We start from the raw sequence: 111530 nt of genomic DNA on the forward strand, positions 1-111530 counted from the left end.
AGCACCGCGCCGACGCCGGCTCCCCCGGTGACGCCGAGGATGGCAGGTTCGGCGAGCGGGTTGCGCGAGACCGCCTGCACGACCGTGCCGGCGAGCGCGAGGGCGGCACCGGCGAGGATCGCGGCGGCGACCCTCGGCGCACGGGTGTTCATCACGAACTCGACGAGCGGCCCGGCTTGCCCGGTCGCCCAGTTGAGCACGTCGCCGCCGAGCATCTTGGCGTCGCCGAGCAGGAGCGAGACGAACGCGAGCACGACCAGCAGCACGGCGGATGCCGCGATCACGAGCCCGCGACCACGGGGCGAGAGCCCGGCGCCGATGACGAAGCCGGTGCCGCTCTCGGAGGAGGCGCGAGCCCGAAGCGCCAGGGCGATGAGGAACACCGCGCCGAAGATCGTGGTGACGACTCCCGTGGGCACCTCGACCGCCGCTTGCCCGCCGAACGCGAGACGCAGCAGCACGTCGGCGCCGAGCACGACGATGACGCCCATGACGGCCGCGGCGGGGATGAGCAGGACGTGCTTCTGCATGCCCGGCACGCGCACGGCGATGAGCCGCACGATGGCGGGAGCCGCGAGGCCGACGAAGCCGATCGGCCCTGCGACCGTGACCGCCGCCGCCGAGAGCAGCACGGCGATGAGGAGGCCGACGAGTCGCGTGCGCCGCACCTGAACGCCGAGCACCGTCGCCGTGTCCTCGCCGAGCGCGATGAGGTCGAACTGGCGGGCGAAGAGGAAGAGTACGGCGACCGCGAGCAGCACGACGGGCCCGAGCTGGAGCATGGGGGCCATGCCCGTCTGCGCGAGCGTGCCGTTGCCCCACGAGTAGAGGCCCTCGGTGCGCTCGGGGAAGAGCAGGAGCAGCATCGTCGTGAGCGCCGTGAGCGCGAGGGCGATGGCGGATCCGGCGAGCACGAGGCGCACGGTGCCGCCGCCGCGACCGCCGCCCGCCGACAGCGCGAGCACGACGCCCGCTGCGGCGAGGCCGCCGACGAAGGCGACGACGCCGCCGCCCGCGACCGGGAGGACGATGCCGAACGCCGCGACCGCGACCACGGCGAGGTAGGACCCCGCATTGACCGCGAGTGTGTCGGGCGAGGCCAGCACGTTCCGCGAGATGCTCTGCATCACGAGCCCGGCCACGCCGAGGGCGATGCCGATGAGCACGCCGGCGGCGAGACGCGGCATCCGTGAGGCGAGGAGTACTGCGGCCGACTGGTCGTCGGAAGCACCCGTGAGCAGCCCGAGCAGCTCGGGCAGGCCGACATCGGCCGAGCCCTGCGTCACGTGCACCGCGGCGAGCAGCGTCGCGACGACGAGCCCGAGCGCGATCAGGAGCACCGCGCCGAGGCGGGGCCGGGGGGCCCCGCCTCGGGCGGGAATCAGCGCTTCAGCCTGTTCAGCCGGCAAGGGTGGCGACGACGGCATCGATGTAGTCGTTCATCGACGAAGGGCCGCCGAACATCCAGACGCCGTCGGGCAGACGGTGCACGTTGCCGCTCTGCACGAACGGCAGCGACAGCCAGACGGCGTTGCCGGCGAGCTCGTTCTGGTACGCGTCGGTCTCGCCGTTGGCGATGTAGAGGAATTCCACGTCGCCCATGGCGGTGAGGCCCTCGACGTCGGTCGAGTCGAGGCCGTAGTCGGCGTCGCCCGTACCGGTCCAGGCGTTCTCGAGGCCGAGCTCCTCGGTGACGGCGGTCAGCAGCGCGCCCTCGGCGAAGGGACGGATCGAGACCTGGCCGCCCGTGGCCCACGAGTCGCTCATCATGAACGGAGCGCCCGTGAGACCGGCGGTCTCGAGCGCGGCCTTGCCCTCGGCGAGCTTCTCGTGGAAGCCGGCGAGCAGTTCCTCGCCCTCGGCGACGCGTCCGGTCGCGGTCGCGATGCGCTCGAGGTTCGACTCCATCTGGCCGATGGGGTTCGACGCGTCGGCGCCGCGCACCACCATCACGGGCGCGAACTCCTCGATCTGGGCGATCACCGACTCCGACAGGTCGGTCGTGGTCAGCACGAGTTCGGGAGCGAGTCCGGCGATGGCGTCGACCGAGGGCTCACCGCGGTCGCCGACATCCGTCACGCTCTCGTCGAGCGTCTCGGCCTTCACCCAGTCGCCGTAGCCCTCGATGTCGGCGACGCCCACCGGCATGACGCCGAGCGCGACGAGGTTCTCGGCGGTGTTCCACTCGAGCGCCACGACCTTCTCGGCCGGCGCTGCGAGCTCGACCGACTCGCCGCGGTCGTCGGTGATGGTGATCGCGGCCTGGCCGCTCGCCGCTCCGGCGTTCTCGGTGGTGCCGCAGCCGCTGAGCAGCAGCACGGAAGCCGCGGCGATGGCGGTCAGGGCGATGGTCGGCCGGGTGACGGCAGCGGTTCTCATGGTGTCCTTCGATCGGCGCGCGGGCAGAGGTGTCCCACGCGATGGGGGGGGATCAGGTCGGGCCGCGCTAGGCGACGGCGAGTCGTTCGACGCGTTGACGCGTGTTGTAGCGGCCGATGGGGCAGGTCGTGATGCAGCCGCGGTCGTCGACCTCGACGTCGACGCGGATGCCGTAGGCCGAGCTCAGCACGTCGGAGACGAGCACCTCGGCGGGGGTGCCGACGGCGCGGATGCGGCCGGATTCGAGCAGCACCACGCGGTCGGCGACGGCCGCGGCCTGGTCGAGGTCGTGCAGCACCACGCCGATGGTGACCCCGTGGTCGTCGGCGAGTTCACGGATCAGGTCGAGGAGCTCCACCTGGTATCGGAGGTCGAGGTAGGTCGTCGGTTCGTCGAGGAGGAGCACGCTGGTGTCCTGCGCGAGGCACGAGGCGAGCCAGACGCGCTGCAGCTGGCCGCCGGAGAGCCGGTCGACGGGCTGCTCGGCGAAGGCGGCGACCCCGGTGAGCTCCATCGCGCGAGCGACGATCCCGGCGCCCTCGGCGTCGCCGGCGATCCAGCGGCCGCGGTGCGGGTGCCGACCGAACTCGACGAGTTCGCGCACGGTGATGCCGCCGGGCGTCGGCCGGCTCTGCGCGAGCATGGTCACTCGTCGGGCGAAGTCCCGGCCGTTCAGGCTCGCGGCGTCGATGCCGTGCTCGACGAGGTCGTCGGGCTCGGCGCCGTGCGCGCCCGCGCTGATCGTGTGGCCGTCGTCGGCGGCGAGGAGCACGCGGCCGGCGTCGGGCCGGTGCAGGCGGGCGAGCGCACGCAGCAGCGTCGACTTGCCGCTGCCGTTGGGGCCGACGAGCGCGGTGACCTTGCCCGGTTCGAGGTGGATCTCCGCTCCGTGCACCACGGGGGCGCCGTCGTAGGAGAGGGTGAGGTCGAGACCGAGCATGCCTCCACTATAGGTGAGGCTTACCTAACTTCGTCAAGCCGGGTCGTCGCACGACGATGCGACGCGTGCTCGCGCGACGTTCACCACAGCTCGGGATGCCGCCCGCTCCGCCGCACCCGGCGCTCGAGTTGCGCGGCGAGCGCGAAGAGCGTCGCCTCCCCGCCCGGGCGCCCGATGAGCTGCACGCCCATCGGAACGCCGTTCGCCGTCTCCGAGACGGGCACGGTGATCGCCGGTAGGCCCGAGACGTTCACGAACGAGGTGAACGGCGTGAACTGCACCTGCTGGGCGAAGTTGCGCTCGCCGTCGTCGGGGTCGTACCAGCCGACCGGGCGGGGCGTCATGGCGAGCGCGGGCGTCAGCACCGCGTCGAACGAGGCGAACCGGCGGATGGCCCGCTCCTCGAACCCGGTCAGCCACGCGAGCGCCTCGGCGAGCTGCCGTGCGGGCACCGCCCGCCCGCGCTGCAGCAGCCAGCGAGTCAACGGTTCGAGCATCGCCTCGGCCTCGCCGTCGACGGGAATCGTCGCGGCGCCGGCCTGCCAGATCGTGCGGAACGCCTCGGAGTAGCCGGGCTCCGGCATCGGAGCCATCGCCTCGAGGCCGTGCCCGAGGCCGTCGAGCACCTCGATGCCGAGGTCGAGCGCTGCGCGCGCCTCGGGGTCGATCACGATGTCGTAGGCGTCATCCCACGGTGAGTCGGTCATGACGCCGATCTGGAACCGGCCCTCGCCGCGGATCGCCGCACCGAGGAACGGCCCGTCGTCGCCCGGCGCACGCACCGCGTAGCGGTGCGCCGCGGGATACCCGGCGGGAGCGATCATGCCATCGAGCAGGAGTGCGGCATCGGCGACCGTGCGGGCGAGCGGCCCGGCGACGCCCAGCCCGCCGAGGCTCGAGAGCCCAGAACCCGCCGGCACTCGTCCGCGGCTCGGCTTGACGCCCACGAGGCCGCACGAGGCAGCCGGGATGCGGATCGATCCGCCGCCGTCGGACCCCGGCGCGAAGGGCAGCATGCCGGATGCCACGGCCGCCGCCGCTCCCCCGCTCGAGCCGCCCGCGCCGAGCGCGAGGTTCCACGGGTTCCGAGTCGGAATCGTGCCGACTCCCTCGGTGTACGAGGGCAGGCCGAACTCCGGCGTCTGGGACTTGCCGAGGCTGACCGCGCCCGCCGTGTCGACCGCCTGCACGAGCTCGTCGTCGGCGTCCGGCACGAAGTCGGTGAAGACGCGGGAGCCGAACCGTGCCGGCACCCCGGCGCGCAGGTGCAGGTCCTTGTCTGCGAGCGGCAGCCCCCAGAGCGGCGCCGTCTTCGGCACCTCGGCGGCCACGTGGCGCGCCCGTTCGAGCGCGGCCTCGGGGGTGACGGTCGCGAAGGCGCCGACCTCGGGGTTCAGCCGCTCGATGCGGGCGAGGTAGTGCTCGGCCAGCTCGACGGGCAAGACGTCGCCCCGCTGCAGCATCTGGTGGAGCTCGAGGGCGGTGTGGTCGTGCAACGACGTCATGCTCCGAGCCTACGGCCGCGTGCGGTGCGGCGACGCTATCGTGGGGCCATGCAGGCCATCACGAGGCATCCGCTCGTCTCGGGCGCCGCGTGGGCGGCCCTCTTCGGCGCCGTCATCGTCGTCGCCGTGTTCCTCGACTGGCCGACCTGGGCGTGGTCGCTGCTCGTCGTGCTGCTCGTCGCACCGAGCCTCACCGCGACGATCGTCGTACTGCGGGCGACGCCGCGCGACCACCTCGAGCACCGCACCTCGGTGTTCGGCCACTTCTTCGCGCGCTACCTGACGCTCGTCTTCGCCTTCTTCGCCTGGTCGGGCTCTGTGGTGCTCGGCGCCGCCATCTCGACCTCGATCCAGCTCGCCGCCGAGGGCAAGGAGGAGGAGCTGACGGGCATCGGCTTCGACGTGCTCGCCGCGCTCACTCCCATCGCGGCGACCGTGCTCTGGGCCGCACTCGTGGTGCGCTGCTCCTGGTTCCTCGCACGGCTCCGCGGCTGGAGCGAGGCGCCCGAGACGAGCGAGGTGCCCGATTCGCTGCTCTCTGGCCGCCCGGCCCTCCGCCGGGTCGCGATCGGCCTCGCCCACCCCGGCCTCCTACTCGCAACGGGGCTCGCCTCAGCACTCCTCGCGATGCTCGCCGCGGAGGTCGAGCTCAGCTTCTTCACCTGAGCACGGCGCGGCGCCCGTGCGCACGGGTGCCCGCGCCGCAGCATCCGCTCGGCTACTTGAGCGACTTCTGCAGCAGCACCGTGCCGAGCCAGCGGTCGAACTTGAAGCCGACGCGGCCCATGCGACCGATCTCCACGAAGCCGAACTTCTCGTGCAGCGCGATCGAGGCCTCGGCGCCCTGGTCGGCGATGACGGCGATCATCTCCTTGAGGCCCGCCGCCTTCGACCGGTCGATGAGCTCGCCGAGCAGCACCCGACCGAGTCCCTTGCCGGATGCCGCGGGGCCGAGGTAGATCGAGTTCTCGACCGTGAACCGGTAGGCCCGCTTCGGCTTCCACGGCGCGACGAGCGCGTAGCCGAGCAGCCCGCCGCTCGGCGACTCCGCGACGATGAACGGCATGCCGAGCTTGTCGAGGGAGGCGAACTTCGTCTTCCACTCCTGGAGGGTCATGGCGTCCTCGTCGAACGTGACCGTGGAGTTGGCGACGTAGTAGTTGTAGATCTCGCGCACCGCGGGCAGGTCGGCGGCACGGGCCTCGCGGATCGTGTACTCGAACGGTGCTTCGACGGGTACGGGCTTCCGAAGGTGGGGCGGCAGCACGCGGCGCTCCTGGTATTCCTCTTCGAGCATGCGGCCAAGGGTACCCGCGGCGTGTTGCAGCCGGGTTACACGGTCGCCGATCCGGTCACGCCGGCAGGCGCCAGTCGACCGGGGCCGCGCCCTGCTCCTCGAGCAGCGCGTTCGCCCGGCTGAACGGCCTCGACCCGAAGAACCCGCGCGACGCGGAGAGCGGGCTCGGATGCGCCGACTCGATCACCGGCGTCTCGCCGAGCAGAGGTCGCAGGCGCTGCGCGTCACGCCCCCAGAGGATCGCGACGAGCGGAGCATCGCGCGCGGTCAGCGTGCGGATCGCGTGGTCGGTGACCTGCTCCCAGCCCCTGCCGCGGTGGGAGCCCGCTGCACCGGGCTCGACCGTCAGCACGCGGTTCAGCAGCATCACGCCGTTCTCGGTCCAGTGCGTGAGGTCGCCGTGCGGCAGGGGCGGCACGCCGAGGTCGTCGACGAGTTCGCGGGAGATGTTCGCGAGGCTCCGCGGCAGCGGGCGCACGTGCCGGTCGACGGCGAACGAGAGGCCGATCGGATGCCCCGGGGTCGGGTACGGGTCCTGCCCGACGATGAGCACGCGCACGTCGGCGAGCGGTGCTCGGAAGGCGCGCAGCACCTGCTCGCCCGCCGGGAGGTAGCCGCGGCCCGCTGCGGTCTCGGCGCGCAGGAACCCGCCGAGCTCGGCGATCGTCGGCGCCACCGGCGCGAGCGCCGCGGCCCACCCCGGGTCGACGAGCCCGGCCCCGAACTCGTCAGGCGACTGCACCGAGTCCACTCAGACGCCGATCGTGGAGACCAGCACGCCGCCCTCGGTCGGCAGCACCCGCCAGACGCTGCCCTCGCCCTCGGAGCCGAGGCGGCCGTCGCCCACGATCAGCGCCGTGCGCTCGTCGATGCCGAGCCCGCCCCCGATGAGCCCGGATTCGACGGCGGCGACCAGTCGGGAGAGCATGCCGCGCTGGGCGACGTGCACCTCGATGGCGACGTCGACCAGGCCGATCCCGGACTCGATCTCGAGCTCGAGCCCCGGCTCCTCCGGGTCCTCCGGTGCGACGGGCACGCCGCCGATGCGCGAGCCGCTCCCGAGGGAGCCCTCCGCCGCGACCATCGCACCGGCCGAGACGCCGAGGTAGGGCACGCCGGCGGCGACCTGCCGACGCAGCTCGCCGAACAGCGGTTCGAGTCCGGCGCGCACCTCTTCGACGACGCCGCCGCCCACGGCGATGCCGTCGACGTCGGCGATCGCGCTGAGCGCGACCGGCTCGCCGGGCCGCCCCGCGGTCGCAAGCGCCTCGATGCCGTCGCCGGCCGCGGTCAGGAGCTCGGCGAGCGCCGCGGCCTTCTCCTGGGCCTCGGGGTGCAATGAGATCACGGCGATGCGCGGCCGGGCGCGGCCCGCTGCGCTCGCCCGTGCGGCGGCCTCGGCGACGAACGGCGCGTACAACGCGGCATCCGCGATCGTGGTCGCCCCGCCGCCGATGAGGTGGATGCTCACGCGGCGCCCTCGACGACCTCGACGGGCGGCAGCGCCGACCACGGGAAGACGATCCAGTCGTCGGTGCGGCGGTAGTCGAAGTCGGGCGCGAGCACCGTGTGCGACTTCGTGTAGAGCGTGGCGGTGCGCACGTCGGCGCCCTCGTCGGTGAGCAGCGCGAGCACCTTGGCGAGCGTGCGCCCCGAGTCCGAGACGTCGTCGACGAGCAGCACGCGCTTGCCGCCGAGCGCCGGCGCGTCGAGCATCGGCGGGTGCAGCACGGGCTCGGGCAGGCGCTCGTCGATGCCCGAGTAGAACTCGACGTTGATCGAACCGCACGCCTTGGTGCCGAGGGCGTAGGAGATCGCCCCCGCGAGCAGCAGTCCGCCGCGGGCGATCGCGATCACGACGTCGGGGCGGAAACCCGAGCGGAGCACGTCGCGGGCGAGCGTGCGCGCCGCCTCGCCGAACTCGTCCCAGGTGAGGATCTCGCGCTGGATGCCATCGGATCCGAGGGCTGCGTCGTTGGCATCGAAAGTCATGCCATCAGGGTATCCGTCGAAGCTGCGTGCCGGCGCGGCCGAGCGGATGCCGCGGCATCCGCTCGCCTCAGCTCTCGCGTTCGGTCAGCGGGTCGTCGGGCGCCTCGGCGAGCAGATCGGCCATCGGGATGGGGCCCTCGACGGGCTCCTCCTCGGGAGTCGTCGCGGACGCAGCCCCGCTCGCCGTGATCGGCGCCTCGTGCGAGATCCGCACGAGCCCGATGCGTTCGTTGATGAGCGAGATGATCGTGGCCGACGCCGTGCCGACGATCGCCACGCCGCCGGCCATGAGCAGCACCGCGTAGAGCCGCCCGGGCACCGTGACCGGATAGGCGTCGCCGTAGCCGACGGTCGCCACCGTGACGACCGCCCACCAGAGGGACTCGCCGAAGCTCGTGATCGAGGCACCGGGGGCGTTCCGCTCGACCGAGAGGGTCGCGAGCGAGATGAAGTAGATGAACAGCACCGAGTAGCAGATGGCGTAGATCACGATGTTCGTGCGCACGGCGGCGCCGCTCTTGCGTTGCAGGTACGGCACCTCGCGGAGCAGCACGAGCACCCGGAACGCTCGGAACACGGGCAGCAGGGCGGAGAGCACGTCGATCGGATGCGTCCCGATGAAGTGCCACTTGTCGCCGCGCGGGGTCAGTGAGACGCGCACGATGAGATCGGCGATGAACACGATCCACGTGATCCCGAGGATGACCATCAGCCAGAGGCGCACCTCGGGGGGCAGATCCTGCACGAGCACGATCACCGAGTAGGCGACGATGAACGCCACACCGAGTGCGAAGAGCGCCACCGTCGTGCGCTGCTCCCACCAGATGCGTCGGGGCGCGGGCCTCGACCGATGCACCATGATCAGGCCCCTTCCGGGCGGACGGCCAGCGGCCCCTTGGTGAATCGGTACGGCGCGGCCTGGGCGACGGGCTTGACGACGATGAGGTCGAGATCGACGTGCCGGGGTTTCAGCACTGCGTCGGTGATCACCGCGGCGATGTCCTCGGCCACGAGCGGTTCGGGCACGTCGTCGTAGACGGCATCCGCTCTCGCACGGTCGCCGCCGAAGCGCACGAGCGCGAACTCGTCGGTCTTCACCATGCCCGGCGCGATCTCGATCACGCGCAGCGGTTCGCCGTTGAGCTCGAGCCGCAGCACCTCGGTGAGGGCGTGCGCCGCGAACTTCGCGGCGTTGTACCCGCCCCCGCCGACGTAGGCGGTGTGCCCGGCGATCGAGGTGACGTTCACGATGTCGGCGACCCCGCGTTCGACGGCCCCGCGGCGCAGCAGCGGCAGCAGGGCGCTCGTCACCCGCTTCAGGGCGAGCACGTTGACCTCGAACATCCACGCCCAGTCGTCGACGTCGGAGTCCTCGACCGAGTCGAGCCCCTTCGCCCCGCCCGCGTTGTTGACGAGTGCGTGCACGTGGCCGGTCTCCGCGAGGTGGTCGCGCAGGCGGTCGACGTCCTCCTGCTTCGTGAGGTCGGCCACGACGACGGATGCTCCGGTCTCCTCGGCGAGCGCCAGCAGGCGCTCCTCCCGGCGGGCCACCCCGACGACGCTCCACCCGGCGGCCCGGAAGGCGCGCACGGTCGCCTCGCCGATGCCGGAACTCGCACCCGTCACGACCACTCGCAGCTCGCTCATGCGCCCATTCTGCCCTGCCGCGGGCCACGCGTGCGGTTGAATGGACTGTGATGCATACCCGGCCGCAGGCGACTCCGACCAAACGCAGACGTGTACCCCTCTGGGACAACGCACGCTGGATCGCGATCACGCTCGTGGTCATCGGCCACGGCATCCTCCCGCTCATCGGCGAGTCGAACTCGGCCTACAGCGTCTACCTGTTCATCTACTCGTTCCACGTTGCGGTCTTCGTCACGGTCAGCGGGTACTTCGCGAAGTCCGGCCCGCCGAACGCGAGGGCGCTCCGTCAGATCCTCACCGACATCGTCTTCCCGTTCCTCATCTTCGAGACGATCTGGACGATCATCAAGTGGCTGCTGGGGAGCGACTTCTCACTCGACTACGCCACGGCGTCGTGGACGCTCTGGTTCCTCATCGCCCTCGCGGTGTGGCGCATCGTGCTGCCGTACCTCGTGCTGCTGCGCTACCCGCTGCTCATCGCGATCGCGATCTCGATCGGCGCCGGGTACACCGAGTCGATCGACTCGACCTTCGCCCTCTCCCGCACGTTCGGCATGCTCCCGTTCTTCGTGTTCGGCTGGAAGCTGCGGCAGTGGCAGCTGACCGGCCGCTGGCTCGAGCTCCGCTCCGCGGTGGCCTGGCGCTGGCGGGCGGGCGCGATCGCGTTGTTCGGAGTGACGCTCGTGCTCATGCCGCTCGCGATCGAGACGTGGCGCGACCTGAAGCTGCGCCGGTTCATGCTCTACGACGAGTCGTACCAGGCGATCGGCTACGACGAGCCGTGGTCCGGCGCCATCCGGCTGGGACTCCTGCTGGTCGCGATGCTCCTCTCGGTCGCGTTCCTCGTGCTGATGCCGCGCCGTGCGCACTGGTTCACCCCGTTCGGCACCGCGACGATGTACATCTACCTGCTGCACACCTTCGTGCTCTTCCCGTTCCGGGAGACGGGGGTGCTCGCCGGAGACCAGCCGTTCTGGGTGCTGCCGGCGATGATGCTCCTCTGCGTCGGGATCTCGATCGTGCTCTCGCTGAAACCGGTGCGCCGGGTGTTCCGACCGCTCGTCGAGCCGCGGGCGCGGTGGATGTTCCGCCCCGAACCGTCGACGGCGACCGGCACGATCGTGCTGCCGCCCGACGGCGGACCCAAGTAGCGGCTCGGCCGAGCTCATGCCGCGCGGCGAGCGGATGCCTCGTGCGTGACGCCGTGTTGCGGCCCCCGTTGCCCGCTCCTGCGCGCCCGCCTAACGTGGCTCGAAAGCCGCGGCGACCCGCCCGAGCCGTTCCCTGAGGAGACTCCAATGACCGAGACCGCCGACTGGCGCTTCGAGACCAAGCAGGTGCACTCGGGTGCCGCGCCCGACCCCGTGACCAACGCCCGCGCCACGCCGATCTACCAGACCACGTCTTACGTGTTCAACAGTGCCGAGCACGCGCAGAACCTGTTCGCGCTCGCCGAGTTCGGCAACATCTACACTCGCATCCAGAACCCGACGCAGGCCGTCGTCGAGGAGCGCGTCGCCGCCCTCGAGGGCGGCACGGGCGCACTGCTCGTCGCCTCGGGCCAGTCGGCGGCCACCTTCGCGGTCCTGAACATCGCCCAGGCCGGCGACCACATCGTCTCGTCGTCGTCGATCTACGGCGGCACGTACAACCTCTTCAAGTACACGCTCGCCAAGCTCGGCATCGAGGCGACCTTCGTCGAGAACCAGGACGACGCCGAGGAATGGCGCCGCGCGGTGCGCCCGAACACGAAGCTCTTCTTCGCCGAGACCATCGGCAACCCGAAGATCAACGTGCTCGACATCGGCCTCGTCTCGGGCCTCGCCCACGACGTCGGCGTGCCGCTCATCGTCGACAACACGATCGCGACCCCGTACCTCATCCGCCCGTTCGAGCACGGCGCCGACATCATCATCCACTCGGCCACGAAGTTCCTCGGCGGCCACGGCACCACGATCGGCGGCGTCATCGTCGACGGCGGGCGCTTCGAGTGGTCGAAGAACGTCGAGAAGTTCCCGGGCCTGACCGAGCCCGACCCGTCGTACCACGGTGCGAGCTACACGGCCGCGGTCGGCGACGGCCTCGCCTACATCATCAAGGCGCGTGTGCAGCTGCTCCGCGACCTCGGCGCCGCGATCTCGCCGAACAGCGCCTGGCTGCTCATCCAGGGCATCGAGACGCTCTCGCTCCGCATCGAGCGCCACGTGCAGAACGCCCAGGAGATCGCGGAGTGGCTCGACAACCACCCCGACGTCGCGAGCGTCAACTACTCGGGCCTGCCGTCGAGCCCGTGGTACGCCGCGGCCAACACGTACGCGCCGAAGGGCGTCGGCGCGGTGCTCTCGTTCGAGTTGAAGGGCGGCGTCGACGCCGGCCGCGCACTCGTCGACAACCTGTCGCTGTTCAGCCACCTCGCCAACATCGGCGACGTGCGCTCGCTCGTCATCCACCCGGCGTCGACGACGCACTCGCAGCTGACCCCCGAGCAGCAGCTCACGACCGGCGTCACACCGGGCCTCGTGCGCCTGTCGGTCGGCATCGAGAACATCGACGACCTGAAGGCCGACCTCGAGGCCGGATTCGCCGCAGCGCGCGCCGCCACGGAGGCCGCGCGCGTCTGACACGCTGCGAACGACGGATGCCGCGGGCCTGCACGGGCTCGCGGCATCCGCTGTCTCTCCGGCTCGTCGCGTTCAGCCCGCCGAGCGGTCGCGGACGGCGACCACATCGCCGCCGTGGTCGCCGTCCGCGACGTCTCGGCGACGACCGGCGCTTCCGCCGACGTAACAATGAGCGGCGGCCCCGTGACCTCGGGAAGAATCGAAGCATGGACTGGCAGACGACGGCCGACGCGGTGCCCGCGAGCATCGTCACCGAGGCGCGGGCTGCGTCGCTCACCGGCCGCGCCCCCGCGACCGGCGCCTGGCGGGAGGGCGACGCCGTCGGCGACCGCCGATTCGCGAACATCGGCGACGTGACCCTCGAGTCGGGCCGTGTGCTCCCCTCCGCACGCATCGCCTACGAGCAGTGGGGCACGCTCTCGCCCGCGCGCGACAACGCGATCCTCGTGCTGCACGCGCTGACCGGCGACAGCCACGTGGTCGGCCAGGCCGGCCCCGCGCATCCCAGCGCCGGCTGGTGGCCGGGCATCGTCGGCCCCGGCCTCGCGATCGACACCGATCGCTGGTTCGTCGTCGCGCCGAACGTGCTCGGCGGATGCCAGGGCTCGACGGGACCGGCTTCGCTCGCACCAGACCGGGCGGAATGGGGCATCCGATTCCCCTTCCTCACCATCCGCGACCAGGTGCGGGCGCAGATCGCCTTCGCGCGCGAACTCGGCATCGAACGCTTCGCCGCGGTCGTCGGCGGCTCGATGGGGGCCATGCACGTGCTGGAGTGGGCGATCATGGCACCCGATGCCGTGGAGCGCATCGCGGTGCTCGCGGCGCCCGCTTCGACCTCCGCCGACCAGATCGCCCTGAACTCCGTGCAGATCGAGGCGATCCGCACCGATCCCGCATTCCGCAGCGGCGAGTTCTACGACGCCCCCGACGGCGATGGCCCGACGCGCGGCCTCGCGCTCGCCCGGCGCATGGCGATGCTGAACTACCGCACGGCGAGCGAGCTGAACCAGCGCTTCACCCGCAGCTGGCAGTCCGACCTCGATCCGCTCGGCGGCGAAGGCCGGTTCGCGGTCGAGTCGTACCTCGACTTCCACGGCAACAAGTTCACGCGCCGCTTCGACGCGAACAGCTACATCGTGCTCACCCAGGCGATGAACTCGCACGACATCGGGCGCGGGCGCCGCGGCGTCGAGGCGGCACTGGCCCGGGTCGAAGCTCGCAGTCTCGTGCTCGGCATCGACAGCGACCGGTACTTCCCGCTCAGCGGCCAGCGGGTGATCGCTGCCGGTCTTCGCGGCAGCGTCCACGGCGACTCGCCCGTCGTCGTCTCGTCCGAATACGGCCACGACGCCTTCCTCATCGAGGACGACGCGATCGCCGCTGCGATCGGCGGACTGCTCGACGCCTGACGGGTCGCCGTCGAACCGGCCGACCCCGGCTCTCCCACGAAGCGCACCGACTCCGATACCCTTCGAGTGTGACGGCGCCGGAACCCGCGGTGGCCGATCACACCGAGGCGGTGTCATGAAGCGCATCCACAAGGAACGCGACCGGTTGCTCCGAAAACTCGCGAGGGTCTCCGGGCTGAGCGGCACGGTCGGCGCATTCGCGTGCCTCCTCGTGCCCGGCGCGTCGACGGGCCTCGAGCTCGCACTCGCCGCGCTGCTGAGCCTCGGTGCCGGTGTCTTCCTCGTGCTGCACACTGCTCGCGGGTCCCTCCCGCCGGCGCTGGCCGCTGTGGCCTGCGCGATCGCGCTCATCAGCGTGCTCGGCGCTGCGCCGGTGATCGACCCGGTCGCCGTCGTCGCGATGGCCCTCACGGCGGCGATGACGGCCTCCGCGGTTGCGATCACCCTCATCGTGCGCCCCGACGGCCCCGTCATCGTGCTCGGCCTCGCGGCAGCGACGCTCATCGCCGTGGGCATCGTCGCCGTGACCGGCCATGCGATGCAGGGCGTGGCGATCGGCGCGCTCATGGGGTGGGCCGCCAACGCCTCGATCGGCATCTGGCTCGATCGATCGATCGCCGTGGCATCCGATCGCATCGACGAGGTCGGGCGCGCCCACGAGGCCGAGCGGCTCGCGAGCGAACTCGAGTCCCAGCAGCGGCAGGACGCCCGGGTGCTGCACGACACCGTGCTCGCGACCCTCAGCCTGCTCGCCCATTCGGGAGTCGGCGTCGGGGCGGGCGCGCTCCGCCAGCAGGCCGGCGATGACGCACGGCTGCTGAAGCAACTGCGGCTGGGGGCGCCGCTCGATCGCGGCTCGACCGCCGTGTTCTCGCCCGAATCCGACGACGACAGCCTCGGCATGACCTTCGAGTCGGTGCGCCAGCGGTTCGCGCGCATGGGACTCGACGTGAACTGGCACGGCACCGGCCGGCTCGCCCTCCCCCGCGACACGCTCGACGCCCTCCTCGGCGCGCTCGGCGAGTGCCTCGAGAACGTGCGCAGGCACGCGGGCGTCACCGAGGCCGATGTCACGGTGAGCGACGACGAGCGCACGGTGCGGGCGATGGTGACCGATTCCGGCTCGGGATTCGAGCCCGGAACGGTCGACGGCGCCCGGCTCGGCTACGCGGAGTCCGTCGTCGGCCGCCTGAACATGGTCGGCGGCCGGGCGAGGATCTTCTCCTCGCCCGGATCCGGCACGACCGTGATGCTCGAGGTGCCGAAGCCATGAGCGACCAGCAGATCGCCGGAACCACCATCGGGCGCCAGTTCCGCCGCCCATCGCGCTCGGCCCGCGCGGCCGGCGACGTGCGGGACAGTCACGGCGGACGGCGGCTGGCCACCGGCATCACGATCGCGTCGGGCTTCATCGTCATCGGTCACCTCGCGCACGCGATGATGATCGCCCCGCTCTTCCCTCCGGGCCCCGGCCCGTGGCCGGCCTGGCTCGCACTCGTCGGCGTCGTGGTCGTGGGCGTCGTGTCCCGCCTGGTGTCGCGGAACACTCCCCTGCCCGACGTGCTCTACGTCGTGCTCCTCATCGCGCTCATCGCTCCGGTGTGGCTCGACGTGTCCGCGACGGCGGGGCTGTTGCACCTCGGGGTGACGCCGACCGCGGCAGCCGCGGCCGGTGCGGTGCTGATGCCGGTGGCGGCGATCCGGGGGACGCGCGTCCCGCTCCTCGTCTCGTGCGCGATCGGCGCCGTGATCGCCGGGTCGGCGCTCCTCCAGATCACGACGGCGGGGCACTACACGGTGACGGGGCTCGCCGTCGCGGCATCCGCGGTCCTGCCGATGGTCGTCGCGGTGATCGCGATCAGCGGGTTCCGGCGGCTGGTTCGGCGCGAACTCGACCTCTCGCTCGTGCAGAGCACCGTCGCGACCCCGCGCACCGCGGTGGGCATGCGCGCCTCCGAGGAACTCGCACAGCTCGACTTCGACGCGGAGTCGCTGCTCGACGACGTCGGCTCGGGGCGCATCGCGATTCCGTTGCCGCCCGAGGCCGCCGAGCGCGCGGGCGACCTCGCCGCCCGACTGCGGGTGCGTCTCATCGAGGGACGCAACGACACCTGGCTCCGGCATGCGGTGACGGAGTCCGCCTACCTCAGCAACCGGGTGACGGTCGACGATCCCGGCGGCCTGGCCGGACTGCTCGAGCACGACCAGCGGGATGGGCTGCTGCTGGCGCTCTGGTTCCTCGTCGGCGAGCAGTCGAAGGGCACCGCCGAGCTCGCCGCGCACGTCACCTGTCGTGAAGCCGGCGAGGTCTCCGACCCTCGATCACCCGATGTGCAGCTCTCGATCGACGTCTCCGGCGTCGTTCAACGTCGCGTCGATCCCGCAACTTGGGATGCACTCGGTACAGTCGGTACACACGATGTCGTTACGGGCCCCGAGTCATTCCGGATCGACATCGACTGCCGGGTCGACCCGAACGTCTCGGCAGGCGTCACGACCGTCCACGGGGCGGCCCGTCGAAGGGGAAGCTGATGGCTGAGACCGCTCCACCGATCCGTCTGGCGATCGTCGACGACCACCGCATGCTCCTCGGAGCCCTCTCCGAGTGGATCCGCACCGCGGCACCCGACATCGAGCTGCTCGCTGCGGTGCCCTCGTGGTCGGAGCTCCTCGCCCACCCCGAGTTCCCCGTCGACGTCGTCCTCCTCGACCTCGACCTGCGCGACAACATCCCCATCTCGCTGAAGCTGTCGATGCTGAAGTCCGCCGGAGTGCAGACGATGCTCATGAGCACGTACTCCGAGCCGACCGTCGTCCGCGAGGCGCTCGGCTCCGGTGCGCTCGGCTACCTCGTGAAGTCCGAACCCGTCGAGACGATCATCGAGGCCATCCGCGCCGCACGCATCGGCGAGTCCTACCTGACGGCCGAGCTCGAGCTCGCGCTCAGCGACGAGGGCACGGCCCCGAAGCTCTCCGCACAGGAGCGCCGGGTGATGGCGCTCTACGGCGCCGGCCAGCCGGTCAAGGCCGTGGCCTTCCAGCTCGGGATCTCCGAAGAGACGGCGAAGAGCTACCTCAAGCGCATCCGCGAGAAGTACCGCGCATCGGGCTACGACGTCGGCACGAAGGTGGCGCTGCGCAAGCGAGCGATCCTCGACGGCATCCTGCTGCAGTCCGACTGAGCCGGGACACGCCCAGAAGCGGGGTCAGGACTCGACGGCGTGCATCGCGCCGGTCGCGTACGGCACCGGGACCCCGCGACGGGCGCGTGAGCGGTCGAGGGCGAACGAGGCCACGGCGAGCAGGGCGCCTGCGATCGTGAGCACGAGCCCGATCCAGATCGGAGCGACGTAGCCGAGTCCCCCGGCGATCGCGATGCCGCCGAGCACGGCGCCGAGGCTGTTGCCGATGTTCAGGGCCGAGTGGTTCAACGCCGCGGCGATCGACTGGCTGTCGCGCGCGACGTCCATGAGCCGCGCCTGGATGGTCGGTGAGAGGGCGGCGGATGCCCCGCCGACGAGCAGCACGCCGGCGAACAGCCCGATCGGGCTCGACGCGGTGAAGCCGAGCAGCACGAGCGCGCCGGCGAGCACGGCGAAGAACAGGTACATCGATCGGCGCACGCTCCAGTCCGCGAGCCGACCGCCGGCGAAGTTGCCGATCGTCATGCCCACGCCGAATGCGATGAGCACGACGGGCACGAGCTGTTCCGGCAGCCCGGTGACGTCGGTGGTGAGCGGGGCGATGTAGCTGTAGACCGCGAACAGCCCGCCGAAGCCGATCGCACCGATGCCGAGGGCGAACCACACCTGGGAGCGCGAGAACGCCCGCAGCTCGCGTTTCATCGTCGCGCCGGGGTCGCCGGCCTGCCACGGCACTGCGACGAGCACCGCGACGAAGGTGAGGGCGAAGATCGCCGCAACGGCGAGGTAGGCGGTGCGCCATCCCGCGAGCTGGCCGAGCCAGGTGATCGCCGGCACGCCGATCACGTTCGCGATCGTCAGGCCCGAGAGCACGAGTGCGACGCCTCGGGCCCGCTTGCCGGGCCCCATGAGACTCGCCGCGACGAGCGAGGCGATGCCGAAGTAGGCGCCGTGCGGCAGCGCGGAGATGAAGCGGGCCACGAGCACGAGTTCGAAGCTCGGCAGCACCGCCGAGGCGATCGTGCCGAGCGTGAAGGCGGTGAGCAGGGCGAGGAGCAGTCGCTTGCGAGGCCAGCGCGCCGCTGCGGCGGCGATCGTGGGTGCGCCGACGACGACGCCGAGCGCGTAGGCCGAGATCATCCAGCCGGCGTTCGCGTTCGCCTCCGCGGTCGACTGCGCGGAGAGCTCCGGCAGCAGGTCGAGGGCGATGTTCGGCAGCAGGCCCATGGCGACGAACTCGGTCGAGCCGATGCCGAAGCCGCCGAGGGCGAGCGCGAGGAGCGCGAAACGGATGCGGGCCGGCGACCGTGTCGTCGGCCCGTCGTCGGAGAGGGTCACCCATCGATTCTCGCACAGGAATCGAATCGATTCGATGCACCATTCGATGCACTACTCCCACGACTCGCGAGCCCGGTGCTCGCCGGGTCGGAGACGCAGCCTCGGCGCAAGGCCCGACCATCGCCGCTCAGGCGTCGGAGTCGAGCTCCTCCATCGCCGACTCCAGCCGCACGAGCTTGCCCTCGAGTTCGCCCGAGTAGCCCGGACGGATGTCGGCCTTCAGCACGAGCGACACGCGCGACCCGTACTCGCCGACGGCCTCGGTGGCGCGTCGCACCACCTCGAAGACCTCGTCCCACTCCCCCTCGATCGTCGTGAACATCGAATCGGTGCGGTTCGGCAGGCCCGACTCCCGCACGATGCGCACCGCCGCCGCGACGGCGTCGTGCACCGACCCGTCGCTTCTGCCCGTGCCGCTCGGCGCGACTGAGAATGCCACCAGCATGATTCGTCTCCTTCAGCTCTCGTCGGAGACCATTGTCCCGCGCGCCGCCCCGACCAGCGGCGCCGCCGTCCGCCGCGCACCGAGCCGCCACAGCGAGCGGATGCCCCAGACGAGGAGCACCACGAGCAGGAGCGACTTGGCGGTCAGCAGGAACACGAACGCGGGATCGGCGATCAGGAGCCATCCGTACCAGTACGGGTAGATGATGTGCGTGAGGAGCGCGATCGCCGCAGCGAGGAACGCCGGCACGATGAACCGGGCGGGGCGGTAGACGAGGCCGAGCACGACGGGCGCGGCCAGCCACGTGACGAACTGCGGCGAGCCCACCTTGTTCGCGAGCATCAGCACCACCACGAACGCGAGTGCGAGCGGTGGCAGCAGCCGTCCGAAGGCGGCGCCGCGTCGCACCGCGCGCATGCCGATGAGCACGACGGCGAGCACTCCGAGCGCCATGACCGGGGTCGTGAGGGCTGCCGCGGCATCCGCACCGGGCCCCTGGATCTGGAAGGTGAGGATCTGGCGGTCGTAGACGATCCGCACCGTCTCGGACCCTGCCACGATCTGCCAGAGCCAGACGACCGCGAGCGGCGCCTCGATCTGCAGGCCTCGCCCCGCCTGTTCGACGATGAAGCCGACCGCATTCGGCCCGGCGCCGGCGAGGAGGCTCACGCCGACGATGCCGATGCTGAGCGCGACCGCCACGGTGAGCACCTCGAGCCGTCGGCGCGCGGCGATCACGAGGGCCGCGACGAGGGCCGCCGGCCAGACCTTGATCCACGCGCCGACCGTCAGCAGCACCGCGGCCACTCGAGGCCGGCCGGCGGCCCAGAGCAGGCCGGTGATGGCGAACGGCACGGTGATCGCGTCGATGCGGCCGAACGCGATCGGGCCGAGCAGGGCGAGGAACCCCAGCCACCACCACGCAGCGAGCCGTCGCGGGCGCGACAGGCGCGCGCGGCCGATGAGGACGCCGAACGCGATGGCGTTCAGCAGGGTGACCATCGCGAGCCAGGTCTGCGCATAGAGTGCCGAACCGAACGCGAGCGCGACCGTCATCGGTGCGAAGGCGAGGATCGGGTACACCCACGGCGCGTCGATGCCCATGCGAAGCCACCCGTGGGCGGCGTTCTCGGCCCACACCCGGTACACGGCCGTGACATCGCCGAGGGGGTAGCCGACCGCCGCCAGGTTCAGCCAGATGAGCGCCGCGTGCACGAGGACGAAGCCGGTCCAGAGTGCGGCGCGGGTACCGAGCCAGCCGCGGATGCGGTGAGCGGATGCCTCGCGCCCATCGCCGTCCGTCATGGCGAAGAGCCTAGCCGAGCGCGACATTCGACCGGGCGTCACCCGCGAGTTCCTCGCGCGGTTCCTCTCCGACTGATCGGCGCCCGGTGACGGCCCGGGCTCAGCGGGCGAGCAGCGCCCCGACGACGCGCGGCACCTGCTGGGCGATGTCGAGCGCGGTCACGGGGCCGCCGTCGACCGCGGCCGTGGCCCGTCGCGCCGCCTCGCCGTGCATCCACGCAGCGGTCGCCGCGAGGGGGGTCAGCACCTCCGCGTCGGACGCGAGTCGTTCGTGATGCGTGGCCACGAGCGCACCGAGGATCCCGCCGAGCACATCGCCGGTGCCGGCCGAGGCCAGCCAATGGGTGGCGGCGACGACCGTGGAGCGGTCGCCATCGGGGTCGCAGATGTGCGTGACCGCGCCCTTCAGCAGCACGGCGACGCCGAGCTCGCGTGCCGCGCGAAGGGCCCATTCGGCCGGCGCCTCTCGCACCTGTGCAACGGACGTCTCGATGCCGCGCGAGGCGAGCAGCACGGCGAGTTCGCGCGTGTGCGGCGTGATGACCGTCGGCGCGGTGTGCGTGCCGACGAGGTCGAGCGCCCCGGCGTCGAGCACGACCGGCAGGCGTGAGGCGAGCGCCCCCTGCAGGTCGCCGAGCAGCATGAACGAACGCCGCTCGGCGTCGATGCCCGAGCCGATGAGCCAGGCCTGCACGCGGCCGGGGGCGGTGACGGTCTCCGGGCGACGGGCGAGCACCGCGGTGCGCACCGCACGCGGCCCGGTGTAGCGCACCATGCCGAGGCCGGTCCGGTGGGCGGCCTCGACGGAGAGCACCGCAGCGCCGGGGTACTCGGGCGAACCCGCCACGACACCGAGCACGCCGCGAGAGTACTTGTCGTCAACCGCTGTCGGCGCGACGATCCACTTCGCCGCATCGGCGGCGGTCCATTCCTGCCACGTCTCCATGCTCCAACGATAGGTTGAGGAGGATGACTCCGACGATTCCCGCACCGATCAGCCTGGCTCCCCGCGTCGTCGTCTTCGACTACGGCGAGGTCATCTCGCGCGAGCCCACCGACGCCGATCGGGCCGCCCTCGTCGACCGGGCCGGTGCGACCGCGGACCCCGAGCCGTTCTGGGCGTCGTACTGGGCGCACCGCCTCGGCCTCGATCGGGGCACCACGTCGATCGCCGAATACTGGCAGGCCGTCGCCACCGACCTCGGGGCCCGATGGAACGCGATCGACGTGCACGAGCTCTGGGCGATCGACCACCGGGGCTGGCTCTCGGTCGACCCCGGCACGCTTGGTGTCCTGCACGCCCTCGCAGCGGGCGGCACGCGCCTCGCGCTCCTGTCGAACGCGGGCGCGGACTTCTCGGGCTGGCTGCGCCACGGCTCGTTCGCGCCGCTCTTCGAGCGCGTGTTCGTGAGCGGCGAGCTCTCACTCGTGAAGCCCGACGCGGCGATCTACGAGCACGTCATCGACGAACTCGGCATCGAGGCATCCGACTTCGTCTTCATCGACAACAAGGCCGAGAACGTCGACGGCGCGAAGGCCGTCGGCGGCGACGGGCACGTGTTCACGGATGCCGCGTCGCTCGAGGCCTGGCTCCGAGCCCTCGCCTGACCCGCCGCCGAGTCAGCTGCGCTGCCCGACGGCCAGGATGTTGCCCTCGCTGTCGGTGAACCAGGCGGATCGCATGCCGTCGATCTCTGCGACGCCGTCGACGGTCTTCAGGCCGGGCAGGTCGTAGTCGGCGAACTCGACGCCACGCGACTTCAGCTCCGACATCGCCGCGTCCAGATCGTCGGTGTCGATGCCGAATGCGGTGTTCCTGGCGGTGCCGGCGAACTGCGTCTCGTAGACGAGCACGCGCCCGCCGCCGATCTCGAAGAGGACCCCGGTCTCGTCGGTCATGACCGGGTCGAGGTCGAAGGTGTCCTTCCAGTACCGGACGGCCCGTGCAAGGTCGGATGCCGGAAGAACCGCATAGGCGCGCGCAGACTCGAACATGATATGTCCTCACTTTCGTGACTGCTGCGGAGTCTACGCGCGCGGGCAGGCGGCGGGCAGTCCCCCATCCGGGAGATCGCCGGCCGCCTGCGCCGCGCGCGCAGCGGATCAGCCGCGTCGCGTGGCGTCCTGCACTTCGCCGACGAGCTCCTCGATGATGTCCTCGAGGAAGATGACGCCCGTCGTGGTGCCGTCCTCGTCGAACGCGCGCGCCACGTGGGTGCCGAGCCGGCGCATCGTCGACAGGGCGTCCTCGAGGTCGGTGCCCGCGTAGATCGAGACGAGACGTCGCACGCGCTTCGCGGGGATCGGGTCGTCGAACTCGTCGTCGTCGAGGTCGATGACGTCCTTCAGGTGCACGTAACCGTCGGGCTCGCCCGCCTGATCGAGGATCGGGTACCGCGAGAAGCCGCGCCGGGCGACAGCCCGCTCGACGTCGGCCGGCGTGGCCTCGGACGGCAGGCTGACGAGCGCATCGAGCGGCACCGCGACATCCTGCACGCGCTTCGTCGTGAACTCGAACGCCGCCGTGAGCGTGCCGCTCGCGTCGTCGAGCACGCCCTCGCGACGCGACTGGTCGACGATCGTCTGCACCTCTTCGAGGGTGAAGGTGGAGGCCGCCTCGCTCTTCGGCTCGACCCCGAAGAGCCGCAGCACGGCGTTCGCCGTCGCGTTCAGCGCGACGATGATCGGCCGGAAGATGCGGGCGATGAACACGAGCGGCGGCGCGAGCAGCAGCACCGCGCGGTCGGGGACCGAGAACGAGAGGTTCTTCGGCACCATCTCGCCGAAGACGACGTGCAGGTAGGAGACGAGCACGAGCGCCACGATGAAGGCGATCGTGGAGACCACCTCGGCCGACCAGCCGGTCAGGTGCAGCGGCACCTCGAGCAGGTGGTGGATCGCCGGCTCGGAGACGTTCAGGATCAGCAGCGAGCAGACCGTGATGCCGAGCTGGCTCATCGCGAGCATGAGCGTGGCGTGCTCCATCGCCCAGAGCGCGGTCTTGGCGCTGCGCCTGCCCTGCTCGGCGAGGGGCTCGATCTGCGAGCGCCGCGCCGAGATGACCGCGAACTCCGCGCCGACGAAGAAGGCGTTGGCGATGAGCAGCACGATCAGCCAGGCGATGCCGGCCCAGTCGCTCATCGTGCTCCCCCATCGAGCTCGTCGACGTCGGGCAGCGGGTTCGGCACGAACCGCACGCGGTCGATGCGCCGCCCGTCGAGGCGCTGCACGACGAGCGTGCCGTCGTCGATGAGCACCTCGTCGCCGACCACGGGCAGTCGCCCGAGCTCGGCCATGACGAATCCGGCCACGGTCTCGTAGTCTCCGTTCTCGGGCACGCGGATGCCGGTGCGCTCGAGCAGCTCATCGGGTCGCAGTATTCCGGGGAAGCTCACCTGGTCGCCCCGCCGCACGACGCCCGCGCGGGTGCGGTCGTGCTCGTCGGAGACCTCGCCGACGAGTTCCTCGACGAGGTCTTCGAGGGTCGCGACGCCGGCCGTGCCGCCGTACTCGTCGACGACGACGGCCATCTGGTAGCCGCGGCCGCGGAGCTCGCCGAGCAGCGTGTCGAGCTTCATGGTCTCCGGCACGCGCAGCGCCTCGGACTGCAGGGCCGAGGCCGGCACCTCGCCGCGCTTCTCGCGCGGAACGGCGACCGCCTGCTTGACGTGCACGAGGCCGACGACGTCGTCGAGGTTGTCGTCGTACACCGGGAACCGGGAGTACCCCGTGGTGCGCGCGAGCTCGAGCACGGCCTCGGCCGGCTCCTGGCGCTGCACGGCGGCGACCGCGGGGCGCGGCGTCATCACATCGGATGCGTCGTGGTCGGCGAATCGCAGGGTGCGGCCGAGCAGCGTCGCGGTGTCCTGTTCGAGCAGCCCGGCGCTCGCCGAGCGCCGGACGAGCGACGAGAGCTCCTCGGCCGAGCGTGCACCCGACAGCTCCTCCTTCGGCTCGATGCCGACCGCACGGAGCAGCCCGTTGGCACTGCCGTTCAGGAGCGAGACCGCCGGCCGGAACACCCACGTGAACGCCGTCTGGAACGGCATCACGAGCTTCGCGGTCGCGAGCGGGAGCGCCAGTGCGAAGTTCTTCGGCACGAGCTCGCCGAGCACCATCGACAGCAGCGTCGCCACGACGATCGCCGTGATCGTGCCGATGGGGCGCACGAACGCCTCGGGGAGGCCAATCGCGGTCAACGGGCCCGCGAGGAGCGACGAGATCGCCGGCTCCATCGTGTAACCGGTGAGCAGCGTGGTCAGGGTGATGCCGAGCTGCGCACTCGACAGGTGGGTCGAGGTGATCTTCAGCGCCGAGATGGTGAGGCCGAGTTTCGTCTCACCACGCGCACGCCGAGCTTCCAGGTCGGCTCGGTCGAGATTGACGAGCGCGAACTCACTGGCGACGAACAAGCCCGTGCCGATCGTGAGGAGGAACCCGATGCCGAGGAGAATCCACTCAGACATCGCCACCTCCGCGAGCAGTCACGGGCGGGGGTCTATGACCGGGGGCAGCGGCAGAGGGAGGATCGTCCATTGTCGCCTCAGTATATCGGCGCGACCCGTTCGATCCCCCGTGATCACGGGAGGGTCGCCGCCCGTCTCACCAGCTGACGGGTAGCGCCTTCCCCTCCTCGTATCCTGCGGCCGACTGGATGCCGACGAGCGCACGGTCCCGGAACTCCTCGAGGGTGCGGGCGCCGGCATACGTGAACGAGCTGCGCACACCGGAGGTGATCATGTCGAGCAGGTCCTCGATCGACGGGCGAAGCGGGTCGAGGTAGATCGCCGACGACGAGATGCCCTCGGCGAAGAGCTCCTTGCGGGCGAGCTCGTAGGGCGAGAGGCGGTCGAAGCGCTCGCGGACGGCCTTCGTCGAGGCCATGCCCCAGCTCTCCTTGAACAGGCGACCGGATGCATCGTGGCGCAGCGTGCCCGGCGCCTCGATGGTCCCGGCGAACCACGAACCGATCATGACCGAGGCCGCGCCCGCTGCGAGCGCGAGCGCCACGTCGCGCGGATACCGCACCCCGCCGTCGGCCCAGACGGCCGCTCCGAGCTCGCGTGCGGCCTCCGCGGTCTCGAGCACGGCCGAGAACTGCGGTCGACCGACCGCGGTCATCATGCGGGTCGTGCACATGGCACCGGGTCCGACGCCGACCTTCAGCACGTCGGCGCCTGCCTCGACGAGGTCGGCGACCGCATCGGCGGTCACGATGTTGCCTGCCACGATCGGGATGTCGAGCCCCAGGTCGCGCACGATCGACACGGCGCGGATCATGCCCTCCTGATGCCCGTGCGCGGTGTCGATCACGAGCATGTCGACGCCCGCGGCGGCGAGCGCGGTCGCCTTCGCCGCGACGTCGCCGTTGATGCCGATCGCGGCGGCGACGCGGAGACGACCTTCGGTATCGACGTTCGGCTCGTAGATCGTGCCGCGCAGAGCGCTCCGGCGGCTGAGCGTGCCGACGACACGCCCGTGCTCGAGCACGGGGGCGAAGTCGAGGTCGGCATCGATCATGAGGTCGAACGCCCGGCGCGGCGTCGACACGTCGTCGGCGTCGAGCGAAGCGAGCCCGCCGTGCACGAGGTCGCCGAGGCGGGCGTCGGGCAGCGCCGTCGCGAGGCGGTCGGCGGGGATGCAGCCGACGTAGGCGCCGCGGGAGTCGTGCAGCACGATGCCGTGGCCGGCAACCGGAGGGAGGGCCGCGAGGGCGTCGGCAGCCGTGGCATCCGGACTGAAGTCGTGCGGGGTGTCGAAGCGCGGCGACTGCGCCTTCACCGCGCGGATCGCCTCGTCGAGGTCCTGCAGGTGCATGTCCTGCGGCAGCACGCCGAGCCCGCCGCGGCGGGCGAGCGTGGCCGCGAGGCGGGGGCCGGTGATCGAGTTCATGTTCGCCGACACGATCGGAACGGAGGCGCCCGATCCGTCGTCGGGCGCGAGCGAGACGTCGAGCCTGCTGGTGATCCCGGACCGGGTCGGCACGAGGAACACGTCCGAGTAGGTGAGGTCGTGGCTGGGTGTCGTCCGGTAGAACTCCATGCCGCCACGCTACCGCCGAGCCGCCGTCGGCGCGCGGGTGCTCTCGGCCGCGTTGTGGGGATTAGGCTGGGAGGCGGTGATTCGTCATGCCCGCGCGTGTGGCGACACCACCGAAGCAGGTAAATCCAGTATCAATGGAGAGAGTGGGCGAGAGGCTGTGTCGAGCCAATTGACCGGGTCGGGATCCGACGAGACGACGTCGGGCGAATACGGAGCCAACGAATGGCTCGTCGACGAGATGTACGAGAAGTTCCTCGTCGATCCCCAATCGGTCGACAAGACCTGGTGGCCGGTGCTCGAGCACTACCGCCAGGTGAAGACCGAGGGCGGCGAACTCCCGGTCACCGCCCCGGCGACGGATGCCGCGCCATCCGCCCCACCCGCAGGCGCCGCCGCACCGGCAGCGCCCGCCGCGCCATCCGCGCCCGCGACTGAGGCCGCAGCGCCTGCCGCGACGGCCGCCGAGCCGGCCCGGCCTGCCACCGCACCCGTGCCCGTCATCGGGCAGACCCCCGCCGCCCGCACGACCTCGGTGGCACCGCGCACGCAGCCCGTGCCGGCCGACGTGCCGGTCACGAGCCCGCAGCCCGTCGTCGCCGACGCCCCGAAGGAAGACGAGGTCGTCACCCTCAAGGGCATGCCGAAGGCCCTCGCGGCCAACATGGACGCCTCGCTCACCGTGCCGACCGCCACGAGCGTCCGCACGATCCCCGCGAAGCTCATGATCGACAACCGCATCGTGATCAACAACCACCTGCGGCGTTCCCGCGGCGGCAAGATCTCGTTCACCCACCTCATCGGGTGGGCGCTCATCCAGGCGCTCAAGGAGTTCCCGAGCCAGAACGTCTACTACTCGGAGCCCGACGGCAAACCGAGCCTCGTCAAGCCCGCGCACATCGGCCTCGGCATCGCGATCGACATCCCGAAGCCCGACGGCACTCGGGCCCTCCTCGTCCCCGCGATCAAGCGTGCAGAGACGATGTCGTTCAACGAGTACCTCGCGGCCTACGAGGACCTCGTGCAGCGCGCCCGCCAGAACAAGCTGAAGGCAGACGACTTCGCCGGCGCCACGATCTCGCTCACGAACCCTGGCGGTATCGGCACGGTGCACTCCGTGCCCCGCCTCATGAAGGGGCAGGGCTGCATCATCGGTGCTGGTGCCCTCGAGTACCCCGCCGAGTTCCAGGGCGCCTCCGAGAAGACGCTCTCGAACCTCGCGATCGGCAAGACGATCACGCTGACCTCGACCTACGACCACCGCGTGATCCAGGGCGCCGGCTCGGGCGAGTTCCTGAAGAAGGTGCACGAGCTGCTCATCGGCCAGCGCGGCTTCTACGAGAACCTGTTCGCCGCGCTCCGCCTCCCCTACGAGCCGATCCGCTGGGCGCCCGACATCTCGGTCGACATCGCGAGCGCGATCGACAAGACCGCCCGCGTCCAGGAGCTCATCAACGCGTTCCGCGTGCGCGGCCACCTGATGGCCGACATCGACCCGCTCGAGTACGTGCAGCGCTCGCACCCCGACCTCGACATCGCGACCCACGGCCTGACCTTCTGGGACCTCGACCGCGAGTTCGTCACCGGCGGCTTCGGCGAGAAGCGCACCGCCCAGCTCCGCGACATCCTCGGCGTGCTCCGCGACTCCTACTGCCGCACCATCGGCATCGAGTACATGCACATCCAGGACCCCGTGCAGCGCAAGTGGATCCAGAACGAGGTCGAGCGCTCGTACGAGAAGCCGACGCACGACGAGCAGATGCGCATCCTCGGCAAGCTCAACCAGGCCGAGGCGTTCGAGACGTTCCTGCAGACGAAGTACGTCGGCCAGAAGCGCTTCAGCCTCGAGGGCGGCGAGTCCGTCATCCCGCTCCTCGACGAGATCCTGCAGGGCGCGGCGAAGGAGGGCCTCGACGAGGTCGCCATCGGCATGGCGCACCGCGGCCGCCTCAACGTGCTCACGAACATCGCGGGCAAGACCTACGGCCAGGTGTTCCGCGAGTTCGAGGGCACCCAGCAGCAGTCGAAGGGCTTCTCCGGCTCGGGCGACGTCAAGTACCACCTCGGCACGCAGGGCACGTTCACCGCCGATGACGGGCACCAGGTCCCCGTCTCGCTCGCTGCCAACCCCTCGCACCTCGAGGCCGTCGACGGCGTGCTCGAGGGCATCGTGCGCGCCAAGCAGGACCGGAAGCCGATCGGCACGTTCTCGACGCTGCCGATCCTCGTGCACGGCGACGCCGCAATGGCCGGGCAGGGCGTCGTGCTCGAGACGATGCAGATGTCGCAGCTGCGCGGCTACCGCACGGGCGGCACCATCCACGTCAACATCAACAACCAGGTCGGCTTCACGACGGTGCCGGGCGACGCCCGCTCGTCGATCTACTCGACGGATGTCGCGAAGACGATCCAGGCCCCGATCTTCCACGTGAACGGCGACGACCCCGAGGCCGTCGTGCGGGTGGCTGAGCTCGCGTTCCGCTACCGCCAGGAGTTCAAGCGCGACGTCGTCATCGACCTCGTCTGCTTCCGCCGTCGCGGCCACAACGAGGGCGACGACCCCTCGATGACCCAGCCGCTCATGTACAACCTCATCGAGGCGAAGCGCTCGGTGCGCAAGCTCTACACCGAAGCGCTCGTCGGCCGCGGCGACATCACCGAGGCCGAGTACGAAGAGGCGCACCGCGACTTCCAGGACCGCCTGGAGCGCGCCTTCGCCGAGACGCATGCCGCGCAGACCGGGGCCATCCCGATCATCGGGGCGACCGAGTCGGCCAGGCCCGAGGAGCCCGTCTCCGGCGAGCTCGAGACCACCGGGGTCTCGACCGAGGTCGTGCAGGCCATCGGCGATGCCTTCAACAACAAGCCCGCCGGCTTCACGGTGCACCCGAAGATCCAGCAGCTCCTGACGAAGCGCCTCGACATGAGCCGGAACGGCAAGGTCGACTGGGGCTTCGGCGAGCTCCTCGCACTCGGCTCCCTCCTCCTCGAGGGCACGCCAGTGCGCCTCGCCGGCCAGGATGCGCGCCGAGGCACCTTCGTACAGCGCCACGCGGTGCTGCACGACCGGGCGAACGGCCAGGAGTGGCTGCCATTGCAGAACCTCTCCGAGAACCAGGCCCGCTTCTGGATCTACGACTCGCTGCTCTCGGAGTACGCGGCGATGGGCTTCGAGTACGGCTACTCCGTCGAGCGCGCCGACGCCCTCGTCATGTGGGAGGCGCAGTTCGGCGACTTCGCGAACGGCGCGCAGACCATCATCGACGAGTTCATCTCCTCGGCCGAGCAGAAGTGGGGCCAGCGCTCGAGCGTCGTGCTCCTGCTCCCCCACGGCTACGAGGGTCAGGGCCCCGACCACTCGAGCGCCCGCATCGAGCGGTACCTGCAGCTCTGCGCCGAGAACAACATGACGGTCGCACGGCCCTCGACGCCCGCGTCGTACTTCCACCTGCTGCGCCGTCAGGCCTACGCGCGCCCGCGCCGGCCCCTGATCGTCTTCACCCCGAAGGCGATGCTGCGGCTCCGCGGTGCGACGAGCGAGGTCGCCGACTTCACGAGCGGCCGCTTCGAGCCGGTCATCGACGACGGCCGCATCACCGACAAGGCCGCGGTCAAGCGCGTCGTGTTCGTCTCGGGCAAGATCTACTACGACGTGATCGCCGAGCTCGACAAGCAGCAGAACACCGAGGTCGCGGTCGTGCGCCTCGAGCAGCTCTACCCGCTGCCCGCCGGTGAGCTGAAGGCCGTCGCGGAGTCGTACCCGAACGCCGAGCTGGTGTGGGCGCAGGACGAGCCCGAGAACCAGGGCGCCTGGCCGTACTTCATCATCGAGACGAACAAGCTCGGTGCGCGTCCCGTCCGGGTCATCGCCCGAACCGCAGCGGCATCGCCCGCCACGGGTTCCGCGAAGCGGCACGCGACCGAGCAGGCCGAGCTCGTGCGCAACGCGACCACGCTCTAGCCGAAGCGGCGCGACGAACGAAGCGAGCGGATGCCCCGGGGCATCCGCTCGCTTCGTCGTTCCAGCCGCCCGTCAGCGCGGCTCGCGGGCGCCCCGGGGCTCGCGGGCGAGGCGGCTCGGCCACCAGATGGCCGGGCCGATGTCGTACGCGAGCGCGGGGATGAGGAGCGAGCGCACGATGAAGGTGTCGAGCAGCACGCCGAACGCGACGATGAACGCGATCTGCACGAGGAAGAGGATCGGCAGGACTCCGAGCGCCGCGAAGGTCGCCGCGAGCACGAGGCCGGCCGAGGTGATGACCCCGCCCGTGGCGACGAGGCCGCGGAGGATGCCGGCGCGGGTGCCGTGCGCGAGCGTCTCCTCGCGAACCCGGCTCATCAGGAAGATGTTGTAGTCGACGCCGAGCGCGACGAGGAAGACGAAGCCGTAGAGCGGCACCGTCGGATCCGCGCCGGGGAAGCCGAAGACGTTGTCGAAGACGATCGAGGAGACGCCGAGCGCCGCGGCGAACGACAGCACGACGCTCGCGACGAGCAGGAGCGGCGCGACGATCGAGCGCAGGAGCAGCATGAGGATCACGAAGATCACCACGAGCACGAGCGGCATCACGAGGTTGCGGTCGTGCACGGCCGCTGCTGCTGTGTCGAGCGCGATCGCCGACGTGCCGCCGACGAGCACCGTCTCGTCGATCGCGTCGAGGCCGCTGCGCAGCTCGGTCACGACCGCCTCGGCCTCGATCGAGTCGCCCGCGTAGTCGAGCGTGGCCTGCAGCATGACCTCGCCGTCGCGCACCGTCGGCGCCGCCTCGACGCCGGGCACCCGCGACGGCGCCACCCCGTCGGCCGTGACCACGAGCGAACCGCCCGGCGCATCGTTCGCGACCACCGTGAGGGCGGTCACACCGTCGGTGTCGAGGATGACACCGGCGACCTCGTCGATCTCACCTTCGGGCGCGATGATGACCGCGGGCGTGCCGGATCCGGCCGGGAAGTGCTCGCCGAGCACCTGCTGACCGTCGCGGGCCTCGGAGGCGCCGAGCACGAACTCGCTCTGCGGCACGCCGTCGGCGTCGAGCTGGGTGAGTCCGAGCGCCATCACGCCGAGCAGCAGCGTCGAGGTGATCCAGACGATGCGGGGCCGGCGCTTCACGAGACGCGCGACGGCGGGCCAGAGGCCCCGCCGGGTCGTGACGTCGTCAGCCGCGTCCGCCGTGACGTCGGCCGCGGCATCCGCCGACGCCGCAACGGGGCGACGCGGCCAGAACGCCGCGCGCCCGGCCCACAGCATGAGCGCCGGCAGCAGCGTGAGCGACGCCGCGACGGCGCACGCGATGCCGATGGCCGCGACGGGCCCGAGCGCCTTGTTCGAGTTGAGGGCGCTGAACAGGAGCATCAAGAGGCCGGCGATGACGGTGCCGCCCGAGGCGAGGATCGGCTCCCACGAACCCTTCAACGCCGCCCAGGTGGCGTCCCACTTCCGCTCGTACCGGGCGAGCGCCTCGCGGTACCTGGCGATGTAGAGGAGCGAGTAGTCGGTCGCGGCACCGATGACGAGGATGAACAGGATGCCCTGCGTCTGCCCGGTCAGCAGCACAACATCGGCCTTCGCGAGGGCGACCGTCGCGAGCACGGCGACCGTGAGGGCGGCCATGCTCGTGCCGAGCACGATCACCGGCAGCAGCGGCGAGCGGTAGACGATCACGAGGATCAGGAGCACCGCGGCGAGCGCGGTGAGCAGCAGGATGCCGTCGATGCCGGAGAACGCGCCGCCGATGTCGGCAGCGAGACCGGCCGGCCCGGTCACCGCCACGGTCAGCCCGGAAGCCGCGGCGCCGCTCAGCCCGTCATCGAGGGTCGATCGGAGTTCACCGACGGTCTTGCTCGCCTTCACCTCGGTGTCGAGCGAGACGAACACCTCTGCGGCTTCGCCGTCCTCCGAGACGATGGCCGGCGAGACGCCGTCGTCCACGACGCCAGGGACGGCCTGGAGTTCGGCACCGATGTCGTCGAGCAGGGCGAGGTCGTCGTCGGTCAGCCCGCCGTCGCGCTCGACGACCACGATCGCCGGGACCACGTCGTCGCCGCGGAACTCCGCCTGCAGATCCTGCACACGAGTCGCCTCCGACTCGGCGGGGAGGAACTGCGACTGGTCGTTGGTCGCCACCTGCGACACCTGCCCGAACGCCGAACCGCCGGCACCGAACAGCGCGAACCACACGAGGATGAGGACGGCGGGGATGAGGACGCGGACCCAGGTCGGCGGGCGGTTCGACCGCTTCGGCGGAGCTGGGGCGTCGGAGGTGCGGGCAGGAGTCTCGATCACACCGTCGACGCTACGGACGCGCCGAGCGGCGCACATCGAACGAACGATTGACGTGCGGCGATCCGGTCACCCGCCCGGCATCGTCACCGCCGAACGGTCAGGCGACGGTGTGGGTCGACTGGTACAGCCGGATCTGGGTGAGCACCTGCACCCGCAGCTGCTCCGGAGCGCTCTCGCGGCACGCGCGCTGCACGACCTCGGTGATCGCCACGCCGACGCGCAGCTCGGCCTGGCAGTCGGCGCAGTTCGCGACGTGGTCGCGGATGTCGGATGCATCCGCCGCCCGCAGCTCGTTGTGCAGGTACTCCTCGAGTTCGGCTCTGGCCTTGTCGCAGCCGCAGTCGGTCATCGTGGGCTCCTCGGCATGCTCTGACTCTTCGGCATCTTCTGCCTCCTGGTGGGTGCGGTCGCCTTCTCGCCCGCTGCGAATCCTTGCTCGCGGGCGTAGTCGGCGAGGGATTCGCGAAGCAGACGCCTGCCACGGTGCAGACGGCTCATCACGGTCCCGATGGGGGTGTTCATCATGTCGGCGATCTCCTGGTAGGAGAAGCCCTCGACGTCGGCGAAGTACACGGCGAGCCGGAAGTCCTCGGGCAGCGCCTGCAGCGCGTCCTTGACGGCGCTGTCGGGCAGGTGGTCGATCGCCTCGGCCTCGGCCGATCGGCTCGACCGCGCAGTCGTCGACTCGGCGCCGCCGAGCTGCCAGTCCTCGAGGTCGTCGATCGTGCCCTGGTACGGCTCGCGCTGCTTCTTGCGGTAGCTGTTGATGAAGGTGTTCGTGAGGATCCGGTACAGCCACGCCTTCAGGTTCGTGCCCTGGGTGAACTGCCCGAACGCGGCGAACGCCTTGACGAACGTCTCCTGCACGAGGTCCTGCGCGTCGGCCGGGTTCTTCGTCATGCGAAGGGCGGCCGCGTACAACTGGTCGATGAACGGCAGTGCCTGTTCCTCGAAGAGCTCGCCGAGCGGGCGGGCGGCCTCCTCGGCCCCGGAGCCCTCGGCCCCGGAGTCAGCGGGCACAGCGTCGTTCGGCGTCGCGTCGATCTGGTCGGCAGTCATCACCGGCCATCCTAGATCGTCCACCCCGACGACAGCCGGGCGTTCGAGCACTCCCATCGACATGCGCAACACCGTCTCCTTCCGCGTTTCCGGACGCTACTGTTGATAACCGATGCAGATTTCGAGGTATTCCGCACCCGAGTTCGATCCGTACGGCGAAGCGAGGCAGACCGAGACGGATGACGGGTGGCGCGCGCCGCTCGCCATCGCGCCGCTGTCCTCGGTGCTGGCCCTGCCGGGGTCGAAGTCGCTCACCAATCGCGAGCTCGTGCTCGCGGCCCTCTCCGACGGGCCGTCGACGCTCCACGCTCCCCTCTGGTCGCGTGACAGCGAACTCATGATCGAGGGGCTCCGTGCCCTCGGCACCGGCTTCGAGCGGATGCCCGGGCGCGGCGGCTTCGGCGACGACCTGCGCGTCATCCCCGCCGAGGAACTGCTCGGCTCGACGACCATCGACTGCGGGCTCGCGGGCACGGTCATGCGATTCCTGCCGCCGGTCGCCGCGCTCGCGCTCGGCCCCACGACCTTCGACGGCGACGAGTACGCCCGCCGCCGCCCCATGGCCGGGGTGATCCACGGGCTGCAGGGCCTCGGGGTCGACCTCGACGACGACGGGCGCGGCACGCTGCCCTTCACGGTGCACGGCACCGGCACGGTCGGCGGCGGACCGCTCGAGATCGACGCCTCGGCGTCCAGCCAGTTCGTCTCGGCCCTGTTGCTGTCCGCCGCGCGCTTCGAGCACGGCATCGACCTGCGGCACACGGGCGAACGGCTGCCGAGCCTGCCCCACATCGAGATGACGATCGAGACGCTCCGGGCACGCGGCGTCGAGGTCGCCGGCCCCGAGCCCGGCCGGTGGATCGTCGAACCCGGCGCCATCCGAGCGATCGACGTCGACATCGAACCCGACCTCTCGAACGCCGCGCCGTTCCTCGTCGCGGCGCTCGTCGCGGGCGGCTCCGTCACGATCACCGGCTGGCCGGCCGAGACGACGCAGGTGGGGGCGCAGCTCGCCGGCATCCTGCCGCTGTTCGGCGCTCGCGTCGAAGTGGAGGCGGACCGGCTCACGGTGCACGCGCCCGCTCGGAGCGACGACGGCCGAGGCATCCGCGGCGTCGAGCTCGACCTCTCGGAGGCCGGCGAGCTCGCACCGAACCTCGTGGCGCTCGCGGCCCTCGCCGACGAGCCGTCGACGATCCTCGGCATCGGCCACATCCGCCATCACGAGACCGACCGTCTCGCGGCCCTCGCCGCCGAGATCAACGGCCTCGGCGGCAAGGTCACCGAACTCGACGACGGCCTGCGCATCGAACCCGCCCCGCTCCACGGCGGTCCGTGGCGTGCCTACGCCGACCACCGCATCGCCACGAGCGGTGCGATCATCGGCCTCGCCGTGCCGGGCGTCGTCGTCGACGACATCGCATCGACGGGCAAGACACTCCCCCAGTTCACCGCGCTCTGGGAGCAGATGCTGGCATGACCTGGTGGAGCACCGACGACGACGAGGACGACGAGCCGGAGTTCGACGAGTCCGATGTGCGTGTGCGGCCGAGCCGCCGGGGCAGCCGCCCTCGAACCAAACAGCGCCCCGAGCACGCCGATGCCGTCGTCGGCATGGTGATCGGGGTCGACCGCGGACGCTACAGCGTGCTGATCGACGAGAACGGGCCCGACGAACGGGTCATCACGGCCGCGCGAGCGAGCGAGCTGCGCCGCAAGTCCGTCGTCACGGGCGATCATGTCGATCTCGTCGGCGACACGACCGGCGATCCCGGCACCCTCTCCCGCATCGTGCGGGTCGGTGAGCGCACCACGCTGCTCCGTCGAAGTGCCGACGACACCGACGAGGTCGAACGCGTCATCGTCGCCAACGCCGACCAGATGCTCATCGTGGTGGCCGCGGCGAACCCCGAGCCCCGCATCCGCCTGCTCGACCGCTACCTCGTCGCGGCGTTCGACGCCGGCATCCGGCCGCTCCTCGTCATCACCAAGACCGACCTGGCCGACCCCGAGGAGTTCCTCCGCAACTTCGCCGGGCTCGACCTGACGGTGTTCCTGAGCGGCGAGGACGAGATGCCGCTCGACGAGATCGCCGGCGTGCTCGTCGGCCACCGCACCGTCTTCGTCGGCCACTCGGGCGTCGGCAAGTCCACGCTCGTGAACGCGCTCGTGCCGAGCGCGAAGCGCGCCACCGGCCACGTCAACGTCGTCACCGGCCGGGGCCGCCACACCTCATCGTCGACGGTGTGGCTGCGCTTCGACGCCGCCGATCTGCCGGGCGCCGACCTGCCTGGGGCCGAGACCGGCACCGGCTGGGTCATCGACACCCCGGGCGTGCGCTCGTTCGGGCTCGGCCACGTCGACCGCGCGAACATCCTGCGCTCCTTCACCGACCTCGACCGCCTCGCAGAACGCTGCCCGCGCGGGTGCACGCACCTGCCCGACGCGCCCGACTGCGCCATCGTCGAGGCCGTCGAGGCCGGCGAGCTCGGCGAGACCGGCCCGGCCCGTCTCGAGTCCCTGCAGCGCCTGCTCACGACCTTCGCGGGCGGCGCGGCGGTCTGACACGGCCCACCGGCATCCGTCGACCTGCCTACCATGGAGGTATGACCGATGCACGACTCGCCCCCGGCGACCTCGCTCCAGATTTCACCCTGCTCGACCAGAACGGCGAACCGGTCACCCTCTCGGCCCTGCGGGGCTCGAAGGCGGTGCTGTACTTCTACCCCGAGGCGATGACCCCGGGCTGCACGACTGAGGCGTGCGACTTCCGCGACAACCTGAACTCGTTCGCGAGCGCGGGCATCCGCGTCCTGGGCGTCTCGAAGGACGACGTCGCCAAGCTCGCGAAGTTCGCCGAGCGCGACCGCCTGACCTACACGCTGCTCTCCGACACCGACCTCGCCGTGCAGCAGGCGTACGGCGTCTGGGGCGAGAAGTCGCTCTACGGCAAGATCGTCGTCGGGTCCATCAGGTCGACCTTCGTGATCGCCGAGGACGGCCGCATCGAGCGCGCCTTCTACAACGTGAAGGCCACGGGCCACGTGGCGCGCCTGCGCCGCGAGCTCGGCCTCGACGGCTGACGCCGACCCTACGCAGGACCCGGAATCCACTCGCCCCCGGGGGTCACGCCGTGGCGTGATCCTCGGGTCGGGTGTACGCCAGGCGCACGGGCGTCCACAGCAGGAGGCCGATGACCGTGATCGCCGGCACCAGCAGCGCCCAGCCCACGTCAGGGCGCGCGAACAGGCCCTGGAACGCACCGACCGCGACCGACACCTGCAGGATCTGCCAGACGATGGCCGCGGCCCTCGACCACGGCGCCTGTCGGAGCGAGCCGAACGCGACCGTCACGACCCAGATCGCACCGATCGCGACGAGCACGAGCAGTGCGATCGCCGTGGCGTACGACGACGGTTCCAGCGAGAACAGGTCGATGAGGAGCCAGATCACGAGGGCGACCATCGCCGCCGCCTCGAGGAAGAGCAGCACGCTCACGACGACGAGCGCACCGCGCACACCGGACCGGGCGGCGGGAACCTCCGGCACCGACTCGTCGTTCGCATCGATGGGGGCGTCATCGCGCCGATTCACAGGGTTATCCCATACACAGCTATTGATTCGATCTCTCCGCTATGCGACCATTTATGAGGCCGAATTGATGCTCACAGGGACGTGAGCCGATCAGTCACTGATCCTACTTCCCGAGATTCGGCTTTCCCCCTGCAGCAGCCGGTTTCGGCAAGCGCAATCGTGCGCGTCTGCGATCGAAGTACACCCCGCAAGGAGCATCCCCATATGGATTGGCGCGACAAGGCCGCCTGCCTCACCGCAGACCCGGAACTCTTCTTCCCGGTCGGCAACACGGGTCCTGCCGTCGACCAGATCGAGAAGGCGAAGACCGTCTGCGGTCGCTGCACCGTCACCGAGATCTGCCTGCAGTACGCCCTCGAGACCGGCCAGGACTCGGGCGTGTGGGGTGGCCTCAGCGAAGACGAGCGCCGCGCCCTCAAGCGCCGCGCCGCCCGCGCCCGCCGCGCCTCCTAGCGCGCCCGGCGGCCGGAGACGCGGCCGCCGATCCGCTCGCCATCTTCACACGGCCGACGACCCTGCCCGTCGCCGGTGCTCCGCGACCCCGACGACTCCACGACTCACTGCGCCGCGGTGATCCGCTCGAGCTCGGGGATGAGCGCCGCGAACGCGCGGGACCGATGGCTGTGCGCGTTCTTCACCTCGGGCGCGAGCTCTGCCGCAGAGACCTCGAACCCCTCGGGCACGAAGATCGGGTCGTACCCGAATCCGTGCGCGCCCGACTCCTCGAGGGCGATGCGCCCAGGCCACAGCCCCACGGCCGCGTACTCGTGCTGCCTGCCGGCGGCCTCGGGCACGACGAGTGCGATGGTGCAGTGGAAGCGGGCGGTGCGGTCCGGGTCGCGGATGTCGCCGAGCTGGGCGAGCAGCAGGTCGAGGTTGGCCTGCGCCCCCTTGCCGGGCCCCGCCCACCGGGCCGAGAAGATGCCGGGCGAACCGCCCATGACGTCGACCGCGATTCCGGAGTCGTCGGCAAGGGCGATGCGACCGGTGTGCGCCGCCGCGGCGCGCGCCTTGATGAACGCGTTCGCCTCGAACGACGTGCCGTCCTCGACGGGTTCGGGGCCGTCGTAGGCGAGCACCGTGAGTCCGGGCATCCGCTCGCCCAGGATCTTCTGGAACTCGTCGACCTTGTGCTGGTTGTGCGTCGCCAGCACGATCTCGAGGCTCATCGGCGTCACTTCCCGGCTGCGGCGATCGCCTCGGCGAGCACGCGCTGCTGGATGAGCGTGAGCTCGGCGGTGCCGGCGAGGGCGAGGTCGAGCAGCGAGTCGAGCTCCCGGCGGTCGAAGGGCGCACCCTCCGCGGTGCCCTGCACCTCGACGAAGAGCCCGCGGCCGGTCGCCACGACGTTCATGTCGGTCTCGGCACGCACGTCCTCGACGTACGCGAGGTCGAGCATCGGCGTGCCGTCGATGATGCCGACCGAGACCGCGGAGACCGTGTCGATGAGCGGACGGGCGCGCTGGCCGATGAACTTCTTGTCGCGGGCCCACTCGATCGCGTCGGCGAGCGCCACGTAGGCGCCCGTGATCGCCGCCGTGCGGGTGCCGCCGTCGGCCTGCAGCACGTCGCAGTCGATCTGGATCGTGTTCTCGCCGAGGCCCTTGGTGTCGACGACCGCGCGCAGGCTCCGGCCGATGAGGCGGCTGATCTCGTGGGTGCGGCCGCCGATGCGGCCCTTGACGGCCTCGCGGTCGTTGCGCGTGTTCGTGGCGCGGGGCAGCATCGAGTACTCGGCCGTGACCCAGCCCTTGCCCTTGCCGTTCATCCAGCGGGGCACGCCGTTCGTGAACGATGCGGTGCAGAGCACCTTGGTCTTGCCGAACGAGATGAGCGCACTGCCCTCGGCATGCTCGCTCCAGCCGCGCTCGATGGTCACCTCGCGCAACTGGTCGGCGGTGCGTCCGTCGGCGCGGATGATGGTGGTGGGCTCGGATGCCTCGGTCATGCGTTCTCCTGTCGAAGCCGTACGTGGTCTGGAATCGTGACGGCACCGGTCTGCACGAGCTCGACGCTCGGGATCTCGGGGCCGATGAGGCGGTGGGCGAGGTCGAGGAACGCGCTCGTGGAGCGTCCGGTGGCCTCGTAGCGGTAGCTGGGCGGGGTCGCGGCGCGGCGCTCGGTGCCGGTGCCGACGAGCACCCGGTAGACGTCGTTCGCCGTCTCGACGTCGCTCGAGACGAGGGAGACCTCCTCGCCCATGACGTAGGAGATCGCGCCCTTCAGGAACGGGTAGTGCGTGCAGCCGAGCACGAGCGTGTCGATCCCGGCGTGCTTCAGCGGCGCGAGGTACTCCTCGGTGATCGCGAGCAGTTCGTCGCCGGTGGTCACACCGGCCTCGACGAACTCGACGAACCTCGGGCAGGCCCGCGAGAAGAGATCGAGGTGCGGAGCCGCGGCGAACGCGTCGTCGTAGGCGCGCGAGGCGATGGTGCCCGCCGTGCCGATGACGCCCACCCGACCGGTCTTGGTCGTCGCGACGGCGCGGCGCACCGCCGGCTGGATCACCTCGACGACCGGCACGTCGTAGCGCTCCCGGGCGTCGCGGAGCATCGCGGCCGAGGCCGTGTTGCAGGCGATCACGAGCATCTTCACGCCCTGCGCCACGAGGTCGTCGAGCACGGCGAGCGCATAGCCGCGCACGTCGGCGATCTTCTTCGGGCCGTAGGGCGAGTGCTCGAGGTCGCCGATGTAGAGGATCGACTCGTTGGGCAGTTGGTCTTTCACGGCCCGGGCGACGGTGAGCCCGCCGACCCCGGAGTCGAAGATCCCGATCGGTGCATCCGTCACGACATGCAAGCGTAGCGCTCCACGCTGAACGCGCCCTCCTCGATAGGCTGGGCGGGTGACCGGGTCTGCTGCGCTCTTCACCGATCGATACGAACTGACGATGGTGGATGCCGCGTTGCTCGACGGCACCGCCCATCGCGAGAGCCTCTTCGAGGCCTTCGCAAGGCGCCTGCCCGACGGCCGGCGATACGGCGTCGTCGCAGGCACGGGGCGCCTGCTCGAGCTGATCCGGCGCTTCCGCTTCGACGAGGCCGACCTCGAATGGCTGCGCGAGCACGAGGTCGTACGACCGGCGACCCTCAACTGGCTCGCCGACTACCGGTTCACGGGCGACATCTGGGGCTACCGCGAGGGCGAGGCGTACTTCCCCGGCTCGCCGCTGCTCACGATCCAGGCGACGTTCGCCGAAGCCGTCATGCTCGAGACCGTCGTGCTCTCGACCCTCAACTACGACTCCTCAGTCGCGAGCGCCGCCGCTCGCATGGTCTCCGTCGCCCTCGGCCGGCCGATCGCCGAGATGGGTTCGCGGCGCACGAGCGAGCGAGCGGCCGTCGCCGCGGCCCGTGCCGCGTACATCGCGGGCTTCGACGCCACCTCGAACCTCGAGGCCGGGCGCACCTGGGGCATCCCGACCATGGGCACGGCAGCACACGCCTTCACGCTGCTGCACGACACCGAGGAGGCGGCGTTCCACGCCCAGGTCGAGGCCTTCGGGCCGAAGACGACCCTGCTCGTCGACACCTACGACATCACGAAGGGCGTCGAGCTCGCCGTGAAGGTCGCCGGCCCCGAACTCGGCGCCGTGCGCATCGACTCGGGCGACCTGCCGACCGTCGTCGCCGCCGTGCGCGAGCAGCTCGACGCCCTCGGTGCCGTCGACACGCGCATCACCGTGACCAGCGACCTCGACGAGTTCACGATCGCCGGTCTCTCGGGCGCTCCAGTCGACGCCTACGGCGTGGGCACCGCCGTCGTCACGGGTTCGGGTTTCCCCGCCGCCGGCATGGTGTTCAAGCTCGTCGCCCGCCGCGACGACGCCGGCGAGTGGGTGTCGGTGGCGAAGGCGTCGACGCAGAAGGCGAGCGTCGGCGGTCGCAAGAACGCCGCACGCCGACTCGACTCGACCCTCACCGCGCGCGAGGAGCTCGTCTTCGTCGGCGACGGTCCGGGCGGCGAGGCGGAGTACGAGGCGGGCAGCCAGTTGCGCCCGCTCATGGTGCAGCTGATGTCGGGCGGCGAGGCCGACCCCGCGTTCCTCGGGGCGGCGGGCACCGAGGCCGCACGCTCGCACCGCGCCACGGTCATGCAGGAGCTGCCGATCGAGGCGTTCCGCCTGGGTCGCGGCGAACCGGTGATCCCCACGACGTACCACTGAGCGGAGGCGGGGCGCGCCCGGTGATGCCGGCCGCGCACTCGCGGTTGGCGAGCCGCTATTCGGCCTTCATCTTCTCGTAGATCTCCTTGCAGGTGGGGCAGACGGGGAACTTCTCGGGGTCGCGCCCCGGGGTCCACTTCTTGCCGCACAGCGCCTTCACGGGCTTGCCCGTGAGCGCCGACTGCAGGATCTTGTCCTTCTGCACGTAGTGCGAGAAGCGCTCGTGGTCGCCGGGCTCGATGGCCTCGTCTTGCAGGAGCTTCTCGAGTTCGCGGTCGAGGACGTCGGTGCCACCGCCGGGCGTACCGGGGTCGGCGATGCTCGCGCGCACGAAGGAGATCATGCGTTCGATTCTACGCGCGGATCGAGGCACCGAGGATCTCGGGGCCGCGGGCGTCGAACACCTTGCCGCCCGCGATCACGCCGATCACGAGCACGGCGAGACCCAGCCCGATGCCGCAGGCGAAGGATGCCGCGTGCCACGCCGGGTCGACGAGGATGCCGAGCGCCGCGAACACCACGGCGGGCAGCGCGATGAGGAGCGAGCCGAGCATCGTGATGGACTGCACGAGCGCCGTGATGGTGCCGGTGGCCTGCGGCTGCTGGAAGGGGCTGTCGCCCGGCTTGACGGCCGGGTAGGGGAATCGGGCCGAGGTGATCGATCCGACGCCGAGCCCGGCCAACAGGAGCGCGGTGCTCACGCCGAGCAGCGACGGCAGCAGCCGCCAGTCGTTCAGCACGAAGACCGTGACGGCGCTGCCGAGGCCGATGACGAGCACGCCCGCGATGAGCACCGGCACGAGCCGGCCGATGCGGTCGGACGCGCCGCGCACACCTGAGACGACGTGCAGCCAGACGGCGGTGGAGTCGTAGGCGGTGTCGTTGTGCAGGCTCCAGCCGAGGAAGAGGCACATGAGCGGCACCGGGATGAGCCAGAGGTAGTCGGTCGGCACGCCGGCGAGGCTGAGCGGCACCAGCACGATGACGGGCACGATCGGCACCATGACGAGCGAGACCCAGTAGCGGGCGTCGCGGAACCAGTACGTGAAGCTGCGCGCTGCGATGGCCCCCGCGACGCCGTGCGGCAGCCGGTCGAACCATCCGAGTCCGCGGTAGCTCTTGGCCGAGGCCTCACGGCCCGGCGTCACGAGCATCCGGGCGACGAGAGACTGCCAGCCGAACCAGATGACCACGAGGGTCGCGGCTGCGATGAGGAGCTTCAGGACTGCGGGGCCCCATTGACCGCTCGCCGCGTCGCCCGGAATCGCGAAGACGGCGCCGAGCGGCGTCCACGAGAGCACGCCGGCGAGCGACTCCAGGACCTGCACACCGGAGCTCGCCCAGTCGACCGAGACGAGCACGACGATGAGCGGCGAGGCCATGACGATGAGCAGCAGGCCGAGCACTCCGCTGAGTTCGCGGGCACGCCGGGTCGCGAGCAGCAGCGAGGCGAGCCCGGTCGAGACTCGCGCCAGCAGCAGGCAGGTGGCGAACGCCATCGCCGCTGCGATGAGCGCGAGCAGGGTCTCCCCGACGCCGCGCGACCAGGTGACCACCGTGCCGAGGAGCACGATCGCGAGCACGAGCGCGGGGATGCCGACGACGGCGGCGACCGCGAGGCCGATCGCGAGCGAGCGGTCGGGCAGGCCGAAGAGCGAGAAGCGCCGGGGATCCATCGTGTCGTCGACGCCGAAGATCAGCGGCACGATGATGAAGCCGAGCACGGTGACCGCACCGGCGACGACGAAGGCGTCGCGGATGAGCTCCACGTCAGGGGCGAAGCGCAGGCCCACGAGCGAGGCGAACAGCAGCGCTGCCAGCCCCAGTCCGTAGATCAGCCCGATGACGATGCCGACGACCTGCCAGGGGCTGCGTCGGAAAATGTTCCCGAGCAAGCGCAGTTTCAGTCGGAGAAACTGTGCTGTCATACCCCGACTCCCCAGTGTTTACTGGGCTGTTCGGTCAGTGTCGCCTGTGTCATCCCCGCGAAAACCCCGCGCTCCCCTTGTCGGTTGTTGCTCCGGTGAGTCTAGTCTCTACGCCTCGTTCCACGAGCGCGGATGTACCCAGTTCGAGGGCAGTGAAGACTTTAAACACCACGACAATCGCCGTCCGCGTCGGACGTGCACCCTAGGATCTGGCTAGGGAAGCCCATCGAAGGGAATGCAGTGAAGCTACGCGCAGTGACGATTCAGCGGTTCAGGAATTTCGTGGAACCCCAGCGAATCGAGATCGAGGAAGACGTTACAGCGCTGGTCGGGAAGAACGAGTCCGGTAAGACGACCATCCTGAAGGCACTTCATCGACTGAACCCCGCCAACGGGGAATCCCGTCGATTCGATCTCGTGACCGAGTACCCGCGGTGGCGGTTGGCTAGGGATCGGCGGAACGACGCCAACCTAGAGTCCACCTGTCCGGTCAGTGGCGAGTTCCTAGTCGAGCAGTCAGACATCGACGCTCTCGATGGCAAGCTCTCGGCGCCGTTGCTTCCCACGAGCAAGGTGATTGCTGAGCGGTCGTACTCCAACAACTACTACGTGTGGATCGAGACTGATCTCGCGGATGTGATCGCCGCAGCTGCGACCGAGGCCTCGGTCGATGAGGACGACGTCGCTGAGCTTGTCAAGGAACCGACCCTCGATGCCGCCATCGCAAAGGCGAAGGAGCTGGCGAAGACCCTGAAAAGTTCCGAAGCTGCACGATCGAAAGCCGTCGGATCGTTCCCGGCCGCAGCCGAGAAGTACCGCTACCACTTCGGCTCGGGGGCTCCTATCGAGCAGGAGCAGCGGGAGGCAATCGCCAGATTGATTCCGAAATTCTTCTACTTCTCCAACTACAGCGTTCTGCCCGGCGAGACCGATCTGACCGAGCTCTCTCGCAAGCTAGACGCCGGTGAAGAGCTACACGAGCAGGAGCAGACAGTCGTGTCGCTCCTCGCGCATGCGGGCGTGGCGCCGGAAGACTTCTTGGATTCGAACTACGACAGCCGAAAGGCCGAACTTCAAGCAGCTGCGGGAGACCTCAGCAGCGAGGTATTCAAGTACTGGAAGGTCAACACAGACCTCGCGGTGGTCTTCGGGGACGACAACGTATCCGTGCTAAACCCGGCAACGAACACGCCTGAGAATCACCGCATACTGAAGATCGAGCTTCGCGACGCGCGGCATGGTGACGTCGAAACGAACTTCTCGACTCGGTCTACCGGGTTCCAGTGGTTCTTCTCGTTCTTCGCCGCGTTCAGCGAGTATCTCCACACGGACAACCCCGTGATTGTGCTGTTGGACGAGCCGGGTACGAGCCTCCACGGCGAGGCACAAAAGGATTTCGTCGACTATATCTTCAACGAGCTCGGGGCATCAAAGCAAACGCTCTACACAACCCACTCACAGTTCATGATCGACCCTGAGGTGTACGAAAAGCTGCGGGCCGTTCACGACAAGGCAACTCGCGAAGACAAGGAGGGAGGCGTCGCCGTGACGCACGTCAGCTTGTCCGCTGACCGCGACACGATCCTGCCAGTCGAGTCAGCACTGGGCTACACGATTAGCCAGCACCTGTTCCTCGGCTCTGGCCCACACCTCGCAGTCGAGGGCAGCAGCGACTTCATCTATCTCATGCGGCTTAGCGCGTACATGGAGCAGAACGGCAAGACTCCGCTTAGCCCCAAGCTCGCGATCATCCCGGTCGGCGGCATCTCGAATATGCCAGCGTTCGTCGCCCTGATGGGCCGTCGGCTGAAAGTCTCGGCACTAGTCGACGGTGCGACTACGGCCGCCATCGTCGCACGGTCGCGCAAGGCAGCCGTGGAGAACGGCGTCGACCCGAAGACGATCGTCACGATCGGAGACATCGACTCGACATTACCCGCGACGGCGGACATCGAGGATTTGTTCGCGCCGTCTGATTATCTGCGTCTGTACAACTGGGCCTTTGGCCGCAGCGTGAAGGAATCAGACCTCCCGGCGACTCCGGTGCCGATCATCAAGAAACTCCTCGATCTGCACGGCGCGTTCGATCACGCGCTTCCGGCTCATGCCCTGACTGACAATCAGCCCGAGTTCTTCGCGTCGATCAGCTCCGACACGGTCGAACGATTCGAGAAGGCGTTCTTGAAGTTGAACGAGGCCATCGAGTAGCCCGGTGGAAGAGCCGATCGGCTCGCCGGAGTTAGAGCGCGAGCTTCTGGTCATGCGTGAAGACGACCTCGACGACGCGGACTACCAAGTGCGAGAGGTCTACGCGCAGTACGGCCTGACCAACTACTCGTCTCAGGTGTTGGAGAAGGGGATCCTCAACACGCTTGTGTTGAAGGCCAATTCCGAGTCGCCCACGCCAACCGCGCAGAACTTCGACGTGCTCTTTGCGAAGTATGCGCGGCTGCCCTTCGGTCAATTGCTTGCCTCATTCCAGAAGGCGCTGCCGGCGGAGACCGAGGCCTACGACGTACTCGCACGCGCTTTGCCCTTGCGAAACTTCATCGCTCACACCTTCTTCTGGGATCGTGCGGTGGACTTCCACTCGTTCTCAGGGCGTGAGGCGATGTTGTCCGAGTTGATGAAAGCTCGCGAGGTGTTCGAGTCTGCAGATGCTCTCGTAAATCAGGTCACGCGACGCGTTGCCGCTGCCGCTGGCATCGATGCCGACACCTTCGATCGCAGGCTTGCAGAGGCAACCGACGACCTGCACGCTCGCATCCCAACCGACTAGCCTTCGGCGGCGAACGCCTCGAACATCTCGATCTGCGTGGCGTAGTCGCTCGGGTACAGGTGCGCGTAGATCGTGTCTGTAGTCGAGACGTTCGCGTGGCCCATCCAGCGCGACACCTTCCACGGCTGGAAGCCTGCGGCGAGCATGAGGCTCGCGAAGGTGTGGCGGAGGTCGTGAAAGCGCATGTGCGGCGTGACCCCGAGTCGCTTGGCTGCGGGGACAAGGTGGCCCATCCGAACCGCCGTCGTGGACACCGGGCGAGAGAAGTCGAGCGGGCTGCTGTCGGCGGGGTGCGGTCCGAACCGGAGCCCTGCCCAGAACAGAGCGTCGGGGTCGCCGCTCTTGGGGTGCTGCACGAGGTAGAGCCTCAGGTCTGCCGTCAAGCTGCGCGACAGTAGCGGCACGTCTCGCGACGACCGGGCAGACTTCGGCGGAACCACGGTCCACTCCCCCGCGATCCGCTTGAGCGTCCGGCGAACCTCCACATGGCCGGCTGACAGGTTGAGGTCGCGAATCCGCAGACCTGCGATCTCGGCTGCGCGGAGCCCGGTGTTCGCGGCGAAGCGGATGAGCAGCCCGTACTGCGAGCCGGGCGCGTGGCGGTCGACCTCGGCAGCGACAGCCTCCACCTCAGCGATGGTCAGGAAGACCGGCTTGAAGCTCTCCCGGTGGACCATCCGGGGCAGGATGACTGCGGGAGACGGGTTGTGCGCGATGATGCGATGCTTCACGGCGAACGTGAACACCTTGTTCACTGCGATGTAGTGGTTCCGGATGGTATTCGGGGCGAGCCCTTCTCCGGCGAGCGCGGCCACCCACGCCTGAACGCTGGCGGAGTCCACCCGCGCGATCCGCTGCCCACCGAAGGTGTCGTAGATGCGCCCGTTGTAGAGCGCCTCGTACTGGAGAAGCGTGCCGCGCTTGAGGCGAGGAGCCTGCGCCGCAAGCATGGCCTCTGCGACCTCGCGGAACGTCTTGCCGCGCGTCAGCGCCTCGGTTGTCGCGCCGGTCTCCTTTGCAGTCTCGACCTTGTGCGCGTGCCGCTCAGCGTCGCGCTTCGCGGTGAAGGTGCGCTGCCGGTCCTTGCCGCCCTCACGCCAACGCACTTCGTAGGCTTTGCCGCCCTTCCGCGTGACCTCGCGAACGTGTGCCATCAGCGGTTCGCCACTCGGAAGCCGCACTGCACGAGAATGACGGCGATCTGCCGGTTCGTGTATCCGGCGCGCTCCATGATCCGGATGATGTCGCCGGGCGTCATGGCGGTCATGCCGCGACCCCTTCCCACCGGCGGACTACGCCACCGACGACAGTGTGCGTCCATCTCCCGGAGCCGCTCACGGTCGGCACCCCCTCGCTCTCCAGCCGCCGGGCGATGGCCGAGTACGAGAGTCCCGCCCTGTGGTGTTGCAGGATCGCGGCCTGCACGTCGGCGCTGATCTGGGAGGGCTTGCCGAGTTGAATACCTTCGGCCTTCCGAACAGCGAGGGCTGCTGAGGTGCGCTCACCGATGACCTCGCGCTCGAACTGAGCGAACTGCATCATCACCCCAGCGAGCATCCGGCCGACCGCGGTGCCCGTGTCGAGGTCGAAGTCCAGCACGGCGATTGCCCACCGGTGGCGACGGGACACGTCGAGAAGCTCTCCGAAGTCGATGACCGAACGTGAGAGCCGGTCGAGCTTCGCCACGACGAGACCGTCCGCTGTGCGGCGCTTCCGGGTGCGTAGCTCTCGGAGCGCTCCTGCGAGGCCCGGACGGTTCGTGTCCTTGCCGGAGAGTCCATCGTCCTCGTACCAGCCGACGATTTCCCAGCCCTTCGCGATTGCGGCGGCCGTGATCGCTTCTCGCTGCGCCTCGATGCCGAGCGAGGTCTCTCGGTTCCGATCAGCGCGGCTGACTCTGAGGTAGGCGAGCATCCTCGTCATCGTGTCTCCTTTGGTCGTTTCGGATCGGTGTCGGACGTCACCGCTCGGGAAAGCGAACCCTGACAACAGCTGCATCACTACTCGTCGCGGCGAATCAGAGCTGCTGGCGATGTAGGGCCGTATCGCGCGGTACGCCAGCCCCGCGCCTGCCTTCCTGCCGTACTCGCCGCAGATCGCCAGCAGATCGCAGCCGTCATCGCTGCCTCGCTCGATCCGGGCGTAGGGGCTTCAGCCGGCTCGGGTTCGGCTCGTACCAGGCCGGTGCCTCGCTGCCCTCGGAGGGGAGCGTCGGGGCCTGGCCCTGCCGCTTGAGGCGGGCGCGGGCCGCGTCCCGTTCAATGGCTGCGTCGTCGCGGGCGGGATCGTCTTCCACAACCTCGGCGTCAACGATGTCGGCGGGGTCAGGATCCTCGACAGTGATGTACTCGATCATCCCGGTGGCTTCGAGAGCGAGCTCCCATGCGGGCTTCACGCCGACCTCGATAGCGACCTGCTGAGTGCCGACGATATTCGCCCGGTCGAGCAGGTCACGTGCGGCGGCGAGTTGGACGTTGTAGGGCACTTTCTTGTCTTGCATGATCTGCACCAGACGAGCCGCCGCGCGGTCGCTCGCTTCAAGAATCCGCACCTGAGCAGCCGCCCGAACCTGAGGCGCTGCCCCTCCATGCATCCTGCAAACCATCGAGCCCGTCATCGGCGGATTCCGACATGGCTCACCGTCAGACCTCCTCCGTGCCTTGCATAGGGTCGGGTCTTGCATCAGCTCATTCATCTACTTCTCCACTTCTGTCGTTCTTGTTCTGGACGGTGAACCCAGCCGAGCAACACGACGCCGACACGTCGTACCAAGTGATGTCGCTCGGCTGGGGGCTTGTGGGACGGGGCTCACGATGGGACCCCGTCAGGTTCGGCCTTCCGCCGATTCCGTCTCTTGATAACGTGCTCGCCCGAAGAAGTCGCGAAGGCCTCCGTGTTCAAAATTCCGACTTCTTCGGTGTTTCCGCGGAATTCTTCGGCACGGTCGATTTCTTCGGAGACCCACTCCCAGCCGCCGCCCATGCCGGTCTTCACGGACTGAATCGGAGGGCGGCTCTTCCGCCTTGCGCGGGTCAGCTGGGACTCGGTGAACCCCGCCTGCTTCCCGGCCTCGATTCCGTCGGTGGCGGCCACACGACCGCCCGATGCACGCATGAAGTCCGCCAGCCACTCCGCCACCTCGTTGGTTTCGCCGAGGGGTCGGTTGATGATCTGCGCGACGGTGGTGGTCGTCTCGCCGATGATGCGAACGCGGGCGACGTGCCCGATGTCGCCGTCATCGAGCTCTACGACGGTGTCCACGAGTTCGTACGCGAGAGAGTGCTCGATCTCGCGGGAGTAGTTGCCCTTGTCCTGTGACATGACGATCTCGCCGCTGTCGTCGTCGCGGGCGAACAGCAACACGGCGCGCGCGGCGTCTCGGTAGGCGTGGCTACCGGAGAGCTTGTCGGAGGCGTTACCGGCGCCCTTGTTGAAGTGCATGATGCCGACGACAACGGCGTCTGTTTCACCGGCGATCTTCGCGAGCGGGTCGAGAACCATTCGTACGATCTCGCGCTTGTGGTCGTCGCCTTGGATCGTGGAAGTGATCGGATCGAGGATGACGAGCACAGGGGCGGTCTGCTGCTGAATCGCATCAAGGATCAGCGGTGCGTCTTCGGGCAGGTTTGGCACGCGCTCGCCGGTCTCCGCGTCTTCGGTGAACCCGATGGAGAGTTGATAGAACCGCGTCATGTCCGCGCCCGCCGCGATGAGGCGAGGCTTCATCTGGGTCTCCCAGTGATCCTCGACGCTGACGTAAAGCACGACAACTCGCTCGCCTTTGAGGTCACCGTCGAGACGACCATGCTGGGCCTCCACAGCCAGCCAGATCGCGAAGCTCGACTTTCCGACACCGCCACGCCCAGCGAAAAGGGTGATCGCGCCGAGCGGGATTCGATCTGTCCAGAGGAACTTCTGGCGCCGCGAAATGATGTCGGCGGCGGCCCGAAGCACCACCCGACCCGGCGCCGAAGAATTCCGCGTGTTCTCGGAAGAAGTCGCCTTTGTGAGCGCGGCGTTCTTGGCGACGTCTTCGGCGGCGTTCTTCAGGTCGGTCAGCGCACTCACGGACGCCGGAATGAACTCGTCCATGCCGTGGTCACCGACATGGTCGGCGGCATCCTTCCCAGCCGCAGGCAGACACAGCTCAACCTCAACTCCGACGTCGCGAACTGAGTCGTAGACCTTGATGGCGTGCTTGTATCCAGCAAGGTCACGGTCGGCCACGATCCGGATCGTGCCCACGAATCCGGCGAGATGAGCGGAGTGCTCCGAGGTCCACTTGCCTGCGCCGCCGTGGTTGCACGTCGCAACAGTGAACGGACCGTAGGCGGCGCGCATCGCCTGGCAATCCTTCTCGCCCTCAACGATCCAGATCACATCGTCGGCCCTACCGTGAGCTACCAGCTCGGCAACGTCCGGCAGGTTGTATGGCACTGGCTTGATGCCCTGCATGTTCTTGATGCGCCGCTCGGGATGCCTCGGGTCGGGCCGCTGCTGGTAGAAGCTCTTTGGATCGGTTCGGACAACCTCGTAGAGCAAGAGCCCGTCTTCGTCCTCGTACCTGTAGGTATCAACGATGGTGCGCGGCTGTTCGAGGTCTTTCCATGTCAGATCAAGCGCGGCGAGCACGTCGACCGAGTCGCATCCGGCGTGGCACTTCAGGATGACTCTGCTGTCGCCCCAGCCGACGGAGAGCGACGGGTTGTCGTCGTCGTGTGCAGGGCAGGGAATTGTGTACTGGTCGCCAACGCCTTCAATGACTCGATAGCGATGGTGATTTGGCAACATGACACGCTCGGCGGTCATGAGGAACAGTGCCAGTGGGCGTGGCACTTCACGCGCAGTCACAGAATCGCCTACCGAACTGCGCGGAAGGTGGAGCGCTCAAGGAATTCGCGAAGGTGCTCGTCGCTGAACTGGACCTTGCCGGCGAGCTTGATGCCCGAGAGCTTGCCCTGTTCACGAGCACGGCGCAATTGGCGATCTGTAACGCCGAGCCCTCGTAGAATCGGCGAATCTGGCGCGGTGTAGTAGTCCCAGTATTGCGGGGTACTGGGGTGCTCGATGGACATTCGGTTCTCCTCTCGGTGAGGAGGACGAAACGCTCGGAGGCAACAAAAAAGACCTCGAAACGTACCGCCCTCTTCGGGTGGTCTTCACGTTTCGGGGTCCTTCCCCTAGCTCTCCGTAGCGCGCTACGGCCCAAGCACTTCTGTTCAGTTGTGTGATGCGAAGCTACGCACCGGTTCGCTCTGTGTCAACTCGGGCCGTTGGCGCTCGCCGGAGTTGAGCGGGCGAATTAGAGCTATCGGATTTCACTTACGCGCCGCTCAGCGTGCGAATTTCCAAACTCTGCACATCGCGCGGCGAGCCTCATTCGCCGGTAGCGTCCGAGCGGTTCGGTTGGCTCACCCGAGATCCAGACGTTGGTGCCGAGGTCGGCGGCGTCCAGCGCTCGGAGCAGTTCCCACCCGACCAAAGCGCGCACCTGAGCGAACGGGTGACGGCTGCCGAAAACCGACTCCAGTTGCCGAGCGATGTAGTGCCCGCTCGAATGCGGCAGGACGCCTCGGCTGCGGAACAGTGCAAGGCGCACGGTCGCCTCGTAGAGAATGCCGGAGCCTTGCGGGCAGTCGAAGGGCTCGGGTGCGTCGATGCGGACGGTGGCGCGCTCAGTGTTGGTGAGCAGTCGAGTCGGCGTCTCATGACGGGACAGGAGCTCAGCCGGCTCATGTGGATAGTTCAGGCTGCGCTCCCAGTAGGTGGGCAGCGAGTCGTCCGGATAGCGGTTCAGCGTAGCGTTGAGCTCGTTGATGATGGGCATGTGGTTCCTCCTTCAGGCGGGCGGGTAGCGAGTAGGGCTCCCGCCCGCTGTCCATGTTCAGGCGTCAGATCGGCAGAGTTGGACGGATCAGCGGCCAGTTCGTCATGAGCGCTGAGTAGGCGGCGTGCGGGTCTGCTGCGCGAGCCTGATGCCATTCCGCCTCGGCTTCTGCGCTTTCGAGAGCAGCGATCGCGTGCTCGGCGTGGCGTCGGAGCGCTTCATACCGGGCCGCGAGCTCTGGGGTAGGGCGAGCGCCGTCCTTCAGTGGGTATCGGATCTCTTCTGCGAGCGCGTCCACGATCTCCGTGGCCGCCTCGGTGTGGATCGCGCTTGAGTCAAGGAACTGCTGCGCAGTGGCGACGATCTGTCCTTCGTAGCGCCTGATCCCGTCCATGACGGCGGCGTCCACTGCCGAGACGGCCTCTCGTTCGGCCTCCGTATTCGGAAAGCTCTGCTGGCGCACGATCTCCCGCGCTTCGTCCGGGTGAATCTTGTCCATTTCATTGCTCCTATCGGGTGCGCTTCTGCGCGAGTTCAGCGACACGGTCACGGGCGGTCTGGCGCTTGTCGTCCTCGGCGAACGCCTCGGCCCACACTTCATCGAGCTTCGCGAGGGTGTCGCGCAGGGCGTCGGCCTTGGCGCGGTACTGGCCGCGCTGGCGGTCCAGCCTGGTGGCCATGACCGGCCCCGAGCTGGCCGGGAACTTCGGAAGGGTCACTGGGATTCCTTTCTCTTCGACGCCGCGAGGCGTCCTCTTGTGGGAGTGGGTTCAACGCGTGACGTGCTGGCCGGCAGGACGCCCTTCGCGACGAGATAGCCGCGCAGAGCGTCCGTCACGAGCGCCTTCTTCGAGACGCCCGACATCCGCACAAGACGGGTGAGCGCCCGATCAATGTCGTCGGGGATCAGCTGGTCGAGCCGACTCCCCGGCATTGCGTTAGTTGACATAAGTCAACTTTACCGGGCGGTCGGCTACCGCCGCTGGAGGCACGAATCGAGGTCTGATCTGGGCGTTATGGACATCCTTGCCGCGCGTGCGGAGAGCGGATCGAGGTTGACTTGAGCGCAGGAGGAACCATCATGCGCAAGCGCCCTGAAGACTTTCAACCGTTCGACCCGAACCAGCCCGGCGAGTACTCGTCTCCCGAGTTCGGCCGCGATCCGATGGGCAACCGTCGACCACTCACCGGCAAGGAGCAGCTACAGGTCATCCGCTCATCCCGCGCCCGGGATCAGTCCCGCGCCCAGGTCGTCCGCGACATGACCCGAAGGCGCTACCCGAACGGCTGACCGACTACACGCCGCTGTAAGGCGACGGGGAGGCCAACGCTCGCCGGGCTACCGACCCGCGCCGTTCGCCACGCAGCGACCGTGCAGCCGACAGAGGAGGCCGGGGGGTTCGGCCCTCCCGGCCTCCGTGCTGCGATCAGAACGGCGTCTCGTCCGAGTACCGAGCCTCTGGCACGTTCAACCCATCGCCCGGAGGATCCGGGAAATAGTTGCACTTGAACGTCTGGTACGCCTCTTCAAAGAAGACTTCGAACGATGGGCGCGCCTCCATCGCCTGCCACTGCGTGAACACCACATAGTGCATCGAATCCATGGCATCCGTCACGTGGCCCTGGTACTCGTCCTTGGTGAGCTTGATCTTCATGCTGGTTCCCTTCTCGACGCCATGCCCTGTGCGCGGCAGGAGGTAAGACTGCACGCGAAGTCGAGAACTGACAACGAGCCCGAACTGCACCGTTACCGACCGTCTCTGACTGGCGCGCCACATCCACTGACCGGCGCATCGGTCATCGTCGGTCGGCAGAAGGCGCGCAACGGTTAGCGCCGGGTGGGCGTCGAAAGTCACCTGCGTTATCGAATCGTTACGGACCGAAAGACGCCCTCGCGACGGGACCAGCTCAGGAGAATTGCTTCGCTTTGTGAGCGATTCGATCTTGCTTGACGTCCCGAAAGAAGGCGTTCGACTGCGGGAGCCAGACGAGCACGATCCCTGCAATCGCCAGAGCCATCACGAGAATGGCGATGCCGTCCAAGATGTACGGCGGAAGCAGCAAAGCACCGAACAGCACCGTGGCGACGATCCGTGCCCAGTTGAAGCCTCGCCTCAGAAGCAGCGTGAAGGCGACGCGAAGAGCGATCGATATTGCGCTCACAACAACACCGAAGACGACTGTCGCAATCGCGATCTCCGGCGTCACCTGCAGCTCCTGGCCGTCGCGCTCGAAGCTGTGCACCCACTCCGCCATGTACCCGTCCCAGTCGAACACGGCCAGCGACCAGACAACGGTCACCGCCTGAATGATCGACAGGAGCAGCAGAGTCCAGAAGCCCACTTGAACCGCAACGGGAACCGGGCGGCCGATCTTGAAAGGGTCTGAGGCAGGCCGAAACGCGCGGGCGGGCTTGAGGGCGCTGGAACGTGGCACACACGAATGCTAGTGCGACGATTCGATCCGCGCCTCAGGCTGCGCAGTCCCTCGTCAGAAAACCCCGCGAAATCCCCGCGCCCGCGCCCCGCTGAGGCGCTCCGGCGCACCCCATCGCCGCCCGATACGGCCCGGCCTAGAAGGTCCAACTTCCCCGGAATTCCGGGCGAAAGCGGGTGACGTGAGGGGTGCTTCGGGCGACGTCGGTTGACGTCAGGAAACGGCTGCGCTCAGTCGGAGAAACTGTGCAACCATTCCATGCCTTCCGCAGCCTTGCGTCCGCCGGCGAGCTCGACGAATCGGTCTTCGAGGGTCTGTCCGGCCCGTACCTCGTCGAGCGTGCCCGCCGCGAGCACCCGCCCGGCCACGATGATCGCGGCCGAGTCGCAGACGCGCTCGATGAGGTCCATGCCGTGGCTCGAGAGCACGACCGTGCCGCCGCCCGCGACGTATCGCTCGAGGATCTCGGTGAGGTTCGCCGCCGACACGGGGTCGACCGACTCGAACGGCTCGTCGAGCACGAGGAGTCGCGGCGAGTGGATCATCGCGCAGGCGAGGGCGATCTTCTTCGTCATGCCGGCCGAGTAGTCGGCGACGAGCCGGTCGACCGCATCGTCGAGGCCGAATGCCGTGATCAGGTCGGCGCTGCGCTCGCGCACGGTGCGGCTGTCGAGGCCGCGGAGCACGCCCGAGTAGTAGAGGAGCTGCGCACCGGTCAGCCGGTCGAAGAGCCGCAGCCGGTCGGGCAGCACGCCGGTGGCGTGCTTGGCGGCCTGCGGGTTCGCCCAGGCGTCGATGCCGTGGATGCGCACACTGCCGGCGTCGGGACGGAGGAGTCCGGTGACCATCGAGAGCGTCGTCGTCTTGCCTGCGCCGTTCGGTCCGACGATGCCGAAGAACGATCCGGCCCGCACGTCGAGGCTGATGCCGTCGACGGCGGTGTTCTCGCCGAACCGCTTCACGAGTCCCTCGATCGCGAGCACCTTCGGTGCACCGGCCGGCGGAGCCGTGCGCGCAGGTCGCAGCATGCGCTTCTTGCGCGCTGCCGACTTCTTCGGTGCGGCGATCACCGCGACGGCCTGCGCCGCGCTCCCGGATGCCGCGGGCGCGTCGACGGCCGGAGCAGCAGGCGCCGACGGGGGCGCAGGGGCCGCCGGCGCTTCGAGCGTGGGCGTCTCGGCGACGGCGGCAGCGCCGGCCGCCACCACGGCGGCGGAGGCCGCAGCGGCAGCCGCAGCTGGCCGCTTCGGTGCGCGCTCGACGGTGTCCTCGTCGATCTCGGATCGGACCGTGCGGGACTCGGGCGCCACCGGCGGCTCCGAGACTGTTGCGGCCGAGGTGTCGGGGGCCTTGCGTACCGGGCGCTCGGCCGCGGTCGTCTCCGTGGTCAGCGCGGCGGCGACCCGCTGCGTCTGGCGCTGCGTCGCCGCGGTCGCGGCCGCTGCGGTGCGTGCGCCGGAGGCGCCAGTGCTCTTCGCCGCGGATGCACGCGGGGTGCGCGCGGTCTTCGCCGCCTCGCCGCGTGCGGCGGCGGCCTTCGCCGACGCCGTGCGGGATGCGGCCGTGCGCTTGGACGCGGGCGGGCTCTCGAGTGCCTCGCCGTCGGCGGCGGGCTCTGCGGCCGGCTTCTTCGCCGCGGCGGTCCTGGCTGCTGCGGTCTTCGCGGCGGTCGTCTTGGCCGCGGCCGTCTTGGCCGTCGCCGTCTTCGCGGCGGTGCTCTTCGCGGCGGTGCTCTTCGCGTCCGTCGTCTTGGCGGCCTCGGTCTTCGCCGCAGCGGTCTTGGCCGCCGTCGTCCTGGCGGCCGGGACCTTCTTCTCCGCGGTCGTCTTGGGCGCGGTCTTCCGCGCAGGGCGCACGGCCGCCGCCGCCGAGCGCTCCGGCTGGGACTGCGTCGATTCGGACGCCCCCGCGCCGGTGCCTTCGGCAGTTTCGTCGTCGTGTTCGGAGCGCGAAACAGAAGTCACCCAGACAACCTATCAACCCGCTCCGCTTCCGCGAACGTCGCCACGTGCGGTTCTCAGGAGGAAACTGGGTATCGGCTGAGTGTCGTATCACGATCGCACTACGACCTTGTCCCCCGGATGGTGGGCGGCATGGGCCCCCCGATATCCTGAGGATCGGCATAACGGCGTGTCCATATGTGAACTTCCGGATGAAATCCGGGCGAATCCTCGGCGACGAGGGCGAGCGCCCGGGGCATCCGACCCACCGAAGGAGATGCAGTGACCCAGATCGTGATTCTCGCAGCCGGCATGGGGAGCCGGCTCGGGCGATCCCTCCCCAAGCCCCTCACCGAACTCAGCGACGGCCGCACCATCATGCGGCAGCAGTTCGACAACATCGAGCACGCGTTCGGCGCGGACGCCAACGTGACGATCGTCGTCGGCTACAAGCTCGAGCACATCATCGAGGCGTTCCCGCAGGCGTCGTTCGTCTACAACGAGGAGTACGACCAGACGAACACCTCGAAGAGCCTCATGCGCGCCCTCTCGGCGTCGCAGCCCGGCGGCGTGCTGTGGATGAACGGCGACGTCGTCTTCGACCCCAGCATCCTCGACCGCGCGCTGCCCTACATCGCACGCGACCAGTCCTTCGTGACCGTCAACACCTCGAAGGTGTCCGACGAAGAGGTGAAGTACACGACGAGCGCCGAGGGCTACATCAAGGAGCTCTCGAAGACCGTCAGGGGCGGACTCGGCGAGGCCGTCGGCATCAACTACATCTCGAGCCGCGACAAGGCCACGTTCCTCGCGCAGCTGCACCGCGTGGGCGACCAGGACTACTTCGAGCGCGGCCTCGAGCTCGCGATCGAGCAGAACGGCATCCTCGTCGAGCCGATGGACATCTCCGACCTCTACGCGGTCGAGATCGACTTCGCCGAAGACCTGGAGCGCGCGAACCACTTCGTGTGACCTGCACCACAGCGCTGAACGACAGAAGAGAAGAGAGCGGATGCCTCGAGGCATCCGCTCTCTTCTCTTTCTTCGTCTCAGGGGCGCTCAGCGCCCCGTCGTGAGAGTGCGGGCCACGCCCGCCCTGGCCAGCGAGGCGGCGATCACGCGGCCGAGCCAGGTGAAGGCGATGGGGCTGAGTGCGAACATCGCGAGGTAGAGCGACCAGAACCAGGGCGCGTAATGCTCGGGGCCGAGGGCGATGAAGGTGCCCGCCGCGAGCAGCAGGCCGGATGCCCCCGCCGCGACGTAGTACAGCCACGGCGACCAGTTCTTGTACCGGGTGATGAAGAAGGGCAGCTCGAGCAGCGCACCGACCAGGAGGCCGGTGCCAAGGAACCGGAGGATCCAGTGGGGAGCGAACGCCGCACCGACGAGACCCGCGATGAAACCGGTGAGTATGCCCACGCCCGGGCGCTTCAGGAGCGCGAGCGCCACGGCGCTCGGGAGGAAGTGCGACCCGATCGTGATGCCGTAGAGCATCGGGGCGATGCCGGCGATGAGTCCGGCGGCGTATCCCGCGCCTGCGGCGAACAGGCCGCCGCCGACGCCGATCGCGGCGCAGCTCAGAATGACGCGGGTGCTGGTGCGGTGCACGAGGCTCCTTCCGACTGGGCTCGGCACTTGCCACCCGTCTGCAGACAAATCTACCCCGGTGCGGCATCTACGATGAGAGCGTGACGAGCACGGTGCCGAACGCATACGGTGATGCCCATCCGCTGCAGCGGACGCCATGGGCTCGCTACCGCCATTCGCTGTGGCTGCTCACGACGCGCGACCTGAAGGTGCGCTACTCGACGTCGGCGCTCGGCTACGTGTGGTCGGTGCTCGACCCGCTCGTGATGGCGGGCATCTACTGGTTCGTCTTCACACAGGTCTTCCAGCGGCCGGTGGGCACCGACCCCTACATCGTGTTCCTCCTGTCGGCGCTGCTCCCGTGGATGTGGTTCAACGGTGCGGTCTCGGATTCGACGCGCGCGTTCTTGAAGGACGCGAAGCTCGTGCGCTCGACGATGATCCCGCGGACGATCTGGGTGAACCGCATCGTGCTGTCGAAGGGCATCGAGTTCCTGCTCGCGCTGCCGGTGCTCGCGCTGTTCGTCGTGATCTTCCATGCGCCCGTCCACTGGGAGCTCGCGCTCTTCCCGCTCGCGATCGTGCTGCAGGCGATCCTGACCGCGGGCGTGGCCCTGATCGTCGCGCCGCTCGTGGTCTTCTTCCGCGACCTCGAGCGGGCGGTCAAGCTCGCACTGCGCTTCCTGTTCTACGCCTCCCCCATCATCTACGGCGTCACCGACCTGCCGCCGGAGCTGCACTTCTGGGCGGCGTTCAACCCGCTCTCGGGCATCTTCGGCATCTACCGCGCCGGGTTCTTCCCCGAGGAGCTCGACTGGTTCAACATCGCGATCTCCGCACTCATGTCGCTCGCGATCCTCGCGGTCGGCCTGTGGGTGTTCCGCTCGGCCGAGCGCCAGGTACTGAAGGAGATCTGATTTGGATGCCACGACCGCCGATTCCCCGGCCCCCTTCGCCATTCGCACCACCGGTCTCGGCATCCGCTTCCGGCGCAATCGCCGCGGTCGCCGCTCGTTCAAGGACCTCCTCGCCGGCCGCCGCCGTCGCACTCGCCCCGGTGAGTTCTGGGCGCTGCGCGACGTCTCCATCGAGGTTCGCCCCGGTGAGGCCATCGGAGTCGTCGGTCGCAACGGCCAGGGCAAGTCGACCCTGCTGAAGCTCGTCGCGGGCGTCATGATCGCCGACGAGGGCACCGTCGAGATCACCGGCGGCGTCGCCCCGCTCATCGAGATCACCGGCGGCTTCGTCGACGACCTCACCGTTCGCGACAACGTCTACCTGACGGCCGGCCTGCACGGCATGACGAACGCGCAGATCGATGCGAAGTTCGACGAGATCATCGAGTTCGCCGACATCGGCGATTTTCTCGACACGCCCTACAAGCACCTCTCGAGCGGCATGAAGGTGCGCATCGCGTTCGCGGTGATCTCGCAGCTCGAGGAGCCGATCATGCTCGTCGACGAGGTGCTCGCCGTGGGCGACAAGGCGTTCCGCGAGAAGTGCTACCGACGCATCGACGAACTGCTCGCCGGCGGCCGCACGCTGTTCTTCGTCTCGCACAACGAACGAGACCTCCGCCGATTCTGCACCCGCGGCCTCTACCTCGACAAGGGCGCGCTCGTGCTCGACGGACCGATCGACGAGGTGCTCGCCCGCTACAACGCCGAACACGGCGCCGAGTAGCTGGACCGCGCGAGCTGAAACGCACGGGCGGGTCTCGTAAGATCGACCCCACTATGGCAGAGCGCGTGCACACGATCACCTCGATGGGGCCCGGCGGTCCGAACGAGCAGACGGCCGACCAGGGCCGCGCCCACGGTGTCGAACGCGGCATCGACCGCGTGCTCGCGGTGCAGCGCCCGATCGTGGTCGCCCACCTCCGCGCCATCCGTCGGCGCTCGCCCGGTGCGAGCCCCGAGCAGATCGTGCGCATCCTCGAACGCCGTTACCTCGCCGCCGTCACGACGGGCGGCGCCGCCGTCGGCGCGACCGCGGTGATCCCGGGCATCGGCACCGGGGTGACCCTCGCGCTGTCGGGCGTCGAGACGGCCGGCTTCCTCGAGGCGACCGCGCTCTTCGCGCAATCCGTCGCCGAGGTGCACGGCATCGCCATCGACAACCCCGACCGCGCCCGGGCGCTCGTCATGACCCTCATGCTCGGCAACGAGGGCGTCGACCTCGTGCGCCAGCTCGCCGGGCAGGCCTCGGGTTCCGGCGCGGCACGCAACGTCTACTGGGGCGAGCTCATCACGAACAGCATGCCCAAGGCGATCATGGGGCCGGTGGCCGACAAGCTCCGCAGCGTCTTCATCAAGCAGTTCGCGGTGCGCGGCGGCGCGGGCATCATCGGCAAGGCGATCCCGTTCGGCATCGGTGCGGCCATCGGCGGCGGCGGCAACCACGTGCTCGGACGCCGGGTGCTGAAGCAGTCACGGCTGGCGTTCGGCCAGCCGCCCGCGACGCTGCCGCTCGACCTCGAGCCGCGCGAGGGCGACTCCCTCCTGACCTCGGTCGCGTCGCGACTGTCGCGCGCCGGCAACGCCGTCGGTGGCGTGGTGCTTACCGCCGGCCGCGGCATCCAGTCGGCGGGGCAGGCCGCGGGGCGGGCCGCACGCGGGGCGATCACCCGACGACCCGACGACGGGGCGGCCCCGGAATCCGCCGACAGCACCGGAGAGTCTCCCGACGCCCCGTAGTTTCGCTATATTCAGAATATGCTGAATCTGGATCGCACCCTCGTCCGCGAGGGCGCGACGCTCCGCTTCGCGATGCTCGACGGTCATCGGCGGCCGGTCGTGCTCGTCCACGGCGCCGGCATGGATCACTCCATGTTCGATGCACAGGCGATCGCCCTCCATGAGGCCGGCCATTCGGTCGTCGCCTTCGATCAGCGCGGCCACGGCGGTTCGCACCTCGAACCCGGCACGCCCTTCACCGGGCCGGCCGCGCTCGACGATCTCGCGGCACTCCTCGACCACCTCGCCCTCGACGATCCCGCCCTCGTGGGACATTCGCTCGGCGGCAACGTCGCGCAGGCGCTCGTGCGCCGGGATCCGGGCCGAGCAGGAGCGCTCATCGTGATCGACTCCACCTGGAACACGGGACCGCTCACTCGCGGCGAACGCGCCGCGCTCCGGCTCGCCGCCCCCGCATTGTCACTCATTCCCGCGTCGCGACTGCCCGGAATGCTCGCTCGCGCCTCGGCGGTCACGCCTCGCGCGATCGCGATGACCGAGGCGATGTTCGCGCGCATGCCGAAGCGCGCGTTCCTCGACGTCTGGCGCGCGACGGTCTCGTTCGTCGAACCCGATGCCGACTACCGCGTGCCCGTCCCGCTCGGCCTCATCCGCGGCGAACTGGATCGCACGGGCAACATCGCGACGGCGATGCACGCGTGGGCGAGAGCCGAGGGCATCGGCGAGCGGGTGGTCACCGGCGCCGGCCATGTGGTGACGTTCGATGCGCCCGAGGCAACAACGATCGCGATTCGCGACCTGCTCGCATCGGCCCCCCATGCCTGAACACGACGAGCGCACCGAGTTCATCGAGTCGATCGGCGATGCCCTTGCATCCTGGCATCTCTCCCGCGCGACAGGGCGCGTGTACGGGTTCCTGCTGCTCAGGACCGGACCGGAGACCCTCGACACCATCGGGGCCGAGCTGAGCCTCAGCACCGGCGGCGTCAGCACCGCGGTCCGCGAACTCGTGTCGTGGGGGCTCGCACGAACGCTCCCCCAGCCCGGCAGCCGCCGCCTCCGCGTGGAGGCCGTCGGCGGATTCGAGCAACTGCTCGCCGCGAGTCACGAACGCACGCGAACCTTCATCCGCACGCTGCATTCGGGAGCGGCGCTCACCGAAGGCGAACACGCGCGCGAACGTCTCCGCGCCGTCGTCGGCCTCTTCGAGGGCTACGTCGACGCGGGTGACCAGATGCTGCGACGGCATCGCGTCGCGGACGGCGATTCGGGGAGCTGAGTCGGCTGGGTGCCATCCCGACGTCGAAGGACGTCGAAGACTACGCCTCGATCTCCTCGTCGTCCTGCTCGAGGGCGCGCACGTCGCTCTCGTCGACCTCGCCGTCACCGGCGTGCAGGGCGGCGAACCGCTCCCACTCGGCCATGAGATGGTCGACCGCGCCGTGGAACCTCGCGGTCGTCACGCCGGGGGTCGTGTCGCCGAAGTACCGCTCGACCCAGTACTGCAGTCGCTCGAGCGCGGAGTCGTCGTGCGACACCTCGTCGACGCGAGCGACCATCATCGCGGAATCCGCGGCATCGAGCCATTCGCATGCCTGCAGGTAGCCCGACGCGTCGATCTGCGCCTCGGGGTTGACCGGGCGCGTGACGAGCAGCGGCTTGCCGGCCGCCAGCCGGTCGTAGACCATCGCCGAGATGTCGACGATGGCGACGTCGGCGGCGGCGAGCTGCCAGCCGAGCTTCGGACCGTTGTCGAAGAAGTGCCGGGCCGTCGGATCGGCGGCATTCGCCGCCTCGATCGCGGCGATGATCGCTCGGTTCGCGGCGCCGTACTCGTGGTCGACGACGCCCGAGCGCGGGTGCGGCCGGTAGATGACCCGATGCCGCCCGGTCGCGAGCAGCCCCTGCACGAGGGCGACGCCGTGCGACGCGATCGAGCCGTAGGCCGCTGCGTCCCGGTCGCCCTCCCAGGTGGGCGCGTAGAGCACGACCTCGCGCTCGTCGGGCGTGTACGGCAGCGTCGTGCCGTCGAGGTAGTGGTCGGCCTGCGGGCGCCCGATCGGAATCGCGCGCTTGTCGAAGTCGTAGTCCCAGAGCACCTTCTCGAGCCGCGCCCTGGCCGCGTCGCCCGCGATCAGGGAGTAGTCGTAGGCCTTGAACTGGTTGGTGGTCATGTACATCTTGTCGGACTCGCCGTGATTGATGAACACGTGCCACCGGCGGCCGTACCGCATCATCTGGAAGTTCTTCGCGTTCTGGTTCACGTAGAAGATCAGGTGCAGGTCCTGCTCGGCGATCACCCGCTCGAGGTCGGCGACGCGGCGCACGTAGGCGACCGGAACCGGCGACTCGTCGAGCAGCTTGAGCGCGGCACCCGACGCGCGGCTCAGGATCAGCACGGGGTGGCGCTCAGCCAGTTCGGCGAGCGGGGCGTACCACTGCCGCAGCTGGTAGAGGTTGACCTTGCCGTCGGCGAAGTAGACGCCGATGCGGAATCGGTGCGCCGGCAACGGCTCCTGCTCGGCCAGCTTCACGCCGAGCGAGCGCTGCGCACGTCGGGACCACATGATGTCCTTGGCCAGTTTGACGGCGCGTCGCGCGTCTTTCCTCAATCCCACTGTCCAAGGGTAGCGAGGCCGGGCTGAGCGGATGCTCCGTTCCCGGTGCCGCGGCAGCACCGAGAGCCGATCGTTACCGGGTCACACGACGGGCGGGCGACCGGCGAGGGTCATCCGCCAGACGGTACGCCAGCGCATCGGGCGCCGCTCCCCCGGGTGCTCGCGCCATCCGGCGCGCCATCCGGCGAACCATGCCTTCAGCGCCGCGGGCTGCCTCGCCCACCGCAGCACCTGGATCGCGGTCCACGAGCCGACGTAGAACGGCACGAGCACGGCCGGCAGGTTGCGGCGTGCGAGCCAGACGCGGTTCCTGGCGTTCAGCCGGTAGTAGTACGCGTGGCGAGCGGGGTCGATGACCGGATGCCCCGCCTCGAGGTCGCCGGCGTACCACGCGACGTGCCCGGTGTCCCAGACCCGCCAGGCCAGCTCGATGCCCTCGTGCGCGTAGAAGAACGGGTCGGCCCAGCCACCGGTCGCGTCGAACACGGCACGCGGCATGAGCACGGCGCCCTCCCAGCACGAGAAGACGTTGCTCGAGTGCGCCGGGTCGCCCTTGCGGATCCGCGGGATCCACCGGCGCGGAGAGACACTGCCGGTCGGGTCGACGACGCGCGGCTGGAGGAGGCCGATCTCGGGCCGCTCGGCGAGCGTGCGGCATCCGTCGGCGAGGAAGGTCTCGCTCGGCAGGAAGGCGTCGTCGTCGAGGAAGAAGAGGGCCTCGCCCGTCACGAGCGGCACCCCGCGGTTGCGACCGGCCGGGATGCCGAGGTTCTCGGGAAGGTGCAGCGTCTTCACGCCCGCAGGCAGCGACGGCGCGGCGGTGGCCGGGTCCCAGCCGTTGCCGACGCAGACGACGTCGGTGACGACGCCCTGCTGGTCGAGGATGCTTCGGATGCCTCGTGCCAGGTCGTCGGGCCTGGTGCCCATGGTGAGCACGACCACGCCGACGCGCGGCGGAGCGGAGCGTGCCGCGTCAGGACCGGACACGACGAGAGGCCATGATCGCGACGAAGTGCCCGATCAGGGAGAGCAGGGCGAGCGGCAGCAGCACGGCGAGCACGACGCGGTCGGTGATCGGCTGGCCGACGAACAACCCGACGATCGCCGCGGCGAACACGATGAGCGTGAGCTCGACCGAGTGGTACAGGCGGTGGAACGGCAGGAATCGGGCCGCCTTGCGGAGCTTGGCCACGAGTCCGCCGCGCGGCGCCGTCTCGCCGTGCGTGTCGGCGAGCTTCGCGAGTCCGGCGTTCGCCCGGGCGACGTGCACCATGTCGTTGAGCGCCTTGTTGAGCACGATCACGAGCGCGAGGAGCGCCGCGATCGTCGTCCACAGGAAGTCGGCGGGGAACTCGAGCGGGTAGGCGGCCGCACGGATGCCGAGCGCGAGCGGGATGAGCGCCTCGGTCGAGTAGTGACCGACTTTGTCGAGGAAGACCCCGGCGGGCGACGAGGTGCGCCGCCAGCGCGCCACCTCGCCGTCGCAGCAGTCGACGAGCATCTGCAGTTGGCCGAGCACGACCGCGAGCAGGGCACCCCAGATGCCGGGGATCAGGAGCGCCGCGGCCGTCGACCAGCCGACGAGGATCATGAGCCCCGTCACGCCGTTGGCCGAGATGGAGGTCTTCAGCAGCATCCACGTCAGGTACGGCGAGAGATTGCGCAGGTACAGCGACGCGGTCCAGTGCTCGGCGTTGCGACGACCGCGCACCTCGGGAGGCTGGGTCACCTCGCGCAGCTCGGCGATGCTCGTGGGTCTCGTGGTGTACGGACCGGTCTGTGACATCCGCGTCACCTTCCCGTGTGCCTGGCGATGTTGCTCGTCAGCGAGAGGTACCCGAGCACGAAGCCCATCCCCCACGAGACGTGTATGCAGGGCAACACTACGAGAAACCATGCGGCCGTCGCCGCGCCGCGCCCACGTGCGTAGACGATCATGGCCGCGAGCACGAAGAGCAGGTACACGGCCGGCACGACGAAGCCGATGAGCAGCCACGGGGTCGCGCCGAACACGGCCTGCAGGATGCCGCAGAGGCCGAGGAGGAGGCCGACCGCGACGCCGACCACCATGGCGGGCGGCACGAAGTAGCGGATGCCGTTCGCCGACGGGAACCGACGTGCGAGTTCGCCGCGCCAGAGCCCGGTGGAGAACATCTGGCGTGCGAGCCGGTCGAAGGTCGAACGGGGCCGATAGGTCACCGCGAGCCGCGGCGTGAACCAGACGACGCCGCCCGTCTCGCGGAGGCGCCGATTCAGCTCCCAGTCCTGGCCGCGCTTGATGGACTCGTCGAAGAGGCCGACCCTGAGCAGCGCCGCGCGGCGGAACACTCCCAGGTAGACGGTCTCGGCCGGTCCCTCAGTGCCGCCGACGTGGAACGCGCTGCCGCCGAGGCCGACCTTGGTCGTGTAGGCGAGGGCGACGGCGCGCTCGAAGGGCGTCTCGCCGCGCGCGTCCATGATGCCGCCGACGTTGTCGGCTCCGGTGCGCTCGAGCTCCTCGACCGCGATGCGCGCGTAGTCGGGCGGGAGCATCGAGTGGGAGTCGACCCGCACCACGACGGGGTACTGCGCCGCGCGGATGCCGATGTTCAGCCCGGCGGGCGTCGAGCCGACCTCGTTCTCGAGCACGCGCACGCGGTCGTCGCGCGACGCGAGGTCGGCGACCAGCTCGCCGGTGCCGTCGATCGACGGGCCGAGGGCGATGAGCACCTCGACGGGCCCCGCGTAGTCCTGCACGAGGATCGACTCGACGGCGGCACGAACGTGCGAGGCATCGTTCAGCACCGGCATGACGTAGGAGACGCCGAGGAGCGATGCGGGCATCGCTTCAGGGTGGTGCTCGGGCATGGTCCTCACTCGCCGCTCGGGTCGATCGAGCCTAGCAGCCGTGCCTCCGAGCAGTCGGCCCGGGCACGGCGACGAGCCCGGGTCCTCGCGGACCCGGGCTCGTCGTGCGATCGTCGCCTGATCAGCCCTCGAACGTTCCGAGGGTGACCGTGACCGTCTGCGACTCGCCGTCGCGGATGAAGGTCAGCTCGGCCTCAGCGCCGCCGGGCAGCGCCCGCACCTGGGCGGTGAGGTCGGTCTGGTCGGTGATCGGTACGCCGTTGAACTCGGTGACGACGTCGCCCTTCTGCAGGCCCGCTGCGGCAGCCGCGCCCCCCGCGGGGGCCTCGGAGATGAGCGCGCCGACGGTGTCGCTCGACCCCTCGGCCTCGGCCGAGGTGACGGTGGCGCCGAGGAGACCGTGGGTGGCTGCGCCGTTCTCGATGATCTCGTCGGCGATGCGCTTGGCGAGGTTCGACGGCACGGCGAAGCCGACGCCGATGTTGCCGGCCGTCTCGCCCTGCGCCGATCCGCCCGTGGAGAGGATCGCGACGTTCACGCCGATGAGCTCGCCCTCGGAGTCGAGCAGCGCACCACCGGAGTTGCCCGGGTTGATCGCGGCATCCGTCTGGATGACCGGGAGCGAGACGCGGCCCGCCGATGCGCTCGGCTGCTGGGGCTCGCCGCCCTCGGGGTCGGGCAGGTCGAAGAAGAAGTCGAACGGGCTGCCTTCGCCGCCCTGGTCGCCTTCGCCCTGCTCGCCGCCGTCGCTCTGCGAGTCGTCGGGCGTCGCCGGCGCCGCCGAGGAGGCGACGTCGATCGAGCGGTTGAGCGCGCTCACGATGCCGTTGGTGACCGTGCCCGCGAGGCCGAGCGGTGCACCGATCGCGATCGCCGTGTCGCCGACGTTGAGCTTGTCGGAGTCGGCGAACTCGAGCGGGGTCAGGCCCGAGGCGTCCACGAGCTTGATCACCGCGAGGTCGGAGAGCGGGTCGGTGCCGACGAGCTCGGCCGTGTAGAGGTGACCGTCGTTCGTCTTGACCTGGATGGCGGGCTCACCGGTCGCGCCGTCGAGCGTCACGACGTGCGTGTTCGTGAGCACGTAACCGTCCTCGGACAGGATGATGCCCGAGCCGGTGCCGCCGGACTGGCCGCCGGACACCGAGATCGTGACCACGCTCGGGCTCGCCTTGGCGGCGACGGCGGTGATCTGGTTGACGGAATCGGTGTCGTTGACGACGATGTTCTGCGCCGAGTTCGCGCTCTCGCTCGTCGGCGAGCCGTTGTTGTTCGTGAGCAGCGCGTTGATGCCGGCACCTGATGCACCGCCGATCAGGGCAGCGGCAACGATGGCCGCGGCGACGCCGAGTCCGACTCGACGCTGCTTCGGCGCAGCGGGGGCGGTGCCGTCGGCCGGGACGCCGGCGAGCGGAACGGTCGGCTGCGTCTGGTTCTGGGGGGCGGCGGGGCCGCCGAAGGCCGGGGGAACCTGGCCGGGTTGTGCGGGGGCAGCGGCGACGGGCTGGGCCGGCTGCTTCGTGTACTGGGGGGCCGAGTACGGCTGCGGCTCCTGGCCGGGCTCGTAGACCGTGCCGGTCGCCGCGGGTGCAGCTGCGGGAACCGGCGCTGCGGGCGCGACCGGTGCGGTCGGCGCGGCAGGGGTCGCGGCAGGCGCTGCCGGGGCGGCGGGCGCCGCGGCATCCGGCTCGACGGCGGGGGCCGCGGCCTCGTTCTGCGCCGCCGAGGCGTTCGCAGCAGCGGAAGTCTCAGGGGTGACGGGCGCAGCGCTCTCGGCGGCCGCGGGCGTCGGCGTGACGTCGTCCTCGCGGGGCTCCCCCGCGGCTCCGTTCGTGGTGTCGGTCATGGTGTGCTCCTTCCAAGCGATGCCAGCATCCCGAAGCAAGCTGTGTGCCCGATCGGCGGAGTCTATGACTCTGCTATCCCCGGGCCGGGATTTCTCCGAATGCTGCCCGGGAGCGTCGCTGCCTGCGCCAGCGTACCGGCTCCACCCGCACGTACGGTGAGAACGGAAGCGATCTTCGCACCGGGCGGCGCAGCTCCTCGCGTACGGTGTGAGCGTGAGCGATTTCTCCCCCGCGTCGGGCCTCGCGCCCTGGCAGCGCACCGCGGCCGGCGCCGGCCTCCTCGCCTCAGACGGCACGATCGCCGCGACGATCTTCGCCGAGATGAGCGCCCTCGCCTCGCGCACCGGCGCGATCAACCTCGGCCAGGGATTCCCCGACGAAGACGGGCCCGTCGAGGTGCTCGAGGCCGCCCGGCAGGCGATCGCCGACGGCGTCAACCAGTACCCGCCCGGCACCGGCATGCCGGTGCTGCGCGAGGCGATCGCCGCCCATCAGCGCCGGTGGTACGGCATCGAGCTCGACCCGGCGACCGAGGTGCTCGTGACGGCCGGCGCGACCGAAGCGCTCGCCGCCACCCTGCTCGCCTTCGTCGACACCGGCGACGAGGTCGTGACGTTCGAGCCCTACTACGACGCCTACGCGGCGATCATCGCCCGAGCCGGCGGCGTGCACCGCACCGTGCCGCTGCGCTGGTCTCGCGAACTGGGCGCGGCCTGGCGACCCGACCACGACGAACTGCGTGCGGCGGTCACCGACCGCACGCGCGTGATCCTCGTGAACTCCCCGCACAACCCCACCGGCGCGGTCCTCGACACCGAGACGCTCTCCCTCATCGTCGAGCTCGCCGAACGTCACGACGCGTTGATCGTGACCGACGAGGTCTACGAGCACCTCACGTTCGGCGCCGCGCACACGCCGATCGCGACGCTGCCCGGCGCCCGCCCGCGCACGATCTCGATCTCCTCCGCGGGCAAGACCTTCTCGACCACCGGCTGGAAGATCGGCTGGGTCACGGCGCCCGCAGAGCTCGTGACGGCGGTGCTCGCCGTCAAGCAGTACCTGACCTACGTGAACGGCGCCCCGTTCCAGCCGGCGATCGCGACCGGGCTCGGCCTGCCAGACGCCGTCTTCGCGGATGCCGCGGCAGCCCTCTCGGCCAAGCGCGACCTGCTCGCGAGCGGACTCGCAGCAGCGGGCTTCGCGGTCTCGCTGCCCGAGGCCGGGTACTTCGTCATCGCGGATGCCGCACCGCTCGGGTACTCCGACGGCGCGGCGCTCTGCCGGGAACTGCCCGGACTCGTCGGCGTCGTGGGGGTACCGGTCGCGGCGTTCGTGCACCCCGACCGGCAGAGCGCGTACTCGAGTCTCGTGCGCTTCGCGTTCTGCAAGCGGCGCGAGGTGCTCGAGGAGGCCGCTGCTCGGCTCGCCGGGCTCAGCGCGGGGTGACGTCGAAGCGGCGCAGTGCGAGCGCGGGGTTGACCCGGCGCACGGCCTCGATGCGTTCCTTCGAGACCCAGGCCACCGCGACATCCGTCGTCTCGCCGATCGTGACGAGCTCGACGCCCATGGGGTCGACGATCATGCTGTTGCCGGCGCTCACCGGCGGTGCGTGGTCGGCCGCGGCGACGTAGACCGTGTTCTCGAGGGCGCGGGCGGTCGTGAGCACGCGCCAGTGCGCCTCCTTCAGCGGCCCGCGCACCCACTCCGCCGGCATGCAGACGACGTCGGCGCCGGCATCGACGATGCGGCGTGTCACCTCGGGGAACCGCGCGTCGTAGCAGGTCTGCAGGCCGAAGCGGATGCCGCCGGCCTCGAAGGTCTCGGGCGGCTCGATCGCCCCCGGGGCGACCCAGGCCGACTCCTGCTGCCCGAACGCGTCGTAGAGGTGGAGCTTGCGATACCGGGCGACGATGCCGTCGCCCGGGGCGACCGCCACGACGGTGTTCGAGACACGCCGCTCATCGCGGGCGAGCCGCTCGATCATGCCGGCGACGAGGTGCACGCCGAGACGGTCCGCGACCGCGGCCAGGTGGGTCGTGAACCCGCCCTCGAGCGGTTCGGCCGCCGTGAGCCATGCTTCGCCGGGTTCGGGGGTGAAGTAGCTGGAGTACTCGGGGAACACCACGACACGGGCGCCGCGGCCCGCGGCGAGCGCGGCGAGCCGCTCGATCTCCGCACGGTTGCCGGCGGCGTCGTCGCTCGGCGCGAACTGCGCGACGGCGACGCCGAGATCGAGGGGCGTCGATGGCACTTCGGACATGTCGCCAGCGTAGTCGGGAGCCGACCTGGCATCGACAAATGCACCGGAAGGTGTTGCGGATCCGGGCGATCGTGATTACAGTCACCAAAGCGGTTTGCCAAAGCGGTTTGCGTCTCGAACCCCGGCTGCCGTCACCACACGGATTTCAATGAGGAAGGGTGGGTCGATGGTCTCGATCTCGGATGTCGCACGGCTGGCCGGAGTCAGCCCCACGACCGTGTCGCACGCGCTGAGCGGCAAGCGCGCGGTCAGCGACGAGGTTCGCGAGAAGGTGCACCGCGCGATGAACGAGATCGGCTACGTTCCGACGCGTTCGGCGCAGAACCTGGCACTCGGCAGCACTCGGATCCTCGCCCTCGTGGTCCCCGACATCGGCATCGAGTACTTCGCCGAGCTCGCCAAGAGCGTCGAACACGCGGCGATGGAGCGCGGGTACAACCTCATGCTCGCCACGACCACCTTCGAGTCGGAGCGGGAGGCGCGGTACATCGAGATGATCAAGTCACGTGCCGTCGACGGCATCGTGTACGCCGCCGGCGCGCTCCTCGAAGACCACGAGCGCGATGCGCTGGGCAGCGGCCTGCCACTCGTCCTCGTCGACGAGGAGGTCGCCGGTGTCGACCTTCCGACGTTCGTCTCCGACAACGAGGAGGGCGGGCGCCTGGCCGCCGAGCACCTCGCGATGCTCGGCCACCGACGCGCCCTCTTCTTCGGAGCCGACCACTCGCCCGTCACCGGTCTGCGACGCTCGGCCGGCTTCGTGAAGAGCTGGTCGGCCGTCGACGGCACCACGGTGCACGACCTCACGGGCGATTTCACGGAACCGAGCGGTCGCGCCATGGTCGCGCGCCATGCGCATCGCTTCACGAGCGGTGAGATCACCGCGGTGTTCGCCTACAACGACCTCATGGCGATCGGAGTCATGAACGGGCTTCGCGCGCTCGGTCTCTCCGTTCCCGACGACGTCTCCGTCATCGGGTTCGACGACAGCTACGCCGGCACATATTGCTGGCCGACGCTGACCACGCTTCGGCAGGACGTCGTCGGCATGGGCTCGATGGCCGTGAACACGCTCATCGACTCGCTCGAGTCGAAGGAGCGGCTCACGCCGACCAGCACGTTCCTGCCGGTCGGCCTCGTCGTCCGCGAGTCCACGGGAAAGGTCCCCACTCCGTGAACACGCCTCGCTACTCCGTCTTCTTCGGCGATGTCGCCCAGGACGAGTACTTCGCCGCGCCGTACTTCCCGCACGCCGGCGACAAGGTGGTCGTCGAGAGCCTGCCGTCGCAGTTCGGCGGGATGCTCGCCAACGCGGCCTCGATCTTCGCGAACTACGGCATGCCCGCTTCGTTCATGTCGCATCTCAATCCCGGACCGCTCAGCCGGAAGCTGCTGGATCAGCTCGCCGGCCTCGGCCTCGGCATCGAGCACGTCGTCTTCGACGAGCGGGTTCCCGATTCGCGATGCCTCATCCTGCTGGCCGAGGACCAGCACATCGTGATCATCCCGAACCTGGGCATCACCCACACGGAGATCACGCCCGCGGCGTTCGAGCACATGGCCGGGGCGGAGTTCGTCGTCACCTCCATGACCGACGCCCAGCCGTGGCGCATGGGCCCGCTCCGCTCCCTCGAGATCCTCGGGGCGCTGCGCGAACGCGGCGCGAAGGTCGTCATGGACCTCGACACCTTCGACCAGAAGGATCACGCCACCGCCCTGTTCGACCTCTGCGACATCCTCTTCATGAACAGCCTCGGCGAGCGCCGCTTCGTCGAGAGCGGACGCGACATCCGATCGCTGCTCGACGGAGCCGCGACGGCCGTCGTCGTCACCCGCGACAGCGACGGCTGCGAACTGCACACGCGAGACGGCGTGTTCACCGTGCCCGGCTTCCCGGTCGACGTCGTCGACGTCACGGGTGCCGGCGACACCTTCTCGAGTTCGTTCCTCTATGCGTACTCGCGAACCGGCGACCCCCGCGAAGCGGCGGAGTTCGCCAACGCGGCGGCGGCACTCTCGGTCGGCAAGGCCGGCGCCCGGGGCGGGATGACCACCCGCGCCGAGGTCGAGGCGTTCCGCCGAAGCTACATCCGCACCGCCTGAACCCAAGCCGACACCGACGTCGGCTCGACGAAAGGATCCACCCCCATGGCCTCCAACGGCTACTTCGCACGGCTGCTCCGCGGCTACGGCAGACTCACGATCTTCATGATCCCGATCGGGATCGCGATCAACTTCGTGGGCGGCCAGATCGCGCTCCTCCTCAAGCTCCCGGTCTACCTCGACAGCATCGGCACCATCCTCGTCGGCGCCACCTGCGGCAGCCTGCCGGGGGCGCTCGTCGGGCTCCTCTCCAATGCGATCAACTCGATCACCTCGCCGCAGACCTTCGCCTACGGCATCCTCAGCGTCATCTTCGGACTCCTCGCGGGATGGTTCGGCCGCATGGGCTGGTTCCGCAGTTTCTGGCTCTCGCTCCTGAGCGCCATCCCCTTCGCCCTCGTCGGCGGTGTCCTCGGCGCCCTCATCACGATCTGGGTGTTCGGAGGCCTCGCCGGCGACGGCACCGGCATCGTGATCGGCACGCTCGTCGCGCTCGGCATGGACCTCACGACGGCAAACTTCGCCGCACAGATGCCGATGGACATCCTCGACAAGGTGCCGACCGTGCTCATCGTCTACGCGATCATCCGAGGCATCCCGAAGCGCCTCTTCGTGAAGCTGCCGCTCGGCTACGTTTACCTCGGAAAGCCCGCCCCGAAGCTCGCCCCGGCCACCGCCCCCGCGACGACCGAGCAGCAGGCGGGTCCGCGCTCATGAGCACCGCCACGCTCGCCGAGGTGGCCGAGACGTACCGGCATCCAGAATCCCTCGGCAATTTCCTCCGCGACCGCAACCCCATCACGTTGCTCGTCGCCCTGGTCTCGCTCGCCGTCGTCGCCGCCGCGGTTCCGGGACTGATCACGCCGTTCGCGGTGTGCGCCGTCTTCGTGCTGCTCGCATTCGCGGGTGGGGTGGGCCCGGCCTACACCGCGACCTACCTCAAGCTGTGGGCGGTCGTCGGGTTCATCCTGTTCCTGCTCCGGGCGCTGCTGCTCGACGGAGAACACGTCTACTTCACGTTCGGCAACCTCCAGGTCACGGCTGAAGGCGTGTACGAGGGGCTCCGCTTCGCCGCGGTCGTCATGGCGATCTGCGGAGCGGTCACGCTGTTCTTCGCACTGGTCACCATGCGGCGGCTGATGCTCGCGCTGGAAATGCGCGGCGTGAGTCCTCGCGCCAGCTACGTGCTGCTCGCGTCGTTCCAGTCCATGACCGATCTCGGTGCGACCGCGAAGGTGGTGCTCGATGCGCAGAAGGCGCGCGGCATCGAGACCGAAGGCGGGCTGATCACTCGGGCGAAGGCGTTCTTCCCCGTGCTCGCCCCGGTGTTCCTCTCGGCGATGACCGCCACGGAGGAGCGTGCGATCGCCCTCGACGCCCGCGCATTCAATTCGCCCGCCGCCCACAGCCACCTCGTGCAGCTCCCCCGCACAGCCACATGGGAGTGGCTGGCGGCCGGCCTGTTCGCCGCCGTCGCCACGGCATGCGTGATGGGGAGGTTCCTCGGATGGCTCTAGCATCACTGCGCGACGTGCGCTTCACGTACGCCTACTCCGACCGGCCGGCGCTCGACGGCATCACGCTCGAGATCGAATCGGGCATGGTCCACGGAATCGTCGGACTGAATGCAAGCGGCAAGACGACGCTGTGCAGCCTGATCCGCGGCATCGTGCCGCATTTCCACAAGGGCGAGCTCGAGGGCTCGGTGGAGATCCTCGGGCGCGACCTGCTCGAGTGGGATCCGGCCGAACTCTCCCGCACGATCGGTTGCGTGTTCGACAACCCGTTCACGCAGATCAGCGGCATCAGGGAAACCGTCTTCGAGGAGATCGCGCTCGGCCTGGAGAACCTCGGCACCCCTCGAGCCGAGATGATCGAACGGGTCGAACGCGTCGTCGAACAACTCGGCATCGAAGCCCTCGTCCGGAAGAATCCGAACGGCCTCTCCGGCGGCCAGCGGCAGAAGGTCGCATTCGCCTCCATCATCGCGATGGACGCCGACGTGATCGTCATCGATGAGCCCACCTCGCAGCTCGATCCGGACGCCACCGACGCCGTCTTCGGCATCATCGCCGACCTGAAGGCGCAGGGGAAGTCGATCGTGCTCGTCGAGCACAAGATCGACCTCCTCGCCGAGTACGCCGATCGGTTGACCGTGCTCCGCGCGGGACGCATCGTGACGACGGGAGCGGCCAGGGACGTGCTCACCTCCGACGAGCTCATCGCCGCCGAAGTCCCCGTTCCCGAGGTCACCGAGCTGTCCCGGCGACTCGACGCGATCGGACGACCGTTCGTTCGGACCCCCATCACGAGTGCCGAGGCAGCTGCTGCGGTCTCGGCGAGGATCCAGGAGGCATCCAATGCCCATTGAGCTGTACCGCGCCGCCTTCGCCTACCCCGATGGTTCGCCGGCGCTCTCCTCGGTCACGCTTCGCGTGGGCGATGGCGAGCGACTGGCGATCGTCGGTCAGAACGGCGCGGGCAAAACCACGACCGTCAAGCTGATGAACGGGCTGCTCAAACCGACGCATGGAGAAGTGCGTGTCGACGGGGTGCTGACGACCGACCGGACGACCGCGCAGATCGCCCGCATCGTCGGATACGTGTTCCAGAACCCCGACGACCAGCTCTTCGCGAGCGATGTGCGCACCGAGATCGAGTACCTCCCGAGGCACTTGGGCTGGCCGGATGAGATGCGCACCGAGCGTGTGGAACGGGCGATCGACATCACCGGCATCCGCCCCCATCTCGACGCGAATCCCAAGGACCTGCCCATGGCGATCCGCAAGTTCGTGGCGATCGCCGCCGTGCTCGTGGGCGCATGCCGCTACATCGTGCTCGATGAGCCGACGGCGGGTCTCGACGCTCGAGGCCTCGACCTGCTGCGCAGCATGCTCGACCATCTTCGCGACGATGGCACCGCCGTGGTGACGATCACGCACGACATGCGATTCGTGATCGACACCTTCGATCGCGTGGTCGCGATGGCCGACGGCACGGTGATCGCCGATGGCCGATGCGCCGACGTCTTCGCCGACGACGAGGTGCTGCACCGGGCCAGGATCAAACGCCTCATCGTGGCGCAGATTGCCCGCGACCTCGAGCTGAGTCGAACGGCGCTCACCGTCGACGACGTCGTGGCCCTCGTACCCTGAACCCCTTCCGAACCAGAACAGGAGCCATCGTGCCCGCTTCCCCATTCCTCGAATCCTTCAGCTCCGCTCACCCGGTCCTCGCCATGCTCCACCTCAAGGGCGAGTCCGCCGCGGACCGGATGGACCGGGCCCGCCGGGAGATCGACCTGCTGTGGTCGAACGGCGTCGACGCGGTGATCGTCGAGAACTACTTCGGCGACACCGACGACGTGGTCGCCGTCTGCGACTACCTCCGCACCTCACGACCCGAGGTGGTGTTCGGCGTGAACGTGCTGAACGACGACGCACGCGCATTCGACATCGCGGATGCATTCGGCGCCAGGTTCATGCAGTTCGATTCGGTCGCCGGTCACCTCCCCCTCGATGAGGACGCCGATTACGCCGCATGGTTGGCCGAGAAGCGCGCCTCCTCCTCCGCGTTCCTGCTCGGCGGTGTGCGATTCAAGTACCAGCCCTACCGCTCGGGGCGCAGCCTCGAGGAGGACCTGCTCCTCGGCGACGAGCGCAGCGATGCGATCGTGATCACGGGCGACGGGACCGGGCTCGAGACCCCGACGGCCAAGATCGCCGCATTCCGCGACATCCTCAGTCCGGATGCCGCACTCATCGTGGGCGCAGGAGTGACGCCCGACTCATGCGCCGCCCAACTCGCCATCGCCGACGGCGTGATCGTCGGCAGCTATCTCAAGGACACGTACGCGGACACGGGAGATGTGGATCCCCAGCACGCACGGGTGTTCGTCGACGCGGTTCGACAGCTCATTCCCTCGCGAGCCTGACCGAGGAGCGGACGCGAACATCGGCCCGGAGCCCCCCCCAGCCCCGGGCCGCTGCTCGTCCGGCTAGGAGTTCGCCTGCGCCATCTCCCGGCCATGCGCGGTGATCGCGTAGATCACGAGCACGTTGATGCCGATGACGATGATCGACCACCAGGGCTGGGCCGGCACGAGGAAGAGCTGACCGAGTGCGCTCAGGCACGCCAGGATGATCGCGATGACCCGGGCCCACATGGCTCCCGAGAGCAGGGCGATGCCCGTGAGCACGAGCAGCAGGCCGATGATGAGGTTCCACCAACCCCATCCGGTGATGTCGAAGAGGAAGAGCCCCTCTTCGGTCACCGTGTAGTACGTGTTGGAGCCGAGCAGCGCGATGAAGGCCTGAAGTGCGCTGAACGCCCCGTTCAGGATGAGGATGATGGCTGCGAAGCCGATCCATCCGATCCATCCGGTCTGCTGTGGTGCAGTGCTGCTCATGATGGTGATGCCCTCCTGCTCGGCGCCGCCGACGAGTCGTCGACCTGCGTTTCGGTTGAACATTCGTCAGCGTGGCCCTGTTCAGCACGCCGGTCATCACACAGATCGCATGAATGCCGCGACGAACGTGCATGAAACCGGAACACGGCGTCTGCTTCGGGAAGAACCGACACACCCCGATATGGGCGTTGTCCGCAGCCCTGCCGGTCAATATGCTTCGACCGTGCGCGGAGAAGCCGCGGCGTCGGAGACGTCGGACGTCGAGCTCGAACAGCAACTGCTCGACGCGAAGCTGTCCGCCCCGGAGCCGCCGGCCCGGGGCCACGTCAGTCGCGCCGCCCTGATCGATGACGCCCGAGCGAGCGGCCGTCGATTCGTGGGCGTCATGGCTCCCGCAGGATACGGAAAGTCGAGCCTGCTCGCGGAATGGGCGCGCCGGGAGAGTCGCCCGGTGGCCTGGGTCTCGCTCGACCGCTACGACGACGATCCGGCCGCGCTGCTGACACTGCTCGCGGCCGCATTCGCGCGGATCGAGCCCGGCACGGCCCGACTGCCCCAACGTGTCACCGGGCACGGCGCCGCCCTGCTCGGTCGCGGGGCCCCGTTGCTCGCCGCCGCATTGCGGCACGCCGCCTCGCCCTTCGTGCTGATGCTCGACGACCTGCAGGAGGTCCGCGACCCCGCGTGCCACGACGTGCTGAGCGTGGTCTTCGCGGGCATCCCCAGCGGCTCGCAACTCGTCGCCGCCAGTCGCGGCGAGCAGCGGCACCTGGCGCGCGCCCGCGCGGCCGGCGACGCCTTCGAGATCACGGCGAGCGAGCTGGCGCTCGACGCGGCCGGTGCCCAGACCGTCTTCGCGAGCACGCAGCTGCCGCTCTCGCCCGGCGACGCGCTCGAACTCGTCGAACGCACCGAGGGCTGGCCCGTCGGCGTCGTGCTGGCGGCCGCGATCGCGGGCGACTCAGACCGGGACGGCGGCGAGCCGTCGAGAAGCGTCTCGGGCGACGACCGCTACGTCGCCGACTACCTCTACCGGGAATCGCTCGTCAACCTGCCGGAACATCAGCAACGATTCCTCCGGCGCACGGCGGTGCTCGACACGCTGTCGGCACCGCTCTGCGATGCGATCCTCGACACGCACGACGCCCAGCTCGTGCTCAGGGAGTTGGAGGCCTCGAACGTCTTCATCGTGCCGCTCGACCGCAGCCGAGGCTGGTACCGCTATCACGCGCTCTTCCGCGAGTTCCTCCTCGGCGAGCTTCGTCGTCTCGAGCCGCAGGCCGTGCCCGGCCTCCAGAGCCGGGCCGCGAGCTGGTTCGAGACGCACGGGTCTCCGGCCATGGCGATCGAACTCCTGCTCGACCAGCCCGGCGAGCGTGAACGAACGGCACGCCTGGTCGCAGCCACGGCGCTGCCGAGCTACCAGGCGGGGCAGCTCGCGACCGTGCAGCGCTGGATGACCGCGATCGGCGACCCGGCGATCGAGGCGTATCCGCCGCTCGCCGTGATCGCGGGATGGGTCATGGCGCTCTCGGGCAGGTCGGCCGAGGCCGGACGGTGGGCGTCGGTGCTCGAACGGGTCTCGTACGAGGATGAGCCCGACGACGGGTCGGCATCATTCGAATCCGCGCACGCGATGCTCAGGTCCGTGATGTGCCCCGACGGCCCCGCACAGGCCCTGGCCGACGCGGAGTTCGCCTGCGCGGCCGAGCCGAGCTGGAGCCCGTGGCGCGATCAGGCGCTGCTCCTCCTGGGGGAGGCACGACTTCTCACCGGCGACACCGCAGGGGCCGTAGGGGCATTGCGCGACAGCATCGCGGTCGCGGCGGCCCTGGGCAACACCGAAGGGCTGGCGCTCGGCGCGGCCGAGCTCGCGCTGCTGGCGATGGACCAGGGACGGTGGGACGAGGCTTCGGCACTGGTGGAGTCCGCGATCGACGCCATCGACGAGCAGCACATGTACGACTACGCGACCGCCGTGCTCGCCTTCACGCAGTCGGCGCGGCTCGGGCTGCACCGCGGAGATCTCCACGCCACGCGGCGTGAGCTCACCCGCGCGATGCGGGCCCGACCGACCTGCACCCATGCGATCCCGTACCTCGCCGTCCGGGCGCGCCTGCAGCTCGCCAAGGTGTTCTGGGCCATGACCGACCAGTCGACCGCTCATCACCTCCTGCGCGAGATCGACGACATCCTGCTCGTCCGGCCGGGGCTCGGCACCCTCGTCGAGCAGGTCGACGAGTTCCGTCGCGTCGTGACGGCGAGCGAGCAGCAGGGCGAGGGCGGCGGCCCGCCGCTCACCCCCGCGGAGCTGCGCCTCCTCCCGTACCTGCAGACCCACCTCTCCGTCCGCGAGATCGGCGAGCGGCTCTTCGTCTCGCGCAACACCGTGAGTTCCGAGCTCGGATCGATCTACCGCAAGCTCGGCGTCTCGGCTCGGAGCGAGGCGGTCGATCGCGCGACGCAGCTCGGGCTGCTCGGCTCGGGGCTCTGAACTCCGGCTCCCTACCGCGGGCCGATGTCGCCGAAGACCTCGATGTCGACGTCGTGGCCGAGCGCCAGCGCGATCTTCGGCGCGGCGGCGACGACGCGCGGCAGTCCGATGACGGGAATGACCCCGACCAGCACGTCGACGATCTGCGCCGGAGTGCTGCCGGCGCTGATCGCCGCGTCCACCTGGGCGCCGAACGACGGCTCCGCCCCGCCGATGGAGACGAGTGCGGCGATCCTGGCGAGGGCCAGGGCCTTGGGGTCGAGGCGCCCGGGGCCGTCGACGACATCGTCGAAATCGTCGTCGCCGAGACGTTCGTCATTGATCGCCAGCCTTCGAAGCCGGTCGGTGTAGTCCATGACGTCCGCCCTCCCTGCTGATCGTCGGGGGCATCCGCTGGTCGCCGGAGGCCTCCGGATCACAGGTAACCCCGGCGCCGCTCCGGCCGCATCACGCACAACGGATGAATCGCGCATGAAAAAGGAGAGCACCCCTGCTCTCCACTCTCAGGATATCGGAGGGAGGGGGCCTTGCCGCAAGGCCCCCTCCCCGGCGCATACTGGTCGGCCGGGCGGAGGCATCCGCTCACGACCCCTGAGGAGAAGCCCTGACCACGACCGTGTTCGACCTGCCCGACCGTCTCGCCGCGAAGACCGACCCTGCGCTCATCGCCGACGACGAAGCACACTTCGCCGCCATCGCGGTGAGCCTCGAGGAGTCGATCGCCGAGGCATCCGCACGACTCGATCGGGTGCGCCGCCAGCCGGGCGGCAGCGGCCAGGCTGCGCTCGACCGCGACCTCGAGATCCACCGGCTGACCGCGCGGATCCGGACCCTCCGCCGCTTCGGCCTCGACCTCTGCCTCGGACGCATCGTGGGTGCGGATGCCCCCAACCCCGTGTACATCGGCCGGCTCGGCCTGACCGACGCCGCGGGGCGCCGGCTCCTCGTCGACTGGCGCTCCCCCGCCGCCGAACCGTTCTTCGCCGCCACGCACGGCGATCCGATGGGCCTCGAGAGCCGCCGCAGGTATCGCTGGACCCGCGGCCGGATCAGCGACTACTGGGACGAGGTCTTCACGCCCGACGGGCTCGAGGGGCGCGCGGCGCTCGACGACCAGTCGGCGTTCATCGCGAGCCTCGGCAGCTCCCGATCGCCCCGCATGCGCGACGTGCTGAGCACGATCCAGGCCGACCAGGACGCCATCGTCCGCGCGGGATCCCGTGGCGCCCTCGTCGTGGACGGCGGCCCCGGCACCGGCAAGACCGTGGTCGCCCTGCACCGCGCCGCCTACCTGCTCTACTCCGACCCGCGGCTCGGACACCGCCGCGGCGGGGTGCTCTTCATCGGTCCGCACCAGCCCTACCTCGACTACGTCGCCGACATCCTGCCGGGTCTCGGCGAGGAGGGCGTCGAGACGTGCACCCTCCGGGACCTCGTTCCTGAGGGCGCCGGAGCGGCGCCCGAGCCCGACCCGGTCGTGGCGCGCCTCAAGTCCTCCGCCGGGCTCGTCTCCGCGATCGAGGCGGCCGTGGGCCACTACGAGCGGCCACCCGTGACCGGCATGACCGTCGAGACGAACTGGGCGGAGGTCTGGCTGGACGCCGCGGACTGGGCGGAGGCGTTCGATGCACCGGAGCCGGGCACGCCGCACAACGAGGCGCGCGGCGAGGTCTGGGAGGAACTGCTCGGCATCCTCGTGGCGAACCACGACGGGGTCGATGAAGCATCGGAGCGGATGATCCGCGCCTCGCTCCAGCAGAATGCGGCGCTGCGCACGGCCTTCAATCGGGCGTGGCCGCTGCTCGATCCGGCCGGGGTCGTCGGCGACCTGTGGTCGGTGCCCGCCTACCTCCTGGCCTGCGCTCCCTGGCTGAGCGCCGAGGAGGTGCGCAGCCTGCAGCGCCCCGATGCCCGCGCCTGGACCGTGTCCGACCTGCCGTTCCTCGACGCCGCGCGACTGCGCATCGGCGACCCCGACGCGGCGCTGCAGCGTCGACGGCGCGAGGCGGTCGCCGCAGCGCAGCGCGAGGAGATGTCCCGGGTGATCGACAACCTGATCGAGGCCCAGGTGCACGATGACGGGGAGGGCGTGATGACGATGCTGCGCGGCCAGGACGTGCGCAACTCGCTCTTCGACGAGGCCGGGTTGCCGAAGGCCGAGCCCGACGATCTCGCGGGCCCGTTCGCGCACATCATCGTCGACGAGGCCCAGGAGCTGACGGATGCCGAGTGGCAGATGCTGCTCGCCCGATGCCCGTCGCGCAGCTTCACCATCGTCGGCGACCGTGCCCAGGCCAGGCACGGGTTCACCGAATCCTGGCGGGAACGTCTCGCGCGAATCGGACTCGACCACGTCGCCGTCTCGACGCTGACCATCAACTACCGCACGCCCGAGGAGGTCATGGCGGCGGCCGAGCCCGTCATCAGGGCGGCCCTGCCCGACGCCAACGTGCCGACCTCGGTCCGCCGGAGCGGCATCCCCGTCGCCAGTGGATCGGTCGCCGAACTCGACGGGATCCTCGAGGCCTGGCTCGCCGGGCACGCGGAGGGCACCGCGTGCGTCATCGGCACGGGCGGACTCGACGTCGCCTCGTTCGGGCCGCCGTCCCGGGTGCGATCGCTGACGCCCGAGCTGTCGAAGGGACTCGAGTTCGACCTCGTGGTGCTCATCGATGCCGACGCGTTCGGCGACGGCATCGAGGGCGCGGTCGACCGCTACGTCGCGATGACGAGGGCCACCGGCCGGCTCGTCATGCTCACGAGCCCCTGACTTCCGGCGGCGCGCAGCGGCGGCGTCAGGCCCGCTCGAACACCGCGGCGAGCGCCTGGCCGCCGCCGATGCACATGGTCTCGAGGGCGAACCGTCCGCCCAGGGCCGGCAGCTCGTGCGCGAGCGTCGCGAGCATGCGGATGCCGGTTGCGCCGATCGGGTGCCCGATCGAGATGCCACTGCCCCTGGGGTTCACCCGCGGGTCCTCGGCGTCGACGCCCCAGTCGGCGAGGCACGCGAGCACCTGCACCGCGAACGCCTCGTTGAGCTCGATGAGATCGAGATCCTCGAAGCGGATGCCGGCGCGCTCGAGCGCGAGGTTCGACGCGGGCACGGGCGCGACGCCGAAGCGCAGCGGGTCGGTGCCCGCGACGGCCCACGACACGAGTCGCAGCATCGGCACGAGACCGAGCTCGGCGGCCCGCTGCGGCGTGGTGACGATGCACGCAGCCGCCGCGTCGTTCTGCCCGCTCGCGTTACCGGCGGTGACGGTCGCCTCGGCATCGCGGCGTCCGAGGATCGGCCGAAGCCCCCCGAGGGCGGCGAGCGAGGTGTCGGCGCGCGGGTGTTCGTCGCGATCGACGAGCACCGAGCCGCGACGTCCCGGCACCTCGAGGGGCACGAGTTCGGCGTCGAAGGCCCCCGCCTGCTGGGCGGCGACGGCCCGCTGGTGCGAACGGAGCGCGAGCGCGTCCTGCGCCTCCCGCGAGATGCCGTACTCGGCGCGCAGCAGTTCGGCCGAGCCGACGTTGCCGTCCGGCGTCGGGAAGCGCCGGCCGCCGACCGTCTCGCGGCCGCGGGACAGCGCGTCGTGCAGCAGCAGACCGGCGCCGGAGACGCCTCGGCGACCATCGACGGTGTAGAGCGGAGCATTCGACATCGACTCGACACCGAGTGCGACGACGGCGTCGGCGACCCCCGTCTGCACCTCCATGGCCGCGTTGAGCACCGCCTGCAGGCCGGAGCCGCAGCGGCGGTCGAGTTGGTAGCCGGTCGTCTCGACGCCGAACCCGGCGTCGAGGGCGGCGACGCGGCCGATCGCCGGCGCCTCCATCGTGGGGTAGCCCTGTGCGGCGACGACCCCGTCGATCGCCGCGGCGTCGACCCGGCTGCGTTCGAGCAGCGCGGTCAGCACCGTCGTGGCGAGCTCGAGTGCCGGCACCGCGGCGAGGGCGCCGCCCATGCGTCCGACGGGGGTGCGCAGCGGCGAGCAGATGACGACCTCGCGCAGTTCGGGCATCAGGCCCCCGCCTCGGGGGCGACGACGACGCCGGGGGCCGCGACGCCCGTGTCCGCGACGACGGCGTCCGCGACGGTGAACGAGGCGCCCGTGGCATCCGTCACCTGCTCGATCGTGACACCGGGCGCGAGTTCGACGAGCACGAGCCCGTCGCCGGTGACGTCGAACACGGCGAGGTCGGTGACGATGCGGTCGACGCAGGCCTTGCCCGTCAGCGGCAGGGTGCACCGTTCGACGATCTTCGGCGAGCCGTCCTTCGCCACGTGCTCCATGACGACGATCACGCGCTCGGCGCCGTTCACGAGGTCCATGGCGCCGCCCATGCCCTTGACCATCTTGCCGGGCACCGCCCAGTTGGCGATGTCGCCGTGCGCCGAGACCTGCATGGCACCGAGCACCGCGGTCGTGATGCGCCCGCCGCGGATCATGCCGAAGCTCGCCGCCGAGTCGAAGTACGACGCGCCGGGCAGCACGGTCACGGTCTCCTTGCCTGCGTTGATGAGCTTCGGGTCCTCCTCGCCCTCCCATGGGTAGGGCCCGACGCCCAGCACGCCGTTCTCGGAGTGCAGCACGACCTCGACGCCCTCTGGCAGGTGGTTCGGGATGAGCGTCGGCAGGCCGATGCCGAGGTTCACGTAGGTGCCGTCCTCGAGTTCGCGGGCGGCGCGGGCGGCCATCTCGTCGCGGGTGAGCGGCATCAGCGTTCCGTTCCGGCGGCCGCGGGCCGGGGCCGCACGGTCACCTTCTCGATGGGCAGGTCGGAGGACTGCACGGGCGTGAGCGCGACCACCCGGTCGACGTGGATGCCCGGCAGGTGGATGTCGTCGGGGCCGAGCACACCGGGCTCGACGAGCTCGTCGACCTCGGCGATCGTGATGCGGCCGGCCATGCCCGCAAGCGGGTTGAAGTTGCGGGCCGCCTTCTCGAAGCGGAGGTTGCCGTGCCGGTCGCCGACGGCCGCGCGCACGAGGCCGTAGTCGGTGCGGATGGCGCGCTCGAGCACGTACTCCCGCGGCGCGCCGAAGACGTCGAACGGCCGCAGCTCCTTGGGATCGCTCGTGATCGCGACCGAGCCGTCGGGGGCGTAGCGCAGCGGCATGCCGCCGTCGGAGACGGCGGTGCCGGCGCCCGTCGCCGTGTAGAACGCGGGGATGCCGACGCCGCCGGCGCGGAGCCGTTCGGCGAGCGTGCCCTGCGGCGTGAGTTCGACCTCGATCTCGCCGGCCAGGTACTGGCGGCCGAACTCCTTGTTCTCGCCGATGTAGCTCGCGATGACGCGGCGGATGCGGCCGGCGGCCAGGAGTTCGCCGAGCCCCCAGCCGTCGACGCCGCAGTTGTTCGAGACGACCTCGAGCCCGCCGACGCCGAGGTCGAGCAGGGCGCGGATGATCGTGATCGGCACGCCCGACAGCCCGAAGCCGCCGACGGCCAGCGACGCGCCCTCCGGGATGTCGGCCACCGCCGCGGCGGCGCTCTCGTAACTCTTGTCCATGGAATGGATCCTCCGGGTCAGTCGTTCGGGTCGGGTGCCGCTGCGACATCGCCGGCGGCGGCGTCCGCTTCGGCGGCATCCGCTTCGGCGAACACCTCGCGCGCGATCGCGAACGCCTCGTTCGACGCCGGCAGCCCCGCGTACAGCGCGGTGTGCAGCAGCACCTCGGCGATCTCGTCGCGGGTGAGGCCGTTGCGGAGGGCCGCGCGCACGTGCATCGCGATCTCGCCGTGGTGGCCGCCGGTCGTGAGGCTCGCGAGCGTCGCGATCGACCGTGCGCGACGGGAGAGTCCGGGTCGCTCCCACACCTCGCCCCAGGCGTAGCGCGTGAGGAAGTCCTGGAACGCGGCGGTCTCGGGCGTCGTGGCGGCGACGGCGCGGTCGACGTGCGCGTCGCCGAGCACACTGCGGCGCACGCGCATGCCGCGGTCGTGGGCGACGGATGCCGCGGCCGCGCGCTCCGCGAGGGCGAGGTGCTCCGCGATGAGTCCCGCGGCCTGCTGCGGTCGCTCGAGCACGGCGAGGTGCGATGCATCGTCGAGCGACACGTGCCGCCCGCCGGGGATCGCGTCGGCGAGCGCCTGCATCGAGGCCGGGGCGGTGACCGCGTCGTGCCCGCCGCTGACGGCGAGCACCGGCACGGCGACCGCGGCGAGGTCGGCCATGCGGTCGAAGGTCGCGAGGGCCTCGGTGCACCGCGCGTACGACTCGTCGTCGACGTCGACGAGCGCGGCGAGCGCCCGTGCACCGGCGCCTGTCGCGTCGCGCTCGAGGAATCCATGGACGAACCAGCGCGATGCGCTGCCGGTGACGAGGGAGGCGGTGCCGCTCGCACGCACCGCAGCCGCACGTTCGAGCCAGCCGTCGTGGGTGCCGATGCGCGCGCCGCTGCAGCTCATCACGAGGCTCAGCACCCGGCCGGGGCGGGCGAGCGCGAGTTCGAGCGCGACCGCGCCGCCGAGCGAGACGCCCGCGACGTGGAACGCCCCGCCGCCCGCCTCGTCGACGACCGCCAGCACGGCGTCGGCGAGCTCGGCGATCGTGAACGGCTCGGACGCGGCGGGGCTCGCGCCGTGGCCGGGGAGGTCGATGCGGAGCACGCGGAGCCCGGCGGTGCGCCCGTCGGCGCGAAGTGCGTCGGTCACGCCCTCCCACAGGGCGGTCGTCGTGCCGAGCGAGGGCAGCAGCACGAGGAGCGGGTTCGACGCTGCGGGTGCGGTGCCCGGTGCGAACGCCCCGAGCAGTCTGGGAACGGTCATGCGTGCTGCTCCTGGTCGGCGATGCGGGTGAAGCGGGTGACGGCACGGTCGACGATGCGATCGGATGCCGCGACGAGCACGTCGTGCGACGGGCGCTCGCCGGCCGGGCCGGCGTGCTCGAGCAGCTCGGCGGCGCGCTCGCGGTCGAATTCGAGACCGCCGAGGAGTCGGGCGCCGGCGGCGGAGGCGGATCGCGCGAGTCGCACGAGTCGGCGCTGCGACGCCCACTCGGCGTGCCAGCGGCCGGCGGAGCGCTCGTCGCCGGCGATCGCGGCGGCGGCGATCACCTGGAGCAGTCCCGGCGTCTCGGTCGCGGCCGCGGTGATCGCGACGGCGTCGACGGGGTTGCGCTTGTGCGGCATCGCCGACGAGCCGCCGCCGCCGGCGAGGCGGACTTCGCCGATCTCCTCGCGGGAGAGGAAGGCCGCGTCGCCCGCGATGCGACCGAGCACGGCGACCACGGCGGCCGCGGCCGAGGCGACGGCGAGCACCGGGGTGCGCTCGGTGTGCCAGGAGCGGTCGGGGTCGGCGAGCCCGAGCCGGGCCGCGAGTTCGGCGCGCACCGCCTCGGAGCCGTCGAGGCGTGCAGCCGCGGCATCCGCTGCCGTGCCGGTGCCGACGGCTCCGCCGAACTGCACGGGGAAGGCGACCGCATCGATCGCGGCGACGGCCGATGCGAGACCGTCGAGCCAGCCGGCGGCCAGCACGCCGATCGTGCTCGCCTCGGCCTGACGCGCCAGGGAGCGGGCGATCCGCGGGCTGTGCCGCTCGAGCTGCGCACTCGCCACGAGCCCGCTGCCCGCCTCGACGAGGAGGGCGCGGGCCTCGTGCAGTGCGTCGCGCGCGACGAGCATGAGCGCCGTGTCGACGATGTCCTGGCTCGTCGCGCCGAGGTGGAGCGGCGCCGTGTCGAGCCCCGCCGCCGAGAGCTGCGCCTGGAGCGCCGGCACGAGGGCGACGACGGGCACGCCGTCGCGGGCGACGCCGTGCTGCAGCGCAGCCCGGTCGAGGGAGGCGGCATCGAGCGCGGCGGCCGCGTCGTCGAGCGGCTCGCCGAGCACGCTCCCCCACGCTCGGAGCAGCCCGCGCTCGACCTCGACCATGGCGGCGAGCACCGCATCGTCGTCGGTGCCGGCGCTGTCGGCCGCGCCCGGATCGATGAGTCCCCAGTCGGTCATCGCTGCATCCCCTCGCGTCGGCCTTCGTCGCCGTGGTCGAGGACCGCGAAATCGAGGAACACGGTCTCGCCCTCGCCCTGCAGCCGGATGTCGAATCGGTACGAGGCCGGCCCGTCGGACTCGGCGACGAGGGTGTGCCGCCGCGCCGGGTCGATGGTCGAGAGCAGCGGATCCGTGCCGTTCGCCGCGGCCTCGTCGTCGAAGTAGGCCCGAGTGAAGAGGTGGTGCAGCACTCCGCGCGCGAAGACGGTCACGAGCAGGTACGGCGCGAGGCCCTCCCGAGTCGCGCCCGGCTTGATCGTCGTGAACGCGAAGCGGCCGTCGCGGTCGACCGCCGCCCGCCCGAAGCCCGAGAACCCGTGCTGGTCGCGCTCGAGCACGCCGCGCTCCGTGGAGGGGCGGCCGGCGGCATCCGGGCCCCAGATCTCGACGATCGCGTCGGGGATCGGGTCGCCGGCGCCGTCGAAGACCGTGCCGTGCAGGCGGATGGCGTCGGGCTGCCACGCTGCGCGCACCGCCGGGCCCCCGGCGTAGGGCAGGGCGTAGCCGAAGAAGGGGCCGACGGTCTGCGCGGGCGTCTGCAGCGGCTCGGGCGCCGGCAGGTTCGATTCGTCAGGCGCATTCGCGCGCGCACGCAGCGAAGGCTGGTCAGGCATGGTCGGCGTCCTCCGGTTCCATCCAGGTCGATCTCGGCCCCGTGAGCACCACGTCCCAGCGGTAGCCGAGTGCCCACTCGGGCTCGCTCACGTCGTGATCGTATGTCGCGACCAATCGATCGCGCGCGCGCTGGTCGGTGATCGACTGGTAGATCGGGTCGAGCGCGAAGAGCGGATCGCCGGGAAAGTACATCTGCGTCACGAGCCGCTGGGTGAACGCGGAGCCGAAGAACGAGAAGTGGATGTGCGCGGGCCGCCACGCATTGCGGTGGTTCTTCCACGGGTAGGCGCCCGGCTTGATGGTCGTCAGCCGGTACGAGCCGTCGTCGCCCGTGATGATGCGCCCGACACCCGTGAAGTTCGGGTCGAGCGGCGCCGGGTGCTGGTCGCGCTTGTGCACGTACCGGCCCGAGGCGTTGGCCTGCCAGATCTCGACGAGCTGATTTCGGACGGGCCGGCCCTCGCCGTCGAGCACCCGCCCGGTGAGGATGATCCGCTCGCCGAGCGGCTCACCGGTGTGCTGGATCGTCAGGTCGGCCTCCTCGGCCGCGACATCGGTGTGCCCGAACGCGGGCGAGACGAGCTCGATCTCCTCGGGATCGGCGCGCACGAGCTCGCGCGTCGGATGCCGCAGCTGCGTGGAGCGGTACGGCGGGAAGTCGCGCGGCGGGTGGGCGGGCACAGGGGCGCCGGATGCCGCGGCCTCCTGTGCTGCGCGGTGGAGCGCCGCGATCTCGGCGCTGATGCCCTGCTGGGTCTCGCCGGGCTGGGTCTCGCCGGGCTGGGTCGCGTCGGGCTGGGTCTGTTCGGGCTGAGGTGCTGGTCGTGGCATGGTCACTCCGTGAAGGGAAGGCCGGTGTACTGCTCGGCGAGGCTCCGGCGGGCGGCGAGGGAACCGGTGAGATGGTCGAGCTGCCCCACCTGGCTGCGATAGCGGAAGGCGCGCGCCGAGGCATCCGGAACCGCGTGGTGCACGTGCAGCATCTCGGTCATCCACTGCGAGAAGTGCTGCACCTTCCACTGGCGGGCGAGGGCGCGATCGCTGTACCGGGCGAGGCCGGTGTCGTCGCCGGCGCGGTGGTCGAGGATCGCCTGCCCGAGCAGTGCCACGTCGGCGAGCGCGGAGTTCAGCCCCTTCGCACCGGTCGGCGGCACGATGTGACCTGCGTCGCCGGCGAGGAACATGCGGCCGTGCTGCAGTGTCGACGTCACGAAGCTGCGCATCGGCGTCACCGACTTCTCGGTGATCGGGCCCTCCTGCAGCTGCCAGCCCTCGAGACCGAGCCGCTCGTGCAGCGCATCCCAGATGCGCGCATCGCTCCAGTCGTCGATCGACTCGTCGGGCGCGACCTGCACGTAGAGGCGCGAGACCTCGAGCGAGCGCATCGAGTGCATGCCGAAGCCGTGGGGGTGCAGGGCGTAGATCAGGTCGTCGGTCGACGGCGGAACGTCGGCGAGGATGCCGAGCCAGCCGAACGGGTAGCTGCGTTCGAAGACCTCGATCTCGCCGGCGGGGATGCTGCGGCGGCAGATGCCGTGGTACCCGTCCGCGCCGACGACGAGGTCGCACTCGATCTCGGCGGTGACGCCGTGGTGCGTGTAGTTCACCGTGGGACGCGGGCCGGTGACGCCGGCGGGCTGCACGCCATTCGCCTCGAAGACGATCGTCGAGCCGATGCGGTCGTGCTCCGCGAGCAGGTGGGCGACGAGCGCCTGCTGCCCGTAGACGGTGACGGTGCGCCCGACGAGGTCGAGGAAGTCGATGTGGTGGCGCTGCCCCTCGTACTGCAGGTAGATGCCGTGGTGGGTGAGGCCGCGCTCGCGGAGGTCGGCGTCGAGACCGTGCTGGGCGAGCAGATCGACCGAACCCTGTTCGAGCACGCCGGCGCGGATGCGTCCGAGCACGTGTTCGCGCGTCTGCGCCTCGAGGATGACGAAGGGTACTCCCGCCTGGGCGAGGAGATGGCCGAGCAGGAGGCCCGCCGGGCCCGCGCCGATGATGGCCACTGAGGTGGATGCTGGCACGTACCGGCCTCTCGCGTCGTCGGGATGGTCGTGACGAGCTTCGCGCGAACGACCTCGTCGCCGGTACCTCCTTCCACTGGGCGGAAGGACTCAGTCGACGTGCGCGCGATACCCGAGCGCCGACGAGATGCCCCGCGCGGCCATGCGCACGCCGAGGGAGATCTGCGGCTCGGCCAGCCGTTCGACGTGCGCGACGATCGACACGGCGGCGAGCACCTCGCCGGTGGCGTCGCGCACCGGGGCGGCGATCGAGAACGCGCCCGGCGTGAGCTCCTCGACCGTGGTCGCGATGCCGGTCGAGCGGATCTCGGCCATGCGCCGGCGCAGCCCCCGCTCGTCGGTGATCGTGCCGGGCTGGTACGCGCGCGGCCCCGAGGCGAGCAACTCCTCGAACACCTCGGGCGGCGCGTACGAGAGGAGCACGAGCCCGACGCCCGTGGCGTGCAGCGGCAGGCGCGAGCCGATGTCGGAGATGGCCGGCACCGCCGCCGGGCCGGAGAGCCGCTCAAGGTAGGTGGCGCCGAGCCCGTCGCGGATCGCGAGGTGCACGTGCTCGTGCGTCGATTCGAGCAGGTCCTCGAGGTAGGGCATCGCCACCCGCCGCAGCCGCATGGCGGTCGGCTGCCGGACGCCGAGCCGCCAGACCCGTACGCCGACACGGTAGTTGCCGTCGTCGCCGCGCTCGAGGCCGCCCCATTCGACCCACTCGGCCACGAGGCGGTGGGCCGTCGACAGCGGCAGGTTCGCACGCCCGGCGATCTCGCTCAGCGAGAGCTCCTCGCGGCCCGTGAAGGCGTCGGCGATCGCGAAGACCTTGCGGGCGACCGACCGCCGATCACCGCCTCCACCCGCCATGCGTTCACTTTACGACGCCGGCGTCGACACGACGCAGACGTCGACGGTGCCACGACATCCGCGTCGTCCGGTGAAGCTGCGCGGGAGCATATGCCTCAGGGGTTTCGTTCGATCTCGATGATGCGACTCGTGGCCTCGACGACTGCAATGGCGCATGGAGCGCCGCTGCGCTCCGCCACGATCCACCAGGGGAAGGACCCACCATGACTGACGCAACCAACGACGACGCCCCCGTACTCGAACTGCTCGCGCAGATGACCGCCGACTCGTTCGAGGCATCGACCCTCGACCTCCAGACGCTGATGCTCGTGCGCGTCGCCGCCCTCGTGGCCGTCGATGCCGCGCCGGTCTCCTATGCGCTCAACCTCGACGTCGGCGGCGATGTCGGCCTCGATGCCGAGAACCTTCGCGGTGTCCTCACCGCGATCGCGCCGATCGTCGGCACGGCTCGCGTCGCGGCCGCCACCGCGAACATCGTCAAGGCACTCGCGGCGGAGATCGCGCTCGACGATCTGGAGATCGCGCTCCTCGAAGAGGACGACGACGACGAGCAGTCCTGACGCCGGCTGCGCGTGATCACGCAGCGGAGACGGGCGGCGCGCCACCTGGCGTGCCGCTCGCCTTTGCGGCTTTGCGTGCCTTGCGTTCGGCCTTGGCGTCGGCGTCGAACTGCGCCATGACGGCTCTCGTCTCGTCGAGTTCGCCGAGCATGGGCCGGATCCAGCTCATCTGCGGGTTCGAGTCGACGAGGATGAGGCGCACCAGCAGGGTCAGCGGAATGGCGAGGATCGCCCCGATCGGACCGATCACGACGGCCCAGAACAGCACCGAGAAGAACGTGATCGTCTGGCTCAGGTTCACGGCCTTGCCGATGACCCGCGGCTGGATCACCGACTGGATGACGCCGTTGATGATGGCGTACACGACGATGACGACGAGGACCATCGGCCAACCGCCGACCAGGGCGGCGAAGATGATCGGCGGGATGAGGGCGATGAAGTAGCCGATGTTCGGGATGAACGAGCACACGAACGCGAGCAGACCCCAGATGAACGCGCCGGGCACCCCGATGATGAGCAGGGCGATCCAGTCGACGACGCCCTGCGCGAGCCCGAGCACCGTGGTCGCGACCATGTACCGGCGCACGTTCGCCCCGTAGGTCACGAGGGAGGCGACGATCAGCGGCCGCGCCGGGTACAGCTGCTTGAGCAGGGTCGGCACGAACCCGGCATCCATGCCCATCAGCAGCAGCATGGTGAAGATGATGACGAGCAGCGACACCCACCCCGTGAGTCCGCCGATCAGTCCGCCGAGGAAGCCGAGCAGCGCCGACGGGTCGAAGCTCGCGAAGATGCTGTCGACCTCGCCGGCGGCGACGCCGATCGAGGACAGCCAGGCCGCGACATCCTGCCCGAACGCGGCGATCTGATCACTGAAGTCCGCCAGCAGGGCACCGAACTGCCCGAACGCGACCAGCATCGCGTACCCGAGCGCGAGCAGCAGACCGATGACCGTCACGATCACGGCCCCGGTCGCGATGCCCCGGGACACTCCGCGCTTCTCGAGCCACACCCGCAGCGGGTGCACGCAGATCGTCAGCACGACGCCCAGGAAGAACGGGGCGAAGATGCCCGCGATCGCCGCGAGACCGAACGCCGCGATGGTCGCCCCACCGATCCCCATCATGATGAACGCATTCCGATGCAGGTTCGCGGCCTCCGCGACCGCAGTCGGATCCGCGTTCTCGCCGCCGGACGAGCTCTCCGCAGTTCGCTTCCTGTTCCACCGCATGATGCTCTCCGATCTCGGTCGCGTCGTCCGTCGGCTGGATGCCTGCCGCCAGGCTGATTCGCGACGCCGGTCCCTTTCCGGTGCGCGATGACGCTACCGAGCCGCGCGGCAGTCCGAATCATTCGATCTGCGTGATGCAGCACGGTTGCGCCTCCCGTGTACTGTCCCCGGCTCGGTGCGAGCAGAAGAACGAATCGGGCGACCGCATGACCGACATCATCGACCGGGATCTCTCCCGATCAGAGCGACGCCGCTACATCGTGCGGGGGCTGCTCCGCGCGCTGGTCATGACCGTCGCGATCGTGGCGCTGTACTTCCTCCTGCCGCTCGACCGGGTCGGCGTGCTGCCGTTGTGGGCGACGCTCCTCGTCGCACTCGTCGTCATGCTGGGGGTCACGTACTGGCAGACGCGAGCCATCGTGCGTTCGACGCAGCCGGGACTCCGCGGCATCGAGGCGCTCGCCGTCATCGCCCCGCTCTATCTCCTGCTGTTCGCGGCGAGCTACTTCGTGATGGCGCAGGGCGACCCGGCCGCGTTCACGGCCGAAGATCCGACTCGCGTCGACACGCTCTACTTCACCGTCACCGTGTTCGCCACGGTCGGGTTCGGCGACATCAGCCCTGCGAGCGAGACGGCGCGGCTCCTCGTCATGTTCCAGATGATCCTGAACCTGATCGTGCTCGGCGCCGGCATCCGGCTGCTCACCGCTGCCGTGAATCGAGGTCGCGAGTCCAGAGCGGATGCCGCCGCCGAAGCGCCGCCGCCCGACGGCGCGGAGGCGTAGCCCGACGCGTTCAGCGTGGATTCAGCGGTCCGGCCCACGATCGGGTCGACCGGAGTGGAGAGCGCATGCATCCCTCACGTCACGCCGACCTCCCAACCGCCGATTAGGATAGCCTTACCTCCCTCGATAAGGATCTCCCTTCATGCGAATCAGACTGTTCCGTGCAGCCATCCTCCCCGTCGCAGCGGCCTCGCTGGTGCTCGCCGGGTGCGCCGCAACCGGCGAAGCTCCGGATGCCTCGACGTCCACCGACGCCCTCGTCATCTACAACGCCCAGCACGAACAGCTGACCGAGGAGTGGACCGCTGCGTTCACCGAGGAGACCGGCATCGAGGTGTCCCTCCGCAATGGCGGTGACAGCGAACTCTCGAACCAGATCGTGACCGAAGGCGCGGCTTCGCCTGCGGACGTGTTCCTGACCGAGAACTCCCCGGCGATGTCGCTCGTCGAGGAAGCCGGGCTCTTCGCACCCGTCGACTCGACGACACTCGACCTCGTGCCCGAGCAGTACCGTCCGTCATCGGGCGCGTGGACGGGCATCGCCGCCCGCTCCACCGTGCTGGTCTACAACCCGTCCTTGATCACCGAGGCGGAGCTTCCGCCATCGCTCATGGACCTCCAGGATCCGGAGTGGAAGGGTCGCTGGGGTGCCGCGCCGAGCGGCGCCGACTTCCAGGCGATCGTCTCTGCGATGCTCGCCACCCAGGGCGAGGACGCCACGAGTGCATGGTTGGACGGCATGCACGAGAACGCGACCGTCTACAACAACAACATCGCCACGATGAAGGCCGTGAACGCGGGCGAGGTGCCGGTCGGCGTGATCTACCACTACTACTGGTACCGCGATCAGGACGGCACCGCAGAGAACAGCGCCAACACGAAGCTGCACTACTTCGGCAACCAGGACCCGGGCGCGTTCGTGAGCGTCTCCGGCGGCGGCGTACTGAAGTCCAGCACGCACGCCGACGAGGCGCAGCAGTTCCTCGCCTGGCTCGCCGGCGCCGCAGGCCAGACGATCCTCGGCGAGGGCTACAGCTTCGAGTACCCCGTCAGCACGGGCATTCCGGCGCGCTCCCCGCTTCCCGCCCTCGACTCGCTGAACGCCCCTGCCATCGACCCGTCGACCCTGAACGGGCCCGATGTCGTCGAGCTCATGACCGAAGCCGGTCTGCTCTGACACTGACCGGAACGCCGAAGCCGGCGGGAGCGACGGACCGCAGGCGTCCTCCCGTCGGCCTCGTCGTGTTCGCCGTCCTCTTCGCCGCGGCCGCCCTGATCCCGGTGGGCTACGTCGTCCAGGCCGCGTTCGCCATCGGCTGGGAGCAACTCGCCGAACTGGTCTTCAGGCCCAGGGTCGGCGAGCTGCTCGCGAACACGGTGCTGCTTGTTCTGCTCGGCGTCCCCTGCACCGTCGTACTCGGCGTCGGCGGAGCCTGGCTCGTCGAGCGCACGACACTGCCGGCGCGTCGCCTGTTCGCGGTGCTCCTCGTCGTGCCGCTGACGATCCCCGCCTTCGTCGCGAGCTACGGCTGGGCCAGCGCCATCCCATCGATCAACGGACTCGGCGGCGGCTTGCTCGTCGCCACGCTCGCCTACTACCCGCTGGTCTACCTGCCGGCCTTGGCCAGCCTCCGAGGACTCGACCCCGCACTCGAGGAGTCGGCACGTTCACTCGGAATGAACGGGTGGAGGGTGTTCTTCCGAGTCGTCCTGCCGCAGTTGCGGCTGGCGATGCTCGGCGGCGGGCTCGTCGTCGCGCTGCACCTGCTCGCCGAGTACGGCGCGTTCGCGTTCCTCCGTTTCGAGACGTTCACCACCGCCATCGTCGTCGCGTACCAGGCGGGCTTCGCCGGCCCGAACGCCGCCGCGCTCGGTGTCGTGCTCGCGACGCTCTGCTTCGTGGTGCTCGTGTTCGAGGCCGCGGCACGTGGGAGACTGCGCTACTCCCGCGTGGGCAGCGGCACGCAGCTGCCTGCACCCCGGATCGCGCTCGGTCGGGCCACGCCGTTCGTCGTCGCCGCGCTCCTCGCCCTCGCCACGGCCGCGGTCGCGGTGCCGCTGGCCAATGTCGGCCGGTGGTTGTTCGCCACGGACGCCGCCGACTGGCAGCCGCTGCTGAACGCGACGTGGCAGACCGTGCTGCTGTCGGTGGGCGGAGCCGTCGCCGCGCTCGTCGTCGCATTGCCGATCGCGTGGATCGCCGCGCGCTATCCCGGCCGAACGGCCCGCGCGCTCGAGGGTGCGTACTACGTCGCCAGCAGCCTGCCGGCGATCATCGTGGCGCTCGCTCTCGTCACGTTCACCCTGCGGGTGCTGCCTGTGATGTACCAGACGGTGGCGACGGTGATCGCGGCGTACGTGCTCATCTTCCTGCCACGCGCATTGGTCTCGGTGCGCGCGGGTGTCGCGCAGATCCCCGAGGGCTTCGAGGAGGCCGCCCGATCACTCGGCGTCTCGCCGTTCATGGCGAAGGTCCGCGTGACCGCACCGCTGCTGCTCCCATCGCTGGCGGCCGGCGCCGCCCTCGTGGCGCTCGGTGCGGCGAACGAGCTCACCGCCACCCTCCTGCTCGCCCCCACCGGCACGCGTACCGTTGCGACCGGGTTCTGGGCGGCGGCTTCGGCCATCGACTACGCCGCGGCGGCGCCGTACGCCCTCACCCTCGTTCTGCTGTCGGTACCGGCCGTCGCCCTGATGTTCGCCCAAGTCAAAGCTCGGAGGAGCCGTTGAGTCTGCAGTTGACCGACGTGTCGAAGTCGTTCGGCACCCAGCCGGTGCTCGAGCGGGTGAGCTTCGACGTCGAGCGCGGGGCCCGCCTCGCGATCGTCGGCGCCTCCGGCAGCGGCAAGAGCACGCTGCTCCGGATCATCGCCGGGTTCGAGCAACCGGGCACCGGTGAAGTCCGTCTCGAGGGTCGACTCCTCGCCAGTCCGACGACGACGATCAGTGCCCACCGTCGCGGCATCGGCTACGTGGCGCAGGACGGGGCGCTCTTCCCCCACCTCTCGGTGCGTGGCAACATCGGGTTCGGCGTGCCACGCTCCCCCATCCGGGAGGAGCGGATCCGCGAGGTGATGGATCTCACCTCGCTGGACCCCGATTTCCTGGACCGTTACCCGCACCAGTTGTCGGGCGGACAGCAGCAGCGTGTGGCCCTCGCCCGTGCGCTCGCGCCCGACCCGAAGGTGATCCTGCTCGACGAACCGTTCTCGGCGCTCGACACCGGTCTCCGCGCCCACACCCGGGCTGCGATGACCCGCGCCCTCGCGCGCAGCGGCGTCACGACGATCCTGGTCACCCACGACCAGGAGGAGGCGCTGTCGTTCGGTGACCAGCTCGCCGTGATCGCTCGCGGCCGACTCGTCCAGGCCGGCCGCCCCGCAGAGGTGTTCGATGCCCCGGCGAGCGCGGAGATCGCCGAGTTCCTCGGTGCCGCGCTGTTCGTTCCGGCGCATGCGAACGACGACGCTCGGGCGGTCTGCGCATTCGGAGTGGTGCCGGTCCGCCACGACCGCAGCGGCGGTGCGCGCTCGGTGCGCGCGATGCTGAGACCGTCCCAGCTGCGGGTCGATGAAGCCGCCGGAGACGGCAACGCCACGGTGGTGTCGGCGCGGCCGAGCGGCACCGCCGTCGAACTGGAGCTGCGACTCGGAACCGCCGAAGGATTCTCGCTCACCCATCGCGTCCCGCTGTACGAAGCCGACCGCTTCCCAGTCGGGCGGGCGGTGTCCGTCCACGTCGCCGGTGGCGTGGTGCTCTACCCCGATGCCGCAGCTTCGGATCCGGTGCGCTCGGCGCTCGCACCCTGAACGCGAGCGCCGACGCGAGCGCGCAGTAGCTCGAAGGAACGCCCGACCACTCGGTAGAGGTACCAGGCCGCGACGCCGACGACCAGCGACAGGACGGTGCCGACCAGCGGGGCGCTCGCCTCCCACGCCGGGTACACCACCCAATGCGTCAGGTAGATGAACAGGGATGCCCCCGCAAGCAGCCGGACCACGGGCACGAGCGGCCGCGGCAACCGGAGCTGCGGCGCCCAGATCAGCAGCAGCAGACCGAGCACGACGACCGCCTCGCGCGCCGGCTCGCCGAAGAATCCGAAGGTGGCGACCACGACGGCCGCCGAGACGATCACGCGCTTCCACGTCGTGTCGGCGCGGGCGATGACCCAGCCGAGCATCAGGCACCAGAGCACGATGACGGCCGTGTACCGATCGACGCGCTGCGCCTCGACCCCCGTCGACGCGAAACGTACCGCGATCGTCGCGGCGAGCAGCACCACGGCGAACGACCAGGGATGCCGGCGCTCGAGCCGGTCGATGGGGCGGATCGCGAACAGCAGCGCGAGACCGAGCATCGACCAGACCGCTGCTTCGAGGAACCAGAACTGCCACTGCTCGTTCCACCGGCCGTCGCCGGGAACGACGTTGTTCACGAGCAGCGCGGTCGTCCACGTGTACTTGCCGCTGATCACCGCGATCGCACCGATCCAGATGACTGCGGGAATCGCGATCTGGGCGGCGCTGCGCAGCAACCGGCGCACGCGGGTCGCTCCCGGCACGTCGGCGAGCTGGAAGCGCGCGAGGTTGTATCCAGCGACGGCGAGCAGCAGGTGGGCGCCGCCCTTCATGCCGATCAGGTCGGCGTGCGTGGCGACGATCAGCACGATCGCGATCGCTCGGAGCACCGCAGGCGTCTCCATGCGAGGAAGCATCGGCTTCCGACGTGGGTGATTCCGTCTCCGAGCGGATGCCGCGGCACCCGCCGCCGCCACGGGCGAGTCGTGCGGCGGTGCCGCTCCGCCCGCAGCCTGAACCGTCACCGCAAGCTGCTCGCCCGAGAGCGAGGGCCAATCCCGCGGCAGGCGGCCGAGGAGGTCCTCGAGCCGGAGCGAGACCTCCACGTAGCTCAGCGAGTCCCCGCCGAGGCCGGCGAAGCTGTCGTCGACGGTCGCGTCGGCGCGGCCGAGCAGTTCGACGAAGACCTCGCGAACGTCCTCCGCGACGGTCGCACCTGCCTCGGCCGGAACCGGCTCGTCGAGGCGCTGATCGAGCAGGGTCGCGTACCTGGTGAGCGCCCCGAAGTCGGGCTTGCCGCTCGAGGTGCACGGGAACTCGCCGATCGGGTACGCACGCACCGCGTGGGCGGGGATGCCGAGCAGGGCGGCGGCGCGGGAACGGGCCTCATCGACTCGTCGCTCCTCTCGTACGAAGACGAGGAGCCGCTCGCCGGCGCTCGAGGTACGCGACTCGATGCCCTCCTCCGCGAGCAGCCGCTGGACGGCGTCGAGATCGACCCGCAGTCCGAACACCTTCACGAACCGGTTCATCCGGCCGACCACCTCGAACAGGCCGTCGGAACGCTGCTTCGCAAGGTCGCCGGTGCGGAGCTCGTGCACGGTGCGTCCGAGCGCGAAGTCGGCGGGACTCTCGGCATAGCCGAGCATCACGTTCGGCCCTTCGTAGACCAACTCGCCGATCTCAGCACCGGGCTCCGCGTCGATGCGCATCCGGCCGCCCGGGATCGGCCGACCGATGGCGCCTGCCGCCTGCTCGGCGACCTCTGCCGGCACGTATGCCATGCGTGCCGTCGCCTCGGTCTGGCCGTACATGACGAAGAACTCGAACCCGCGCCGGTCGCCGAGACGGGCGAATCGGCGGATCGCCTCCGGGGCGAGACGGCCTCCGGCTTGTGTCAGGTAGCGGATGCTGTCGGGGAGCCGCTCGGCGAACCCTCCGGCCTCGAGCAGTTCGAACGTGTACGGCACTCCCGCGAACGAGCTGATGCGGTGCGTGCTCGCGTCCTCCCAGAACGCGGCATCCGTCACCGAACGGTCCGTCAGCATGAGGCTGGCGCCGGCGACGAGGTGACTGTTGACGACCGACAGTCCGTAGCAGTAATGCATGGGCAGCGTCGTCGCTGCGCGGTCTGCCGGAGTGAGTCGCAGGTAGTCGGCGATGGCGCGCGCGTTGCTCACGAGGTTCTCCCGCGACAACCGCACCAGCTTCGGGGATCCGGTCGAACCGGACGTGCTGACGAGCATCGCCAGGTCGGGCGAGAACCGATGGGAGGTTCCGACGCGCACTTCGTGCAGGATCGGTCCGTTGCCGGCCCCGGCGGCGATGACGTCGGGATCGAACCGCTCGGCGAGGTGCGCCCGGTGGCGGACCGAGGCTTCGTCTTCGCCCGGTGCGACGAGCAGGATCGGGTGCCGGTCCTCGAGGGCGGCGAGGTAGGTGATCAGCGGCTCGACATCGTTGGAGGCCTGGAGCATGACGAGCCGACGTGTTGCTCCGAGTTCGCGGCGGCGATCGGCGACCCTCGCAGCGAGTTCTCCGTAGCTGAGCGCGCCCGATTCGGTGATGAGCGCGAGGTCGTCGTGAGCGCCGCCGAGCAGCATCGAGTGCTGTACAGGCATGGTCGTGAGCACGGCGGATGCCTCCAGACGAGCGAACAGGGGGATGAGGTAAGCCTACCCTAAGCCCGATGCGCAGCCGCGTTCACCAGCGTCGACGCACCGTGCCCTTCGGCCCCGCCACCAGGCTCGCGGCCGGTACATCGTCGGCCACGATCGTGCCGGCCGCGACGACGGCATCGCGACCGATGCTCACGCCGGGCAGGATCATCGCGCCCGCACCGATCCACACGTTCTCGGCCACATCGATCGGCGCGCCGCTGAGGAACCGGCGCCGCTCGCCGGGGTCGACGGGGTGGCCGACGGTGATGAACGTGACCTTCGGGCCGATCATCACTCCCTCGCCCAGCCGGATGCCGGCGTAGTCGAGGAACGTGCAGCCCTGGTTGATGAAGACGCGCTCCGCCAGCTCCAGCCGGAGACCGTGGTCGGTGTAGAAGGGCGGATAGATCGTCAGCCTTGCCGGCAGCGGGCGACCCAGGATCTGCTGGAGCAGTGCCACCTTGCCCGCCTCGTCGCCGAACGGGAGGACGTTGAGGCGGGAGGTCAGCTCGGTGACCTCCCGCACTCGCTCGTTCATCGCCGTGAACTCGTCGCCCAGCACACGCTCGCCCCTCGCGAGCAGCTCCGGGTCGTGGATCGTCATGAAGCGGTCGTCGGCCATTCGACGATTGTCGCGCTGCCCACCGACGTCAGGAATGGAGCGCGTGTTCTTCGGATATCGCGTTGTCGCTGAGGAGTCGCTCCCGATGAACTGGATCGCAGCACGCGTCGATGGCGACGGCGGCGAGCAGCAGCGCGCCATCGAGCACTGCACGATCTCCTGCAGGTCCGCGCGCCGCCGCTGCGAACTCCGGCGTATGCAGCACCAGCCCGGCATCGCCGAGACCGACCATCGGATGGATCGATGGGAACACCTGGGAGATGTTCCCCATGTCGGTCGATCCGCCGCGGTGCGCGACTCCGGCCGGGCTCCGCCCGACGAGATGCGCATTCTCGACATAGAGCTCGGTGAGCGGCCGGTCGATGCGCAAGTCGTGATAGCTCAGCTCGTCTTGGGAGATCTCGACCTCGCACCCGGCGGCAAGGGCCCCGGCCCGGATGCAGTCCTCGACGCGGTCGCGCACACGGCGGAGACCCGGGAGGTCGGTGGCGCGGATCATCCAGATCCCTGCGGTGCTTCCGGGGATGATGTTCGGCGCGCCGCCGCCATCGACCACGGTGCCGTGGACCTGCTGGCCGGGCGCGAGCTGTTGCCGCGCGAGACCGATGGCGGTGAGCGCGACGGTCATCGCGTCGAGTGCGTTCACACCCTCGTGCGGAGCGATCGACGCGTGTGCTTCGCGACCGGTGAAGCGCGCCTCGATGACCGCTGAGGCGTAGGGGTTCATGCTGGCTTCGTCGACGGAGCCCGGGTGCACCATCATCGCGAGGTTCGTGCCCGCGAATGCCCCGGCTCGCAGTATGCGGATCTTCCCGCCCTCGTTCTCCTCGGCGGGGGTTCCCAGGAGCCGGATCGTCGCGCCGAGGTCGTCCGCCAGCGGGGCGAGCGAGACGAAGGCGCCCACCGCGGCAGCCGCGATGATGTTGTGTCCGCAGCCGTGCCCGATGCCGGGGAGCGCGTCGTACTCCGCGCAGATGGACACGACGAGCTCACCCGTACCGACCTCGGCGGCGAACGCGGTCGGCATCCCGGCGATACCGGTTTCGATGCCGACATCCGGAACCGTGCTCGCGATCTCGAGAAGCCATCCGGCAGCCCGTACCTCGCGCAGCCCGGTCTCCGGGTGTTCGGAAATGCGATGACTGAGCGCGATGAGGGAGTCGGTCTCGCGTCGCAGAGTCCCGTTCGCGTGTGACTTCAGCTCGGCGGCTCGCGACATCCGGCCCTCGTCGTTCACGACCTCGTTCGGTGGCCCCGCGGATTCCGACGCCCTCATCGTTTCGCTCATCGTCGCACGCCTCCTAGAGGAAGGCGACCCAGCGCTTCAAGAGCGGGATCCAGGTCTCGTCGAGCTCGGGATCGGCCAGCCCGAACGGCGCAGTGACCGCCTCAGCGGTCATCCCGATCCGTGTGAGTTGAGCGTCATCGCCCGTCGCCCAGCTCTTCGCAGTCGTGGCGTCGGCTTCCGGATGGAACTGCACGCCCCACGCCTTCGACCCGACGCGGAACGCCTGGTTCGGGCAGGAGCCGCTGCTCATGAGCGAGACCGAACCCGGCGGCAGCAGCGTGACTTCCTCGAAGTGCCATTGCATCGACCGGGTCTGCTTCGGCAACTCCCCGACCAGCGGGTCGGATGCTCCTGCCGCCGTCGTCTCGATCTCACTGAGTCCGATCTCGGGGCGGATCCTGACCGGTTCGACCGTACCGCCTGCGACGACGGCGAGCAGCTGCCCGCCGAGGCAGATGCCGAGATACGGCAGCTCCCGGTCGAGTGCCTCCTGAATCAGCCCACGGACCCGCGGGAGCCATGGAGCGGTGCCGTCATCGTTCGGTCCCGGCGACCCGCCGAGGACGATGAGGCCCTCCACGTCGCCGAGCGCTTCGGGGACATCGACTCCGATGCCCGGGCCAACCGTGGTGACCGTGACGCCGAGTTCCTCCAACGGGGCGGCGAATCGCCCGATTCCGGCGTTGTCTTCGTGCTGGACGATGACGACACGGCGCATCGTGCTTCCTTCCGTGTGGACCGAGGGCTCGAGGTCGAGTGCCGAGATGACTGCTTCAGTGCTCACAGTCGTCCTGCCTCGACGATGCGGTGGAGGAATTCGCGGGTGCGCTCCTCGCGCGGCGCGGTGAAGATCTGGTCGGGCGGGCCGCTTTCGAGGACGCGGCCCTCATGCAGGAACGCGATGGTGTCGGCGACCTCACGGGCGAAGCTCATCTCGTGGGTCGCCATGACGATCGTGAGGCCCTCAGCAGCGAGATCCTTCACGATGTTGAGCACCTCGGCGACCAGCTCGGGGTCGAGTGCCGACGTGATCTCGTCGAGGAGGATGACGTCGGGGTTCATGGCCACCGCGCGCACGATGGCGACACGCTGCTGCTGGCCGCCCGAGAGCTTGTCGGGGTAGGCGTTCGCCTTGTCGGCCAGCCCCACTCGTGTGAGCAGCTTCATCGCGTAATCGTCGGCCTCGGCCTTCGAGACGCCGAGTACACGGCGCGGCGCAAGGGTGATGTTCTCGAGCGCGGTCATGTGCGGGAAGAGGTTGAAGCTCTGGAAGACGATCCCGATCCGGGTGCGGATGGCGTTCAGGTCGACGCCCTCTCCCGAGATCACGTCGCCGTCGAGGGAGATCTCGCCGCCCTGGATCTCCTCCAGTCCGTTGATCGTGCGCAGCAGGGTCGACTTGCCGCAGCCCGATGCTCCGATCAGGCACACGACCTGGTGCTTCTCGACCTGCAGGGTGATGCCGTTGAGCACCTGGTGATCGCCGTACGACTTGTCGACGTCGGTCAGTTCAAGGAATGCCATGTCGGTCAGCTCCTGGTCTTCGCGCGGGAGTCGCGTTCGATGAGCCGGTCGACGAACCGGGTCTGCGGAATGGTGATGATGATGAAGATGATCGCGACGACGGTCACCGACGACAGATTGAAGTAGTTTCCGGCGTAGATCTTCGCCTGGGTGAACGCCTCGACCGTTCCGATGATCGTGACGAGCGCGGTGTCCTTCTGCAATCCGATGAAGTCGTTCAGCAGAGGCGGCATGACACGGCGAACGGCCTGCGGGACGACCACGAAGCGCATCGTCTTGCCGTAGCTCAGCCCGAGGGAACGAGAGGCCGCGACCTGCGACCAGTGCACGCCTTCGATACCGGACCGGTAGACCTCGGCGACGTACGCGCCGTAGATGAGCGTGAGTGCGAGCACAGCAGACCAGAACGGCCCGAGGTCGCTGAGGAACGGAATCTGCGCGAGCGGGAGACCGAACCCGATCAGGTAGATCACGACGATGGACGGGACCGCTCGGAAGATGTCGATGTACGTCGTCGCGATCCAGCGGATCGGTCGCCCGGCGACGCCGGGAGTGAGCTTCGCCAGCGCGACGAACAGCGCCCAGACGAGGATGAGGACCTCGGCCACGATCGCGATCTGCACGTTCACCCAGAACCCGACCAGGATGTCCTGCAGACTGCGCAGCATGAACGGCACGTCGAAGAACGTCGTCTGCACGGCGTGGTCGTTGGCTGCCAGGAACTGCGCGAAGACGGCGACCGCGATCAGCGGCAGCGTCCAGCCGGCGGCGACCCATCCGGACTGGGTGGCGCGGGACCGCGCGGCTCGCGCGGCGGCGAGATCACCAGCGGCGTCGGCGCGCGCCGCTTCGGTTCGGTAGCGGATGCCGCGCAGGAGCGGCAGCCCGGCGATGACGGCGAGGGCCACGACGAGCCAGAGCGCGATCCCGATCACGACTCGCCAGCCTTCGTCGGCGACGGCAGGCAGCTCGAGCGCGGTCCACACCGTGAATGCGACGGTGAAGAGCCACACCAGGCTGCCGATCAGCATGACCGACCCGGAGGTGTCGCGACGCTGCGCCAGCGGGCTGCTCACGCGCACCGGACGGGTGGCGGTGCCGAGACTCACCGGACGTTCCAGACTGGAACGGTGGTGGGGTCGATTCCGTACGCGGCGCCGAGGTACTTGGACTCAAGCTCCGCGAGGGTGCCGTCCTCCCTCATCTGGGCGAGGATCTCGTTGACGACTGCAGTGTTCGGCGAGGCCTTCGGCAGCAGCACACCCATCTTGGTGCCCGTCTGGACCTGGGCGACAGCGAGGAGCTTGCCGCCCGAGGCGTTCACGGCCCCCAGCGCGACGGAGAGGTCCTGGATCGCGGCATCGATCTGACCTGCGGCGACCGCGGCATCGAGCTCGTTGTCACCGGGGTACACCGCGATCTGCTGCGTGGGCTTCATCGTCTCGGTGACGAAGAGCTGCTGCGTGGTGCCCTGCTTCACGCCGAGTTTCGCATCGAGCAGGTCGTCCTCGGTGAGTTCGGAACCGCTCTTGGTCACCACGGCCGTGTTCGCGTCGTGATACGCGTCGGAGAAGTCGAAGATCTTCGCCCGCTCCTCGGTGATGCCGATCTGATTGAGCGTGAGGTCCATCTCGCCGCCCTTGCCGGCGATCAGCGCATCGAATGACGCGTTCTGCAGGATGATCGTGTCGATGCCGGAGCGGTACGCGATGTTCGCGAGGATGCAGTAGTCGACGCCCGAGTCGATCTCGTCGACGGTGTCGCCGTTGTACCAGCCGGGGCTGGGCAGATCCGCACGCACCAGGAGCTCACCGGGCGTGACCGTGTCGAGGGTGAACTCGCCCTTCTCGCCGGCCAGCGGGCATTCGCCGTACGGCTTCTTCGCGTCGGCTGCGTCACCGGAGCCCGTTGCACTGCACCCGGACAGGGCGAGCGAGGCGGCGACAGCGAGGACGATCCCGGTCAGGAGCTGCTTCTTCATCGAAGTCCTTCAATCTCGTGGAGATAAACCGGTTCAAACCCATCAGATTGACGAGTGGAATAAACCGGTTTACTTTTGGTGTGGTTAGTATCATCCCTGACGCGCACGGTGTCAAACCCGACGCCGGCCCGCCACCCGGGAAAGGTGACAATGAAGCCGCAGAAGGTCGCGATCCGCGACGTCGCCGAGGCTGCCGGTGTTTCGACCGCCACGGTGTCCCTGGTCTACAACGACAAGGGCAAGATCGCCGCAGGGACCCGGCGCAAAGTACTCGAGGCGGGCGACCGGCTGGGCTATCAGCCGGGCTGGATCAGCAAGGTGTTCCGCTCCGGTCGAACCCACGTGATCGGGGTCGCGGTCAGGCACGGCGAGAGCCTCATCTGGGAGCAGACCTACCTTCCCTACTACCGGGGGATCATCGCGGGTGCCGCGATGGAAGCCCTCGAACACGGCTACTCGATCGCTGCTGTCCGGACCGACGAGTCCGGGCGGCTGAACGAGCCGATTCCGCTCGACGGGCTCATCGTGGTCGACCCCGCTCCGTCCGACCTGATCATCCGACACGCGCTGGAGCAGGGTCGTGCCGTCGTCGCTGACGGCGGCTACAGCGACGCGGATCCGAGCGCACGACTCAGGTCCGTCAGGTCCGCCTTGGAGGAGGGCATTCCGTCAGCGCTCGATGCGCTGGCCGGACACGGCTCGACTCGGCCGGCGTTCTTCCGCGGAGGCGCCGACGACGAGTACACGATCAGCTCGCAGCGCGCCTACGAGACGTGGTGCTCGGAGCGCGGCATCGCTTCGAACGTGTACCTCCTCGGGAGCGATCAGTCCCCCATCGAGGGCGCCCGGGAGCTGCTGTCCGGCTCGCACGGCGCGGTCGACGGCGTGCACTGCCTCAACGCGACCTACTCGAGCGCGATCACCGAAGCCGCGGCGGAGGCCGGCCTCGTCGTGCCGAAGGACCTCGCCGTCTCCGTCGTCGGTGAAGCCAGCGCCGCACTCGATCCGCGCCTGGTGTACTTGGACCTGGATCCCATCGAGATGGGCGCCCGGTGCGCACGTACCCTCATCGAGCTCCTCGAGGGGGGTTCGCCCGACGATGTCGTGCTTCCGATGGCACTCACTCAGCCGAAGAGCTGAGAGCTGAGAGCTCGGCGGGGATTCGCGCTCGCTGCCAGAGAGCACGGCGAACCCGGCAGGGGCAGGATCGGCATATGTTCGGGCAACCACGGCCGACGGGACGTGGTCCACCCCGATCGAGAATCGCCGCTATGGTCACTGAGGCGGTGCACCTCGGTGCACGCCTCGTCCCGTCCGTCTGGACGAGCCGCCTGCCCGTCGAAGCATCACGGGTGGGGGCATCCGAGCCTGAACCGGTGGAGGCAACACGATGACCGCATTCCCGACATCCGAGATTCCGGGCACCGCCCGCGCGGTCAGCCCCATCGACGGCCGCCTGCTCGCCGACGTGCCGACCGCATCGATCCATGACGTCGACACTGCCGTCGCGACGGCGCGAACCGCCTTCGAGCACTGGTCGGAACAGACTCCGTTCGAACGCTCGACCGTCCTGCAGGAATGCGCGGCCCGGATCCGGAGCGTCGCCGGCGAAGTGGCACGGCTCCTGACGCTCGAGAGCGGCAAGCCGCTTCCCGAAGCCGAGTTCGAGGTCGCAGCGGCGGCGGAGGTGTTCGACTACTACGCCGGGCTCGCCCGAACACGCGGCGGGCGACTCGCCCCGCAGATGAGCCGGACCTCGACGAGCATCGTGATCAAGGAACCGATCGGCGTCGTCGGCGCGATCCTCCCCTGGAACTACCCGCTCCTGCTCTGGTCGTGGAAGGCGGCACCGGCGCTCGCGGCTGGAAACGCGGTCATCAGCAAGCCCTCCCCCGAGACGATGCTGTCGCTGCCGCTCCTGGTCGAATCGCTCGATCTGCCGGCCGGCGTGCACCAGATCCTGCAGGGCGGCGCCGACATCGGCGAAGCGCTCGTGCGCCACCGCGGCGTCGACAAGATCGCGTTCACCGGGAGCTCGGCCGTCGGCAAGAAGATCATGGCGCTCTGCGCCCAGGACGCCAGACGTTGCTCGGTCGAGATGTCGGGCCACGACGCCATGATCGTCTGGGACGACGTCGACCTCGACCTCGCCGTCGAAGCCGCACTGTTCGCGAAGTTCGCCAACAACGGTCAGGTCTGCACCGCGTCCGAGCGGTTCTTCGTGCGCGACACGATCATCGACGAGTTCACGGAGCGCTTCGCTGCGCGCATGGCCCAGCTCGTCATCGGAGATCCACTCGATCCCCGCACCGATGTCGGCCCGTTGGTCGGCGAAGCCCACCGTCAGCGCGTCGTCGACTACTGCCGCCGCGCCCGTGAGGCGGGCGGGGAGATCCTCGTCGGCGGCGCGTCGATCGATGGCCCGGGTGCGTTCTTCGAGCCGACGCTCATCCGCGGGCTCAGCCATGAGGCGATCAACGACCTCGGCGAGATCTTCGGTCCTGTGGCCCCGGTCACTCCCATCAGCACCTTCGAAGAGGGCATCGCGTTCGCCAACGACAACCGGTTCGGCTTGAGCTGCAACGTGCTCGTCGGCGACCTCGGATTGGCGATGAAGGCCTCGTGGGCGCTGAAGGTCGGCACCGTCTGGATCAACAATCCGCTCCCCGACAACTACGCCGCCCCGTTCGGCGGCTTCCGCGAGGCCGGAATCGGGCGCGAACTCGGCGAGGAAGGCCTCGATGCCTACACCGAGAGCAAGCACGTGTGGATCGAGCACGGCCTGACCGAGCAGCCGCACTGGTTCAGCGCCAGGCGCGCTCCGAACGAGATCGCCCACTGAGTCACCGCCGCCGATCCGAGTCGACACGTGGCCCGACCTCGCGTCACTCGGGCGGCGGTGCCTCTTGAATCATCGGAACGAGCAGTACCGGGCGGTCCTGCCCCATCGCGAGCGCCTTCGCCAGTGAGCCGGTGAAGAACTCCTCGACGCGATGGAGGGCCCCGTGCCGCCTCGTGCCGACGATGAGCATCCGCGAGCCGACATCCGCCGCCAGTCGAGACAATGCGCTTGCCGGATCTCCTGCGAGCACTCGGAAGGACCACTGAACGCGGCTCTCGGCGAGTGCCGCGGTGAGCATGTCGCTGATCGCGGCCGCGACGGCCGACATCTCCTCGTCGATCTCGGGATCGAGCGAGTCGCGCGTGCGCGGTTCCGTGTACTCGAGTTCGACGAGGGCGCTGTTGAGCTCGACATAGGCGAAGATGACCGCGCAGTCCATCGAACCCGCTGTGCGTTCGGCCGTCTCGATGAGCCGGGATGGGAGACCGGGCTTGATGCCCACCACGATCGGGCCGTCTTCGAGATGCGTTGCCGATTCCGACATTTGCTTCCGCCAGTTCTCCGATGAGCAGCATGGACGCCTTCGCGTCAGTCAAACACGACCGCCGACCCGTGCACCAGTGGCACTGGTGCCGGCATCGCTACATCGGCGTCTCCAGGATGATGGCCGCCTGCTCTTCCACCGGGTCGGCGAGGCCGTGCGCCGCCAGGTAGTGCTCGGCGTCGAGTGCTGCCGCGCATCCGGTGCCGGCCGCCGTGATGGCCTGACGGTAGCGCTTGTCGACGAGGTCGCCGCAGGCGAAGACGCCCTCGAGGTTCGTATGGGTCGACGGATGCTGCACCCTCACGTAGCCGTCGTCGTCGAGTTCGACCTGGCCCGCGACGAGCTCGCTGCGCGGGTCGTGGCCGATCGCGATGAACAGGCCGGTCGCGTCGAGCGCGGCATCCTCACCGGTCGTAGTGTCTCGCAGCCGGAGGCGCTCGAGCCCGTCGTCGCCCTCGGCGGCGACGACTTCGGCGTTCCAGTACGGGCGGATTTTCGGGTTCGCCAGTGCGCGCTCCTGCATGATGCGCGAGGCGCGCAGCGAATCACGGCGGTGCACGAGGGTGACGGAGTCGGCGAAGCGAGTGAGGAACATCGCCTCTTCGAGTGCCGAGTCGCCGCCGCCGACGACCGCGATGTCCTTGCCTCTGAAGAAGAAGCCGTCGCACGTTGCGCACCAGGAGACGCCGCGACCGGTCAGTCGCTCCTCGCCCTCGACGCCGAGCTTGCGGTAGGCGGAGCCCATCGCGAGCACCACGGCGTGCGCCTGATACTCGACGCCGTTGATCGTGCGGATGGTCTTGACCTCGCCGGTGAGTTCGACGTCGGTAGCGTCGTCGTAGACGATGCGGGCGCCGAAACGTTCGGCCTGATCCCGCATCTGCTCCATCAGGTCGGGCCCCATGATGCCCTCGGCGAAGCCCGGGTAGTTCTCGACCTCGGTCGTCGTGGCGAGCGCGCCGCCCGCCTCGACCGAGCTCGCCAGCACGACCGGCGCGAGACCAGCACGGGCGAGGTAGACCGCGGCCGTGTAACCCGAGGGACCTGAGCCGATGACGACGACGTTCTCGATGGCCTGGTCACTCATTGCAGTGTCCTTCCAGTGTCGACCGGAACGATCTCGGCGAGGAGCGCCTCGACGCGGTTGCGGATGTCGTCGCGGACGCGGCGCACGGTCTCGATGTCCTTGCCCGCCGGGTCCTCCAGCTCCCAGTCCTCGTAGCGCTTGCCGGGGAAGATCGGGCAGGCATCGCCGCAGCCCATCGTGATCACCACGTCCGACTCCTTGACGGCATCGACGGTGAGGATCTTCGGGGTGTTGCCGGTGATGTCGATGCCGTCCTCGGCCATCGCCTGGATGGCGACCGGGTTGATCTGGTCCTTCGGCTCCGACCCTGCGGATCGAACCTCGACACCGTCGCCGCCGAGGGCGCGAAGGTACCCCGCGGCCATCTGGGAACGGCCGGCGTTGTGGACGCACACGAACAGGACGGAGGGCTTCTCAGTGCTCATCCTCAAATGATAGACGTGTATCTATCATTTGGCTACCCGTCGATCTCAGAGGGTGGTGAGCAGCTCGCGGATGCGGCGCTCGATGTCGTCGCGGATCTCACGCACCTCGGCGAGGGGCTTCCCCACCGGGTCGGGGAGATCCCAGTCGAGGTATCGCCGTCCGGGGTAGATCGGACACGCGTCGCCGCAGCCCATCGTGATGACGACGTCGGCCGCGCGGACGACCTCGTCGGTCAACGGCTTGGGATACTCGCCGGCGAGCGGCACACCGATCTCGTCGAGGGCGGTCAGGACGGAGCTGCGCACTTCGCCGGCCGGATCCGAGCCCGCGGTCCGAACGCGAACCCGGTCGCCGGCGAGGTGCCGGAGGATCGCCGAGGCCATCTGCGACCGACCGGCGTTCTGCACGCAGACGAACAGCACCTCCGGCACGGAATTGCCCGGCGAGGTGTCATGACGGGCGAGGGCGTCGAGGCGATCCGCTGCGAACTGCGCTGCGAGCGACGGAACGCGCTGACCGGGCGTCGGTCGGGCCGCAAGGAGCTCGTAGCTCTCACGGACGTACCGTTCGACCGTCTCCGCGCTGAACACGCCCTCGAATCGTGCACTGAGATCCTGCACGACTCGGTCGAGGATCGGATCGACGGCGACCCCGGCCTCAGGTCGACCGAGCATCTCGGCGATTCGATCCGCATGGGCCGGCGCCAGCGAGTACCAGGTCCGGCGTCCATCGGGCTCGCGTTGCAGCAGGCCCTCGTCGAGGAGCGCTTTCACATGGTGGCTCACGGTCGGCTGCCGCAGGCCGAGTTCCTCGGCGAGACGCCCGACGAGCACGCGTCCGTCAGGCGAGCCCAGAATGCTCCGGAGGATGTGGGCGCGCGTCGGGTCGGCCACGAGCCGAAGCTCTCGCGCGGCCTCCGAAACATCACTCATAGACGAGAGTCTATGACACGCGGTCGCATCTCCGTCGATGAGCGTCGATCCCGACCGTGATGCCGTGCTTCCCGGTTGCGGCAACCGCGAGAAGGCTCGTAGGTTCTGAGCATCAGGCCCTGCGCGTGCTGGGCGGTTGACGGTGATGCATGCCCTTCGGGCGCGATGCCGAGCTTGAGCCGGTGCAGACCGCACCACGCGCTCCGAGACGCCGGGGCCGACAGCACCCGGACTGAGGGGCCCATCGCTGACTGACACGAGCCACCAGGGCGCAAGCCCCTCCTCCAGCTCTCAACGACTCAGAAAGCGCCGAGCCATCTCCTGCAGTTCGTCGGGTCTTCCACGCCAGTCTTCAATCAGAATGCGAGAGACGATGGGGCCGACCAGTTCGGCCGTCAACGCGCCGAGATCTGACTCGTCCTTGAGCGCGCCACGACCTCTTGCGCTCTGAATCACCGCGCGCGCAGCGTCTCCGAGCACGTCCGTTCCCCGCAACAGCTCCGCAACCTTGCGATCATGCTGGGCCTCGCCGAGGAGCGCGCGGTAGGCGAGCCCGGCGTCGGAATCCGTGAGAAAGGTCGAGAGCGCGGTGAGAAAGCCTGCGATCTCGGCCTCAGCGTCAGGGCCCTGCGGCACGGTCAGTTCGCGGGCCGCGTCAGTCGCGCTCGCCTCCAGCAGAATCTCGGCCTTCGACGACCACCAGCGATAGACGGTCTGGCGCCCGACCTTCGCCCGGTTGGCGATGCCCTTCATCGTCATCGCCGCGTAGCCCTCATCCACGAGCATGTCATCGACGGCGCGGAGCACAGCCGCGCGCGCGTCCTCACTGCGCGGCCGACCGGGCG

Annotated in this window: 109 protein-coding genes and 1 pseudogene (2 of these 110 only partly in view); 40 read left to right on the plus strand and 70 right to left on the minus strand. The window is 69.6% G+C overall.

Features of this window, described 5'->3' with window-relative positions:
* The 4 genes from ASE14_RS18130 to ASE14_RS18145 form a co-directional block, all read right to left on the minus strand.
* Positions 1 to 1427, minus strand: partial view of an iron ABC transporter permease gene (locus ASE14_RS18130; protein ID WP_082601040.1) — the 5' portion only. Its footprint begins 682 nt before the window's first position; the window shows 1427 of its 2109 coding nt (coding positions 1-1427); the start codon lies at positions 1425 to 1427; its stop codon lies beyond the left edge, outside the window.
* The gene (locus tag ASE14_RS18135; protein WP_056658445.1) at positions 1399 to 2379 is read right to left on the minus strand and encodes an iron-siderophore ABC transporter substrate-binding protein; all 981 of its coding nucleotides are present in this window, start codon (positions 2377 to 2379) and stop codon (positions 1399 to 1401) included. The genes ASE14_RS18130 and ASE14_RS18135 overlap by 29 nt, the downstream gene beginning before the upstream one ends.
* Before the next feature lie 67 nt (positions 2380 to 2446).
* A complete protein-coding gene (locus ASE14_RS18140; RefSeq protein WP_056658448.1) occupies positions 2447 to 3319 on the minus strand; it encodes an ABC transporter ATP-binding protein in 873 nt (290 codons plus the stop codon).
* An 80-nt stretch (positions 3320 to 3399) separates the two neighbouring features.
* Complete coding sequence (locus ASE14_RS18145) at positions 3400 to 4824, minus strand: amidase (protein ID WP_056658450.1); 1425 nt, start codon at positions 4822 to 4824, stop codon at positions 3400 to 3402.
* Between the two features lie 48 nt (positions 4825 to 4872).
* Here ASE14_RS18145 and ASE14_RS18150 point away from each other — a divergent pair, with 48 nt between their 5' ends.
* On the plus strand, positions 4873 to 5490 hold the full coding sequence (locus tag ASE14_RS18150) for a hypothetical protein (RefSeq protein WP_056658453.1): 618 nt from the start codon (positions 4873 to 4875) through the stop codon (positions 5488 to 5490).
* A 52-nt stretch (positions 5491 to 5542) separates the two neighbouring features.
* On the opposite strand, the gene ASE14_RS18155 is transcribed toward ASE14_RS18150, so the two are convergent.
* The 6 genes from ASE14_RS18155 to ASE14_RS18180 form a co-directional block, all read right to left on the minus strand.
* On the minus strand, positions 5543 to 6121 hold the full coding sequence (locus ASE14_RS18155; RefSeq protein ID WP_056658456.1) for a GNAT family N-acetyltransferase: 579 nt from the start codon (positions 6119 to 6121) through the stop codon (positions 5543 to 5545).
* A gap of 55 nt (positions 6122 to 6176) precedes the next feature.
* Positions 6177 to 6863 (minus strand): uracil-DNA glycosylase, encoded by a 687-nt coding sequence (locus ASE14_RS18160; protein ID WP_157373081.1) that lies wholly within the window; start codon positions 6861 to 6863, stop codon positions 6177 to 6179.
* 9 nt (positions 6864 to 6872) lie between these two features.
* Entirely contained in the window at positions 6873 to 7592 is a 720-nt protein-coding gene (locus ASE14_RS18165; protein ID WP_056658460.1) for a Type 1 glutamine amidotransferase-like domain-containing protein, read from the minus strand.
* Positions 7589 to 8113: a phosphoribosyltransferase gene (locus tag ASE14_RS18170; protein ID WP_056658462.1), complete on the minus strand. Its 525-nt coding sequence runs from the start codon at positions 8111 to 8113 to the stop codon at positions 7589 to 7591. Before ASE14_RS18170 ends, ASE14_RS18165 begins: the two co-directional genes overlap by 4 nt.
* A 67-nt stretch (positions 8114 to 8180) precedes the next feature.
* Entirely contained in the window at positions 8181 to 8972 is a 792-nt protein-coding gene (locus ASE14_RS18175) for a potassium channel family protein (protein ID WP_056658465.1), read from the minus strand.
* 2 nt (positions 8973 to 8974) lie between these two features.
* Entirely contained in the window at positions 8975 to 9760 is a 786-nt protein-coding gene (locus ASE14_RS18180; RefSeq protein WP_200953381.1) for an SDR family NAD(P)-dependent oxidoreductase, read from the minus strand.
* A 50-nt stretch (positions 9761 to 9810) separates the two neighbouring features.
* Here ASE14_RS18180 and ASE14_RS18185 point away from each other — a divergent pair, with 50 nt between their 5' ends.
* From ASE14_RS18185 to ASE14_RS18210, 6 genes are all read left to right on the plus strand, one after another.
* Complete coding sequence (locus tag ASE14_RS18185; protein WP_056658467.1) at positions 9811 to 10911, plus strand: acyltransferase family protein; 1101 nt, start codon at positions 9811 to 9813, stop codon at positions 10909 to 10911.
* A 147-nt stretch (positions 10912 to 11058) separates the two neighbouring features.
* The gene (locus ASE14_RS18190) at positions 11059 to 12381 is read left to right on the plus strand and encodes a bifunctional o-acetylhomoserine/o-acetylserine sulfhydrylase (protein WP_056658470.1); all 1323 of its coding nucleotides are present in this window, start codon (positions 11059 to 11061) and stop codon (positions 12379 to 12381) included.
* 206 nt (positions 12382 to 12587) lie between these two features.
* Positions 12588 to 13793, plus strand: a complete 1206-nt coding sequence (locus tag ASE14_RS18195; RefSeq protein WP_056658473.1) for a homoserine O-acetyltransferase — start codon at positions 12588 to 12590, stop codon at positions 13791 to 13793.
* Between the two features lie 115 nt (positions 13794 to 13908).
* Positions 13909 to 15066 (plus strand): sensor histidine kinase, encoded by a 1158-nt coding sequence (locus ASE14_RS18200; protein WP_056658475.1) that lies wholly within the window; start codon positions 13909 to 13911, stop codon positions 15064 to 15066.
* On the plus strand, positions 15063 to 16325 hold the full coding sequence (locus tag ASE14_RS18205; RefSeq protein WP_056658477.1) for a hypothetical protein: 1263 nt from the start codon (positions 15063 to 15065) through the stop codon (positions 16323 to 16325). The genes ASE14_RS18200 and ASE14_RS18205 overlap by 4 nt, the downstream gene beginning before the upstream one ends.
* A complete protein-coding gene (locus ASE14_RS18210) occupies positions 16325 to 16975 on the plus strand; it encodes a response regulator transcription factor (RefSeq protein ID WP_056658479.1) in 651 nt (216 codons plus the stop codon). The genes ASE14_RS18205 and ASE14_RS18210 overlap by 1 nt, the downstream gene beginning before the upstream one ends.
* Positions 16976 to 16999: 24 nt before the next feature.
* Here ASE14_RS18210 and ASE14_RS18215 read toward each other — a convergent pair whose 3' ends face one another.
* The 4 genes from ASE14_RS18215 to ASE14_RS18230 form a co-directional block, all read right to left on the minus strand.
* Positions 17000 to 18274 carry an MFS transporter gene (locus ASE14_RS18215; protein ID WP_056658482.1) on the minus strand — a complete coding sequence of 425 codons (1275 nt, stop codon included), beginning with the start codon at positions 18272 to 18274 and terminating at the stop codon, positions 17000 to 17002.
* A gap of 127 nt (positions 18275 to 18401) precedes the next feature.
* Positions 18402 to 18719: a thiamine-binding protein gene (locus tag ASE14_RS18220; RefSeq protein ID WP_056658484.1), complete on the minus strand. Its 318-nt coding sequence runs from the start codon at positions 18717 to 18719 to the stop codon at positions 18402 to 18404.
* A 12-nt stretch (positions 18720 to 18731) separates the two neighbouring features.
* Complete coding sequence (locus tag ASE14_RS18225; RefSeq protein WP_056658487.1) at positions 18732 to 20024, minus strand: glycosyltransferase 87 family protein; 1293 nt, start codon at positions 20022 to 20024, stop codon at positions 18732 to 18734.
* Positions 20025 to 20124: 100 nt separating this feature from the next.
* Positions 20125 to 20970 carry an ADP/ATP-dependent (S)-NAD(P)H-hydrate dehydratase gene (locus ASE14_RS18230; RefSeq protein WP_056658489.1) on the minus strand — a complete coding sequence of 282 codons (846 nt, stop codon included), beginning with the start codon at positions 20968 to 20970 and terminating at the stop codon, positions 20125 to 20127.
* A 23-nt stretch (positions 20971 to 20993) separates the two neighbouring features.
* On the opposite strand from ASE14_RS18230, the gene ASE14_RS18235 reads away from it, so the two are divergent.
* Entirely contained in the window at positions 20994 to 21632 is a 639-nt protein-coding gene (locus ASE14_RS18235) for an HAD family phosphatase (protein WP_056658491.1), read from the plus strand.
* Positions 21633 to 21644: 12 nt separating this feature from the next.
* On the opposite strand, the gene ASE14_RS18240 is transcribed toward ASE14_RS18235, so the two are convergent.
* The 4 genes from ASE14_RS18240 to ASE14_RS18255 all read right to left on the minus strand — a co-directional run bounded on the left by ASE14_RS18240 (position 21645) and on the right by ASE14_RS18255 (position 26066).
* Positions 21645 to 22019 carry a VOC family protein gene (locus ASE14_RS18240; protein WP_056658494.1) on the minus strand — a complete coding sequence of 125 codons (375 nt, stop codon included), beginning with the start codon at positions 22017 to 22019 and terminating at the stop codon, positions 21645 to 21647.
* Positions 22020 to 22127: 108 nt separating this feature from the next.
* The gene (locus ASE14_RS18245; RefSeq protein ID WP_056658496.1) at positions 22128 to 23165 is read right to left on the minus strand and encodes a hemolysin family protein; all 1038 of its coding nucleotides are present in this window, start codon (positions 23163 to 23165) and stop codon (positions 22128 to 22130) included.
* Positions 23162 to 24490 carry a hemolysin family protein gene (locus ASE14_RS18250; RefSeq protein WP_056658500.1) on the minus strand — a complete coding sequence of 443 codons (1329 nt, stop codon included), beginning with the start codon at positions 24488 to 24490 and terminating at the stop codon, positions 23162 to 23164. Before ASE14_RS18250 ends, ASE14_RS18245 begins: the two co-directional genes overlap by 4 nt.
* Before the next feature lie 136 nt (positions 24491 to 24626).
* The gene (locus ASE14_RS18255; RefSeq protein WP_056658502.1) at positions 24627 to 26066 is read right to left on the minus strand and encodes a GuaB1 family IMP dehydrogenase-related protein; all 1440 of its coding nucleotides are present in this window, start codon (positions 26064 to 26066) and stop codon (positions 24627 to 24629) included.
* A 157-nt stretch (positions 26067 to 26223) separates the two neighbouring features.
* On the opposite strand from ASE14_RS18255, the gene ASE14_RS18260 reads away from it, so the two are divergent.
* Positions 26224 to 30024, plus strand: coding sequence for a multifunctional oxoglutarate decarboxylase/oxoglutarate dehydrogenase thiamine pyrophosphate-binding subunit/dihydrolipoyllysine-residue succinyltransferase subunit (locus ASE14_RS18260; protein WP_082601041.1), 3801 nt, complete (start codon positions 26224 to 26226; stop codon positions 30022 to 30024).
* A 72-nt stretch (positions 30025 to 30096) separates the two neighbouring features.
* Here the strand turns inward: ASE14_RS18260 and ASE14_RS18265 are convergent, their stop codons facing one another.
* From ASE14_RS18265 to ASE14_RS18275, 3 genes are all read right to left on the minus strand, one after another.
* The gene (locus ASE14_RS18265) at positions 30097 to 32382 is read right to left on the minus strand and encodes an MMPL family transporter (protein WP_082601042.1); all 2286 of its coding nucleotides are present in this window, start codon (positions 32380 to 32382) and stop codon (positions 30097 to 30099) included.
* Positions 32383 to 32443: 61 nt separating this feature from the next.
* Positions 32444 to 32695 (minus strand): zf-HC2 domain-containing protein, encoded by a 252-nt coding sequence (locus ASE14_RS18270; RefSeq protein WP_056658505.1) that lies wholly within the window; start codon positions 32693 to 32695, stop codon positions 32444 to 32446.
* Complete coding sequence (locus ASE14_RS18275; RefSeq protein ID WP_369816516.1) at positions 32692 to 33462, minus strand: sigma-70 family RNA polymerase sigma factor; 771 nt, start codon at positions 33460 to 33462, stop codon at positions 32692 to 32694. Before ASE14_RS18275 ends, ASE14_RS18270 begins: the two co-directional genes overlap by 4 nt.
* Before the next feature lie 55 nt (positions 33463 to 33517).
* On the opposite strand from ASE14_RS18275, the gene aroA reads away from it, so the two are divergent.
* Genes aroA through bcp form a run of 3 tightly spaced genes read left to right on the plus strand, consistent with a single transcriptional unit; the run spans position 33518 to position 36488 of the window.
* Positions 33518 to 34885, plus strand: coding sequence for a 3-phosphoshikimate 1-carboxyvinyltransferase (gene aroA / locus ASE14_RS18280; protein WP_056658509.1), 1368 nt, complete (start codon positions 33518 to 33520; stop codon positions 34883 to 34885).
* Entirely contained in the window at positions 34882 to 35970 is a 1089-nt protein-coding gene (rsgA, locus tag ASE14_RS18285; protein ID WP_056658512.1) for a ribosome small subunit-dependent GTPase A, read from the plus strand. Before aroA ends, rsgA begins: the two co-directional genes overlap by 4 nt.
* Positions 35971 to 36011: 41 nt before the next feature.
* Complete coding sequence (gene bcp, locus ASE14_RS18290; RefSeq protein ID WP_056658514.1) at positions 36012 to 36488, plus strand: thioredoxin-dependent thiol peroxidase; 477 nt, start codon at positions 36012 to 36014, stop codon at positions 36486 to 36488.
* A gap of 43 nt (positions 36489 to 36531) precedes the next feature.
* Here bcp and ASE14_RS18295 read toward each other — a convergent pair whose 3' ends face one another.
* Complete coding sequence (locus tag ASE14_RS18295) at positions 36532 to 36999, minus strand: hypothetical protein (RefSeq protein ID WP_056658516.1); 468 nt, start codon at positions 36997 to 36999, stop codon at positions 36532 to 36534.
* A gap of 204 nt (positions 37000 to 37203) precedes the next feature.
* On the opposite strand from ASE14_RS18295, the gene ASE14_RS18300 reads away from it, so the two are divergent.
* A complete protein-coding gene (locus ASE14_RS18300; protein ID WP_022893204.1) occupies positions 37204 to 37452 on the plus strand; it encodes a WhiB family transcriptional regulator in 249 nt (82 codons plus the stop codon).
* Between the two features lie 104 nt (positions 37453 to 37556).
* Here the strand turns inward: ASE14_RS18300 and rdgB are convergent, their stop codons facing one another.
* Genes rdgB through murI form a run of 3 tightly spaced genes read right to left on the minus strand, consistent with a single transcriptional unit; the run spans position 37557 to position 39789 of the window.
* On the minus strand, positions 37557 to 38168 hold the full coding sequence (gene rdgB, locus ASE14_RS18305; RefSeq protein ID WP_056659267.1) for an RdgB/HAM1 family non-canonical purine NTP pyrophosphatase: 612 nt from the start codon (positions 38166 to 38168) through the stop codon (positions 37557 to 37559).
* Positions 38169 to 38173: 5 nt separating this feature from the next.
* Positions 38174 to 38947 (minus strand): ribonuclease PH, encoded by a 774-nt coding sequence (rph, locus tag ASE14_RS18310; RefSeq protein ID WP_056658517.1) that lies wholly within the window; start codon positions 38945 to 38947, stop codon positions 38174 to 38176.
* Entirely contained in the window at positions 38944 to 39789 is an 846-nt protein-coding gene (gene murI, locus ASE14_RS18315; RefSeq protein ID WP_056659270.1) for a glutamate racemase, read from the minus strand. The genes rph and murI overlap by 4 nt, the downstream gene beginning before the upstream one ends.
* 55 nt (positions 39790 to 39844) lie before the next feature.
* On the opposite strand from murI, the gene ASE14_RS18320 reads away from it, so the two are divergent.
* Complete coding sequence (locus ASE14_RS18320) at positions 39845 to 41164, plus strand: nicotinate phosphoribosyltransferase (protein WP_082601044.1); 1320 nt, start codon at positions 39845 to 39847, stop codon at positions 41162 to 41164.
* 55 nt (positions 41165 to 41219) lie between these two features.
* Here ASE14_RS18320 and ASE14_RS18325 read toward each other — a convergent pair whose 3' ends face one another.
* The gene (locus tag ASE14_RS18325) at positions 41220 to 41507 is read right to left on the minus strand and encodes a DUF3039 domain-containing protein (protein WP_056658520.1); all 288 of its coding nucleotides are present in this window, start codon (positions 41505 to 41507) and stop codon (positions 41220 to 41222) included.
* Between the two features lie 10 nt (positions 41508 to 41517).
* Positions 41518 to 43059, minus strand: coding sequence for a hypothetical protein (locus ASE14_RS18330; RefSeq protein WP_235511477.1), 1542 nt, complete (start codon positions 43057 to 43059; stop codon positions 41518 to 41520).
* Between the two features lie 273 nt (positions 43060 to 43332).
* Here ASE14_RS18330 and ASE14_RS18335 point away from each other — a divergent pair, with 273 nt between their 5' ends.
* The gene (locus ASE14_RS18335) at positions 43333 to 45300 is read left to right on the plus strand and encodes an ATP-dependent endonuclease (protein ID WP_082601045.1); all 1968 of its coding nucleotides are present in this window, start codon (positions 43333 to 43335) and stop codon (positions 45298 to 45300) included.
* Positions 45301 to 45304: 4 nt separating this feature from the next.
* The gene (locus tag ASE14_RS18340) at positions 45305 to 45871 is read left to right on the plus strand and encodes a hypothetical protein (protein WP_056658528.1); all 567 of its coding nucleotides are present in this window, start codon (positions 45305 to 45307) and stop codon (positions 45869 to 45871) included.
* Here the strand turns inward: ASE14_RS18340 and ASE14_RS18345 are convergent.
* The 9 genes and pseudogenes from ASE14_RS18345 to ASE14_RS18375 all read right to left on the minus strand — a co-directional run bounded on the left by ASE14_RS18345 (position 45868) and on the right by ASE14_RS18375 (position 52417).
* Positions 45868 to 47025, minus strand: coding sequence for a tyrosine-type recombinase/integrase (locus tag ASE14_RS18345; RefSeq protein ID WP_056658530.1), 1158 nt, complete (start codon positions 47023 to 47025; stop codon positions 45868 to 45870). The genes ASE14_RS18340 and ASE14_RS18345 overlap by 4 nt on opposite strands.
* Before the next feature lie 109 nt (positions 47026 to 47134).
* Positions 47135 to 47869, minus strand: a complete 735-nt coding sequence (locus ASE14_RS18350) for a recombinase family protein (protein ID WP_235511498.1) — start codon at positions 47867 to 47869, stop codon at positions 47135 to 47137.
* A gap of 118 nt (positions 47870 to 47987) precedes the next feature.
* Complete coding sequence (locus ASE14_RS18355; RefSeq protein WP_157373082.1) at positions 47988 to 48422, minus strand: hypothetical protein; 435 nt, start codon at positions 48420 to 48422, stop codon at positions 47988 to 47990.
* Positions 48423 to 48458: 36 nt separating this feature from the next.
* Positions 48459 to 48566, minus strand: a pseudogene (locus tag ASE14_RS21465) (hypothetical protein); the annotation flags it as partial.
* Between the two features lie 113 nt (positions 48567 to 48679).
* The gene (locus ASE14_RS18360; protein ID WP_157373083.1) at positions 48680 to 50722 is read right to left on the minus strand and encodes an AAA family ATPase; all 2043 of its coding nucleotides are present in this window, start codon (positions 50720 to 50722) and stop codon (positions 48680 to 48682) included.
* Between the two features lie 8 nt (positions 50723 to 50730).
* The gene (locus ASE14_RS20725) at positions 50731 to 50946 is read right to left on the minus strand and encodes a hypothetical protein (RefSeq protein ID WP_157373084.1); all 216 of its coding nucleotides are present in this window, start codon (positions 50944 to 50946) and stop codon (positions 50731 to 50733) included.
* Between the two features lie 233 nt (positions 50947 to 51179).
* A complete protein-coding gene (locus tag ASE14_RS18365; protein ID WP_056658540.1) occupies positions 51180 to 51698 on the minus strand; it encodes a hypothetical protein in 519 nt (172 codons plus the stop codon).
* Between the two features lie 64 nt (positions 51699 to 51762).
* Positions 51763 to 52197, minus strand: coding sequence for a hypothetical protein (locus ASE14_RS18370; protein WP_056658542.1), 435 nt, complete (start codon positions 52195 to 52197; stop codon positions 51763 to 51765).
* Between the two features lie 10 nt (positions 52198 to 52207).
* On the minus strand, positions 52208 to 52417 hold the full coding sequence (locus tag ASE14_RS18375) for a hypothetical protein (RefSeq protein ID WP_056658544.1): 210 nt from the start codon (positions 52415 to 52417) through the stop codon (positions 52208 to 52210).
* 362 nt (positions 52418 to 52779) lie between these two features.
* Between ASE14_RS18375 and ASE14_RS18385 the strand changes: the two genes are divergently transcribed.
* Positions 52780 to 52989, plus strand: a complete 210-nt coding sequence (locus ASE14_RS18385) for a hypothetical protein (protein ID WP_056658549.1) — start codon at positions 52780 to 52782, stop codon at positions 52987 to 52989.
* 136 nt (positions 52990 to 53125) lie between these two features.
* Here the strand turns inward: ASE14_RS18385 and ASE14_RS18390 are convergent, their stop codons facing one another.
* The 3 genes from ASE14_RS18390 to ASE14_RS18400 form a co-directional block, all read right to left on the minus strand.
* Positions 53126 to 53554, minus strand: a complete 429-nt coding sequence (locus ASE14_RS18390; RefSeq protein WP_056658552.1) for a hypothetical protein — start codon at positions 53552 to 53554, stop codon at positions 53126 to 53128.
* Between the two features lie 52 nt (positions 53555 to 53606).
* Entirely contained in the window at positions 53607 to 54134 is a 528-nt protein-coding gene (locus tag ASE14_RS18395; RefSeq protein ID WP_157373085.1) for a hypothetical protein, read from the minus strand.
* 230 nt (positions 54135 to 54364) lie between these two features.
* Complete coding sequence (locus ASE14_RS18400) at positions 54365 to 55162, minus strand: ABC transporter ATP-binding protein (RefSeq protein WP_200953398.1); 798 nt, start codon at positions 55160 to 55162, stop codon at positions 54365 to 54367.
* A gap of 1194 nt (positions 55163 to 56356) precedes the next feature.
* On the opposite strand from ASE14_RS18400, the gene ASE14_RS18405 reads away from it, so the two are divergent.
* Positions 56357 to 57046: an NTP transferase domain-containing protein gene (locus tag ASE14_RS18405; RefSeq protein WP_255356109.1), complete on the plus strand. Its 690-nt coding sequence runs from the start codon at positions 56357 to 56359 to the stop codon at positions 57044 to 57046.
* Between the two features lie 87 nt (positions 57047 to 57133).
* On the opposite strand, the gene ASE14_RS18410 is transcribed toward ASE14_RS18405, so the two are convergent.
* Positions 57134 to 57682, minus strand: a complete 549-nt coding sequence (locus ASE14_RS18410; RefSeq protein ID WP_056658557.1) for an ECF transporter S component — start codon at positions 57680 to 57682, stop codon at positions 57134 to 57136.
* An 80-nt stretch (positions 57683 to 57762) separates the two neighbouring features.
* Between ASE14_RS18410 and ASE14_RS18415 the strand changes: the two genes are divergently transcribed.
* The 5 genes from ASE14_RS18415 to ASE14_RS18435 are packed head-to-tail and all read left to right on the plus strand — an operon-like array spanning position 57763 to position 61636.
* Entirely contained in the window at positions 57763 to 58578 is an 816-nt protein-coding gene (locus tag ASE14_RS18415) for an ABC transporter permease (RefSeq protein ID WP_369816510.1), read from the plus strand.
* A gap of 1 nt (position 58579) precedes the next feature.
* Complete coding sequence (locus ASE14_RS18420) at positions 58580 to 59344, plus strand: ABC transporter ATP-binding protein (RefSeq protein WP_200953382.1); 765 nt, start codon at positions 58580 to 58582, stop codon at positions 59342 to 59344.
* Between the two features lie 53 nt (positions 59345 to 59397).
* A complete protein-coding gene (locus ASE14_RS18425) occupies positions 59398 to 60357 on the plus strand; it encodes a hypothetical protein (protein WP_056658559.1) in 960 nt (319 codons plus the stop codon).
* 18 nt (positions 60358 to 60375) lie between these two features.
* On the plus strand, positions 60376 to 61182 hold the full coding sequence (locus ASE14_RS18430) for an alpha/beta fold hydrolase (protein ID WP_056658561.1): 807 nt from the start codon (positions 60376 to 60378) through the stop codon (positions 61180 to 61182).
* On the plus strand, positions 61175 to 61636 hold the full coding sequence (locus ASE14_RS18435; protein ID WP_056658564.1) for a GbsR/MarR family transcriptional regulator: 462 nt from the start codon (positions 61175 to 61177) through the stop codon (positions 61634 to 61636). The genes ASE14_RS18430 and ASE14_RS18435 overlap by 8 nt, the downstream gene beginning before the upstream one ends.
* 40 nt (positions 61637 to 61676) lie before the next feature.
* On the opposite strand, the gene ASE14_RS18440 is transcribed toward ASE14_RS18435, so the two are convergent.
* The 5 genes from ASE14_RS18440 to ASE14_RS18460 form a co-directional block, all read right to left on the minus strand.
* Entirely contained in the window at positions 61677 to 62975 is a 1299-nt protein-coding gene (locus ASE14_RS18440) for a CDP-glycerol glycerophosphotransferase family protein (protein ID WP_056658566.1), read from the minus strand.
* Positions 62976 to 63056: 81 nt separating this feature from the next.
* On the minus strand, positions 63057 to 63962 hold the full coding sequence (locus ASE14_RS18445) for a glycosyltransferase family 2 protein (RefSeq protein WP_369816511.1): 906 nt from the start codon (positions 63960 to 63962) through the stop codon (positions 63057 to 63059).
* Entirely contained in the window at positions 63949 to 64761 is an 813-nt protein-coding gene (locus ASE14_RS18450) for a CDP-alcohol phosphatidyltransferase family protein (RefSeq protein WP_056658569.1), read from the minus strand. Before ASE14_RS18450 ends, ASE14_RS18445 begins: the two co-directional genes overlap by 14 nt.
* Before the next feature lie 5 nt (positions 64762 to 64766).
* Entirely contained in the window at positions 64767 to 65798 is a 1032-nt protein-coding gene (locus ASE14_RS18455; protein ID WP_235511478.1) for a glycosyltransferase family 2 protein, read from the minus strand.
* A 145-nt stretch (positions 65799 to 65943) separates the two neighbouring features.
* On the minus strand, positions 65944 to 67665 hold the full coding sequence (locus ASE14_RS18460; protein ID WP_056658574.1) for a S1C family serine protease: 1722 nt from the start codon (positions 67663 to 67665) through the stop codon (positions 65944 to 65946).
* A 214-nt stretch (positions 67666 to 67879) separates the two neighbouring features.
* Here ASE14_RS18460 and ASE14_RS18465 point away from each other — a divergent pair, with 214 nt between their 5' ends.
* Positions 67880 to 69112: a pyridoxal phosphate-dependent aminotransferase gene (locus ASE14_RS18465; protein ID WP_056659292.1), complete on the plus strand. Its 1233-nt coding sequence runs from the start codon at positions 67880 to 67882 to the stop codon at positions 69110 to 69112.
* On the opposite strand, the gene ASE14_RS18470 is transcribed toward ASE14_RS18465, so the two are convergent.
* A complete protein-coding gene (locus tag ASE14_RS18470; RefSeq protein ID WP_056658577.1) occupies positions 69099 to 69926 on the minus strand; it encodes a carbon-nitrogen hydrolase family protein in 828 nt (275 codons plus the stop codon). The two genes, ASE14_RS18465 and ASE14_RS18470, sit on opposite strands and share 14 nt — an antisense overlap.
* Before the next feature lie 166 nt (positions 69927 to 70092).
* On the opposite strand from ASE14_RS18470, the gene ASE14_RS18475 reads away from it, so the two are divergent.
* Genes ASE14_RS18475 through ASE14_RS18505 form a run of 7 tightly spaced genes read left to right on the plus strand, consistent with a single transcriptional unit; the run spans position 70093 to position 75963 of the window.
* Positions 70093 to 71103 carry a LacI family DNA-binding transcriptional regulator gene (locus ASE14_RS18475; RefSeq protein WP_056658580.1) on the plus strand — a complete coding sequence of 337 codons (1011 nt, stop codon included), beginning with the start codon at positions 70093 to 70095 and terminating at the stop codon, positions 71101 to 71103.
* The gene (locus ASE14_RS18480) at positions 71100 to 72029 is read left to right on the plus strand and encodes a carbohydrate kinase family protein (RefSeq protein WP_056658583.1); all 930 of its coding nucleotides are present in this window, start codon (positions 71100 to 71102) and stop codon (positions 72027 to 72029) included. Before ASE14_RS18475 ends, ASE14_RS18480 begins: the two co-directional genes overlap by 4 nt.
* A 45-nt stretch (positions 72030 to 72074) precedes the next feature.
* Positions 72075 to 72746: a hypothetical protein gene (locus ASE14_RS20840; RefSeq protein WP_056658585.1), complete on the plus strand. Its 672-nt coding sequence runs from the start codon at positions 72075 to 72077 to the stop codon at positions 72744 to 72746.
* A complete protein-coding gene (locus ASE14_RS18490; RefSeq protein WP_056658587.1) occupies positions 72743 to 73546 on the plus strand; it encodes an energy-coupling factor transporter transmembrane component T in 804 nt (267 codons plus the stop codon). The genes ASE14_RS20840 and ASE14_RS18490 overlap by 4 nt, the downstream gene beginning before the upstream one ends.
* Complete coding sequence (locus ASE14_RS18495) at positions 73537 to 74400, plus strand: energy-coupling factor ABC transporter ATP-binding protein (RefSeq protein ID WP_056658589.1); 864 nt, start codon at positions 73537 to 73539, stop codon at positions 74398 to 74400. Before ASE14_RS18490 ends, ASE14_RS18495 begins: the two co-directional genes overlap by 10 nt.
* Entirely contained in the window at positions 74390 to 75184 is a 795-nt protein-coding gene (locus ASE14_RS18500; protein WP_056658591.1) for an energy-coupling factor ABC transporter ATP-binding protein, read from the plus strand. Before ASE14_RS18495 ends, ASE14_RS18500 begins: the two co-directional genes overlap by 11 nt.
* A gap of 29 nt (positions 75185 to 75213) precedes the next feature.
* On the plus strand, positions 75214 to 75963 hold the full coding sequence (locus ASE14_RS18505) for a BtpA/SgcQ family protein (RefSeq protein ID WP_200953383.1): 750 nt from the start codon (positions 75214 to 75216) through the stop codon (positions 75961 to 75963).
* 63 nt (positions 75964 to 76026) lie between these two features.
* On the opposite strand, the gene ASE14_RS18510 is transcribed toward ASE14_RS18505, so the two are convergent.
* Positions 76027 to 76500 (minus strand): hypothetical protein, encoded by a 474-nt coding sequence (locus ASE14_RS18510; RefSeq protein WP_235511479.1) that lies wholly within the window; start codon positions 76498 to 76500, stop codon positions 76027 to 76029.
* Positions 76501 to 76660: 160 nt separating this feature from the next.
* Between ASE14_RS18510 and ASE14_RS18515 the strand changes: the two genes are divergently transcribed.
* On the plus strand, positions 76661 to 78931 hold the full coding sequence (locus ASE14_RS18515) for a LuxR C-terminal-related transcriptional regulator (RefSeq protein ID WP_056658594.1): 2271 nt from the start codon (positions 76661 to 76663) through the stop codon (positions 78929 to 78931).
* Positions 78932 to 78942: 11 nt separating this feature from the next.
* On the opposite strand, the gene ASE14_RS18520 is transcribed toward ASE14_RS18515, so the two are convergent.
* Positions 78943 to 79287 carry a carboxymuconolactone decarboxylase family protein gene (locus ASE14_RS18520; protein WP_056658597.1) on the minus strand — a complete coding sequence of 115 codons (345 nt, stop codon included), beginning with the start codon at positions 79285 to 79287 and terminating at the stop codon, positions 78943 to 78945.
* A 260-nt stretch (positions 79288 to 79547) separates the two neighbouring features.
* Here ASE14_RS18520 and helR point away from each other — a divergent pair, with 260 nt between their 5' ends.
* Positions 79548 to 81701 (plus strand): RNA polymerase recycling motor ATPase HelR, encoded by a 2154-nt coding sequence (helR, locus tag ASE14_RS18525; protein ID WP_235511480.1) that lies wholly within the window; start codon positions 79548 to 79550, stop codon positions 81699 to 81701.
* Positions 81702 to 81726: 25 nt separating this feature from the next.
* Here helR and ASE14_RS18530 read toward each other — a convergent pair whose 3' ends face one another.
* The 9 genes from ASE14_RS18530 to ASE14_RS18570 all read right to left on the minus strand — a co-directional run bounded on the left by ASE14_RS18530 (position 81727) and on the right by ASE14_RS18570 (position 90406).
* Entirely contained in the window at positions 81727 to 82941 is a 1215-nt protein-coding gene (locus ASE14_RS18530) for an acetyl-CoA C-acetyltransferase (protein ID WP_235511481.1), read from the minus strand.
* Positions 82941 to 83639, minus strand: coding sequence for a CoA transferase subunit B (locus ASE14_RS18535; RefSeq protein ID WP_056658601.1), 699 nt, complete (start codon positions 83637 to 83639; stop codon positions 82941 to 82943). The genes ASE14_RS18530 and ASE14_RS18535 overlap by 1 nt, the downstream gene beginning before the upstream one ends.
* Positions 83639 to 84433, minus strand: a complete 795-nt coding sequence (locus ASE14_RS18540) for a CoA transferase subunit A (protein ID WP_056658602.1) — start codon at positions 84431 to 84433, stop codon at positions 83639 to 83641. The genes ASE14_RS18535 and ASE14_RS18540 overlap by 1 nt, the downstream gene beginning before the upstream one ends.
* Positions 84434 to 84450: 17 nt before the next feature.
* A complete protein-coding gene (gene pcaC / locus ASE14_RS18545) occupies positions 84451 to 85692 on the minus strand; it encodes a 4-carboxymuconolactone decarboxylase (RefSeq protein WP_056658603.1) in 1242 nt (413 codons plus the stop codon).
* Positions 85689 to 86870 (minus strand): lyase family protein, encoded by a 1182-nt coding sequence (locus ASE14_RS18550; protein ID WP_056658604.1) that lies wholly within the window; start codon positions 86868 to 86870, stop codon positions 85689 to 85691. The genes pcaC and ASE14_RS18550 overlap by 4 nt, the downstream gene beginning before the upstream one ends.
* Positions 86867 to 87526, minus strand: coding sequence for a protocatechuate 3,4-dioxygenase subunit alpha (gene pcaG / locus ASE14_RS18555; protein ID WP_082601052.1), 660 nt, complete (start codon positions 87524 to 87526; stop codon positions 86867 to 86869). Before pcaG ends, ASE14_RS18550 begins: the two co-directional genes overlap by 4 nt.
* Positions 87519 to 88358 carry a protocatechuate 3,4-dioxygenase subunit beta gene (gene pcaH, locus ASE14_RS18560; RefSeq protein ID WP_082601053.1) on the minus strand — a complete coding sequence of 280 codons (840 nt, stop codon included), beginning with the start codon at positions 88356 to 88358 and terminating at the stop codon, positions 87519 to 87521. Before pcaH ends, pcaG begins: the two co-directional genes overlap by 8 nt.
* A 2-nt stretch (positions 88359 to 88360) precedes the next feature.
* Complete coding sequence (locus tag ASE14_RS18565) at positions 88361 to 89533, minus strand: 4-hydroxybenzoate 3-monooxygenase (RefSeq protein WP_235511482.1); 1173 nt, start codon at positions 89531 to 89533, stop codon at positions 88361 to 88363.
* A 108-nt stretch (positions 89534 to 89641) separates the two neighbouring features.
* Positions 89642 to 90406, minus strand: a complete 765-nt coding sequence (locus ASE14_RS18570; protein ID WP_056658606.1) for an IclR family transcriptional regulator — start codon at positions 90404 to 90406, stop codon at positions 89642 to 89644.
* Positions 90407 to 90609: 203 nt separating this feature from the next.
* On the opposite strand from ASE14_RS18570, the gene ASE14_RS18575 reads away from it, so the two are divergent.
* The gene (locus tag ASE14_RS18575) at positions 90610 to 90966 is read left to right on the plus strand and encodes a hypothetical protein (RefSeq protein WP_056658607.1); all 357 of its coding nucleotides are present in this window, start codon (positions 90610 to 90612) and stop codon (positions 90964 to 90966) included.
* A 16-nt stretch (positions 90967 to 90982) separates the two neighbouring features.
* Here ASE14_RS18575 and ASE14_RS18580 read toward each other — a convergent pair whose 3' ends face one another.
* Complete coding sequence (locus ASE14_RS18580) at positions 90983 to 92092, minus strand: AI-2E family transporter (protein WP_162257765.1); 1110 nt, start codon at positions 92090 to 92092, stop codon at positions 90983 to 90985.
* A gap of 311 nt (positions 92093 to 92403) precedes the next feature.
* Between ASE14_RS18580 and ASE14_RS18585 the strand changes: the two genes are divergently transcribed.
* From ASE14_RS18585 to ASE14_RS18600, 4 genes are all read left to right on the plus strand, one after another.
* Positions 92404 to 92982, plus strand: coding sequence for a potassium channel family protein (locus ASE14_RS18585; RefSeq protein ID WP_162257766.1), 579 nt, complete (start codon positions 92404 to 92406; stop codon positions 92980 to 92982).
* A gap of 142 nt (positions 92983 to 93124) precedes the next feature.
* Positions 93125 to 94159, plus strand: coding sequence for an iron ABC transporter substrate-binding protein (locus ASE14_RS18590; RefSeq protein ID WP_056658608.1), 1035 nt, complete (start codon positions 93125 to 93127; stop codon positions 94157 to 94159).
* Positions 94160 to 94224: 65 nt separating this feature from the next.
* Positions 94225 to 95712, plus strand: coding sequence for an iron ABC transporter permease (locus ASE14_RS18595; RefSeq protein ID WP_235511483.1), 1488 nt, complete (start codon positions 94225 to 94227; stop codon positions 95710 to 95712).
* A gap of 17 nt (positions 95713 to 95729) precedes the next feature.
* Positions 95730 to 96791: an ABC transporter ATP-binding protein gene (locus ASE14_RS18600; RefSeq protein ID WP_235511499.1), complete on the plus strand. Its 1062-nt coding sequence runs from the start codon at positions 95730 to 95732 to the stop codon at positions 96789 to 96791.
* Here the strand turns inward: ASE14_RS18600 and ASE14_RS18605 are convergent.
* The 7 genes from ASE14_RS18605 to ASE14_RS18635 all read right to left on the minus strand — a co-directional run bounded on the left by ASE14_RS18605 (position 96740) and on the right by ASE14_RS18635 (position 104854).
* Complete coding sequence (locus tag ASE14_RS18605) at positions 96740 to 99412, minus strand: AMP-binding protein (protein ID WP_200953385.1); 2673 nt, start codon at positions 99410 to 99412, stop codon at positions 96740 to 96742. The two genes, ASE14_RS18600 and ASE14_RS18605, sit on opposite strands and share 52 nt — an antisense overlap.
* A gap of 70 nt (positions 99413 to 99482) precedes the next feature.
* Positions 99483 to 100061, minus strand: coding sequence for a sugar O-acetyltransferase (locus ASE14_RS18610; protein ID WP_056658613.1), 579 nt, complete (start codon positions 100059 to 100061; stop codon positions 99483 to 99485).
* Between the two features lie 28 nt (positions 100062 to 100089).
* A complete protein-coding gene (locus ASE14_RS18615; protein ID WP_200953386.1) occupies positions 100090 to 101349 on the minus strand; it encodes an amidohydrolase in 1260 nt (419 codons plus the stop codon).
* A gap of 13 nt (positions 101350 to 101362) precedes the next feature.
* On the minus strand, positions 101363 to 102133 hold the full coding sequence (locus ASE14_RS18620; RefSeq protein ID WP_082601055.1) for a type 1 glutamine amidotransferase: 771 nt from the start codon (positions 102131 to 102133) through the stop codon (positions 101363 to 101365).
* Positions 102130 to 102873, minus strand: coding sequence for an amino acid ABC transporter ATP-binding protein (locus ASE14_RS18625; protein ID WP_056658621.1), 744 nt, complete (start codon positions 102871 to 102873; stop codon positions 102130 to 102132). The genes ASE14_RS18620 and ASE14_RS18625 overlap by 4 nt, the downstream gene beginning before the upstream one ends.
* A gap of 5 nt (positions 102874 to 102878) precedes the next feature.
* Positions 102879 to 103982, minus strand: coding sequence for an amino acid ABC transporter permease (locus ASE14_RS18630; protein ID WP_056658624.1), 1104 nt, complete (start codon positions 103980 to 103982; stop codon positions 102879 to 102881).
* Positions 103979 to 104854, minus strand: coding sequence for an ABC transporter substrate-binding protein (locus ASE14_RS18635; RefSeq protein ID WP_056658625.1), 876 nt, complete (start codon positions 104852 to 104854; stop codon positions 103979 to 103981). The genes ASE14_RS18630 and ASE14_RS18635 overlap by 4 nt, the downstream gene beginning before the upstream one ends.
* 150 nt (positions 104855 to 105004) lie before the next feature.
* Between ASE14_RS18635 and ASE14_RS18640 the strand changes: the two genes are divergently transcribed.
* Both ASE14_RS18640 and ASE14_RS18645 read left to right on the plus strand, forming a co-directional pair.
* On the plus strand, positions 105005 to 105994 hold the full coding sequence (locus ASE14_RS18640) for a LacI family DNA-binding transcriptional regulator (protein WP_056658627.1): 990 nt from the start codon (positions 105005 to 105007) through the stop codon (positions 105992 to 105994).
* 250 nt (positions 105995 to 106244) lie between these two features.
* On the plus strand, positions 106245 to 107696 hold the full coding sequence (locus tag ASE14_RS18645; protein ID WP_056658630.1) for an aldehyde dehydrogenase: 1452 nt from the start codon (positions 106245 to 106247) through the stop codon (positions 107694 to 107696).
* Positions 107697 to 107739: 43 nt separating this feature from the next.
* On the opposite strand, the gene ASE14_RS18650 is transcribed toward ASE14_RS18645, so the two are convergent.
* The 5 genes from ASE14_RS18650 to ASE14_RS18670 form a co-directional block, all read right to left on the minus strand.
* Positions 107740 to 108240 carry a universal stress protein gene (locus tag ASE14_RS18650; protein ID WP_056658631.1) on the minus strand — a complete coding sequence of 167 codons (501 nt, stop codon included), beginning with the start codon at positions 108238 to 108240 and terminating at the stop codon, positions 107740 to 107742.
* A gap of 97 nt (positions 108241 to 108337) precedes the next feature.
* Complete coding sequence (gene trxB / locus ASE14_RS18655; protein ID WP_056658632.1) at positions 108338 to 109327, minus strand: thioredoxin-disulfide reductase; 990 nt, start codon at positions 109325 to 109327, stop codon at positions 108338 to 108340.
* Positions 109324 to 109752 carry an arsenate reductase ArsC gene (locus ASE14_RS18660; protein ID WP_056658633.1) on the minus strand — a complete coding sequence of 143 codons (429 nt, stop codon included), beginning with the start codon at positions 109750 to 109752 and terminating at the stop codon, positions 109324 to 109326. The genes trxB and ASE14_RS18660 overlap by 4 nt, the downstream gene beginning before the upstream one ends.
* A 45-nt stretch (positions 109753 to 109797) precedes the next feature.
* On the minus strand, positions 109798 to 110685 hold the full coding sequence (locus ASE14_RS18665; RefSeq protein ID WP_082601056.1) for a metalloregulator ArsR/SmtB family transcription factor: 888 nt from the start codon (positions 110683 to 110685) through the stop codon (positions 109798 to 109800).
* A 291-nt stretch (positions 110686 to 110976) separates the two neighbouring features.
* Positions 110977 to 111530, minus strand: partial view of a TetR/AcrR family transcriptional regulator gene (locus ASE14_RS18670; protein WP_056658634.1) — the 3' portion only. It continues 19 nt past the right edge of the window; 554 of the gene's 573 nt are visible here — the last part of the coding sequence; the start codon falls outside the window, past its right edge; its stop codon occupies positions 110977 to 110979.

This window comes from Agromyces sp. Root81, assembly GCF_001429165.1.
In the GTDB taxonomy this organism is placed as follows: Bacteria; Actinomycetota; Actinomycetes; order Actinomycetales; family Microbacteriaceae; genus Agromyces.

Excerpts from the sequence above, each read along its gene's own strand:
- ASE14_RS18195 (WP_056658473.1), top strand. The coding sequence starts at position 12,588 with ATGGACTGGCAGACGACGGCCGACGCGGTGCCCGCGAGCATCGTCACC.
- pcaC (WP_056658603.1), bottom strand. The coding sequence starts at position 85,692 with ATGACCGTTCCCAGACTGCTCGGGGCGTTCGCACCGGGCACCGCACCC.
- ASE14_RS18610 (WP_056658613.1), bottom strand. The coding sequence starts at position 100,061 with ATGGCCGACGACCGCTTCATGACGATCCACGACCCGGAGCTGCTCGCG.
- ASE14_RS18190 (WP_056658470.1), top strand. The coding sequence starts at position 11,059 with ATGACCGAGACCGCCGACTGGCGCTTCGAGACCAAGCAGGTGCACTCG.
- ASE14_RS18550 (WP_056658604.1), bottom strand. The coding sequence starts at position 86,870 with ATGACCGACTGGGGACTCATCGATCCGGGCGCGGCCGACAGCGCCGGC.
- ASE14_RS18535 (WP_056658601.1), bottom strand. The coding sequence starts at position 83,639 with ATGCCGCTCACCCGCGACGAGATGGCCGCCCGCGCCGCCCGCGAACTC.
- ASE14_RS18325 (WP_056658520.1), bottom strand. The coding sequence starts at position 41,507 with ATGATCTCCTTCGTGCGCGCGAGCATCGCCGACCCCGGTACGCCCGGC.
- ASE14_RS18575 (WP_056658607.1), top strand. The coding sequence starts at position 90,610 with ATGACTGACGCAACCAACGACGACGCCCCCGTACTCGAACTGCTCGCG.
- ASE14_RS18240 (WP_056658494.1), bottom strand. The coding sequence starts at position 22,019 with ATGTTCGAGTCTGCGCGCGCCTATGCGGTTCTTCCGGCATCCGACCTT.
- ASE14_RS18640 (WP_056658627.1), top strand. The coding sequence starts at position 105,005 with ATGAAGCCGCAGAAGGTCGCGATCCGCGACGTCGCCGAGGCTGCCGGT.
- ASE14_RS18585 (WP_162257766.1), top strand. The coding sequence starts at position 92,404 with ATGACCGACATCATCGACCGGGATCTCTCCCGATCAGAGCGACGCCGC.
- ASE14_RS18265 (WP_082601042.1), bottom strand. The coding sequence starts at position 32,382 with ATGTGCGCCGCTCGGCGCGTCCGTAGCGTCGACGGTGTGATCGAGACT.
- pcaH (WP_082601053.1), bottom strand. The coding sequence starts at position 88,358 with ATGCCACGACCAGCACCTCAGCCCGAACAGACCCAGCCCGACGCGACC.
- ASE14_RS18275 (WP_369816516.1), bottom strand. The coding sequence starts at position 33,462 with ATGGGAGTGCTCGAACGCCCGGCTGTCGTCGGGGTGGACGATCTAGGA.
- ASE14_RS18455 (WP_235511478.1), bottom strand. The coding sequence starts at position 65,798 with ATGCCCGCATCGCTCCTCGGCGTCTCCTACGTCATGCCGGTGCTGAAC.
- ASE14_RS18270 (WP_056658505.1), bottom strand. The coding sequence starts at position 32,695 with ATGACCGACTGCGGCTGCGACAAGGCCAGAGCCGAACTCGAGGAGTAC.
- ASE14_RS18570 (WP_056658606.1), bottom strand. The coding sequence starts at position 90,406 with ATGGCGGGTGGAGGCGGTGATCGGCGGTCGGTCGCCCGCAAGGTCTTC.
- ASE14_RS18230 (WP_056658489.1), bottom strand. The coding sequence starts at position 20,970 with ATGGAGACGTGGCAGGAATGGACCGCCGCCGATGCGGCGAAGTGGATC.
- ASE14_RS18145 (WP_056658450.1), bottom strand. The coding sequence starts at position 4,824 with ATGACGTCGTTGCACGACCACACCGCCCTCGAGCTCCACCAGATGCTG.
- ASE14_RS18520 (WP_056658597.1), bottom strand. The coding sequence starts at position 79,287 with ATGGACTACACCGACCGGCTTCGAAGGCTGGCGATCAATGACGAACGT.
- ASE14_RS18385 (WP_056658549.1), top strand. The coding sequence starts at position 52,780 with ATGCGCAAGCGCCCTGAAGACTTTCAACCGTTCGACCCGAACCAGCCC.
- ASE14_RS18530 (WP_235511481.1), bottom strand. The coding sequence starts at position 82,941 with ATGCCCGAACTGCGCGAGGTCGTCATCTGCTCGCCGCTGCGCACCCCC.
- ASE14_RS18475 (WP_056658580.1), top strand. The coding sequence starts at position 70,093 with ATGGTCTCGATCTCGGATGTCGCACGGCTGGCCGGAGTCAGCCCCACG.
- bcp (WP_056658514.1), top strand. The coding sequence starts at position 36,012 with ATGACCGATGCACGACTCGCCCCCGGCGACCTCGCTCCAGATTTCACC.
- ASE14_RS18220 (WP_056658484.1), bottom strand. The coding sequence starts at position 18,719 with ATGCTGGTGGCATTCTCAGTCGCGCCGAGCGGCACGGGCAGAAGCGAC.
- ASE14_RS18210 (WP_056658479.1), top strand. The coding sequence starts at position 16,325 with ATGGCTGAGACCGCTCCACCGATCCGTCTGGCGATCGTCGACGACCAC.
- aroA (WP_056658509.1), top strand. The coding sequence starts at position 33,518 with ATGCAGATTTCGAGGTATTCCGCACCCGAGTTCGATCCGTACGGCGAA.
- rph (WP_056658517.1), bottom strand. The coding sequence starts at position 38,947 with ATGACCGAGGCATCCGAGCCCACCACCATCATCCGCGCCGACGGACGC.
- ASE14_RS18135 (WP_056658445.1), bottom strand. The coding sequence starts at position 2,379 with ATGAGAACCGCTGCCGTCACCCGGCCGACCATCGCCCTGACCGCCATC.
- ASE14_RS20725 (WP_157373084.1), bottom strand. The coding sequence starts at position 50,946 with ATGTCCATCGAGCACCCCAGTACCCCGCAATACTGGGACTACTACACC.
- ASE14_RS18225 (WP_056658487.1), bottom strand. The coding sequence starts at position 20,024 with ATGACGGACGGCGATGGGCGCGAGGCATCCGCTCACCGCATCCGCGGC.
- trxB (WP_056658632.1), bottom strand. The coding sequence starts at position 109,327 with ATGAGTGACCAGGCCATCGAGAACGTCGTCGTCATCGGCTCAGGTCCC.
- rdgB (WP_056659267.1), bottom strand. The coding sequence starts at position 38,168 with ATGAGCCTCGAGATCGTGCTGGCGACGCACAACCAGCACAAGGTCGAC.
- ASE14_RS18590 (WP_056658608.1), top strand. The coding sequence starts at position 93,125 with ATGCGAATCAGACTGTTCCGTGCAGCCATCCTCCCCGTCGCAGCGGCC.
- ASE14_RS20840 (WP_056658585.1), top strand. The coding sequence starts at position 72,075 with ATGGCCTCCAACGGCTACTTCGCACGGCTGCTCCGCGGCTACGGCAGA.
- ASE14_RS18245 (WP_056658496.1), bottom strand. The coding sequence starts at position 23,165 with ATGAGCGACTGGGCCGGCATCGCCTGGCTGATCGTGCTGCTCATCGCC.
- ASE14_RS18365 (WP_056658540.1), bottom strand. The coding sequence starts at position 51,698 with ATGCCCATCATCAACGAGCTCAACGCTACGCTGAACCGCTATCCGGAC.
- ASE14_RS18180 (WP_200953381.1), bottom strand. The coding sequence starts at position 9,760 with ATGAGCGAGCTGCGAGTGGTCGTGACGGGTGCGAGTTCCGGCATCGGC.
- ASE14_RS18435 (WP_056658564.1), top strand. The coding sequence starts at position 61,175 with ATGCCTGAACACGACGAGCGCACCGAGTTCATCGAGTCGATCGGCGAT.
- ASE14_RS18635 (WP_056658625.1), bottom strand. The coding sequence starts at position 104,854 with ATGAAGAAGCAGCTCCTGACCGGGATCGTCCTCGCTGTCGCCGCCTCG.
- ASE14_RS18625 (WP_056658621.1), bottom strand. The coding sequence starts at position 102,873 with ATGGCATTCCTTGAACTGACCGACGTCGACAAGTCGTACGGCGATCAC.
- ASE14_RS18170 (WP_056658462.1), bottom strand. The coding sequence starts at position 8,113 with ATGACTTTCGATGCCAACGACGCAGCCCTCGGATCCGATGGCATCCAG.
- ASE14_RS18235 (WP_056658491.1), top strand. The coding sequence starts at position 20,994 with ATGACTCCGACGATTCCCGCACCGATCAGCCTGGCTCCCCGCGTCGTC.
- ASE14_RS18615 (WP_200953386.1), bottom strand. The coding sequence starts at position 101,349 with ATGAGCGAAACGATGAGGGCGTCGGAATCCGCGGGGCCACCGAACGAG.
- ASE14_RS18350 (WP_235511498.1), bottom strand. The coding sequence starts at position 47,869 with ATGCAGCTGTTGTCAGGGTTCGCTTTCCCGAGCGGTGACGTCCGACAC.
- ASE14_RS18370 (WP_056658542.1), bottom strand. The coding sequence starts at position 52,197 with ATGGACAAGATTCACCCGGACGAAGCGCGGGAGATCGTGCGCCAGCAG.
- ASE14_RS18645 (WP_056658630.1), top strand. The coding sequence starts at position 106,245 with ATGACCGCATTCCCGACATCCGAGATTCCGGGCACCGCCCGCGCGGTC.
- ASE14_RS18510 (WP_235511479.1), bottom strand. The coding sequence starts at position 76,500 with ATGTTCAACCGAAACGCAGGTCGACGACTCGTCGGCGGCGCCGAGCAG.
- rsgA (WP_056658512.1), top strand. The coding sequence starts at position 34,882 with ATGACCTGGTGGAGCACCGACGACGACGAGGACGACGAGCCGGAGTTC.
- ASE14_RS18400 (WP_200953398.1), bottom strand. The coding sequence starts at position 55,162 with ATGCTGCGACCTGCGCGCACGGCTCCGCCGGCCGGTGCACCGAAGGTG.
- ASE14_RS18650 (WP_056658631.1), bottom strand. The coding sequence starts at position 108,240 with ATGTCGGAATCGGCAACGCATCTCGAAGACGGCCCGATCGTGGTGGGC.
- ASE14_RS18500 (WP_056658591.1), top strand. The coding sequence starts at position 74,390 with ATGCCCATTGAGCTGTACCGCGCCGCCTTCGCCTACCCCGATGGTTCG.
- ASE14_RS18430 (WP_056658561.1), top strand. The coding sequence starts at position 60,376 with ATGCTGAATCTGGATCGCACCCTCGTCCGCGAGGGCGCGACGCTCCGC.
- ASE14_RS18490 (WP_056658587.1), top strand. The coding sequence starts at position 72,743 with ATGAGCACCGCCACGCTCGCCGAGGTGGCCGAGACGTACCGGCATCCA.
- ASE14_RS18255 (WP_056658502.1), bottom strand. The coding sequence starts at position 26,066 with ATGGAGTTCTACCGGACGACACCCAGCCACGACCTCACCTACTCGGAC.
- ASE14_RS18200 (WP_056658475.1), top strand. The coding sequence starts at position 13,909 with ATGAAGCGCATCCACAAGGAACGCGACCGGTTGCTCCGAAAACTCGCG.
- ASE14_RS18345 (WP_056658530.1), bottom strand. The coding sequence starts at position 47,025 with ATGGCACACGTTCGCGAGGTCACGCGGAAGGGCGGCAAAGCCTACGAA.
- ASE14_RS18540 (WP_056658602.1), bottom strand. The coding sequence starts at position 84,433 with ATGGACAAGAGTTACGAGAGCGCCGCCGCGGCGGTGGCCGACATCCCG.
- ASE14_RS18450 (WP_056658569.1), bottom strand. The coding sequence starts at position 64,761 with ATGTCACAGACCGGTCCGTACACCACGAGACCCACGAGCATCGCCGAG.
- ASE14_RS18495 (WP_056658589.1), top strand. The coding sequence starts at position 73,537 with ATGGCTCTAGCATCACTGCGCGACGTGCGCTTCACGTACGCCTACTCC.
- ASE14_RS18300 (WP_022893204.1), top strand. The coding sequence starts at position 37,204 with ATGGATTGGCGCGACAAGGCCGCCTGCCTCACCGCAGACCCGGAACTC.
- ASE14_RS18175 (WP_056658465.1), bottom strand. The coding sequence starts at position 8,972 with ATGGTGCATCGGTCGAGGCCCGCGCCCCGACGCATCTGGTGGGAGCAG.
- ASE14_RS18185 (WP_056658467.1), top strand. The coding sequence starts at position 9,811 with ATGCATACCCGGCCGCAGGCGACTCCGACCAAACGCAGACGTGTACCC.
- ASE14_RS18470 (WP_056658577.1), bottom strand. The coding sequence starts at position 69,926 with ATGTCCGAAGTGCCATCGACGCCCCTCGATCTCGGCGTCGCCGTCGCG.
- pcaG (WP_082601052.1), bottom strand. The coding sequence starts at position 87,526 with ATGCCTGACCAGCCTTCGCTGCGTGCGCGCGCGAATGCGCCTGACGAA.
- ASE14_RS18660 (WP_056658633.1), bottom strand. The coding sequence starts at position 109,752 with ATGAGCACTGAGAAGCCCTCCGTCCTGTTCGTGTGCGTCCACAACGCC.
- ASE14_RS18150 (WP_056658453.1), top strand. The coding sequence starts at position 4,873 with ATGCAGGCCATCACGAGGCATCCGCTCGTCTCGGGCGCCGCGTGGGCG.
- ASE14_RS18205 (WP_056658477.1), top strand. The coding sequence starts at position 15,063 with ATGAGCGACCAGCAGATCGCCGGAACCACCATCGGGCGCCAGTTCCGC.
- ASE14_RS18155 (WP_056658456.1), bottom strand. The coding sequence starts at position 6,121 with ATGCTCGAAGAGGAATACCAGGAGCGCCGCGTGCTGCCGCCCCACCTT.
- ASE14_RS18580 (WP_162257765.1), bottom strand. The coding sequence starts at position 92,092 with ATGATGGGGATCGGTGGGGCGACCATCGCGGCGTTCGGTCTCGCGGCG.
- ASE14_RS18250 (WP_056658500.1), bottom strand. The coding sequence starts at position 24,490 with ATGTCTGAGTGGATTCTCCTCGGCATCGGGTTCCTCCTCACGATCGGC.
- ASE14_RS18460 (WP_056658574.1), bottom strand. The coding sequence starts at position 67,665 with ATGACCGACACCACGAACGGAGCCGCGGGGGAGCCCCGCGAGGACGAC.
- ASE14_RS18425 (WP_056658559.1), top strand. The coding sequence starts at position 59,398 with ATGGCAGAGCGCGTGCACACGATCACCTCGATGGGGCCCGGCGGTCCG.
- ASE14_RS18665 (WP_082601056.1), bottom strand. The coding sequence starts at position 110,685 with ATGAGTGATGTTTCGGAGGCCGCGCGAGAGCTTCGGCTCGTGGCCGAC.
- ASE14_RS18140 (WP_056658448.1), bottom strand. The coding sequence starts at position 3,319 with ATGCTCGGTCTCGACCTCACCCTCTCCTACGACGGCGCCCCCGTGGTG.